Origin of the sequence: Roseovarius pacificus (assembly GCF_900142665.1) — a bacterium.
GTDB classification, from domain to species: Bacteria; Pseudomonadota; Alphaproteobacteria; order Rhodobacterales; family Rhodobacteraceae; genus Roseovarius; species Roseovarius pacificus.
Genome location: NZ_FRBR01000005.1, coordinates 1 through 111,275, shown reverse-complemented (window position 1 = coordinate 111,275; position 111,275 = coordinate 1). Strand labels below are relative to the sequence as shown.

Below are 111,275 nucleotides of genomic sequence, written 5' to 3'. Positions count from 1 at the left end.
TCCGCGGCACGCCCATCGTGGTGCAGGTGATGTTCCTGTATTTCGCCCTGCCCGTCCTGGCCGATCTGCGCATCGACCCGATGAGCGCGGCGGTGCTGGCGATCATCGTCAACGCCGGGGCCTATATCGCGGAAATCGTGCGCGGCGCGTTCCTGTCGATCTCCAAGGGCCTGACCGAGGCCGGGCTGGCCATCGGCCTGCCGCACTGGAAGGTGCTGGTCTATATCGTCGGGCCGCTGGCGTTTCGCCGGCTGATCCCGCCGCTTGGTAACCAGTTCATCGTCAGCCTCAAGGACACGTCGCTGTTCATCGTGATCGGCGTGGGTGAACTGACCCGCACGGGACAGGAGATCATGGCGTCGAACTTTCGCGCGGTGGAAATCTGGACGGCGGTGGCGATCATCTACCTGATCATGACCGGCACGCTGAGCCTGATCCTGCGCACCCTCGAAAAACGCATGAGAATCCTATGAGCATCATCGAATTCAAGAATACCTCCAAGCATTTCGGCCCGCTCAAGGTGCTGGACGGTGTGGACCTGTCGATCAACGCGGGCGAGGTGGTGGTGCTGGTGGGCCCGTCTGGGTCAGGCAAATCCACCCTGCTGCGCTGTATCAACGGGCTGGAAACCATCACCGGCGGCGATCTGATCGTCGACGGGCTGAGCGTCACGGGAAGCTCGAAACAATTGCGCGAAATCCGGCAGGAGGCCGGGATGGTGTTTCAGCAGTTCAACCTGTTTCCGCAGCTGACGGCACTGGAGAACGTGGCCTTCGGCCCGTCGAAAGTGCGCGGGCTGAGCAAGGCGCAGGCGCGGGAAACGGCGCTGGACCTGCTGGAAAAGGTCGGGCTGCGCGACAAGGCGGGGCATTACCCGGCGGAACTGTCGGGCGGCCAGCAACAGCGCGTGGCGATTGCCCGCGCGCTGGCGGTCAAGCCCAAGGTGATGCTGTTCGACGAACCCACCTCGGCGCTGGACCCGGAACTGAAGCAGGAAGTGCTGAACGTCATGCGGGCGCTGGCCGAGGAAGGCATGACCATGGTCGTGGTCACCCACGAGATGGGGTTTGCCAAACAGGTCGGCACGCGGCTGATCTTCATGGAGCACGGGCATATCGCCGTCGATGGCGACCCGCGCGAGGTGATCGACACGCCGCCCAACGACCGGATGAAGGATTTCCTGCAACATGTCTGAGGTCATGGCATCCGAACTGGGCCGCGTCACGGCGCGGGGCACCCCGCGCCAGATCGGCCGGACATTGGGCGAAGCGGGCCGCGACGCGGTGCGCGAGGTGTTGCTCGGGGCCGACTACTGGCAGGCGGTGACGGACCCCGCCCATGCGGGCGCGGTAGAGGTCATGGCCGAGAACGTGAAGGCCATGTTCCCGTCTGTCTGGGAGGAATTGCAGGGGCTGGCCGAGGGGCTGGAGTTGCCGCTGGAGCAGGTCGTGGCGTGGAACTGCCGGGGCGATCTGATGTCGAACGTGCCGGATGGCTGCACCACGGTGCAGATTCCCGGCGACGTGCCGGTGATCGGCCATAACGAGGACGGGCTGCCGGGGTTCCGGGGCCATGCCTTCGTGGCCGGGATCACCCCCGATGACGGCCCGGCGCTGATGTCGTTCTGTTATCCCGGCTCGATCCCCGGCCATACCTTCGCGGCCAATGCGGCGGGGCTGGTGCAGGCGGTCAACAACCTGCGGCTTCGCGGTGTTGCGCCGCAGCTGCCGCGCATGGGGCTGGGGCGTGCGGTACTGGCCTGCGAGGGGATGGACAAGGCGCTGGCGCTGCTGGCGCGGCACAATGACAGCGGCGGGTTTCACATGACGCTGGCGCAGGCGGGCGACACGCGGGTGATGAGCGTGGAGTTCGGCGGCGAGGCCTGTTCGACCCGGCAGATCGAGGCGCCTGCGGTGCATGCCAACCATGCGCTGCATATGGGCGCGCGGGCAGCGGAGCAGACGATCACCGACTCGTCGCGCGACCGGCAGGCGCGCGGGGCGCAGATGATCGGCGACGGTGTCACCGACCCGCTGCGCATCCTGCGCGATACCGGCGGGACGGGTCTGCCCATCCACCGGTGCAGCCCCGACGACCCCGACAACGAGAATACGCTTGCCACGGCCCTGTTCCGCATAGAAAAATCGTCGGTGGAGTGGAGATTGCATGACCAGACCTCGGAGCGGCCCGTCATCGAAGGGCGCTGGCCACGATCCTGACGGGGCCCTTGCCCCGCCGCAGAGCGTGCAGGATCTGCGCGACCTGATGTTGCAGGTTTCGCGCGGCGAAGCGCCGTTGTCGCTGGGACCGAAGGCACAGCAGGCGCTGGCCGATATTCTGGACCTGCGCGGCGATCCGGCCCTGTTGTCGATCACCGCGCTGGCCGAGAAACTGTCGGTCAACCCGTCCACCCTGACCCGGCTGGCGCGCAATCTGGGCTATCCCGGTTTCGGCGCGTTCCAGCAGGTGTTGCTGGATGCCTCGATGGCCGCGCCAGGGGATTTCTATACGCGGCAGGCGCAAACCGCCCTGGCGGGCGAGGATGCCAGCGGCATGGGCGGCGTCACGCGGCTGTGCCGGGAAAATCAGGCCAATATCGAGCGATTCCTCGAAGGCTGCGATATCGGGCAATTCCGCCATGCCACGGAAATGATCACCACCGCGCCGCGCGTCATGGTGCATGGAATCCGGCAGTTTCACGCCTTTGCCAGCTTTCTGGTCTACGGGCTGCGGATGATCCGCTCGGACGTGCATTTGCTGGATTCCAACGGTCTTGGCGTGGCCGAGGGGATCGCCTCGATGGAGGCAGAGGACGTTCTGGTGACGGCCAGTTGCGCACCCTATTCATTGCAGGTGGCCCAGGCCGCCAAGGCCGCGGCGGAGCGCGGTCTTGGGATCGTGGCGGTGACGGACCGGGCCAGTTCGCCACTTGCGGCGGTGTCGCAGGCGGCGGTTCTGGTGCCCCATGACACCAGTTTCCTGTCGAATTCGCTGACCACCTTCATCCTGGCCGCCGAATGCCTGATCAACGGCTGCGCCGCCGCCAGCCCCGAACGCGCCAAGCAGGCGCTGGCCGAGCGTGACCGGATGATCAAGCGCCTGAACGTGGAAATCTGAGAACGGCGTCAGACGCCGAGGTACCGGTCGGTCACATCCGGGGTCAGATCGGTGAACGCCCCCTGCCAGACATTGCGCCCCTTTTCGAGGATCACGGCGCTGTCGGCCACGTTCGACAATTCGCGGATGGATTTGTCGATCACCAGAAGGGCCATGCCGGTTTCGGCCTTGAGATGCGCGATGGCGGCCCAGATTTCGTGGCGCACCACGGGGGCCAGCCCCTCGGTCGCCTCGTCGAGGATCAGAAGGCGCGGGTTGGTCATCAGCGCGCGGCCAATGGCCAGCATCTGCTGTTCGCCCCCCGACAGCGACGCCGAAAGCTGATCCCTGCGTTCGATCAGGCGGGGAAACAGGCGGCCCACGGCGGCCATGTCCCAGGGCCCCTGACGCGCGGCGGCGATCAGGTTTTCCTGCACCGTCAGATTGGTGAAACAGCGCCGCCCCTCGGGGACAAGGCCGATGCCCGCCCGCGCCGCGCGATGCGCCGGCACCCGCGCCAGATCGCGCCCGTCGAACACGACCGCCCCGCCCTTGTGCGGCAGCAGGCGGCAGATCACCTTGACGGTGGTCGACTTGCCCATGCCGTTGCGCCCCATGAGCGCCAGAACCTGCCCCTCGCCGATCGACAGGTTGACGTCGAACAGCGCCTGGCTGGGGCCGTAAAAGGCCGAGATGCGCGACAGGGTGAGAAGGCTCATGCGTCCTCCTCCTCGCCCAGATAGGCGGTGCGGACCTCCGCGTTGGCGCGGATCTCATCGACCGTGCCGGTGGCGACGATCTGGCCGTAGACCAGAACGCTGATCCGGTCGGCGAGCGCGAAGACCGCGTCCATATCGTGTTCGATCAGCAGGATCGGGGCCTGCGCGCGCAGATCGTCCAGCATCTCCATCAACCGGCGCGAGCCATCGGCGCCAAGCCCGGCCATGGGTTCGTCCATCAGGAACACGCGCGGCGAGAGGGTCAGTGCGACGGCGACTTCGAGCTGGCGGCGCTGACCGTGCGACAGTTCGGACGTGCGCAGGGCCTGAAACTCGGTCAGCCCGACGGTGTCCAGCGCCGCGCGCGCCCGCGCGAGCAGGTCGGCATCGCGCATTACGGGACGGAAAAAGCGGTACACGCCGCCGCGCGCGCCAAGCGCCCCGAGCACCGCGTTCTGCAACACGGTGTAATCCATCGCCAGCGCGGAAATCTGGAAGGTGCGCCCCATGCCGAGCCGCGCCCGTGCGGCGGTGCTGAGGCCGGTCACGTCGCGCCCGTCAAAGATCACCTGCCCGCTGTCGGGGCGCAGCCCGCCCGCGATCTGCTGAATCAGGGTGGATTTGCCGGCGCCGTTGGGGCCGATCAGCGCGTGGATTTCGCCGGGGTGCAGCGTCAGGTCGATGTCCTGACTGGCCCTGAGCGCGCCGAAGCTCTTGTTCAGGCCGCGAATATCGAGAACCGGATCAGTCATGCGCACGCTCCCGCCCGGCCAGCAGGCCGTAAAGCCCGCCGCGCGCGAACAGCACCACGCCCAGAAGGATCGCGCCCAGGTAGATGTGCCAGAATTCGCTGAGGCCTCCGAGGCTGTGTTCCAGAACGATGAACAGGGCGGCCCCGGCCACGGGGCCGAACACCCGCCCCACCCCGCCGAGGATCACGAACACCATGATCTCGCCCGAGGTTTGCCAGGAAAACATCGTCGGGCTGACGAAACGGTTGAGATCGGCAAAGAGCGCGCCCGCCAGCCCGGTGATCGCGCCCGAGATGACAAAGGCGGTCAGGTAGAGCCGGTACGGCACCTGCCCGAGCGCCTGAACGCGCGCCTCGGATTGCCGCGCGGCGCCCAGCATCAGCCCTAAGGGCGAGCGCGACAGGCGCCAGACGATGAGCAGCACCAGAAGCAGCAGCCCGAAGCAGACGGCGAAGAACTGGATCGGGTCCATCGTGTTGAGCCCCGGAAAGCCGTTGCGCACATAGATCGACATCCCGTCCTCGCCGCCATAGGCGGGCCACGAGATGGCGAAGAAATAGAACATCTGCGCAAAGGCCAGCGTGATCATGATGAAATAGACGCCCGTCGTGCGCAGCGACAGCGCCCCGACGCCAAGCGCGGCAAGGGCCGAGGCGAGAACGGCCACCAGCCAGATCACCGGCATGGATTTGGTGCCTTCGATGGTCACGGGCCAGTCGATCAATGTGGTGTAGCTTTGCGCATGGAAGGCGAGGATGCCCATGGCATAGCCCCCCACCCCGAAAAACAGCGCGTGGCCAAGGCTGACCAGCCCGCCAAGCCCGAGCGCCACGTTCAGCCCCACCCCGGCAATGGCGAGGATCACGGCGCGGGTGGCGAGCGTGATGGTAAAGGGCTCGTCCGTGGCCTGCGCCCAAAGCGGCACGGCCAGAAGCAGCGCCAGAACCGCCGCGTTGAGAAGGGTTTCGCGCCTCATGCCGCCCGCGCCCCGAACAGGCCCTGCGGGCGGAACAGCAGAACCCCGGCCATGAGGATGTAGATCGCCATCGACGCCAGCGACGCCCCGACCGAGGTGGCCGCCGAGGGCTCCATGATCAGGCCGAAGGCCAGCGGCAGCAGGAAGCGGCCCAGTGTATCGGTGAGCCCGACAAGGATCGCGCCGATGAACGCCCCCTTGATCGAGCCGATCCCGCCGATCACGATCACCACGAAGGCAAGGATCAGGACGGGTTCGCCCATGCCGACCTGCACCGACTGGATCGCGCCGATCAGCGCCCCCGCGAACCCCGCCAGCGCCGCGCCGAGCGCGAAGACCAGCGTATAGAGGCGTGAAATGTTGACCCCGAGCGCGCCGATCATCTCACGGTCGTTTTCGCCGGCGCGGATGCGGATGCCGATGCGCGTGCGCGCGATCATCCAGAACAGCCCCGCCGCAACCGCGAGCCCGACAAGGATGATCGCCAGACGATAGCGCGAATATTCGATACCGAAGGGCAGCATGACCGTCCCCGACAGCCAGTCCGGCGTGTCCAGAAACAGCGGGAACGAGCCGAACGCCCACCGCGTACCTTCGGAAAAGATCAGGATCAGCGCGAAGGTGGCCAGCACCTGATCGAGGTGGTCGCGATCGTAAAGCCGCCGGATCACCACCATTTCCACGATCACCCCGGCCACCGCCGCCGCCACGAGGCTGGCCGCCAGCGCCAGCACGAAAGAGCCGGTCCATGCCGCCACGCCCGCGGCGGCAAAGGCCCCGACCATGTAGAGCGAACCATGCGCGAGGTTGATCAGGCCCATCACGCCGAAGATCAGGGTCAGCCCGGCCGCCATCAGAAACAGCATGACGCCGAATTGCAGCCCGTTGAGCGTCTGCTCGATCAATAGGATGGTGGACATTCTCTGCCTTGCCTGTCGTTCCCCGCCCCCGTGCCCCGCGCAAGGGTGCCCTCCTTTAGCATGCAAAGGTAAATGCCGGAAAGACCGGCATTTTGTCCGGGCGGACGTGAGAGGTCAGAATGCCTCGGGTTTGGCCTCGCGTGCCATGTGATCCAGCACCGCGTTGACGAATTTCGGCTCGCGCCCCTCGGGGTGGAAACTCTTGGCGATATCGACGAATTCCATGATCACCACCTTGGGGGGCGTGTCGGATTGCGTCAGTTCCGCCCCGGCGGCGCGGAACAGGGCGCGCAATGTCGGGTCGATCCGGTCGATGGGCCATTTGGCGACGAGCGCGCGGTCGGTCATCTGGTCGATCCTGGCCTGCCAGTTCACCGCGTCGCGCATCAGCGATTCGAACAGTTCGGGATCGCCGTCCAGCATGTCGCCTTCGTCGTAATGCGCGCCGAAGCGGTGATCTTCGAATTCGCGGATCACCTCGTCGACGGTCTGGTGGCCCGCCTCCATCTGGAAAAGCGCCTGCACGGCGTAAAGCCGCGCTGCCGAGCGCATCTTGCGCCGCTGGTTGCCGGAAACGGGTTTGTCGTCGGTCGTCATGCCTTGGGGTTGTCCTTGAGCTCGCCTGCCAGCTTGTATTCCTCGGCGGCGGGCATGAAACCCACCCCCTTGCGCCGGCCGCCCCACTTACGGGTGAGCGCGACGAGATGCAAGGCCGCAGCCGCCGCCCCGGCGCCTTTGTTCATGGCGGCGGGATCGGCGCGGACCTCGGCCTGGGTGCGGTTTTCCACGGTCAGGATGCCGTTGCCGATGCACAGGCCCTGAAGCCCCAGCAGGGTGATCCCGCGCGAACTGTCGTTGCAGACGGTTTCGTAATGGGTGGTTTCGCCCCGGATGACGCAGCCAAGCGCCACGTAGCCATCGAAATTCGACAGCCGCTCGGCGATGGTGATGGCGGTGGGGATTTCCAGCGCGCCGGGAACCTCGGTGATCTCATGGCTGCCGCCCGCCGCCTCGATCTCGGCGGTGGCCCCGGCGATCAGGTTGTCGGCGATGTCGCGATAAAACGGTGCGACCACGATCAGCAGTTTGACCGGATCGGTGAATTCGGGGCGCGGCAGGGTGTATTCTTTCTCGGCCATTGGGGATTATCCTTCGCTCAGGGGGCGGGTGCCGGTGATCGAAATGCCATAGGCATCGAGCCCCAGATACCGCGTATCGGGGCTGTCTGTCAGCAGGATCAACTCGTGCAGGCCCATGGTCGACATGATCTGCGCGCCAAGGCCGGTATGCTTGATGGTGCGCGGGGCGTCCTCGTCCTCGAGCTCCTGCGCGATGCTGGGGCGGGGCTGGCGGAACAGGAACACCGCGCCGCGCCCTTCGCGGGCGATGAGGTTCATCGCCCTGGGGATTTTCGAGGTCGGGCCGCTTTCCGTCGCGGTCAGGCCGACGCCCAGAACGTCCTCCATCACGTTGAGCGCATGGGTGCGCGCCAGAACGGGTTTCCCGTCGAAGATGTCGCCCTTGATCAGCACCACATGCTCGGTGCCGGTGATCTGGTCGGCGAACAGGCGCATGTCCCACTCGCCGCCGTGGCTGGAATGGACGGTATCGCGGCGCACCTCGCGCACGAGGTTGTCGTGCTTGTGGCGATAGGCGATGAGATCGGAGATCGTGCCGATCTTGAGGCCGTGGGTTTGCGCGAACCCGACCAGATCGGGCAGGCGTGCCATGGTGCCGTCATCGTTCATGATCTCGCAGATCACCCCGGCGGGTTTCAGCCCGGCAAGGCGCGAAATATCGACGGCGGCCTCGGTATGACCGGCGCGCACCAGAACCCCGCCATTGCGCGCGCGCAGCGGAAAGACGTGGCCCGGCGTCGCGATCTGGGCCGCACTGTTCTGTTCGTTGATCGCCACGGCCACGGTATGGGCGCGGTCGGCGGCGGAAATGCCGGTGGTCACGCCCTCGCGCGCCTCGATCGACACGGTAAAGGCGGTTTCCATGCGCGAGGAATTGTTGACCGCCATCATCGGCAGGCCCAACTGGCCGATGCGCTCGGCGGTCATCGGCAGGCAGATCAGGCCGCGTCCGTGGGTGGCCATGAAATTGACCGCCTCGGGGGTGGCGAATTCGGCGGCGATGACCAGATCGCCCTCGTTCTCGCGGTCCTCGTGATCGACAAGGATGAACATCCGGCCGGCGCGGGCCTCGGCGATGATCTCTTCGGTGGGCGCGATATGCGCGCTCAGGCTTTGTTCAACCTCGCCCGGTTGTTCGAAGGGGACGGTATCGGACATGGCAGCGTTCCTCGGAGTTCCTTGGCCTGCGGGATAGCGCAGCCTGTGCGCCTTGGCCAGAGGGGATGCCGAAATCGGCGCCGGTACGCGAGACTAATGCATGCGCTTGCGGATGCGGTGCACCAGCCACCACACCGCCGCCACGACGAAGGGCGTCGCAATGGCCATCAGCATGCCCTTGCTCAGGTCCAGCGGCCCGGCCAGCGGGTAGACCAGATAGCCCACCAGCGACACGGCATAGTAACTGATCGCGACCACCGACAGCCCTTCGACCGTCTTTTGCAGGCGCAACTGCATGTCGGCGCGGCGGTCCATGCTTTCGAGCAGGGCCTGGTTCTGCGCACTGCGCTCCACATCGACACGGGTGCGCAGCAATTCGCCCGCGCGCATCGCCCGGTCGGCCATGGCGTTCAGCCGCTCGCGGCTGGATTGCACCGTGCGCATCGCCGGATCGTAGCGGCGCATCATGAATTCCGAGAATGTCTGCCGCCCCTCGAAACGCTGCTCGCGCAGAACCTCGATACGCTGCTGCACGATGCTTTTATAGGCCTCGGTCGCGCCGAACCGGTAGGAGGATTGCGCCACCATGCTTTCCAGTTCGGCCGAGATCGACAGCAGGCTTTTCAGCGTATCCTCGGCGCGGGTGGCCTCGCCGGTCATGTCGCCGATCATGCCGCTCAGTTGCGCGTCCAGTTCGCCCATGCGCGGGCTCATCTCGCGGGCACGGGAAAAGCCCAGCATCGACATGGATTTGTAGGTTTCGATCTCGCACAGGCGCTGCACGACGCGGCCGATCCGCCGCTCGCCCGTGTCGGGGGCGACCGTCACCGCAAAACGCAGATGCCCCGCCGGGTCGATGCGGAAATCGCCCGCGACCACGGCGGCATCGTCCAGAACACGGGCCACGGCCACGCTTTCGGCCACGAACCAATCGGTGATCTGATCGCGGGTGGTGTCGGTATCCTTCCACGGGGTGATGCGGATCAGGGCAGAGGTCATGCGCACGCCCGGCGCCTCGGCCAGCCAGTCCTCGGGGAACACCTCGAAATCCGCCGGATCGAAGGGGCGCGAACTCAGCCCGTCGGTATAGGCGGTGTAGGTGACGAACTCGGTATGGCTTTCCCATTTCAGGGTATGGCGCCCGATGCGTCCGAAATAATGGGTCGCGCCCGGTTGCGGATGCGGCGCGCCGTGCCGGTCCAGAAGCGCGATCAGATGCTCCATATCCGCCGCGCGATCCCGCGCCGCCGCGCCTTCGGGCCGCTTGATCGCCAGATAGGCGGCGGTCGAGGGCGCGCGCATCGACGGGAACGGGCGCGCGTGCAGCTCGTTCGCAAGGCGATAGCGCAGCGGGTGGTCTTCGATCTGCGGCATGGGGCGCGGTCTCCGGGGGCGGTTTGGTGCAGGGTAACGCGGGCGCCCCTTTAGTAAAACCGATTTTTGGTGTCAAACCAAGGATTTACGAGGATACAACGGTATACCGCACAGGGGTTGGGCATCTCTGGCCCCTGGCTTGATGCGCTGGCGCGGAGTCAAGGGCGAAGCCCGCCGCGCCAAAGCCGACGCGCCCGGACGCATCGTCTTTGGCGCGGCTTATCGCATCCCCTTCGCAGTAAAAAGGGCGCCCGGATGGGGCGCCCTTTCCAATCTTCGCGGCCGCAAGGCTCAGTCGATCTTGGGCAGGAGGCTCGACATGCTGTCCTTGGCGTCGCCATAGAACATGCGGGTGTTGTCCTTGAAGAACAGCGGGTTTTCGATGCCCGAATACCCGGTGCCCTGCCCGCGCTTGGACACGAAGACCTGTTTCGCCTTCCACACCTCCAGCACCGGCATCCCGGCGATGGGGCTGTTGGGGTCGTCCTGCGCGGCGGGGTTCACGATGTCGTTCGAGCCGATGACGATCACCACGTCGGTGTCGGGGAAATCCTCGTTGATCTCGTCCATTTCCAGGACGATGTCATAAGGCACCTTCGCCTCGGCCAGCAGCACGTTCATGTGCCCCGGCAGACGGCCCGCGACGGGGTGAATGGCGAACCGCACGGTCTTGCCCTTGGCGCGCAGCTTGTTGGTCAGTTCGCTGACCGCCTGCTGGGCCTGCGCCACCGCCATGCCGTAGCCCGGCACGATGACGATGCTGTCGGCATCGTTCAAGGCCTGCGCCACGCCGTCGGCGTCGATGGCGACCTGTTCGCCCTCGACCTCGGCCGCCGGGCCGCTGGCGCCGCCGAAACCGCCAAGGATCACCGACACGAAATGCCGGTTCATCGCCTTGCACATGATGTAGCTGAGGATCGCACCCGACGAGCCGACAAGCGCGCCCACCACGATCAGCAGGTCATTGCCGAGGCTGAAGCCGATGGCCGCCGCCGCCCAGCCCGAGTAGCTGTTGAGCATCGACACGACCACGGGCATGTCGGCCCCGCCGATCCCCATGATCAGGTGATAGCCGATGAAGAAGGCCAGCAGCGTCATGATGACCAGCGGCAGCATGCCTCCGGTGTTGAAGTACCAGATCAGGCAGATGACCGAGATCAGCGCCGCCCCGGCATTGAGCGCATGACCCCCCGGCAGCTTGGTGGCCGCCGACGTGACCTTGCCCGCCAGTTTGCCGAAGGCCACGACCGAGCCGGTAAAGGTGATCGCCCCGATGAAGATGCCGAGGAACAGTTCGACCCGCAGGATCGAGATTTCCACCGCATCCTTCCTGGCGATCAGCGCGGCGAAGCCCTCCAGCGATGTGCGCGCCGTTTCGTCCATGGCCATGACCCGGCCCAGTTCGATATCGGCGTTGAAGCCCACGAACACGGCGGCCAGACCCACGAGGCTGTGCATCGCCGCGACGAGCTGCGGCATTTCCGTCATCTGCACCCGCTTGGCCACGACCCAGCCGATGGCCCCGCCGCCCGCGATAAGGAGCAGCGACAGCAGCCACAGGCCCGAGCCCGGCCCGATCAGCGTGGCGATCACGGCCAGCGCCATGCCCGCCATGCCGTACCAGACGGCGCGCTTGGCGCTTTCCTGTCCCGACAGGCCACCCAGGCTGAGGATGAAGAGGACAGCCGCAACCACATATGCGGCAGTAGTGAAACCGAAATCCATTATCCTCTACTCCTCACGATTTCTGGAACATGGCGAGCATGCGCCGGGTGACAAGGAAACCGCCGAAGATGTTGATCCCGGCCATGAACACCGACAGCGCGGCCAGCAGGATCACGAGGAACGACCCCGAGCCGATCTGCATCAGCGCGCCCAGAATGATGATCGACGAAATGGCGTTGGTGATCGCCATCAGCGGCGTGTGCAGGCTGTGGCTGACGTTCCAGATCACCTGGAAGCCGACGAACACCGCCAGCACGAAGACGATGAAATGCTGCATGAAGCTGGCCGGGGCCACGAGCCCCACCCCCAGCAACAGCACCGCGCCCACGCTCAGCAGCGTGACCTGTTGCCTGGTCTGCTGTTTGAACGCCGCCAGTTCCTGCGCCCTGCGCTCTTCCGGGGTCAGTTCCTTGGGCGCTTCTTTCCTGGGCTGCGCGGCGATCGCGGCCACCTTGGGCGGCGGCGGCGGGAAGGTCACCTCGCCCGCATGGGCCACGGTGGCGCCACGGATCACGTCGTCTTCCATGTCGTGATTGACCTGCCCGTCCTTTTCGGGCGTCAGGTCGGTCATCATATGGCGGATGTTGGTGGCGTAGAGGCTGGAGGATTGCGTCGCCATGCGCGACGGGAAATCGGTATAACCGATGATCGTCACGCCGTTGTCGGTGACGATCTTGTCGTCCTTGACCGTCAGCTTGCAGTTGCCGCCCTTTTCGGCGGCCAGGTCGACGATCACGCTGCCGGGTTTCATCGACTTGACCATGTCCTCGGTCCACAGTTCCGGCGCTTCGCGGTTGGGGATCAGGGCGGTGGTGATGACGATATCCATCTCGGGCGCCAGTTCGCGGAACTTGGCAAGCTGCGCCTCGCGGAACTCGGGGCTGGAGGGCGCGGCATAGCCGCCGGTGCCCGACCCGTCCTGCTGTTCTTCCTCGAAGTCCAGATAGACGAACTCGGCCCCCATGCTTTCGACCTGTTCGGCCACTTCGGGGCGCACGTCGAAGGCATAGGTGATCGCGCCAAGGCTGGTCGAGGTGCCGATGGCGGCCAGACCGGCCACACCGGCGCCCACGATCAGAACCTTCGCCGGGGGCACCTTGCCCGCCGCCGTCACCTGACCGGTGAAGAACCGGCCAAAGTTGTTCCCGGCCTCGATCACCGCGCGATACCCGGCGATGTTCGCCATCGACGACAGCGCATCCATCTTCTGGGCGCGCGAAATCCGCGGCACCATGTCCATGGCGATGACGCTGGTGCCTTTCTCGGCAAGCTGCTGCATCTGCTCTTCGTTCTGGGCGGGCCAGAAGAACGAGATCAGCAACTGATCCTTGCGCAGGCGCTTGGCCTCGGTGTCGTTGGGCGGGCGCACCTTGGCGACGATATCCGCCGCCTTGTAGAGCGCCGCAGCGGATTTGATCACCTCGACGCCGGCCTCCTTGTAGGCCGCGTCCGAGAACCCGGCCGCCTTGCCGGCCCCGGCCTCGATGGCGCAGTCATAGCCCAGCTTTTGCAGTTGAAGCGCAGAGTCCGGCGTCATCGCGACCCGCGCCTCGCCCTCCATCACTTCTTTCGGTGTTCCGATTTTCAAAGTTGTGTCCCCCGTCTCGGTTTATCCTGTTCCAAGGCCATTTCCGGCCCGTTTCCCTGCGTGAACTTGCTTCTTGCAGGGTTATTTCACATTTTTCCACCGGTTTCGATGCAAGGAATGTCGCATCTGGTCAAATCCAACGTCGCGTCTTTTGGCAATAGCGCGCAAATTCCATGCCGAATTTCCGGCGCATCCGGTCTTCTTCGGGTTCGATGAACCGCTTTTCGACGATCCAGACGAAAACCGGAACCAGCGGCAGCGACAGCACCGCATCCCACCGCAGGATCAGCCCCAGAAGAATCAGCGCATCGCCCATGTAGATCGGGTTGCGGGTGCGGCTGAAAATGCCGGTCTGCACCAGTCTTTCGGGGGTTTCATGCGGGATGATCGTGGTGCGGTGGCGGCGCATCTCGGCAAAGGCTAGCACCATCAGGATCAGCCCCCCGCCAACCAGAATCCCGCCCGCGAAATCCGCCCATGCCCCACCAAAAGACAGGCCAAGCGCATATTGGCTGGCCTGAAGCCAGGCCAGCACCAGACAGGCCAGCAACCACACCGGCGGCATGTCGATCCATTTCAGCACAGGGCGTTCACCGTGCCCCCGGCAAAGACATGGCGTTTCGGCAAACGCGGCATCATTCCCATTCCATTTCCTCGAAAACGCGACCTGCGTTCTTTGTGGCCAGTTCTTCGTAAGTGTCCAGATGTTTCCACCGTGACTGATCGACGTAATAGGCATCCGACAACTCGCCGCCATTGTCGATATGTTCCCCGATCTTCGCGCGCAGATCCTTGAGATACCCCGTGGTGCCGATGGTCACCGATTCCATGTTGGTCGGGTGGCCATGGCCGGGAATCACATAGGTCGCGCCCAGTTCGGTGAACGGCCCGTCGAAGGTTTCGATCCAGCAACTCGTGCAGGCGCCTGCGAAAATCGGCGGCATGCGTTCGTGAAACGCGATGTCACCGGCGATCACGATGTCCCATTGCGGAATCCAGACCTGCGTGTCGCCGGGACCATGCGCCGGACCGAGGTGCAGGATGTGAAAGGTCACATCGCCCATCTCGACGATCTTTTCGTCCTCGAAACTCAGGTTGGGGATCACGACGCTGGTGCCTTCGGCCTTGTCCTTGTTGTAGCCCTGCATGGACTGAAGGATGAAATCGCCCTCTTCTTCGATCTCGTGAATGGCGTCTTCATGGGCCAGGATATCGACGCCCTGCCCGGCCCAGTAGGAATTGCCCAGCATGGCGTGGCCCTGCCCGTTTTCGTTGATCACCAGTTTGACCGGCTGATCGGTCACGGCCTTGATCTCGTCATGCAGGGCCCTGGCCAGACGATAGGACGCGCCGCCATTGATCACCACCACCCCGTCGCCGGTGACGACGAAGCTCAGGTTGTTGTTGTGGCCGGAGTTTTCATAAGTGGGCGGGGCCGTCGCGCCGATGGCCGAATAGACATGCGGGATGAATTCATAGGGTTTGGAATACAGCTCGGATTGCGGGTACTGATCGGCGATATCCTCGGATGCCAGAGCGGGCGCGGCAATAGCCGCCGCCGCGAGGGCTGCGAAAATCGGTTTCATGACGTCCTCCCTTGAAACTGTCGCGCGATCCTACGCATTCACCTTCGTGAATGTCTAGCGGCTGTATTTCTCAATTGGATCGACTACACCATTCTTTCCGGGATGTGCAGGGTGCAACGCAAGCTATAGGCCGAGCCTGTCAGCCAGCCGGTCACGCACAGGGGAGGGCTTGCCGGTGCCCGGCCTGTTTGACCCGCCCTCTTGCGGTGCCCCGCACCGACGCGATACCGACATGATACCGACACAATACCGATGCCGCTTTTCCGGTTAACCAAGGCCCCTGCCCCATGATGACACGCACCCGTTTCAATGCCTTCTGCGGCGGCCTTCCGGCCGCCGAGCATGTTGTGCAATGGGGCAATGCCGATGTCTGGAAGGTGGGCGGCAAGGTCTTTGCCATCGGTGGCTGGAACGAAGGACAGGATGCCTTCACCTTCAAGGTCACGCCGCTGGCCTACGAGGTGCTGCGCGATCAGCCCGGCATCCGCCCCGCGCCCTATCTGGCCTCGCGCGGAATGACGTGGCTACAGGTCCATGATGACCCCGGCCTGCCCGATGCCGAACTGGAATCACACCTGCGCGCCTCTTACAATATGGCCTTGAAACGACTGACAAAAAAGGCGCGGATCGCCTTGGGGCTGGAGACCTGATTATGACCGATTTCACTGCAACCAAAGCCATGTTTCACCTGCCCGAAGGGGTTGTTTATCTCGACGGCAATTCGCTTGGCCCCCTGCCCAAGGCCGCACCCGAGCGGATGCAACAGGTGATGTGCGAGGAATGGGGCGAGATGCTGATCACCGGCTGGAACAAGGCCGGATGGATGGCGCAGCCCGCTGCCGTGGGCGACCGGATCGCGCGCCTGATCGGCGCCGAACCGGGCCATGTGGTGATGGGCGACACCCTGTCGATCAAGGTCTATCAGGCGCTTGCCGCCGCGCTGACGTTGCGCCCCGAACGCAAGGTGATCCTGTCCGACAGCGGCAACTTCCCGACCGATCTCTACATGGCCGAGGGGCTGATCGGCGGGTTGGACAAGGGTCACGAGCTGCGCGTTGTCGCCCCCGAAGAGGTGGAACAGGCAATCACCGAGGAGGTGGCCGTGCTGATGCTGACGCAGGTGGATTACCGCACGGGCCGGATGCACGACATGGCCCGCCTGACCAGGAAAGCCCATGAAAACGGAGTGTTGGCGATCTGGGACCTGGCGCACAGCGCAGGCGCGGTGCCGGTGGATCTGGCCGGGTGCGGCGCGGATTTCGCCGTGGGCTGCACTTACAAGTTTCTCAATGGCGGCCCCGGCGCGCCCGCCTTCATCTATGTCGCGCCCCGCCATGCGGATATGGCCCGCCCGGCCCTGTCGGGGTGGCTGGGCCATGCCGCGCCCTTTGCGTTCGAACAGGCCTATCGCGCCGGAGACGGCATCGCGCGGATGCGCGTGGGCACCCCGCCGGTACTGGCGCTGGCCAGTCTGGAAACGGCGCTGGATATCTGGGACGGCGTGGACATGGCCGCGCTGCGCGCCCGTTCACAGGCGCTGTCCGAGCGCTTCATCGCCGCGGTCGAAGCCACTTGCCCGATGCTGGAACTCGCCTCGCCGCGCGATGCCGACCGGCGCGGCAGTCAGGTGTCGTTCCGGTTCGCCCACGGGTACGAGGCGATGCAGGCCTGTATCGCCCATGGCGTGATCGGCGATTTCCGCGCGCCGGACATCATGCGGTTCGGCATCACGCCGCTTTATATCGACGAGGCCGATATCGACCGCGCCGCCGCCGTGATCGCCCGCATCATGGAGCAGCGCCTTTGGGACGACGCGGCCTATCGCGCCCGAGCGGCGGTGACCTGAGCGCCCCAAGGTCGTCCCAATTCATCCTGCATTTGCCGGAAACTCCACGAATTTGAGCCCCACACAATCTGTATCCGTTTTGGAAACAACGGGTGCAGGATCAGCAATCGCACCCGTCCCGGAGGAAAAGCGCCAGGCATCTGGTGGTATCGCCGCAGCATCGCCTGCTTGTTTGCGGGGGGCTACAAGGCCGAATCGCTGTTCGGGGACCCGAGGTTTCATCGCCGCCAGGCATCTGTTGGACGGTCTGGACGTGCGCGTAGCAGAACGGGGCCGCACCCCCTATTTCCACCTGATGCCGGAGCGCCACGAGGTGATCCATGCCGAAGGCGCGGGCAGGGAACGCTTCCATTCCAACGATCCGGGCATGGCGGCCATTCCGCCCCCGCCTTCGTGACCGCCGCATGAGTTGCGGCAGCTTTGCGGCATTCATGCCCTCAAACCGCCGCATGCGTTTCCCAATAAAGCCACAGCCGGTGCTTAAACCCTTTTGAAAGACCCGGTGCATAAGACTGTCCGAAATCCCGAAACAGACGATTGCACGCAAGGTGAATTTTGGTTTGCCCGATTGTTCGGGCGCGTAAAGGTGGAACGAAACCCGTGAGAACAAGGGCGATCAGCGACATGACAACCGGCGGCGGCCTGCCAGCCGGTTTTCTTACGCGTCCCGCCCGGCCATTCCAGCGGGTTTTGAAAAGACGGAGCTAAGGCATGCCCATTGCAACTGAACTGAACATCAACACATCCGCAACGGCGCTGGATATGGCGAACACGATGTTCGGGGATGGTGTCACCGTTGTGTCAGCCACCTATTCGGGCGATTCCATCGCATCGGGCACCTATACCGACGGGAACTCCACGCTCGGTGAACTCAGCCCGTCGGATCAGGGCGTGATCCTGTCCACCGGCCGCGCGACGGATATCACCAACGGCAGCGGCACGACCAACACCAACACGAGCGCCGGAACCTCCACCGACACCAACGGCGTCGACGGCGATGCCGACATGAACGCGATCTCCGGGCAGAGCACCTTTGACGGGGCGTTCCTTGAATCGACATTCATCCCCTCGGGCGACACGCTGACGATGCAACTCGTTTTCTCGTCCGAAGAATATCTGGAATATGTGAACGGTGGCGTGAACGACGCCGTCGGCGTCTGGGTCAACGGCACCTACGTGCCGTTGAAACTGAACGACATCACCGACACCGATATCTCGATCGACACGATCAACGACACCTCGAACGAGAACCTGTATCTCGACAATCCGCGCTCGAGCGACATCTACAACACGGAAATGGACGGTTCGACCGTCGTGCTGTCGCTGACCGCCCCGGTCGTTGCCGGAGCGGAAAACACGATCCGCATCGGGATCGCCGATGGCGGCGACTCGTCATACGATTCGAACCTGCTGATCATGGCGGATTCGGTTCAGACGGTGAATATCGCGAACTCGGACCACCTGGTGCAGGGCCCGAACACCACGCAGGTCCATAATATCCTGGCCAATGACGACGGGTCGGGCCATACGATCACGCATATCAACAATACCGCCGTATCCCCCGGCGACACGGTTGTTCTGAACACCGGCGAGCAGGTGACGTTGAACGCCGACGGCACGATCAGCATCACGACCGATGGCAATACCGACACCAATACCTTTACCTATTCGACGGTCGATGAGAACGGCACACCGGCAACCGGCTATGTCAACATCGAAACCACCACCAATCCGCCCGATTTCATCGTCCAGGGCACCGACGGCGACGACCTGATCGACGAAACCTACACCGGCGACCCCGAAGGCGACCGGATCGAGCATTACGATCACTCGGATGCATCGAACGACGATTCGGTCGTTGCAGGCGATGGGAACGATACCGTCTACAGCGGTACCGGAAACGATACGGTGCTGGGCGAAGCCGGCAACGATGTGCTGGACGGCGGGGCGGGCGACGACCTGCTATTCGGCGGCGATGGCGACGACACCATTGAGGGCGGCCCAGGCGACGACACGATTTACGGCGACGAGGCGCCGCAGCCCGGCATCTGGGATTATCAGGTCTACGACTACAATTTCGGCTCGGTCAACGATCAGGCCTTCGACATCGAAAACGGTACGCTGGTGGGTGAAGGACAGACCGGCAGCTTTGACGCCACCAACCTGGTCAACGATGCGCGCGGCACCACGGGCGACCCGAACGATTTCGGGATGATCTATACCTCGCGGCTCGTACCGTCCGAGGATGGCACCTATACCTTTTCGACCACCTCGGACGACGGCTCGTCCATCCGCATCCTGGACGAGAACGGCAATCCACTGACCTGGACCAACCAGGATGGCAGCACCGCCACCTTCATGGACAACGATTACATTCAGAGCGCGAACACCCGTTCGGGCGAGATCACGCTGGAAGCGGGGCGCGTGTATACGATCGAGGTGCGCCATTGGGAAAACGAAGGGGCCGAGGTGATCTCGGGCACCGTCACCTCGCCAAGCGGCAGCACCGAGAACCTCGCCACCAGTTCCATGATCGTCGGACCGGAAACCGCGGGAGGCAATGACAGCCTGTCGGGCGGCGACGGAAACGACGTGCTGTACGGCGGAATCGGCGACGATACCCTGGATGGCGGCAATGGCAGCGATCAGTTGTATGGCGGCGATGGCGATGACGTGATCATTGTCGATCAGGGCGATACGGCCTTCGGCGGAAGCGGCGACGATACCTTCATCCTGCAGGATCTGGATACCACCGGCACCGGCAACGATTCGATCTCGATCACCGGCGGCGAAGGCGGCGAAACCAATGGCGACACGCTGATCCTGACCTCCGATGTTTCGCGCCATGACATCACCTACAGCAATACCAACGACGCTGAGGGCGGGTTGTCGGGCAGTTTTACGATGGCCGACGGCACCTTTGTGCAGTTCTCGGAAATCGAGAACATCATCTGCTTCACACCCGGCACCAACATCCTGACGTTACATGGCGAACGGCGCATCGAGACCCTTCAGGTCGGCGATATGGTCCTGACGCGGGATCACGGGATGCGCCCGATCCGCTGGATCGGCAAACGGACGGTGCGTGGGCGTGGAAACTTTGCTCCGGTCACGATCGGGGCCAGTGTGATGGACGGCGCGCGCTGCGGGCTGACGGTATCGCCACAGCATAGAATCCTGTTCACCGGATACCGCGCCGAATTGCTGTTCGGAGCCTCCGAGGTTCTGATCCCCGCCAAGCACCTGATTGACGGGCGGGACGTGGTTCAGCAGGACTGCGATGAGGTGACCTATATCCACATCATGTTCGACTGCCACGAGGTGATTTATGCCGAGGGGATAGCGACGGAAAGCTTCCATGCCGGCGATATCGGGCTGTCCGCGGTTTGCGAAGACGCACGCGAGGAGTTGTTCACGATCTTCCCCGAGCTACGCAGCGCCCCCGGTCATCACCTTGAAACGGCGCGGGTTTGCCTGAAACAGCACGAGGCCCGGCTTCTGGTGCATCAGCAGGTCGGCGAAGACAGCCACAGCCTCTGGCAGGGATGATCCCCGCCGGGTGGCTGGCCGTGTTCAGCTTGCCGCCCCTGTCCGGGCCATCCACCCGTCCAGAACATCGCGCAGCGCGGCCCAGTCGGTGTACTCGGTATCCGCGTGCGGATCGACATGCCGCCCCTTGCGAACCGCAATCCAGCGCATCGCCCATGATTTCAGGAAATCGTACTGCGTAAACCGAAAGGCCCCGGCAACCTGCGCCACCTGTCCGGGACGCCACCCCGTATCCTCGAAAAAATGCTCTGCGATTCTGTCGAGATCGGCCAGCTCTTCGGGGTCGCCCCCGGCACTGGCCAGCGACACCGACAGGAACAGTGTGGGAGGCCGGGACAAGGCAGCGGCATGGGCGGCGACAAAATGCGCAAGCTCCGACTGATAGACCCGCAGATGCACCGATGCGGCGACGATTGCGGCGTCGAAACGCGACAAGTCCATTTGCGATTCCTCGCCACTGGCCTGCATCAGCTCGACCGAATGGCCCCGAGCGATCAGGTGATCGGCGCAAAACCGGCAAATGCGCCGGGTCTGCCCTTCGGTCGTTCCATAGACGATCAGGATATTCATCTCTGCCCCCTTGTCTGCCGGGGCCCGTCCGTGTCGCGGAACCGGGCCAACATTGCCTTGTCATCCATCAGCGCCGGGGCGCGCGCCCTCAGGCCGACTGCAAGGCGGGGTTCGAGCGGCCAGAGGCCCAGGCCCGCGCGGCCTCGCCGAAAGCGATGAACAACGGGCGGCTGACAGGGTCGTTGGCGGCGTTCCATTCCGGGTGCCACTGTACGGCCAGGGCGAAACCGCGCGCGCCCTCGACATACAGCGCCTCGGGCGTTTCATCCGGCGCGTATCCGTCTATCACGATCCCCTGTCCGGGTCTGACCACGCCCTGCCCGTGCAAGGTATTGGTCATGACCTCTTGGGCCCCCATCAGGCGATGGAACACGCCGCCCCGCGTGAAGCGCACGACGTGACGCAACGCGAATTTTTCCTCCAGCGTGCCATCGGGCGGCATGCGGTGGTTGTCACGGCCCGGAAGGTCGCGGATTTCGGGATGCAATGTGCCGCCAAGGGCTACATTCACCTCCTGAAAGCCACGGCATATGCCCAGAACGGGCTGTCCCCGTTCGATACAGGCCCGCACCAGCGGCAGGGTGATCGCATCCCGCGCGCGATCGAACGCGCCATGCGCCTCGGTCGGGGTTTCGCCGTATTCCTCGGGGTGGACATTGGGCCGCCCCCCCGTCAGCAGAAACCCGTCGCAGGCCTCCAGCAGTTCATTGACCGACACGAAACGCGGGTCACTCGGAACGATCAGCGGCATCCCCCCGGCGACACAGGCCACCGCATCCGAGTTCATCCTGCCACCCGCATGGACGGGATAGTTATCGTTGATCAGGTAACTGTTGCCTATGATACCGATGACGGGGCGTTTGCTCATGGGGGTCCTGTTTCTGCATTCACATCGTGCTACCGCAAAAATCAAAATAGGAAAACGCCCATCCCCGCACAACCGCCCGCGCATTCGCGCAGACCCGTGCAGCTGCACGATTTCTTACCCGGTTGCCATTATTCGAAGCAGGCCAGGTGCGCCCCGTGGGAGGAACCCCGTACCCGGCATATACAGCATCGGATTGCACAGCCGCCCGCATGGCCCTAACGTTCCGGCGAATTCTGCATGCCGACGGAGACCTCCGCGATGAAAGACGCCGCGCCCCAGACGATCTATCTGTCCGATTATACGCCGCCTGCCTTCCTGATCGACACGGTGCATCTCACCTTTCGACTGCACCCGGAAAAAACCCGTGTTATCAGCAGGATAGAGTTCCGCCCCAACCCGGCCACGCAATCGCGCGCGTTCTTTCTGCATGGCGAGGGCGTAACCCTGATCCGCGCCTCCATCGACGGGCAGCCGGTCACGCCCGACATGGTGCAGGGCGGGCTGCGCTGCGATGTGCCCGATGCCCCCTTTGTCTGGGAGGCCGAGGTCGAGATCGCCCCGGCGCAGAACACCGCGCTCGAGGGGCTTTACATGTCCAACGGCATGTATTGCACCCAATGCGAGGCCGAAGGTTTTCGCAAGATCACCTATTACCCCGACCGCCCCGACGTGATGGCCACCTTTACCGTGCGCATCGAAGGCGACATGCCGGTGATGCTGTCCAATGGCGATCCCGTGGAGCAGGGCGGCGGGGTGGCCGTATGGCACGACCCCTGGCCCAAACCGGCCTATCTGTTCGCACTGGTCGCGGGCGATCTGGTGAATCATCCGGGGGCGTTCACCACCCGCTCGGGACGCGAGGTGGAACTGAATATCTGGGTGCGCCCCGGCGACGAAGGCAAATGCGCCTTCGCCATGGACGCGTTGAAGAAATCCATGACATGGGACGAGGAGGTTTACGGCCGCGAATACGATCTTGACGTGTTCAACATCGTGGCCGTGGACGATTTCAACATGGGCGCGATGGAGAACAAGGGGCTGAACATCTTCAATTCGAGCTGTGTTCTGGCCAGCCCCGAGACCAGTACCGACGCCAATTTCGAGCGGATCGAGGCGATCATCGCGCATGAGTATTTCCACAACTGGACGGGCAACCGCATCACCTGCCGCGACTGGTTTCAGCTTTGCCTCAAGGAAGGGCTGACCGTCTATCGCGACAGCCAGTTCACCAGCGACATGCGCAGCGCGCCGGTCAAGCGGATCGGCGACGTGATCGCCCTGCGCGCCCGGCAGTTTCGCGAGGATAACGGCCCGCTGGCGCATCCGGTGCGACCCGAAAGTTTTGTCGAGATCAACAATTTCTACACCGCCACGGTCTATGAAAAGGGCGCCGAGGTGATCGGCATGCTCAAGCGGCTTGTCGGCGATGAGGCCTATGCCAGGGCGCTCGATCTGTATTTCGACCGCCACGACGGGCAGGCCTGCACCATCGAGGATTGGCTGGCCGTGTTCGAAGAGGTCACGGGCCGCGACCTTGGCCAGTTCAAACGCTGGTATTCACAGGTCGGCACCCCACGCCTGCGGGTCACGGACGACTACAAGGACGGCACCTATACCCTTCATTTCGAACAGGAAACACCGCCCACACCCGGCCAGCCCGACAAGGCGCCGCAGGTCTTGCCGATTGCCGTGGGGCTGCTTGGCCCCAATGGCGACGAGGTGCGCGAAACCACCGTTCTGGAGATGACCGAGGCGAAGCAGAGTTTCGTATTCGAAGGGCTGTCGGCACGGCCCGTGCCCTCAATCCTGCGCGATTTCTCGGCTCCGGTGGTCCTTGAACGCGAAACCGACAATGCTGAGCGCGCCTTTCTTCTGGCCCATGACACCGACCCCTTCAACAAGTGGGAGGCCGGGCGTGCCCTCGCCCGCGAGGGACTGATCGCGATGATCCTTCAGGGCGCGGCCCCCGACGCCGCCTATCTGGATGCTGTGCAATCCATGGCGCGCGACGACAGCCTTGATCCGGCGTTTCGTGCATTGGCGCTTGGCCTGCCCGGTCAGGACGATCTGGCGCAAACCCTGCATGATCGGGGCCACACCCCGGACCCGCAGGCGATCTGGGACGCGCTGGAAACCCTGCGGCAGGCGCGCGCGCAGCATTGTCAGGATCTGGCGGTGCGGCTCTATGCGCAATATCAGGTCGATGCGCCCTACAGCCCCGATGCCGGACAATCGGGTGCGCGGGCCCTGGCCAATGCCGCGCTGGCGCTGATCACCCGCACCGATGGCGGCGCGCAGGCGCAACGCCAGTATGACGGCGCCACCAACATGACCCAACAACTGGCCGCGCTGTCCTGCCTGTTGCAGGCAGGCAAGGGCGAGGCCGCCGTGGCGCAGTTCTATGACCAGTGGCGCGACGACCGGCTGGTGATCGACAAGTGGTTCATGATGCAGATCGTCAACGCCGATCCCGAACAGGCCGCCACCGTTGCCGGGAGATTAACGCAACACCCTGATTTCGAAATGAAAAACCCGAACCGTTTCCGCGCCACGCTTGGCGCGCTGGCGGCCAACCCGGCGGGATTTCATCATGCCGGAGGGGCCGGATACCGCCTGCTGGCCGATTGGCTGATCCGGCTGGACCCGGTCAATCCGCAAACCACCGCGCGGATGTGTTCGGCCTTCGAGACATGGAAACGCTACGACAGCTCGCGGCAGGCTCTGATTGCCGAACAACTGGACCGTATCCTTGCCACGCCGGACCTCAGCCGCGACACGACCGAAATGGTCAGCCGTATTCGCGGAGCCTGAGCGGGATTACTCGGCGGTGCTGATCTGCGTCGGCCGCATGGGGCGGGCCTGTGGCCGGACGGTGCGCAGCGGCTTGCAATAGGTCTGCTGGCGCAACCACGCCTTCATGTCGGATCGCTTGGCGCTGCTGTGAAACGGGCCCCAGTCGGCCGCCACGCCGCGCATGCCACGCGACACGACGCCATCGCGCGGCACCGTATGTGCCATGATCCTGATCGCGCAACTGAGGTTGTCGGAGCCGTTTTTCAATGCTGTACCGGTGCCCGCGCGGCATCCATAGCCGCGCGCCGTCGAGGGCAGAATCTGCATCAGGCCGTACCACTGCCCGCCCCCGCCCACGGCATTGGCGCGATAGGTGCTTTCATGCTTGGACAGCGCCGACAAAAGCCCGACCCAGAACGCGCGCCTGCCCCTGGCATTCGCATGGCTGTAGGCAGGGCACCAGTCCTGAATGTCGCCCGGCACCATGTCGGTCAGCGCGCGACCGTGCTGCTTGAGCGCGGACAGGGCCGCGCGGGTCCATAAATGACCTTGCGCGCCCTTGTGATCCCATCGGGTGCGCGGCAGGTTGCCATCGCGGGCCGCCGGGGGCGAAACCACGGCAATCGGCGCGTTGGCGGGCGGCTGGTCGGCCCGTGCGGGAGCGCAGGCCACGAAGACCGCGACAATCAATAGGACAGCAGATCGCAGCATCCGCGCAGTTTGTCCACTTTTGCGGTCCAAGGCAATCCCGCGAAACCGCATCGGCATTTCCCCGCGATCTCCGCATGAGCGCCCTTTTTTAGCCGGAAATGACACGCAGAATATCTGGTGTTCGAAGTTCCGGCGGAAAGTCCATGCCCATCACATCCCGCTTCAACCTGTTCCGCAGAACATCACCCGACCAGACCGAAGCGCCCCGACCGCGTTTTCGTCTGGGTGGGCCGCTTGCACGTCTGCGGCGCAAGCCGGATCACGATCTGGACGCGATGATGAAACGGATCATCCTGCCCTCGCTGCCCGTCAGCGACGAGGAAATGGCCCGTGCGACGCATCAGGATCTGGGGCAAAAACTCGTCCGGCAGGAAAACTGGGGCGCTCTTGCCGCGCGCATCGAATATGCCGACGATTGCCGCCTGGCCACACCGGGCGGCGAGGCCGCCTCGATGCTTCTGGCCTTCGGGGCGCGCAGCGACGTAGTCGCCGCCGCCGAGGACGCGATTCACGACGGAACGTTCCCGGACCCGATAGGGATCGAGGCCCTCGAAGAGATGCTGCGCGATCATTCCGGCAACCATGCCTGTGCCCTTGTCGTGGCCCTGGCGCATTTCGATATCGGCTGGGCCTGGCAAACGGCCATAGAGGCGGGGCAGGTTCCGGATACGCCGGAAAGCAAATTGCGCATCGCCTCGCATTTCCGCCGCGCCGACGATATCCTGGCCCCGTTCGATCCGGTTGATCTGGATGCGCCTTCGGTCGCGGCGGCACAATGCCTGCTGCTTGCCGCCCTTCCGCAGGCACGCCACAAGGTGGCCGACGCCTATGAACGGCTGATCGATCTCGACCCGGACAGCCCCCGTTACATGCGCGCCCTCGGGCAGCATCTTTTGCCGGCGCAATTCGGCGATTACCAGCAACTGGAGATCGAAGCCCGCCGCACTGCCGCTCGCACCGGCGATTTGTGGGGCGCAGGCGCCTATACCTGGGTGTATCTCGATGCGCTTGCACAGGATGACGGCACGCTGTCCTCGGTCGATCCCGGCTATTTCATCGAAGGACTGAAAGACATCCTTGGCCGCAAACGGGAACAGCATATCGTCAATGTCATGACAGCCTTTTGCGCCATTGCCATGGGCCCGGATCGTGCATCGCAGCTGACCGGAACCGCGGAACAGTCGCGTCGGAAGCTACATGACTGCACCGGCTGGCTATTGTCCGACCACCTTCAGGAACTGCATCCCCTGATCTGGTCGCAGGCCTTGCTTCCGCCCCGGCTGACTCCCGCCCTGCCCTCGCGCCGCGCGCTGATCACCAAGGGGCGGCAGGCCGCCTTGCACGCCATTGCGTTGCAGTTTGCCGACGACATCGCCGATGGCAGTTCGATCGCGTTCTCGTCTTCGGGCATGTACCGTCTGCCCGCATTGTGACACCCTGCGCCACCTGACGCCCCGGACCCGATCCGGCCTTGCCCACGTCCCGCGACTGGCCTAGAACGCCTGCGTCACGACCGATGGAGGCATCAGACATGCTGGACCTGACTTTCGAGCCGCCCAAACCCAAGGTGATCGCCGGGGCGAAACATGACTGGGAACTGGTCATCGGCATGGAGGTGCACGCTCAGGTATCCTCGAACGCCAAGCTGTTCTCCGGCGCCTCGACCCAATTCGGGGCCGAGCCCAACTCGAACGTGTCCTTCGTGGATGCCGCCATGCCCGGCATGCTGCCGGTCATCAACGAATACTGCATCGAACAGGCCGTGCGCACCGGGCTGGGCCTGAAGGCGGAAATCAACCTGGTGTCGGCGTTCGACCGCAAGAATTATTTCTATCCCGACCTGCCGCAGGGCTACCAGATTTCGCAGCTCTATCATCCGCTGGTCGGCGAGGGCGAAATCCTTGTGGACATGGAGCCCGGCATCGCCCGCAAGGTGCGGATCGAACGTATCCATGTCGAACAGGATGCGGGCAAGTCGATCCACGACATGGACCCGGCCATGTCCTTCGTGGACCTGAACCGCACCGGCGTGGCGCTGATGGAAATCGTCAGCCGCCCCGATATCCGCGGCCCCGAAGAGGCCGCCGCCTATGTCACCAAGCTGCGCCAGATCCTGCGCTATCTGGGCACCTGCGACGGCAACATGCAGAACGGCAACCTGCGCGCCGATGTGAACGTGTCGATCTGCCGCCCCGGTGCCTATGAAAAATACATGGAAACGCAGGATTTCAGCCATCTGGGCACCCGCTGCGAGATCAAGAACATGAACTCGATGCGCTTCATCCAGGCCGCCATCGAATACGAGGCGCGCCGCCAGATCCAGATTGTCGAAGGTGGCGGCGAGGTGGTTCAGGAAACCCGCCTCTATGACCCCGACAAGGGCGAAACCCGTTCCATGCGCTCCAAGGAAGAGGCGCATGATTACCGCTATTTCCCCGATCCCGACCTGTTGCCGCTGGAGATCGAGCAGGAGTGGGTGGACGGCATCGCCGCCACCCTGCCGGAACTGCCCGACGAAAAGAAGGCACGTTTCGTGACTGAATACGGCGTCACGGAATACGACGCCAGCGTCCTGACAGCGGATGTCGAACTGGCGCATTATTTCGAGGAATCCGCCGCCGGCGGCGACGGTAAACGCACCGCGAACTGGATCATCAACGAGGTTCTGGGCCGCGCCAACAAGGCCGAGGTCGGCCCCCGTCAGATCGCCTCGCCCGAGGCCAACGCCGCGATTCTGGCGATGGTCGGCAAGGACGAGATTTCGACCAAGATCGCCAAGGACGTGCTGGAAATTCACATCGAAACCGGCGAGGCCCCGGACAAGATCGTGGAAGAGCGCGGCATGAAGCAGGTCACCGATACCGGCGCGATCGAGGCGGCGGTGGATCAGATCATCGCCGACAATCCCGCGCAGGTGGAAAAGGCCAAGGTGAACCCGAAACTCGCGGGCTGGTTCGTCGGTCAGGTGATGAAGGCCACCGGCGGCAAGGCCAACCCGAAGGCCGTGAACGAAATCATCGCGCAAAAGCTGGGGCTGTAAGGCCCCGGCATTCCCTTACCGTTTGCGGCGCAGGCCAATCTGCGCCCCCACGCCCTCGGGGCGGGGCAATTTGGCATGCTCCGCCGCCATGGCTGCGACGCGCGCATGAATATCCTCGGGCATGGGCACCACCCTGGGGCCGGACAGGTCCACATGCAGGGTCATCCCCTCACCCGTCGCGGCCAGCCAGCCGTCTTCGTGGTAAAGTTCCTGAAAACCGTGGAATTTCCTGTCGTCATGCTCGATCAGCCAGAACGAGGCGCGCACCCGGTCGCCCAGCTTGAGCTCGCGCAGGTAGCGAATGTGGAATTCCGCCGCAAAGGTCGTGTGGTTGCGGCTGGCCACATAGTCGGGCCCGAAACCGAGGCTATCGAACGCCTGATCGGCGGCCCGGTCGAACAGCACCGTGTAATAGCCCATGTTCAGGTGATTGTTGAAATCGATCCACCCCTCCTCGATCTCCAGAAGGGATGACATGAACGGCGCGGGCTGCGACATGGGCGATACTCTGCTTGGTTAAACGGGCGTCCTTATGGCCGGTGACAAGCAGGAAGTAAACTGCCGCCCCCGCTGCGTGCCGCCGTTTTCAGCCCGCGCTGATCGCGGTGCCCATCCGCGCACTGCGCCGCCCCGTGCCGGCATCACGGCCAAGCGTCCGGCAGAGCAGCGCCACCGGGACCAGCCCGAACGCCACCAGCACCAGCGATGGCACCGCCGCCTCGGTCAGGCGCTCGTCCGAGGCCAGCCGATGCGCCTGCACCGCCAGCGTCTGGAAATTGAACGGGTGCAGGATCAGCGTGGCGGGCAATTCCTTCATCACGTCGACAAAGACAATCAACAGCGCGGTCAGAACGCTGGTGCGCGCCACCGGCAGGTGCACCCGCCAGAGCAGACGCGGCCCCGGCTGGCCCAGTGAGCGGCCAATCGCGTCGTAATGCGCGGGCACCGTGGCCATGCCGCTGTCATAGGCATTCAGTGCCGCCGCCATGAAACGCACGAAATACGCCACGATCATCAACCAGATCGACCCGGTGATCAAAAGCCCGGTGCCGTGGCCGAACCAGGCCTCGGTCAGATCGTCGATCAAATTGTCCAGCGCCGCCATCGGCACCATCAACCCCACCGCGATCACGCCGCCGGGCACCGCATAGCCCAGCCCCGCCGCGATCACCATCAGGCGCGAGCGGCGCTCGGGGCGCGTGCGGGCGCGAAAACTGATCAGCACCGCGCCGATCACCGTCAGCACCGCCGCCACCCCCGCCAGCGTGACCGAGTTCTGCATAAGTGTCAGATAGCGGCTGTCGAACAGGTTCTGCCCCGAGCCCACCGCCATGACGCCCAGCATGATGACCGGAATGATAAAGCCCAACAGCACCGGCAGCAGGCAGACCAGCATCGCCAACACACCCGCGCCGCCCTTCAGCACAGGCTTTTCCATGGTTTCAAAGCGCGCGCCACGGCCCGCCGTGCGCGCCTTGCCGCGTTGCGCCCGCTCCAGCCCCGCCAGCAGCAGGGCGAAACTCAGCAGGCACAGCGAAAGCTGCGCCGCCGCCGCCCTGTCGCCCAGGCTGAACCACGCCTGATAGATGCCGGTGGCAAAGGTCTGCACGTTGAAAAACGCCACGGTGCCATAGTCGGCAATAGTTTCCATCACCGCCAGCAACGCGCCCCCGGCAATGGCTGGCCGCGCCATCGGCAAGGCCACCCGCATGAAGGCCCGCATCGGCGAGCGCCCCAATGTGCGCGCCACCAGAAACGCGTTCGACGATTGCTGCCGGAACGACGCCCGCGCCAGCAGATAGACATAAGGATACAGCACGATGGTCAGCATCAGCGCCGCGCCGCCAAGGCTGCGAATTTCGGGAAACCAGTAATCGCGCGGCCCCCAGCCCGTGACCTCGCGCAGCAGGGTCTGAACCGGGCCGGGATGATCCAGCAGCGAGGTATAGGCATAGGCCAGCACATAAGCCGGAAAGGCCAGCGGCAGCGCCAGCGCCACCTCGAGCCAGCGCGCACCAGGGAAGCGATAGACCGTAACCAGCCACGCGGTGATACTGCCCAGAACGGCCGTCGAAATACCGACAATGGCGACCAGCGCCAGCGTGGTCCGGGTATAGCGCGGCAGAACCGAGGCCAGAACCGTGCGCCATGTTTCCAGATCGCCCGTGAACGCCGCCAGCCCCGCCGCCAGAATGGGGGCGATACAGGCGATCACGACGATCCAGGCAAGACGATGCAGCAGGCGTTCGGACATTCAGAGGCCTCTCCTAGGTCAGGCGCATGGCTGCCATAAATCGCAGCCCTGCACCAGCCCAATCCCGACAAAAACCGTGCGACACCTGCGCCCGGATGCTCGATAACGCTCAGCGATCCAGAACCTCGGCCTGTTCAAGATACACCTCGGCCACGGCCCGCAGGCGCGCCGGGTTGTCGCTTTCCGAGGCCAGGTGAACCTCTTCCAGAACCACGGGCAGGGCGCCGAGTTCCTCGTTGATTTTGGCCAGCGCGGTTTCCAGCGTATAGGTGAACTGGTGGATTTCCTCCATGTCCGCCACGCTCAGCGTCTCGCGCGCCAGAACCTCCTGCACCTTGTTATTATAGGTCACGAAATTCTCGACAGCTTCGGCCAGAGTTTCCGAGGGCAGCGCCTCGTAATGCGACACGCCTTCTTCGGCCTTGGCCTGTGTCAGACAGCCCAGCACGATGGCCATGGCGGTGGTCAGAATCTTGACGGAGTGTTTCATCGTTCGTCCTTGTTTATCCGTGTTGCTGGCTGCCGTTCACATCATCCGGGCCGGATCAGTCATCCGCCCACATGCGCGTCAGGTTGCTTTTTGCCTTGAAAACCCGGTCAAACGCCGGGGTTTTTCCCTGATCTTCAAAAATCGCGCGCGCCGCGACGTCCAGATCGTGCAGCACCTCACGCCGGGCCGCATCGCGCACCCAGCTCGTGACCCAGCCCACCACGGCCATGCGTTCGCCGCGCGTCACGGATTCGACCCGGTGCAGCGCCGAGGTGGGGTAAACCACCACATCGCCCGCATTCAGCCGGATCACCCGTTCCTCGATGGGATCGTCAATAACCAGCCCGCCGCCGTCATACTCATCCGCATCGCTCAGCGGCAGGGTAAAGGACAGGTCCGTGCGCTGCCCTTTCATGATCGGATCATCCACATGCAGCCCGTATTCCATGCCGGGGCCATAGCGCGACAGCAACAGCCGGGCAAAGTTGCGCGGACGCGCGACCGAGGTGAACAGTTCGTTCGCCATCAGCTTGCCGCGCACGGTATCCAGCACGGCCTCCAGTTCGTCTGACGGGCAGGCCTGCAGGTTCGATTTCACGTCGCGCGCATAGCGCCCGGCGGTGGCCTTGCCGTCCTCGAAAGACAAATCGCTTGCAGCCTCGCGCAACGCGGCCAGTTCGTGCCGGTCCAGAACGTTCCCGATCACCATGATCATCGGTGTTATTTCAACCTCGCCGCAGCCAGTTCCATACGGGCCGCCGCACCGTAAAGCACACCGGAATCGAGGCTGAAATCGCCCTGCCCCTGCAAATCGCCGAACACCTCGTCCGTGGCGGCGACATAGCCCTTGAGCTTGTCCGCAACGCCCGCAACTGTCGCATCGCCCGATGCGGTCAGCGCATCCACCTCGTCGGCAACGACCTGCATGAAACCCCAGCTGTCCTGATATTCGTGCAGGTTGGTGATCGAACCGTCTTCGGTCGCGACGGTGTATTCGTCCCCGGCAATCCGGGTCAGCGCGATCAGCCCCATGATCTGCTTTTTCGGAGCCGATGCGCCGCGCATCTCGTCGATCATCACCTGGATCAGATCGAACTGCGCCGCGAGCTCGGCGGTGTCTTTCCCGGCCTCGGCGGCATCCGCCAGAGCGATGATCTGCGCCTTCAACTCGCCCCGCCCCTCGGCCTGAACGCGTTCGGCCACGGCATCGTATTTTTCCTTGATGGGGTGGCCCATATGGGTCTTGGCTGCTTCGAGATCACCCGCGCGATACAGCGCAAGCCCCGCGCGCAAATGGCCTTCGATGAACGACAGGTCACGCAGAAAACGCACATCGGGGTCCAGCACGGCGGCACCGCCTTCGCCTTCACCCTCGCCTTCTCCTTCGCCCTCACCTGCGGCCTTCTGGTGCCAGCCCGGTGTATCGGTCGTCAGCGGCGTCACTGCTGCGGCATGCACCGCCGACCCGGCCATGGCCGCAGCCATCGCGCCAAGCGTCAGGTTGCGCCGAACGATCACGACCCGGCGTGGTTTGTCAGTGTCTTCTGCCATAATGGTCCTCGTGCTGAATGAGCTTCAAAAGGGTCGCCCCTGCGTTCGGCTGAGCCCGCCCTGCATTCCTGATATATTTTATCAGTTAAAGTCAATGCGACGTCACGACACCCTGCCGACACGGGGCAAGCCATTGACCTTTCGATCAAATTTACCTCAACTTTCTGGAAATAAACGACTTTAGAAGCACCACCGAAGGTGACGCTACGGCATATCACCTTTACTTGCGCCCAGAATCGCGACAGTTTCACGACATGCTCAGGGTCTGGCAGGCGCATTTGCCGCCGGCCCCTTACCTAACAGGGAGTGATCCAATGAAAACACTACGCAATCTCGCAACCGCCGCCGCGATCGTGCTGGGCACGACCGTCATGGCCCCGGCGCAGACGCTGAACTTCGCGTATGACGCCGACCCGGTCTCGCTCGACCCGCATGAACAGCTGTCGGGCGGTACGCTGCAACTGTCGCACATGGTCTTTGATCCGCTGATCCGCTGGAACAAGGAACTGGACTTTGATCCCCGCCTTGCCGCCAGTTGGGAACGGGTGGACGACACCACCATGCGCTTCAAGCTGCGCGAAGGCGTCACGTTCCACTCGGGCAACCCGATGACCGCCGAAGACGTGGTCTGGACCATCGAACGCCTGAAAACCTCGCCCGACTTCAAGGGCATCTTCGCAAGCTGGGTGTCGGCGACCGCGGTCGACGACACCACCGTCGAAATCAAGACAGACGGCCCCAGCCCGCTGGTTCTGCACACCGCCACCTATGTCTTCCCGATGGACAAGGATTTCTACGAGGACGGCGGCGCCGAGATCACCAAGCACGGCGACAGCTTTGCCAGCCAGAACGTGTCGGGCACCGGCCCCTTCATCGTAGCCGAGCGCGAACAGGGCGTGAAAGTCGTGTTCGAGCGGAACGCCGATTACTGGGATGCCGACAGCCCCGGCAATGTGCAAACCGCAATCCTGACCCCGATCAAGGAAGCACCGACGCGTGTCGCCGCCCTTCTGTCGGGCGACGTGGATTTCATCGCACCGGTTCCGCCCACCGATCTGGAGCGGATCGAAAACGATGACAACACCAAGCTGGTGACCATGACCGGCACGCGAATCATCACGCTTCAGCTGAACCAGGAGCGCAACGAAGCCCTGGCCGATCCCAAGGTGCGCCTGGCGATGGCCTATGCGATCAACAACGAAGGCATCGTTCAGAAGATCATGAAGGGCTTCGGCACCGTCGCGGCACAGCAATCGCCCGAGGGCTATGTCGGCCATAACCCGAACCTCACCCCACGCTTCGACGTCGCCAAGGCGCAGGCCCTGATGGAAGAGGCCGGATATGCCGACGGGTTCTCGGCCACGATGATGTGCCCCAACAACCGCTACGTGAATGATTTCAAGATCTGCGAAGCGGCTGCGGCGATGCTGGCCAAGATCAACGTCAAGATCGACCTGACCACCATGCCCAAGGCACAATACTGGCCCAAGTTCGACGAGCGCGCCGCCGATATCCTGATGCTCGGCTGGCATGCGGATACCGAGGATTCGGCCAACTTCAACGAGTTCCTGACCATGACCCCGAACACCGACACCGGCCGCGGTCAGTACAACTCGGGCAACTACTCGAACGCCGAAGTGGACGAACTGACCGTCGCCTCGCTGACGGAAACCGACGCGGCAAAACGCGCCGAGCAACTCCAGCGGGTCGAGGAAATCCTCTATAACGAGGCCGCGTTCATCCCCCTCCACTGGCAGGACCTGGCCTGGGGCGCACGCACGGGCGTGATGATCGAAGACGTCGTGAACGTCATGAACTTCCCCTATCTGGGCGATCTGGTGATCGAGGAATAATCAGCCAAAAGCACGGGCCGGCAAGTTGTCGGCCCGTCTCTAAAATACGCACCGTGTCCCGGCCTCAGACCGGGGCGCGGGCCACGGAGACCTTCCGAAGCTAATGCATATCATCGCCTTTCTCATTCGCCGCGCCATTCAGGCCGTGATCGTGATGTTCGTCATCTCGATCATCGGGTTTTCCATTCAGGACAATCTCGGCGATCCGCTGCGCGAACTGGTGGGCCAGTCCGTCAGCGAACAGGAACGCGAGGCCCTTCGCGACAACCTCGGGCTCAACGATCCGTTCTTCGTGCAATACACCCGCTTTCTGGGCAACGCCCTGCAAGGCGATCTCGGCACGTCCTATTTCTTCAAGCGCCCGGCGCTTTCGGTGATCCTCGACAAGTTCCCCGCCACGTTCGAGCTGGTCCTCGGCGCGGTGTTCATCTTTGTGTCGCTGTCGATCCCCGCCGGCATATACTGTGCGATCAACCGCGAATCCTGGCTCGCGCGCATCATCATGACCGGCTCGATCGTCGGCATTTCGGTGCCCGTCTTCCTGACCGCCATCGCGATGGTGTGGCTGTTTGGCGTCGAACTGGGCTGGCTGCCCGCCTTCGGGCGTGGCGATACCTATGAACTGCCCTGGGGCTGGGATACCGGCTTCCTCACATGGGACGGGATCACCCACCTGATCCTGCCGTCGGTCACCCTCAGCTCGATCATGCTGCCGCTGTTCATCCGCCTGATCCGCGCCGAGATGATGGAGGCCATGGGCACCGACTATGTCCGTTTCGCCCGCGCCAAGGGCCTGCCCACGCGCCGCGTGCGCTATGTCCATGCCTTCCGCAACACGCTCTTGCCGGTGGTCACCGTGGGCGGGCTGATGATCGGCACGCTGATCGCCTACACCATCCTGACCGAAACCGTGTTCCAGTGGCCCGGCATGGGCTTTCTGTTTCTCGAGGCGGTCAACCGCGTCGATACACCTCTGATCATCGCCTACATCATCATCGTCGGACTGATCTTCGTGGTGGTGAACACGATCGTCGATTTTGTCTACACACTCATCAATCCGATGGTGAAACTGCCGGGGGCGAAAGGCTGACATGATATCGCTCAAGGGATTCATCAAACGCTTCCTGTCCGATCCGGTCGCCATCGGGGCGGGGATCGTTCTTCTGGTTCTGGTGCTGATGGCGCTGTTCGCGCCGCTGATCGCTCCGCAAAACCCCTATGACCTGATGCAGCTCGACATCATGGACAGCGAACTGCCCCCGTCCTGGCAACCGGGCGGCGACGAGCGCTTCTGGCTGGGCACCGACGCGCAGGGGCGCGGGGTTCTTTCCACCATCATGTACGGCACCGGCATTTCACTGCTGATCGGCATCGGCGCGGTGGTGGTGCAAGGCGTGCTCGGCGTCTCTCTGGGCCTGATCGCCGGATACAAAGGCGGTTGGGTCGACAGTTTCCTGATGCGGCTGGCCGATATCCAGTTGTCGCTGTCCACCCTGATGATGGCCATTATCGCGCTGGCGCTGTTCCAGGCGGCCTTTGACGCCAATGTTTATGCCGATTACGCGATCATCATGCTGATCCTCGTGATCGGCATCGCCGAATGGCCGAAATTCGCGCGCACCGTGCGCTCTTCGGTTCTGGGCGAGAAGAAAAAAGAATATGTCGATGCCGCCCGCGTCATCGGCCTGCCCGCGCGCAAGATCATGTGGGGCCATATCCTGCCCAATACGCTGACGCCGGTGCTGGTGATCTCGACCCTCCAGGTGGCCGAGGCGATCATGATCGAGGCTTCGCTGTCCTTCCTCGGCCTTGGCATGCCGGTGGACCGCCCCTCGCTCGGCTCGCTGATCCGCTCGGGGTTCGAGTTCATCTTTTCCGGCTCGTGGTGGATCACCTTCTACCCGGCCATCGTGCTGGTGGCGCTGATCCTCGCGCTGAACCTGCTGGGCGACTGGCTGCGCGATGTGCTCAATCCGAAACTGCGGCGGGGGGACGACTGATGGCCATGCTCGAAGTACGCGACCTGCATGTCGCCTTTCCCAAAGGCAAGAAAACCGAGGTCGAGGCCCTGCGCGGTGTCGACCTGACGCTGGAAAAGGGCGAACGCCTCGGCGTCGTCGGCGAATCCGGCGCCGGGAAATCCATGCTGGCCTTCGCCATCCTCAACCTGATCGCCGAACCCGGCCGCGTCAGCCGGGGCTCGGTCACATTCCATGGCGAAAACCTGCTGGACCTCAGCGAACGCGACATTCGCGGCATCCGGGGCAACCGGATTTCGATGATCTTTCAGGACCCGATGGTCACGCTGAACCCGGTGCTGACCATCGGCACGCAGATGATGGAAACCCTGCGCGCCCATCGCCGAATTTCCGACGCCGAGGCCCGCAAGCTATGTATCGAAGGCCTGAAACAGGTCGCCATCCCCTCGGCCGAATCGCGCATGGAGGCCTATCCGCACGAACTCTCGGGCGGTTTGCGTCAGCGCGTGGTCATCGCCATCGCCCTGCTGACCGATCCCGAACTGATCATCGCGGACGAACCCACCACCGCGCTCGACGTGACCATTCAGGCCGAGATCATGGCCCTGATCCTGAAACTCTGCCGCGAAAACGACGTGGCGCTGATCCTGATCACCCACGATCTGGGCGTCGTGGCCGAAGTGACCGAAAAGCTGATGATCATGTATGCGGGCAAATGCGTCGAAACCGGCCCCACACGACAGATCATCGACGCACCCACGCATCCCTACACCTCCGGCCTGCTCAAGGCGCTGCCGCAGAATGCCGGGCGCGGGACGCGGCTTTATCAGATTCCCGGCTCCATGCCGCCGATCACCGCCCTGCCCACGGGCTGCGCCTATCACCCGCGCTGCGAGCGTGCCACCGAACGCTGCAAGGCCGAAATCCCGCAGCTTGACGGCAGGGTCGCCTGCTTCCACCCCCTCAATACAGCCGAGGAGGTCCAATGACCGGCCCGATCGTCGAAACCAAGGGGCTCGAAGTCCGCTTTCCGTTGCCGACCCACTTTCTGAGCCGCGAAAAGCCGATGCTGCACGCGCTCAACGGCGTGGACGTGGCCATTCAGCCGGGCGAAAGCTTCTGCGTGGTGGGCGAATCGGGCTGTGGCAAGACCACCCTCGGGCGCGCCATCATGGGCCTGCTCGAGCCCTCGGCAGGCGAGATCTATTTCAAGGGCCAGCGCATCGACGGCATGGACGAGACCACGCGCAAACCCATCCGCCGCGACATGCAGATGGTGTTCCAGAATCCCTACGCCTCGCTCAATCCGCGCCGCAACGTGTTCGAGACACTGGCCGAACCGATCCGTCACCTGATGCCCGAGAAATCGACCTCCGAAGTCCGCCAGCAGGTCGAGGACGTACTGGCCGCCACCGGCTGCGATCCGTCCTGGCAGCGCCGCCTTCCGCACGAGTTTTCCGGCGGCCAGCGTCAGCGCATCGCCATCGCCCGCGCGCTGGTGACCAACCCGGCCTTCATCGTCGCGGATGAGCCGATCTCGGCGCTCGATGTCTCGATCCAGGCGCAGATCCTGAACCTTCTGACCGATCTCCAGGCCGAGCGCGGGCTGACCTATCTGTTCATCACCCACGACCTGAGCGTCGTGGAACATTTCGGCAGCCGTGTCGCGGTGATGTATCTGGGCGCGATGATGGAACTGGCCGAGGCCGAAACCATCTTCGAGACCCCCAAGCATCCCTATACCCGCCTCCTGCTCGATGCGATCCCCAAGCTCGAAGGCGGCTCCTTCGACAAGCCGCGCACGCCGGGCGAACTGCCCGATCCGGTCAATCCGCCGCCCGGCTGCCCCTTCGCCCCGCGCTGCCCCATGGCCGAGGCGCGCTGCCGCTCCGAACGCCCGAAACTGCGCACACTGGACAACGGCACACAGGCCGCCTGCCACTTCGCCGAGTAAGGCGGACCACCCGGCCCGCCTGCTTCATCTTTCGAAAAAATACTCCGGGGGAGTCGCCGCGTGCGGCGACGGGGGCAGCGCCCCCGCCCTCTCTCCGGTTCAGTCCTCGGCCTCGTCCGCCGATGACGCATTCAGCAGGCCATACCGCTCCGCGCCAAGCGTCTCGTGCAGCTCGATCTGCGTCTCGAGGAAGTCGATATGCCCTTCCTCATCGGCGATCAGCTCTTCGAACAGGTTTTTCGACACGTAATCGTTCACGCTGTCGCAATGCTGACGCGCCTCGATATACAGATTGCGCGCCTCGTGCTCGGCGGCCAGATCGGCCTCCAGCGTTTCGCGCAGGGTTTCCCCGATGCGCAACGGGTCCAGCTTTTGCAGGTTGGGATGCCCGCCCAGAAAGATGATCCGCTCGATCAGCTTGTCGGCGTGATGCATCTCCTCGATGCTTTCCTCGCGGCTCTTGCTGGCAATCTTGCCATAGCCCCAATCCTCTTGCAGGCGGTAATGCAGCCAATACTGGCTGACCGCCGTCAGTTCACTTCGCAGCGCCTTGTTGAGATACTCGATAACCTTCTCGTCGCCCTTCATGATCGTCTCCCTGTGTCACGGCACGGCGCAGGCCGCGCAATTGCATCGGTACTTCAAAACTGTCACATTCGCGCAGCGTGTCAATGAAATGCGGCAGGCACCCTCCGCAATCCGCCTTTTTGCCGAGTGCGCGATACACTTTTCCCGGTGTGATCAGAACCTGCGGGTCCGCCGCGCGCATCCAGTCCACCGCGCGGCGAATGTCGCTGTCCCGGATCGACATGCAGTGACAAACGATCATGCCTTTTCCTTGCCTCCTTGATTAATGCCGGGTCACGCTGGCCGGTTCGGGAAACGCCCGCTCCTGCCGCAACCCCGCCTGATACAGGTATAGTCCGGCCTGCCGGGCCGCCTCGGTCATCGGCAACAATAACGGCCCGTCCACCAGCAGGGATGCGATCAGCATCGCGTCTTCACGCTCCCCCATGGCGGCGACCATGACGAAATGCGCGAAAATCGCCTCGTCCGAGCCAACGCACGAGCAGCGCGCCCCATGGCGGATCATCGGCCTGCGGCCATGGCGCAGCACGATGGTCATCACATCGCCCAGGGCCCGCAAACAGGCCCGCGCCTTGACCGGACCAAGGGCCGGGGTCAGCAGGGCCATCACGGCCTCCGGGCCATCGCTCCAGCCGCGCAGGCACCGCACCACCAGCGCCTCGGCTCCGGGCAGACGGTCCATGGCGGCCACCGGAAAGGCCCCCACCATTTCGCGATCGTGTTTCATTTCGTCAGGATCAGCTTGCCGGCGCGGGTGATGCGCAACGTGTAAATCTTGCCATCCAGCACGATGCTGGCCGTTGTCCCGCCCTTGGTCAGGTCGCGGGCGTCATGGCAGGTGGGATCGGGCAGCAACTCGGGTTGCGCCGAGGTCTGAGCACGGATCATCGGCCCACCTCCACACGATCCAGCAATGCCTCAAGCCAGTAATCGCTGGTAACGCCCCCCTGAAAGGCGGTCGCCATGATTTCCTTGCGCCATTGCGCGCGTTCAGCCGCACTTTCGCGTGGCGGCGGTGAATGGAAAGAATCGAAAAGAACCATGCCAATGCTCCATGTCTCTGGACAGATAAGGGTGCCGGCTGGCCCGGAAGGGGTGGCTGGGCGAGTCAAAGCTGACAAAATTACTCAGCATTGTCAATTCCGATTCTTTTACTAAGACTTATGGGCGGCAGATTTCCCCTTCGCAACCCCATCCTTGTCTGGCCATGCCGGGCCGCTCTGCCCTATACTGAAGCGAATGGAACCCGGCCCAACAGCAGAAAGGCCAGCATGACCCTTCACACGCGGAGGCAGATGCCGATCACCTTGCGAATGCGCAGCAAGACCGAGCTGCGCACACAATTCGCGGCGTTGTGCTATCGCATCCGCAAGGACAAGCCCGAGATCCTGCTGGTCACCACGCGCAACTCGGGCCGATGGATCATCCCCAAAGGCTGGCCGATGACCGGCAAAACCCCCGGCGAATGCGCCCTGATCGAAGCCTGGGAAGAGGCCGGCGTTCAGGGGAAACACTCCGACCAGTGTATCGGCATGTTTTCCTACACCAAGCTCACCGATCCCGATCAGCCCCTGCCCTGTATCGGGCTGGTGTTCCCGGTCCGGGTCAAATCGCTGGCCAAATCCTATCCCGAGATCGGGCAGCGCAATCGGAAATGGCTGCGCCCGAAAAAGGCCGCCACCCGTGTCGCTGAACCGGAACTGGCTGAAATCCTGCGACATTTCGATCCCCGGCACCTCACGCGCAAATGAAGGCCTCCATCTTGACGTTCACGGTTAAGGACATAATTTCGGACGATATATTTCTGGTACACGCATGATTCAGTTTTCCCTCAAATGTGACCGGGGTCATCGCTTCGACAGCTGGTTCCAGTCCTCTGCCGCCTTCGAGAAACTACAGGCCGCGGGAATGATTTCCTGCGCGGTCTGCGGTTCGACGCAGGTCGAAAAAGGCATCATGGCCCCGCGCGTGGCCGACAGCCGCTCGAAGGCGGACAAGGCGGAGCAGCCTCCCGAACAGGATCGCCCGCTCAGTGCCCCGGCCAATCCCGCCGAGCAGGCTCTGGCCGAAATGCGCAAGCAGATCGAAAAGAACTCCGAATATGTCGGCACCAACTTCGCCAGAGAGGCCCGTCGCATGCACAGCGGCGAGTCGCCCGAACGCTCGATTCACGGCGAAGCCAAACCCGACGAGGCTCGCAAGCTGATCGAGGACGGCGTGCCCATCACCCCGCTGCCGTTCATGCCGGGCCGCAAATCCAACTGAGTCCCGAAAGGATACCGCCCATGCATATCGTGATCACCGGAGCCAATCGCGGCATCGGACAGGCCCTTCTGACACGCTATCGCGCGGCGGGCCATGACGTGACCGGCACCTCCCGCAGCACCGATGGCGACCTGGCCGCGCTCGATGTCACCGACCCCGGCAGTGTGGCCGCCTTTGCCCGGCAGCTTGACGGGCGGGCCGTCGATCTTCTGATCTGCAATGCCGGCGTTTATGCCGACAAGGGCCAGAGCCTGTCCGATGGCTACCCGGCGCAGATATGGGCCGATACCTTTGCCACCAACGTGACCGGCGTGTTCCTGACCATTCAGGCGCTGCTGCCCAATCTCAGGGCCGCGCCCGGCGCCAGGGTGGCGATCATCTCCAGTCAGATGGCCAGCGACGAACGCGCACCGGGCGGCAGCTATATCTACCGCGCCTCCAAGGCGGCGGCGCTGAATCTGGGGCGCAACCTGTCGGTCGACCTGAAACCCGACGGCATCGCCGTGGGCATCTATCACCCCGGCTGGGTGCGCACGGATATGGGCGGGGACGCGGCCGATATCACGGCGGACGAGGCCGCCGGTGGCCTGATCGAACGCTTCGATGCGCTCGGCCCCGCCACCACGGGCTGTTTCCAGACATGGGACGGGCACGATCACCCGTTTTGATCTGCACCGCACGAAACCGCATGCCAGGACGGCTGAGCCGCATTGTCGCTCTTGCCCTCGCCCGCAACCCCGCGTAAACCGCCTGCGATTGCTGACAGGGACGCAGATATGCCCGTTCTCGTGATGAAATTCGGCGGCACCTCCGTCGCCACGCCTGACCGCATCCGCCGTGCCGCCAAACGCGTGGGCGTCGAGGTGGCCAGGGGCTATGACGTCATCGTCATCGTCTCGGCCATGTCCGGCGAGACCAACAAGCTGGTGGGGTACGTCAGCGAAACCTCGCCGCTTTACGATGCGCGCGAATACGACGCCATCGTCAGCTCGGGCGAAAACGTCACCGCGGGGCTGATGGCGCTGACCCTTCAGGAAATGGACGTACCGGCGCGCAGCTGGCAGGGCTGGCAGGTGCCGGTGAAAACCACCTCGACCCATTCCGCCGCCCGGATCGAGGAAATTCCCACCGACAACATCAACGCCAAGTTCGGCGAAGGCATGCGCGTCGCTGTCGTGGCGGGCTTTCAGGGCATCAGCCCCGAAGGCCGGATCACCACGCTCGGCCGGGGCGGTTCGGACACCACTGCCGTCGCCTTTGCCGCCGCCTTCGCTGCCGAACGCTGCGACATCTACACCGATGTGGACGGCGTCTATACCACCGATCCGCGCATTTCCGGCAAGGCGCGCAAGCTGGACCGCATCGCGTTCGAGGAAATGCTGGAACTGGCCTCGCTCGGGGCCAAGGTGCTGCAAACCCGTTCTGTGGAACTGGCCATGCGCTATAATGTCAAACTGCGCGTGCTCAGCAGTTTCGAGGAACAGTCAGACGACGCAGGCACGCTGGTCTGCGCCGAGGAGGAAATCATGGAATCAAATGTCGTCAGCGGCATCGCCTATTCGCGCGACGAGGCGAAGATGACCCTCATCTCGGTCGCCGACCGCCCCGGGATCGCCGCCGCCATCTTCGGCCCGCTGTCCGATGCGGGCGTCAACGTGGACATGATCGTGCAGAACATCTCGGAAGAGGGCCGCACCGACATGACCTTTTCCTGCCCCACCGATCAGGTGCTGCGCGCCGAAAAGGCCCTTGCGGACGCCAAAGCGCGCGGCGACATCAACTATCACGATCTGGTCGCCGACACCAATGTGGCCAAGGTCTCTGCCGTGGGCATCGGCATGCGCAGCCAGTCGGGCGTCGCCGCCAAGATGTTCAAGACGCTCAGCGATGAAGGTGTGAACATCAAGGTCATTGCAACTTCCGAGATTAAAATTTCCGTCCTGATCGACCGGAAATACATGGAACTTGCCGTTCAGGCACTGCATGATGCCTTCGAATTGGACAAAGCGGCCTGAACGCGGCACTTTTTGCCGGACCGAATAAGGGGCCAGACACACCGCAACGCCCCAGGGACGGCACATTGCAATGACGCAGGACTTCGAGACCGACAGCCGCCAGATGCTGGGCCGCCTTCGCGCCGTCATGGCCGAAGACGCCGCCGGCCAGCAGCGGCTGGACAAAATCACGACGCTGATCGCCGAGGAAATGCGCACCGAGGTGTGCTCGATCTACCTGTTTCGCGATGAAGACACGCTGGAACTCTGCGCCACCGAGGGCCTGAATCCCGGCGCAGTCCACGAAACCCGCATGAAACTGGGCGAAGGCCTTGTGGGCCGGGTGGCCCGCACCGGCAAGATTATCAACACCGATGACGCCCCCGGCACGCGCGGCTTCCGTTACATGCCCGAAACCGGGGAAGAGGCCTATTCGGCCTTTCTCGGGGTGCCGATCCAGCGGCTTGGCGAAATGCTGGGCGTTCTGGTAGTGCAATCCAAGGACGCCCGCTCCTATTCCGACGACGAGATATATGCCCTCGAAGTCGTCGCCATGGTCATCGCCGAAATGGCCGAACTGGGGGCCTTCGTCGGCGAAGGCGCGGCCATGTCCGCCCGTCACCAGCAACCCGTGCTGTTTCGCGGCACCGGCGGGCAGGAAGGCGCGGCGCAGGGCCATGTCTGGCTGCACGAACCGCGCGTCGTGGTCACCAACCCCATTGCCGACGATCCGCATCGCGAACTGGAACGCCTGCGCGAATCCGTGGACGAACTGCGCATCGGCGTGGACCGGATGCTGTCGAACGCGGCAAGCGGCGACAAGGATCAGTTGCAGGTTCTCGAAGCCTACCGCATGTTCGCCAACTCCAAGGGCTGGCTGCGCCGGATGGAAGAAGACATCAGCCGCGGCCTTTCCGCCGAGGCCGCCGTCGAAAAGGAACAATCCACCGCACGCGCCCGCATGGGGCAGGTCAGCGATGCCTACCTGCGCGACCGCCTGCACGATCTCGACGATCTCAGCAACCGGCTGCTGCGCATCCTGACCGGACAGGGCACCCTGACCGGCGCCGACATGCCCGCCGACCCGATCCTGATCGCGCGCAATATCGGGCCCGCCGAATTGCTCGATTATGGCCGCGCGCTCAAGGGCATCGTGCTCGAGGAAGGCTCGGTCGGCAGCCATGCCGCCATTGTCGCCCGCGCGCTGGCCATTCCGCTGGTTATCCACGCCTCGCGGATCACCACCGAGGCGCTCAACGGCGATCATATCCTTGTCGATGGCGATCAGGGCGCGGTGCACCTGCGCCCCGACGATACCGTGGTCAGCGCCTTTCGTGACAAGATGGCGATGCAGGCGCAGGCGCAGGAACGCTATGCCTCGATCCGCGACAAACCCGCCGAAACCCTCTGCGGTCAGCGCATCACGCTCAAGATGAACGCCGGCCTGATGGCCGACCTGCCCAGCCTCAAAAGCTCGGGGGCCGAAGGCGTGGGCCTGTTCCGCACGGAATTGCAGTTCCTGATCCGCAATCACATGCCCAAGCGCGCCGAACTGAGCGAGCTTTACGCCCGCGTCATGGACGCCGCCGGGGACATGCGCGTGGTGTTCCGCACGCTCGACATCGGTTCGGACAAAGTTCTGCCCTACATGAAGGCCGTGGACGAGCCCAACCCCGCCCTTGGCTGGCGCGCGGTGCGTGTGGGCCTGGATAAACCCGGCGTCATGCGTATGCAGCTTCAGGCGCTGATCCGCGCCGCGGCGGGCCGGTCGCTGACCATCATGTTCCCCTTCGTCGCGCAGCGCGAGGAATTCACCGCCGCCCGCGCCGAGATGGACAAGGCGCTCGAACGCGAACGCATCCTCGGCCACCCGCTGCCCGAAAGCCTTGAAGTGGGCGCCATGCTGGAAACGCCGTCGCTGGCCTTCGCCCCGGACAGTTTTTATCGCGAGGTCGATTTCCTCTCGATTGGCGGCAACGACCTGAAACAGTTTTTCTTCGCCGCCGACCGTGAGAACGAACTGGTGCGCCGCCGCTATGACACGCTGAATGTCAGCTTCCTGAACTTCCTTGAAAATATCGTGCAACGCTGTGCGGTCACCGACACCCGGCTCAGCTTCTGTGGCGAGGATGCGGGCCGCCCGATCGAAGCCGCCTGCCTGGCGGCCATCGGAATTCGCTCCCTGTCGATGCGCCCCGCCTCGATCGGGCCGGTGAAATCCATCCTGCGCCGCACCGACCTGACCGAATTGCGCACCGTCATCGACGACGCCAGCGCGCGCGGCGACCAGTCCGTGCGCCCGGCGGTGATGGAGTACCTGCGCGGCAAGCTGTAACTTCGGAACCGGCCAATCCGTTTCGGCGCTTCGTACGAAACAGGGGTGGCTTTTGTACGAAATTCATCGCACGCCCTGTTAATCCGGCCATTTTCCGACATCCGCACCGACGCAATACCGACGTCATACCGACGCGATGCCGATTGCGGTTTTTCTTGTTAACCAAAGGCTTACAGCCGATTCGCCCGGATCAGCCCCGGCGCGGCGTTCTCCGCCCGATCCGTTTGCGGAAATCCTCGACCAGATCGGCATAGTCCCGGTCCGCCTCGATCGCCAGTCGCCGCAGCCCGAAATGCACATGCGCCATTTGCTGGTAATAGCTGGTATAGGCGTAATTCGTCGCCGCCCCCGCCGCTGCGCCCAGTACCGGCACTGTCTGCGCCGCCAGTTTCTGGCCCAGCACAGTGGCCAGCCGCGGGGCCACCCGCGCGATCAGCCCATTGACCGTCGCCCCGGTCACCGCAACCCGCGTACTGAGAAAGGCAATGTCGGCCCCGTCATCGTGCTCCAGCGGTCCGGCAGCGGCGAAGACCTGCACGCAGTCGAATCTAACACCTTGTTCCTGTGGGGAAAATCCATGTTCAATCGCCACGTCCTGTATGGCGCGCAGCAAGACGGTTGTGGTCACCGGCAGTTCGGCCATGGCCGTGGGCAACCCGCCCCAGCCACCCGCCGCGCCCATGGCCGTGGTCACGACGCGGGTCATCCAGCCGGGGCTCTCCCCCACCACCCCGCGCGAGCGATGCGCCACCTCCATCGCGTTGACCAGCGCCTGCTCGGTCGCCTCGTTCAACCGGCCCCGTATCGCCGAAGGCAAGCGATCCAGCAGCCCTTCGGCCTGCCCGCCGATCAGGTTGAGCAATTGAATCCCGGCATTTGACGCCCGCGCATGACGTGCGGCCAAGGCATCCAGCCGCGCCGAAACCTCACCGGCATCTATTTGATTTTCAATGATTTCCATGTCGCACGCTCCCTCCGGCCACATATACAGAAGATCGTATAGCCCCCCGCCGATTTCAAGCGATGCGCGTGACCTTGCCACCCACCCCTTGCCACGCATCCGGCGTCAACGCGATCCCCAGCACACGGTCAGGGTTGGTGGGCGGCGGCATTTCAACCCCGACGAGCCGCCGGAACCCGAACCGCCCGTAATACGGCGCATCCCCGACCAGCAGCACCCTGTCCCAACCCTGCCGGGCCGCCAGATCGAGGCTTTCGCGGATCAACCAACCGCCCAACCCCTCACCCTGCCGGGTGGGGTGAACGGCCACCGGCCCCAGCAACAACGCCTGAACCGCTCCGATCCGAACCGGCCAGAACCGGATCGCCGCAGCAAGAATCCCGTTGCCATCGCGCGCCACAAGGCTGAGGCCCCGCACCGGCGGCACCCCGTCGCGCAAACGGTAGGACGACAAGGCCTCTCGCCCCGGCGCAAAGCACAGATCGTACAGCGCCTCGACCTCCCACCAGTCCTCTTCTGTTTCGGGGCGCAACTCGAACACCCTGCAACTCCTTGCGAAATCGGCTGGAATTGCGCGTAGCACGGCGCTAGGTCTTGCACAAACCCGGAAAACAAAGAGGCGCGCAATGTTTTACAAACCGCAGGACGGTCACGGATTACCGCATAACCCATTCAACGCAATCGTCACGCCACGCCCCATCGGCTGGATCTCGACTCGTGGCGCTGATGGTCGGGACAATCTGGCGCCCTATTCGTTTTTCAACGCCGTCGCCTATGTGCCGCCTCAGGTCATGTTCGCCTCGACCGGAGCGAAAGAAGATCGCGGCGACACCAAGGACAGCGTTGCCAATATCCGCGAAACCGGCGTGTTCTGCGTCAACATCGTGGAATACGCGATGTGCGACGCCATGAACCAAAGCTCGGGCCCATGGGACAAGGAGACAGATGAATTCGTAAAGGCCGGGCTGACCAGGGCCGAATGCGAAACCATCGCCTGCGCCCGCGTCGCCGCTGCCCCGGCCAACCTGGAATGCAAACTGACGCAGATCGTGCAACTGCCCGGTGAGGCGAATTTCACGGTTTTCGGCGAAGTCACAGGCGTCCATATGCGCGACGATTGCCTGAAGGACGGCAGGTTCGACGTGTTGTCCTTCAACCCGCTGTCACGGATGGGATATCGGGATTACACCGTCGTGCGAGAAGCCTTCAGCCTGAAGCGGCCGGACGAATAAACCGACCGCTTCATAATATTTTAATAGAAACAATGTTCACTTGCGCGGAACTGCCCCGGAAAACCCCGCACTTCGCACCCGGCGCAAGGCCGTTTGCAGATCCGATTGGGTGCGGAACGGCCCGGTGCGGATCACTGTGTAGGTCGTGCCATCGCGGGTGACTTTGGACAAACGCGCAGGCAATCCACGGTTCGCGATCCGTTCCGCCGCGCGGTGGGCATGCGTGGGATCGGCAAAGGCGCCGACATGCACATAGCGGTGGCTGGCCGCCTGCGGCACGGTTGCCGAAGCCGCCGAGCGGGTCGAGACAACCGCTTGTGCCGGGACGGCCTTGCGCTTGACCGGCTGGGCCTTCACGCGGCGTTCAGAACGAACGACACGCACCGGATCGGACACCACCTGTCCTCGGGTCGAGATGGTGACCCCTGCCGCGCGCTGTTCTTCGAAACTGGTGTAAGGGTAGCGCAAACCGGGATATTTATACGTTATATCGCGCCCGGTCGTTTTGTTGATCAGATACCGTGGCACCGTACTGGACCAGGCAACCTCCATCTGCGCCTTGCCTTCCAGCGTCTGATGCGCGCGATAGGGATTCAGGCGGTCATCGTCCCATACTTTCGTGTAGCCTTGAGGAATATAGGTGCCTCGGGCCTTTTGCTGTTCCTCATAGACATGGCGCGGGGCGATCCGAACCCGTTGCTGCGCCATCGAAGCCGAGCGCGGCACCGTGGCATAGCTGCGCGGTGAGGTATAATGCGGTGCCGTATATACCGGCGTCGCAGAGGTGGCCGCACTCTGACGGATCACGCGGACAGGACGGGTGCTGACACCGGAACCGCCGCCACCCTGAACATATGTCACATGCGGCGCGGTCTGCGGCCCACAACGCACATCCCCGCTTCCCATATATCGGCTGGACACTGCGGACCCACCCTGACAGGCAGAGGCCCCTGTCGTTTCGGCAGGAACGACCCGAACGGTCCGTGCTGGCGTTTTCACGGTTTTGGTGGATGCCGCCACCGTCGGCGCCGGTTTCACGACCCGAACCTTGCGTGCCGGAGCCGTTTGCACCTTGGTATTTCGCACGGTTTTGGGCGTCGTCGGCTTGGGTGTCGATTGCGCCTGCGCGACAGGTTTCTTGCGAACGGTCTCGGCGGTCGGCGCAACGGTTTTGGCCGTCTTGGCAGGGGCCAGCGTCGGCTGGAAGCCGCAAAGCACCTTGCGTCCCCGTGACATCCGGGGCACCCATGATACGTTTCCGTCGATCCCCGCCCGGATGAACACGCATCCGTTGCTGTCGACATATTGCCGACCAGTGTACGATGCCGGCGGAAATTCAGCAGGAACCTGTTGATCGGCCAAGGCCTGGGTCTGACCGAACCCGATACCGTAAGAGGCCGCGATCACCGCAATCGCCAGAACTCTTTTCACTCTCATACTTGCCCCCTGAGACAGTCGGGGGCAGAGTGCCTGATTTGTGCCAGCGAGTAAACAGTTTATCGCTTATTTAGTGCCATACATGCGATCACCCGCATCCCCTAGTCCCGGCACGATATATCCATGCTCGTTCAGACGCTCATCCAGGGCGGCCGTGACAATGGGGACATCGGGATGCGCCTCCTTCATCCGCGCAACTCCTTCGGGCGCGGCCAGAAGACACAGAAAGCGGATATGTTTCGCCCCCGATTGCTTGAGCAGATCGATCGCCGCGGCCGAAGAATTGCCCGTGGCCAGCATCGGATCGACGACAATCACCATGCGCTCGTCCAGATGCTCCGGCACCTTGTAGTAATATTGCACGGGTTTGAGCGTTTTCTCATCCCGATAAAGTCCCACAAACCCGACCCGCGCCGAGGGGATCAGTTCCAGCATGCCGTCCAACAGCCCGTTCCCCGCCCGCAGGATCGAGATCAGCGCCAGTTTGCGCCCGGCCAGAACAGGCGCATCCATTTCCTGCAACGGGGTGTCGATGCGGCGCGTGGTCATTTCCAGCTCGTAGGTGACCTCATATGCGAGCAACTGACTGATCTCGCGCAGAAGCTGACGAAACACCGCCGTCGACGTCGCCTTTTCTCGCATGATGGTCAGCTTGTGCTGCACAAGCGGATGGGTGACGACGGTCAGATGCTGTTTCATCGGCGGGTACCTTTCTGGCGCGTGCTGCGTTCCTGTCCTGTCATCTCAGAAAGCGGGCGCAAGGGCAACGGTCATACGCCTTACCGCACCGGCAGGAAACTGCGTCCTGGCCCTTGTGCGGGCACCCCCAGATGCGCCGCAACACTGGCCCCGACATCGGCAAAGCGCACCTTTCCGATCTCGCCCGCACCATATCCGGCCACCAGAACCGGAACGCGTTCGCGCGTGTGATCCGTACCCGGCCATGTGGGATCGTTGCCGTGATCGGCCGTCAGCAGCAACAGGTCGTCTTTCCTCAAACGCGGCAAGAGCGCACCGATCTGGCGATCGAACCACTCCAGAGCCTTTGCATAGCCTTCGACATCCCGGCGATGGCCATAAAGGCTGTCGAACTCGACAAAATTGGCGAAGGTCAGGCTGCCCTCCTCGGCATGGTCCACCGCCCTGAACAGATGCTCCATAAGCTCGGCATCCGAGCCCTTTGCAACATCGTCAATTCCCTGCATCGAGAAAATATCGCCAATCTTTCCAATGGCATGCACCCTGCGCCCGGCATCCTGCACCCAGTCGCACAAGGTCGGGACGGGCGGAGGGACGGCGAAATCCCGGCGGTTGGCGGTGCGGACAAAACCGCTTTCGGCGTCTCCGGTAAAGGGCCGGGCAATCACGCGGCCCACCCGCATCCGGTGCAGAACCGGCGCAACCGTGCGACAGAGGTGCAGAAGACGCTCCAGCCCGAAAACCTGTTCATGCGCCGCGATCTGGAACACGCTGTCAGCCGAGGTATAGCAGATCGGCCAGCCGCTGCGCAGATGCTCGGGGCCAAGCCGTGCGATGATCTCGGTGCCCGAGGCATGGCAATTGCCAAGGATACCCGCCACACCGGCGGCCTGCATGACTGCCCTGACCAGATCGTCGGGAAAGGCCGGTATCGTATCGGGAAAATAATGCCACTCCCAAGGCACGGGCACCCCCGCCAGTTCCCAATGCCCCGAGGGCGTGTCCTTGCCCTGCGAGACCTCGGTGGCACATCCCCACAAGCCCTGCGGTATGCTCCCAAGCCCCGGCGCATCGAGCCCCGAGGCCAACCTGATTGCCGCCCCCAGCCCCAGCCCGTCCAAAACCGGCATATGCAACCCATGCGGACAGGATTGTGCGATATGACCCACGGTATTCGCGCCGGTATCGGGTTTTTCGCTATTGAAAAACTCCCCGGCATCCGGCGCCCCGCCGATGCCAACTGAATCCATCACAACCAGAAACGCGCGAGGCATCAGCCCAGCCTTTCGTGGATCAGTGATCGCGTTTCGGGTTTTTCATCGGTGATCGTAATCGCCGCCATCAAGCGCTCAGCGACCCTGTCGGCCTGCTCGGGGCGGGCGGCATGGATGCGCAGCAACGGCTCGCCCCCGGCAACCTGCGTTCCGAGCGGCACGACCTTGTCCAACCCGACAGCAGGATCGACACGGTCACTTTCAACCTGCCGTCCGCCACCGAGACCGATCACCGCCAGCCCCATAGCTTCTCCATCCATCGCAGCGACATACCCGGCACGCGGGGCGGGCAGATCGCGGATCACCGTGGCCTCGGGCAACAAGCGTGCCCAGTCTTCGACAAAGCGCGTGGGCCCATCCATGGCCGCCACCATCCGGCCAAAACGTTCAGCAGCGCGACCGTCGGAAAGAACCGAAGCAATCCGGGCCCTCCCCTCCTCCTCCGTTGCAACCGCCTCGCCCAGAAACAACGCCTGACCGCCAAGTTCGATGCTGAGATCGGCGAGCGGGCCAGCCGCCTGCCCCGTCAACACGCGCATCGCCTCGGACACCTCAAGCGCATTGCCAAGCGCCGGGGCCAATGGTTGGTTCATATCGGTGATCATGGCGCTTGTCCTGCATCCGGCGGCATTGGCCACATCCACCAGCGCCGCGGCCAATGCCCGCGCATCCTGCGTGTGCTTCATGAACGCGCCCGAGCCTGTTTTGACATCCAGAACAAGCCCTTGCAGCCCTGCCGCCAGTTTCTTGGACAGGATCGAAGCGGTGATCAGATCAAGGCTTTCCACCGTCGCCGTCACATCGCGCACCGCGTAAAGCCGCCGGTCCGCCGGGGCCATATGGGCACTGGCGCTGACAATCGCGCAGCCCGCCTGCGAAACCACATGCCGAAAACGCGCCTCGTCCAGATCGACCGTGATCCCTGGAATTGCTTCCATCTTGTCGAGCGTACCGCCGGTATGCCCTAACCCCCGGCCCGAGATCATCGGCACGAAAGCCCCGCAGGCGGCAAGGGCGGGAGCCAGCACCAAACTGACGCAATCGCCCACTCCGCCCGTCGAATGCTTGTCGATCACCGGGCCGTCGCACTCCCAGTGCAGAACCGTTCCGCTGTCGCGCATGGCCAGTGTCAGCGCGACACGCCCCTCTTCTCCCAAACCGTTCAGCAAAACCGCCATGGCAAAGGCCCCGGCCTGTGCATCGCTGACATGACCATCGGCCAATCCCCGAGCGAACCATGTCAATTCGTCCGGCGCAGGTGTATGGCGATCACGGACCCTGGCGATGATCGTGCGCGCGTCCATCTCTCAGCCCCGCGGCAAGCTGGTCGAGGCGAAGGCGCCGGGCAGCAGCTCTTCCAGCGTCGCGGTAATCTGCCGACCGTTCACCGCTGCCATGATCACCGGTAAATCCGGATTTCCGAATTCCGCCAGTCGCTGGCGGCAGCCACCGCAAGGCCGGACGGGTTCGGGGCTGTCCGCAATGATTGCCACTTCGGTCAGCACCGTTTCTCCCGCGGCAACCATGGCGGCAACGGCTCCCGCCTCGGCACAGGTGCCCTCGGGATAGGATGCGTTTTCGACATTGCACCCGACATAGATTTCCCCCGAGGCAGCACGCACCGCCGCCCCAACCTTGAACCCCGAATACGGGGCATGGGCATTGTCACGCACAGCGCGGGCATGCTCGATCAATGTCATTGGCTGTTCCCTGCTTCATCCGCGGCGAGACCGCAAACCGGGTTTAACATTGCGTCTGACGATCGCAGGATGCAAGTTGTCCATGTATCACTACGCAGGCGGGATTGCGCACGCCAAAAAATAGTTTAACACTAAACTAAATGCTGCGAGGGAGGATTTCCATGACCGACAGCCACAAGGACAGCCTGCGTCAGGCGGCACTGACCTACCATGAGTATCCCAAACCTGGCAAACTGGAAATCCGCGCCACCAAGCCGCTGGCCAACGGTCGCGATCTGGCGCGGGCCTATTCCCCCGGCGTGGCCGAGGCCTGCCTCGAAATCAAGGACGACGCCGCAAACGCCAGCCGCTATACCGCGCGCAGCAATCTTGTGGCCGTGGTCACCAACGGATCGGCGGTGCTCGGGCTGGGAAATATCGGCGCGCTGGCCTCCAAACCGGTGATGGAAGGCAAGGCGGTTCTGTTCAAGAAATTCGCCGATATCGACTGTTTCGATCTGGAAGTGGACGAAAAAGACCCCGAGAAGCTGGCCGATATCGTCTGCGCCCTCGGACCGACCTTTGGCGCGATCAATCTGGAAGACATCAAGGCCCCCGACTGCTTCATCGTCGAAAAACTTTGCCGTGAACGCATGGATATTCCCGTCTTTCACGACGATCAGCACGGCACGGCCATCGTGGTGGGTGCGGCCGCCACCAATGCGCTGCATGTGGCAGGGAAGAAATTCGAGGATATCAAGATCGTCAGCACAGGCGGCGGGGCGGCGGGTATTGCCTGCCTGAACCTGCTGTTAAAACTGGGCGTCAAACGCAAAAACATCTGGCTGTGCGACATTCACGGGCTGGTCTACAAGGGCCGCACCGAGGACATGAACCCGCAGAAAGAGGCATTCGCACAGGACACGACCCTGCGCACACTCGACGATGTGATCGAAGGCGCGGACATGTTCCTTGGCCTGTCAGGCCCCAATGTTCTGAAGCCGGGGCATGTGAAAAAGATGACCGACCGGCCCATCGTTTTCGCCCTGGCGAATCCCACCCCAGAGATCATGCCCGACGAGGCGCGCAACGCCGCCCCCAACGCCATCATTGCCACCGGGCGCAGCGATTTTCCCAATCAGGTGAACAACGTGTTGTGCTTTCCCTTCATCTTTCGGGGCGCGCTGGATGTGGGAGCGACGGAAATCAACGACGCCATGCAGATCGCCTGTGTGGACGGCATCGCCGAGCTGGCGCGCGCCACCACCAGCGCCGAGGCTGCTGCGGCCTATCAGGGCGAACAGTTGAATTTCGGGGCCGATTACCTGATCCCCAAACCGTTCGATCCGCGCCTGTCGGGCATCGTCTCGACCGCCGTTGCCCGTGCCGCTATGGAGTCGGGCGTTGCCACGCGCCCGATAAAAGACCTGCATGCCTACAAGGGCAACCTGGACGCCAGCGTTTTCAAATCCGCCCTGCTGATGCGCCCGGTGTTCGAGGCCGCCGCGACAGCCTCGCGCCGGATCGTCTTTGCCGAAGGCGAAGACGAGCGCGTACTGCGCGCCGCGCAGGCCATTCTGGAGGAAACCACCGAACACCCTATCCTGATCGGACGACCTTCGGTGATCGACCGCCGCTGCGAACGCCTGGGGCTGGAAATCCGGCCCGGTCGCGATTTCAACGTGGTGAACCCCGAGGACGACCCGCGTTATCGCGATTACTGGGGCAGCTATCACGACCTGATGAAGCGCCGCGGGGTCACGCCTGATCTGGCCAAGGCTATCATGCGCACCAACAGTACCGCGATTGGCGCAGTGATGGTGCATCGAGACGAGGCCGACAGCCTGATCTGCGGGACATTCGGCGAATACCGCTGGCACCTGAACTATGTCACGCAGGTTCTGGGCAATCACGAATACCGTCCGCATGGCGCGCTGTCCTTGATGATCCTCGAAGATGGGCCCCTGTTCATTGCAGATACACATGTGCATTCTCTGCCCACGCCCGAACAGCTGGCCGAGGTCGCCATCGGCGCGGCCCGTCACGTGCGCCGGTTCGGGATCGAACCCAACGTCGCTTTCTGTTCGCAATCGCAATTCGGCAATCAGGCCGAAGGATCGGGGAAACGGCTTCGGGCCGCCTTGGAAATCCTCGATAGCAAAGCGCGCGATTTTGCCTACGAAGGAGAAATGAATGTCGATACGGCGCTCGACCCCGATTTGCGCGCGCGGCTTTTGCCCGACAACCGCATGCAGGGGGCGGCCAATATCCTGATCTTTGCCCATGCCGATGCGGCCTCGGGCGTGCGGAACATCCTCAAGATGAAGGCCGGCGGGCTGGAAGTGGGTCCGATCCTGATGGGAATGGGCAACCGCGCCCATGTGGTCAATCAGGGCATCACCGCACGCGGCTTGCTGAACATGGCAGCCATCGCGGGAACTCCTGTTGCCCATTACGGGTGAGTCGACAAAACATGGCGAATCTGGTTCGGGCGCAATAACGTGACTTTGCAGCGAGGCGATTTGCAGATTTGCAAAACTCGCTCACTTTTCCAAAAAAGCCCCTCACACCTAGGGGTTTGCAAAAATTTGCAAGCCAATTTCGCCATTTCCTGCAAATCTCCTGCGGTAATCTGTCCTGCAATGCGCCAACTCTCTTGCCGCAGCCCGATCCCCTCCGTAACACAACGGCACAAGACCGGAGGAGGATACCATGGCATACGAGGACATCTACGAAGGCTGGAAGCAGGACCCCGAAAGCTTCTGGATGGAACAGGCCCGGGCAATCGATTGGGACACCGCCCCCGGCAAAGCGCTGTTCGACAAGGGCGACAATCTTTACGAGTGGTTCTCCGACGGCATGGTCAATACCTGCTATAACGCCGTGGACCGCCACGTCGAGGCCGGACATGGCGCGCGCACGGCGATCATCCATGACAGCCCGATCACCGGCATCAAGCAAAAGATCAGTTACGCCCAACTGCGCTCGCGCGTGGCACGTCTGGCCGGGGCCTTGCGGGCCAAGGGGATCGAAAAGGGCGACAGGGTCATCATCTACATGCCGATGGTTCCCGAAGCGCTTGAGGCGATGCTGGCCTGCTCACGGCTCGGGGCGATCCACTCGGTGGTCTTTGGCGGGTTCGCTGCGCACGAACTGGCCGTGCGCATCGACGACGCCAAGCCCAAGGCGATCATCGCCGCCTCTTGCGGATTGGAACCGGGCCGCGTGGTACATTACAAACCGCTGCTGGACGGCGCAATCGACCAGGCCACACACAAACCCGATTTCTGCGTAATCTTCCAAAGGGAAGAGGAAGTCGCCCACCTGGAAGAAGGCCGCGACGTGGACTGGCACGCCTTCCAATACGGTGTCGAGATGGCGGATTGCGTTCCCGTCGAAGGCAACCATCCGGCCTATATTCTGTACACGTCCGGCACCACCGGCGCGCCCAAGGGCGTCGTTCGCCACACGGGCGGGCATCTGGTGGCCCTGAACTGGACGATGAAGAACATCTACAATGTCGATCCGGGCGACGTGTTCTGGGCCGCATCGGATGTGGGGTGGGTCGTGGGGCATTCCTACATCTGCTATGCGCCGCTGATCCACGGCAACACCACCATCGTGTTCGAGGGCAAACCGGTGGGCACGCCCGACGCGGGCACGTTCTGGCGCGTGATTTCCGAGCACAACGTGCGCAGCTTTTTCACCGCTCCCACGGCGTTCCGCGCGATCAAGCGCGACGATCCCAAGGGCGAGCTAATCAAGAATTACGACATTTCATGCCTGCGCGCGCTGTATCTGGCGGGCGAGCGCGCCGACCCCGACACCATCGAGTGGGCGCGCGATATCATGGGCGTCCCTGTCTATGACCACTGGTGGCAAACCGAAACCGGCTGGACCATCGCGGGAAACCCCGCGGGGATCGAGGCACTGCCGGTCAAGACCGGTTCACCGACCGTGGCGATGCCGGGCTATGACGTGCAAATCCTTGACGAGGCCGGTCATGAAATGCCCGCGGGGGAACTTGGGGCGATTGCCGTGAAACTCCCCCTGCCCCCCGGCACCCTGCCGACGCTCTGGAACGCCGAGGACCGGTTCCGCAAATCCTATCTGGACACCTTCCCCGGCTATTATGAAACCGGCGATGCAGGGATGAAGGACGAAGACGGCTATCTGTGGATCATGGCGCGCACCGATGACGTGATCAATGTCGCAGGCCATCGCCTGTCCACCGGCGGCATGGAAGAAGTTCTGGCAGCCCATCCCGACGTGGCCGAATGCGCCGTGATCGGTGTATCGGACGAATTGAAAGGGCAGTTACCGGTTGGCTTCCTGTGCCTGACCAAGGGTGTGAACCGCGACCATGCGGAAATCGTCAAGGAATGCGTCGCCATGGTGCGCGACCAGATCGGCCCGGTGGCGGCCTTCAAACTGGCCGTCGTGGTAGACCGCCTGCCGAAAACGCGTTCGGGCAAGATCCTGCGCGCAATCATGGTCAAGATCGCGGACGGGACCGAATTCAAGATGCCCGCCACCATCGACGATCCCGTGATTCTTGATGAAATCAAGGACGCGTTGCAAACCATCGGCTACGCCAAGGCCTGATACACACCCATGTCCGGGGCGCGCGATACCGCTGGCATGCCCCGGACATGGATACCCTTACACGAACTGTTCGCGCAGCAGGCGTTCTTCCAGGCCGTGGCCGGGATCGAACAGGATGCGATGCTCCACTTCGGATTCCGAACGGATTTCGACCCACAGGACATTTTCCACCCAGATACTGTCGGCATCGGCCATGACCGGGCGCTTCTCGGGATTGATTACGTCAAAGCGCACATGAGCCTTTTTCGGCAACAGCGCCCCGCGCCAGCGGCGCGGGCGGAATGCCGCAACGGCCGTCAGGGCCAGCACATCCGATCCGATGGGCAGGATCGGGCCGTGGGCGGAATAGTTGTAAGCCGTCGATCCGGCGGGCGTGGACACGAGCGCGCCGTCGCAAATCAGCTCTTCAAGCCGCAAACGCCCGTCGATCGTAATTCGCAGCTTGGCCGCCTGCGGCCCCGCGCGCAGCAACGAGACCTCGTTGATCGCCAGGGCCTCGTGCATGGTGCCATCCGCGCCTTGCGCCTTCATCGCCAAGGGGTTGATCACCTCTTCCTCGGCGGCGGACAGCCGTTCGCGCAGGTCGGTTTCGGAATATTCGTTCATCAAAAACCCGACAGTGCCCCGGTTCATGCCGTAGACAGGTGCGGTCAGATTTTGCGTGCCGTGCAGAGTTTGCAGCATGAACCCGTCCCCGCCAAGCGCCACGATCACGTCGGCCTCGTCCTCGGGCACATTGCCATAGCGCCCGATCAACGCCGCCCTGGCCGTCTGGGCCGAAGGCGCATCGCTGGCGACAAAGGCGATTTTTCTGTCCATCAGCGCACCGTCCTGTTTCCAAAGCGCGTCTTGTGGATCGGATCGAACCACATTTCCACCTGTTGTACCAGTAATGCCGGTACGACAAGCTCATTTGTCGCTTTAAAACCTTCCAAGCCCGCAGAGTTTCCGATAGGAAATCATCAAAGTCACACGGACGGAGTTGCCGCAATGCCTCATGATGGAAACCAGCCCTTTGTCTCCGAAGGGTTCTTTACCGAATCCCTTGCCACACGCGATCCCGAGATCGCCGAGGCCATCGGCCTGGAACTTGGCCGCCAACGCGACGAGATCGAACTGATCGCCAGCGAAAACATCGTCTCGGCCGCCGTGATGGAAGCCCAAGGCAGCGTAATGACCAACAAATACGCCGAGGGCTATCCCGGCCGGCGGTATTATGGCGGCTGCCAATTTGTTGATATTGCAGAAAATCTTGCCATCGAACGCGCCTGCAAGCTGTTCGACTGCGCATTCGCCAACGTACAGCCCAACTCGGGCAGCCAGGCCAATCAGGGCGTGTTCACCGCGCTGATCAAACCCGGCGATACCATCCTGGGCATGAGCCTCGATGCCGGTGGTCACCTGACGCACGGCGCTGCGCCCAATCAGTCGGGCAAGTGGTTCAATGCCGTGCAATACGGTGTGCGCAAGCAGGACAACCTGATCGACTACGATCAGGTCGAAGCGCTGGCCAAGGAACATAACCCCAAGCTGATCATTGCGGGCGGTTCGGCCATCCCGCGCCAGATCGACTTTGCCCGCATGCGCGAGATCGCCGACATGGTCGGGGCTTATCTGCATGTGGACATGGCGCATTTTGCCGGTCTGGTCGCTGCGGGCGAACATCCCTCGCCCTTCCCGCATGCGCATGTGGCCACGACGACCACGCACAAGACCCTGCGCGGCCCGCGTGGCGGCATGATCCTGACCAATGACGAGGCGATTGCCAAAAAGATCAACTCGGCCATCTTCCCCGGCATTCAGGGCGGCCCGCTGATGCATGTGATCGCCGGCAAGGCCGTGGCCTTTGGCGAGGCCCTGCGCCCCGAATTCAAGTCGTATATTCAACAGGTTGTGAAGAACGCGCAGGCGCTGAGCGATCAGTTGATCAAGGGCGGGCTGGATACCGTGACCCACGGCACCGATACCCATGTGCTGCTGGTCGACCTGCGGCCCAAGGGCGTCAAGGGTAACGCCACCGAGAAAGCACTTGGCCGGGCGCATATCACCTGCAACAAGAACGGCGTGCCGTTCGATCCCGAAAAGCCGACTGTCACCAGCGGTATCCGTCTGGGTTCGCCCGCAGGAACGACGCGCGGATTCGGTGAGGCCGAGTTCCGCCAGATCGCCGACTGGATCGTCGAAGTGGTCGACGGGCTGGCCGCGAATGGCGAAGAGGGCAACAGCGCGGTCGAGGAAAAAGTCAAAGGTGAAGTCGCGGAACTGTGCAAGCGCTTCCCGCTGTACCCGAACCTTTAAGCCACTGTTTCCGAAGTGAATTAATGCCCCGCGCGGTTTATTTGCGCGGGGCTTTTTCATGGCAGCGCACGGGACGGTAAGGTGATGTTAACCTGTTGCCTCCAGATTGGCTGCAATCAGATCGCACCGCGCCACCACAGAAAGGCCAGGATCACGGCGCCCAGCAGGATCAGGTTCAGCACGACGCTGCCCAGCACCGACAGGACCGCATCCTTGCGCCGTTCCTTCGGGTCGATGTCCTTGAGCGTATCGCGCAGCACGGTCATGTCCCGGTCAAGTGCGGCCTGATCGACCAGCCTCGCCAGTTTGGGATGCGCCAGTTTGGTCTGGGCGGATGTGATCCGGCGGCCCGCATTGCGCGCATAGCGCGGCAAGCGCCGCCCGGCCCGGCGCAGTTTCACCCCGAAGTCACGACCGCGCGTACCGAGACGGTCGCGCAAGAGCTGCTCCAGCTCGGTGACAGGGTCGGATAGTCTGTGCGGGTCGATCATCAATGCCTCCGGAAGATGCAGCATACCCCGCGGACGCAGCACACTCAACAGGGCTGGCGCACGGGCTTTGCCCCGGTTATCAACGGCTTATGCTGAACCTTATTCAACATGGCACAAAGACCGACCGGCCCGGATTGTTGATCGTTCACGGGCTTTACGGCTCGGCGCGAAACTGGGGCGTGATCGCGAAACGGCTGTCCGACGCACGGCAGGTGATCGCCGTGGACATGCGAAACCACGGGCTAAGTCCTTGGTATGATACACATTCCTACCCGGACCTTGCCGACGATCTGGCCGGGGTTTTACAAGATCTTGACGGGCCGTTCGATGTGCTGGGGCACTCGATGGGGGGGAAGGCGTCGATGGTGTTGGCGCTGACACGGCCCGAACTGGTGAACCGGCTGATCGTGGCAGATATTGCGCCTGTGACCTATACCCACACCCAGATACAGTATATCGACGCGATGAAAGCGGTCGATTTGTCGGATGTTGAAAAGCGTTCGGACGTGGCGGAGCAGTTGGAGGGGCTTGTCGACGATCCGACCCTGATCAGTTTTTTCACGCAATCCCTTGATATAAAAGAGAAAAAATGGCGTCTGAATTTGGATGTTCTGGCCGCCGAGATGCCGAATATCCTGTCGTTTCCCGATATGACCGGCAAACACTATGGCGGCCCTGCCCTGTTCCTTTCGGGGGCGGACTCGGAGTACGTGAAGCGGGAATATCACAATGAAATCAAATCGCTATTCCCCAAGGCGCAGTTCGCGAAAATCCCCGGTGCGGGGCATTGGCTGCATGCCGAGAAACCCCGCGAATTCGAGGCCGCGATCCGTACCTGGCTGGGCTGAGTTTCGTACGAAACGTACGAAGTGTACGCGCCTTTCGTACGAAAATCGCCACTCCAGCGGACAGATGCGCCCAACATGGACGCAATGGCCCGCTCAGTCGCCTGAATAGAGTTCCCGCGCGACCAGCCAGGCCACCGGAATCGCCGCAACGAATCCGGCGATGGAGGAATAGATCACAGGCATCGTGGTATCGTACCCGGCGACCAGCGCGGCAATCATCGCCGACCCGGCAAAGGTGGTGCCGATGAAAAGGTAAAGAATGAATCCCAAACGCAGCATGTCGTGCCCTCTTGGCTGGTAAAGCTCGCGCGTGGAGTCATGTTATCGAAACGCAATGTGGCGCACCTTGATCTGGGTCAGGTTCCGTCGCCATGCATCGCGCGCGCCACCAGCCACGCCACCGGAAAGGCCAGCAGGAATCCGGCCAGCACCGCGCCCGCCAGGGCCCATGCGCCGCCCTGCCCGATGACCAGCAACACGACGATGCCGACCCCGGCAAGGGTGGCGCCGATGAACAGGTGCAGGATGATCGTCAGCCAGAGCATGAGCCTCTCTCGTTTTGTTTTGCATGCACGCCAGGGGCCGCGACGGGTGCAGCAGACGATCTGCATGGCGCGGCCCCGGACTGCGCGCGGTCAGCGCTTCTTGACGAACTCGGTCAGGATGACGATGCGCTGCCCTTCGACGCGGCCCTCGATATGGGCGGGGTTGTCGGGGACGAGGGAGATGTTGCGCACCGCCGTGCCACGCTTGGCGGTAAAGCCCGCGCCCTTGACCGGCAGGTCCTTGATCAGAACCACGGTATCGCCCTGCATCAGTGGCGCGCCGTTGCTGTCGCGGTGGCCGCTGTCCTGCGGGACGTTGTCGGCCCATGCGCGGATGTCGTCCTCGAGCCAGAGCTGATCGGCCAGATCCTGTGCCCAGCCGTGCTCGGGCGAGAGGCGGGCCAGCATCCGGGCGGCCAGCACCTGCGTGGCCGGGTCTTCGGACCACATGGAGGACGCAAGGCAGCGCCAGTGATCCGGATCGGGCGTGCCGTCGATCTGCTCGGCGCAGGTGGCGCAAATGTGGGCGGTGGCCTCTTCCGGCCCGCCGGGCACGGGATAAGCGATCAGCGGGGCATCAGAGGAGCACAGGGCGCAGGGCATGGCAGATATCCGGGATAGTTGAGATACCTGCGGTATAGGCGATGCGAACGGGGGAATAACAGGGAAAACAACCCCGTGGGGCGCAGAAGGGCAAGGATGGCGGCCTGCCTGCTACGGGAAGGCATTATATCGGCCGCATGCGTGCAAACCCGTCCTGCCCCGCGCGACCTGCGCGGGGGCGGTATCGGATGCCGCGTGGCTCAGACCCGGGGCGCGTCAGACTTCGCGCGCGTCGGGGTCGGGCATCAGGCTGCCCTTGCGCCGTGTGTGATCGAAATAGGGATCGTCCCGTTTAATCCAGCGCGACACCACATAGGACACAGGCCATGTCAGCACGAGCCCGAGCAGGATCGCCCCGGCGATGGCAGGCCAGCTGTAGTAGCCCAGACCCAGAACGACGGTCAGGAAGCTGCCGGTCAGGGTGGGGCCCACGGCAAGGATGAGAACAAGGCTCAGTCTGTCCATTTGAGGACCTCCTTTCGTCTCAATCCTTTAGATATGGGGGCTGCGGGGCGGCGATGCCACGAATCTCAAGCAGACGTGAGGGAATGTGCCCGCCACCCCTGCGCTGTTATTCGATCCCGAGGATATCCTTGGCCTGCCCCAGCGTTTCGACCGAGGCCGCGTGATCGCCCGCGGCGTGCAGTTCTTCGCCCTCGGCGCGCAGGGCCTCGACCTCGGCCAGTTGCTCGTCCGAAAGCTGCGCGGTTTCCAGCGCCGCGTCGATCCTGGACATGTCCATCGGGCACTGGCTGGCCACGGCCGGAGCCGCGATCAGGGCAAGGATGGCGGTGAATGCAAGATGTTTCATTGGTTGGTCCTCCCGTTTTGGTTGGTATTTAGGGAGATAGGACGGCGGAGGGGGGAGACGAACGGATCGGCGGGATGGTGCCGAGGGCGATGGGTGGTGCGCCAGTTGGCCGGAGGGTGGGCGCCGGACGATACGATGCATTCGGATCGACCAGCCGGGGCAAAGCCGGCGCGCGCCCGAACGTCGGCGTTCTCGGAGAATACACGTAGATTTCTTTAAGATCCCAGCGTTAACTAGACATCAATTGGTGGGTTCTTTCTTACTAGCCAATCTGGAATTTCACTTACTGCGCGAAATTCATCAAGTTCGGCATAACGTCTTTGCTCCAAGAGCAATTGCTTCTTTCCAGACACACGCTCCATTTCCGATTTTCCAAGGTAGAGCGCCTTTAGAAAACGCCGCTCGTCGTCGAGTGGCGGTATGGGATGAGTGACAAGTGTAGTGTCAAAGTGTTCATGGGCGACCCACTTTAGTACATCGGCAATTGACGTAAGCGCATCTTCAACTGCTGCTCTACTGGCCTTTTCGAGTTTCGCTTTGCGTGCTTTGTAGTCTAGATCACTATGAGCAATCCTCTTGTTCGACCAATCCCGCGCGAAACTCGCTGCTCTTTCCGCTTGGTTAACTAGTTTCCTCAATGTGTTATCCGAACAATCAAAATAGCGAGAAAGCCCTTTCGTGGTTACTGAGAGATGCTTACCGCGCTGTTTCTCATAAGGGTCGGTCAATTTTCGCAGGTTTAAAAGAGTGCGTTCAAACAGAACTCTTTCAAGAGTTTGTGCTGTCAGTCCTGAAATTTCATTCAGCAAATCAACCGTTTCTTTATTTGTGCCAAATAGTGATCGGTAAAGTCGCCACTCTATCCGCGCTGTGTAGAGCTCATGCAGCAAAAGGTCATAGTACTCTTTGGCGCCTCCCATATCAGTTCCCCCCAAAAACCTTCCAAATTGAAATGAACCAAGCGCAAGTAAAAACCAAGCGCGAACATAATCTTAAAACTCTTCTCAAAAATTGCATGATTGCATGATTGTATCTTCTCACGCATTGCAATTCGCGTTTTTCAAGAAGCCGCGCCGGGGATAGCGGGCGAATGTGGCGTGGCGGTGCGCAGTGAATGCGCACCCTACGGTTCAGACGGGGGGAGCCTGTCACGCCTCAAATGGATCACTCATCCATCTTGAGCGCGGAGATAAACGCCTGTTGCGGGATTTCCACCTTGCCGAACTGGCGCATCTTCTTTTTCCCCGCCTTCTGCTTTTCCAGCAGTTTCTTTTTACGGGTCACGTCGCCGCCGTAGCATTTGGCGGTCACGTCCTTGCGCATGGCCGAAAGGGTTTCGCGGGCGATGACCTTGCCGCCGATGGCGGCCTGGATCGGGATCTTGAACATATGGCGCGGGATCAGTTCCTTGAGCTTTTCGCACATGGCGCGGCCGCGCATTTCGGCCCGGTCGCGGTGTACCATCATCGACAGGGCGTCGACGGGTTCGTCGTTGACCAGCACCTGCATTTTCACGAGATTGTCCTGCCGGTAGCCGGTGATCTCGTAATCGAACGACGCATAGCCCTTGGTCACCGATTTCAGGCGGTCGTAGAAATCGAACACCACCTCGTTCAGGGGCAGGTCATAGACCACCATCGCGCGGGCGCCCGCATAGGTCAGGTCCATCTGGATGCCGCGCCGGTCCTGGCAGAGTTTCAGAACGTCGCCGAGATATTCGTCGGGCACGAGGATCGTCGCCTTGATGCGCGGCTCTTCGACGTGATCCACATAGGTCAGGTCGGGCATGTCGGCGGGGTTGTGCAGCTCCTGCATGGAGCCGTCTTTCATGTAGACATGATAGACCACCGACGGCGCGGTGGTGATCAGGTCGATATCGTATTCGCGTTCGATCCGGTCGCGGATCACCTCGAGGTGCAGCAGGCCCAGGAAGCCGCAGCGGAAGCCGAATCCGAGTGCGGCGGAGCTTTCCATTTCGAAGGAGAAGGAGGCGTCGTTCAGCGCCAGTTTCTCGATCGCGTCGCGCAGGCTTTCGAATTCGGCGGAGTCGACGGGGAAAAGGCCGCAGAACACCACCGGGACCGAGGGTTTGAAGCCCGGCAGGGGCGTTTCGCAGGGGCGTTTTTCATGGGTGATCGTATCGCCCACCCTGGTGTCGCGGACCTGCTTGATCGAGGCGGTGATAAAGCCGATCTCGCCCGGCCCCAGCTCATCGACGACGGTCATTTCGGGGCGAAACACGCCGATGCGGTCGATGCCATAGGTGGCGCCGGTCTGCATCATGCGGATCTTGTCGCCCTTCTTCATCACCCCGTCCATGATCCGCACCAGCACGACGACGCCAAGGTAGGGATCGTATTTGCTGTCCACCAGCATGGCCTTGAGCGGCGCGCTGGCGTCGCCCGTGGGGGCGGGCAGGTGGTGAACGATGGCCTCGAGCGTTTCGCGGATACCCTGCCCGGTCTTGGCCGACACCGGAATCGCACCCGAGGCGTCGATGCCGATCACGTCCTCGATCTGTTCGGCGACGCGGTCGAGGTCGCTGGCGGGCAGGTCGATCTTGTTCAGCACGGGGATCAGTTCGTGGTCGGCCTCGATCGCCTGATAGACATTGGCCAGCGTCTGCGCCTCGACCCCCTGGGTGGAGTCGACCACCAGAAGCGAGCCCTCGACCGCGCGCATGGAGCGGGAGACCTCGTAGGCGAAATCCACGTGGCCGGGCGTGTCGATGAGGTTGAGCACGTATTGCTCGCCGTTTTCGGCGGTATAGTCGATGCGGACGGTGTTGGCCTTGATGGTGATTCCGCGCTCGCGTTCGATATCCATCGCGTCCAGAAGCTGTTCCTTCATGTCGCGTTCGGCCACGGTGTCGGTCATCTGGATCAGACGGTCGGCGAGCGTGGATTTCCCGTGGTCGATATGCGCCACGATCGAGAAATTGCGGATATGCGAGAGCGGTGTCATGGTAGGGGGATATGCGGTGTATTTGCGTGGGGGTCAATGGGCTGCGTGAGGGGGCCGCGGCCTTTGTGCATCTGGCCGAACGCGGTTCTTGCCGCGGTCCGGCGAAAACAGCGAAAGGAGGCCCGACATGAGCGAAGCAACCGCCATCGAGGCCCGGATCACCGGGCGGGTGCAGGGGGTGTCGTTCCGGGTGTGGACGCAACGGCAGGCACAGGCGCGCGGGCTGACCGGCTGGGTGCGAAACGAGCCGGACGGGACGGTGCGCGCCTGGATCGAGGGGCCGCGCGATATGGTGCAGGGCATGCTGGCCACGCTGCATGAGGGGCCTTCCGTGGCGCGGGTGGATCGGGTGGACAGCTCCGAGGCCGCGCCGGAAGGATTCGAGGGGTTCGAGATACGGCGGTGAGGGTAGTGGTGCCTGCGAACCTAGGAGGGTGCACGCCACCGCACAGAGGCATGCGCGGCAATTGAGCCGTGTGACGCCAATGACCGAAACCCGGACTTCACACGAGGGCCGTCCATGTGATGGCTGTTCCTCAGGGCGGCATGACGACAGTCAGGAGAATTACGGGCCTGACGCCGGATTTCACGGCAGCGCCGTCACGACTTGCAAAGGCGTACATGAACGTGCAGGGGTAAACCACTACATGTTACCAGGTCGATGAAGGGTTTCGCCATGACGTTCCGCAAGTTGTGTTTACTGGCGTTGGCGACTTTGGGTTTGGGTGCGCCGGCTCAGGCGCAAAGTGCGGTGGAGTTCTGCCCGGCAGATATTGATGCATCCTGCCTGTCCGCCGTCGCCGATCACATCATCAACGCCGAAGCCGATCCCACGGCACGCCGGGAACTGGCGCTGCGCTATGCTGCCATGTTGCTACCAAAGGCGCCTGACCATGCCACCCGCCTGATTGAAACCTACACCGCGAATGCGGATTGGCGATCTTTGCGGCGTATGGCCGATGCATTTGCGGCAGCGGGTCAAACAGAGCCCGCAGGCAAACTTATCTGGGCGGCAACCGAAACACTCGCTGAAGCCCCCCCGACTTCACGGTACAAAGCTCTGGACATGCTGCCGATGGCAGAAGACGCCGCTGAAATCGGTGACATGGATTTGGCCCGGCGCATTCATGGCGCGGTTGCACCACATCTGCCAAAGGAACGCGGCAGGCACATAACCCTGTCGAAAGGGCTGCGCCTTGCTCGATTGATGGCGCTTTACGGCTGGCCGGAAGATGCTCACCCTATCCTGGAAACTCTGTACCAGACCGCAAAATCCGTGCCTCAGGACAGCCAGCAATATGGTCTTCTGCTGACACACCTGACATCCGTGTCCGTCCTGGCCGAATATGACAAGCTGCACCGGAAAGCCGAAAACGACATATCCGAGTTTCTGGATTTGGCCGCACCCAAGGCACGAAAGCTGGTGCAAAGCTCTCATGTCACAGCTCTGGCCGAAGCCGGCAGGGTGGAGGACGCAATAGGGAGGGCCCGTGAATACGGGCTAAGTTTTGACACTGCAATTCAAAATATGTCGTCGTTATTATTTCAGGATACGTCGATGCTATTTTTGGAGACAGAGAGCGATTATTTCCCTAGGATTTCAGACGACACCTTGCGCCGCTATGAAGCAATGTTAACAGCGATTGAAAGCCCGGCTTTGAAAGCGGTTTTTTTGCAGAATCTTGCCCGTCACATACTCACAGAAAGACATGACGAGGGAATCGACACATTGCTGGACAGGGTAACGGACCCAAGACAGCGCTCTGTTCTGGTATTCCAGTTGATGTTATATCATGCAGACGAACGAAAAGACGCTGCAACCGCCGCCGATCTGTATTTTTCGGAGATGCCATCACTCATTCCGGAAGTCCCGAGCCTGGGGCAGTACGAAATCAGCCTGACAGCGCAGGGGGTGCTGGAGGCGGGTGATGTGGAGCGCGGTGGGCAGCTTGCCGATGTGGTTTTGCGCCTTTGGATCGCTGATCACAAAAACCGCCATCGGCGAGTTGATAGGGCGCTCGTCGCTGCGCTTGCCGCGGCAGGCGATGAGGATCGCGTGACCATGTGGTCCGAGGCGTCAGATGATCCCGGACACAAACTGGATGTCCTGGCGTGGTCCTTGCGTGGACAGGCGAATGCAGGGCGGTTCGGAAACAAAGACATTATCTTCGGACAACTGGAAGACCTGTTGCCCCTGATTTCTGATACCAAAGATGAACCACCCGCTTATTGGCCAAAGGACCGTCCCAACCCCACACCAAGGGAAATGGCCCGCAACACGGTGAATAGCCTACGTGCAGATATGGTGGCGGCACTGGCAGAACATGATCGTTTGGCCGAGGCGGCAGACGCATTTGCCGAGATTTCTGACAATGAACCTTACCCCTGGCGCGCTCAACTGGCGATCGCAAACGCATTTGCGCGGACCGCGAATACTCAGGAAGCCACAGAAGCCAAGCGCGTGATTCTCGACAAGGCACTTGATGGCACGATCGGCGAGCAAATGCCCGCCATGATCAACGCCATGCATCCGTAAGACATTCCCCCCCGATCTCCCGCCCTGCCCCGGAACCTTGAAAAGGTTCCGGGCCGATTTCTTTTGAAGAAATCGTTTTTCTAGCCTGAGCGTGCGCCGATCAGGCGGGTCATGTCGAGCATGCGGCAGGAAAAGCCCCATTCGTTGTCGTACCAGCCGAACACCCGCAGCAGCCCGCCAGTGGATACGGAGGTTTCCGGGCCGCTGAGGATCACCGACTCGGACCGCCCGCGCAGGTCGGAACTGACCAGCGGCTGATCGGTCCAGCCGAAGACGGGCGAGCGGTCGGCGGCGGCCCTGAGCACGGCGTTGACCGCGTCTTCGCTGACGTTCTCACGGGTTTGCACCGTCAGGTCGATACAGGACACGCTGGCGGTGGGCACGCGGATCGCGCGGGCCTCGATCCGGCCTTTCATGTGCGGCAGGACAAGGCCCGTCTGGTGTTGCGCGCTGGTGGTGGTGGGCACCATCGAGAGCGCCGCGGCGCGGCTGCGTTCGGGGGCGCCGCGGGGTTTGTCCACGGTCGGCTGACTGCCGGTATAGCAATGCACGGTGGTCATCTGGCCGCTGATCACGCCGAACGCATCGTCCAGCAGGCGCACCAGAGGCGCGAGCGCGTTGGTGGTGCAGGAGGCGTTGGAGATGATGCGCTCGTCCTCCAGATCGTCCTCGTTCGCGCCGAGCACCAGCGTGATGTCGGCCTCGGCGGAGGGCCCCGAGACCAGCACGGCGGCGGCACCCGCCTCGAGCCCGCGTTCGGCCATGGCGCGCGCACCGCCCATGCCGGTGCATTCCAGCACCACGTCCACGCCCGACAGGTCCAGCTTGCGCAGGTCGTATTCCGAGTGGAAGGGGATCGCGCGGCCATCGACATTCAGCGCACCGTCCTGTGCCGTGACAGTGCCGGGCCAGGGGCCAAAGACGCTGTCGTACTGGAAGAGGTAGGCGCAGGTCGCGAGCGGCTCGATCTCGTTGATCAGGACCAGTTCGATATCCGGTGCGTCGCGCAACAGGATACGCAGGAGTGTCCGGCCGATGCGGCCGAACCCGTTGAGGGCGACGCGGATGGGACGGGATTGCATGGGGCGGGCCTCCGGCTGATCTGACGTGGCGCCACCCTGACGCGGGAGAGCGGGAATGCCAACCGCGAAAGCGGCATTAACCGCCAACGGGCTGGCGAATGACGCGGGGCCCGCGCATGCCCCCTACCCGGCCTTGAGGATCGAGGAATAGAGCAGCAGCCCCCAGGGCGCTGTGGCCTGTTCGATCCTGGACCAGAGCGCGCCCATGCCGATGGGGTCGGTGCCGGTGTGCCGGGCGATCTCGCTCAGGCTGCGCTGACCGTTGATGGCGGCGATCAGAGGAGCGGCCTGTTTGGGCAGGGCAAGGCGCACGGTGGTGGTGGCGAAGCTCATTTTCGGCTGCTGGCCCTGCGCCACGGCCTGTGCCAGGGCGCGCGGGTCCACCCCCTTGAGATGCGGGATGAGGGCACGGTTGCGGCCTGTGGCGGGGCTGCGGGGCTGATCCGCCGCCACCGCATAGCCCACATGGGTCTTGATCGTGCCGTTCAGTTGTTCGGCCACGGCCATGGCCTGAATATCGCTCAGGTGGCCGGGCCGGTCGGTCAGGCGCGACAGGTCGTAGAGCGCGGGCATGGTGAAGCCCGACAGCGCCCAGCCGGTGGTCTGCATCGTGTCGGCCAGTTCGGTGACGCTGAAGGCGCGGTCCTGGCTGTGCAGGAGCAGGTCGTAAAACCCTGCATCGCTGTCCTTGTGGTCGCCGAGATTGGGATTGGTGCGGAACGGGTGGCCCTGGGGCAGGTGTTCGATCAGCTTGCGCGCCTGCGCCAGCCGGTCCTTGGGTGGCAGTCCGTCATAGAGCGCGCCGAACGCCGCCTGCAACGGGTAGACGCCGGATCGGCCATAGGGGGCGTAGACCATGAAACCCATGCCGCCCCCCGGTGCGAGCGCGGCGCGCAGGGCCGAAAACCCCGCCGCCGGATCGGGGAGGTGATGCAGCACGCCGCAGCAGTCGATGTAATCGAACTGCCCCAGATCGGGCGCGTCCAGCAGGCTGCCGGTGATGAAGGTGATATTGTCGAGGTTGCGCGCACGGGCGCGGGCCTCGGCCACTTTGCGCGAGGCGGTGGACAGGTCGACATAGGTGATCTGCGCCGGGCGGCGGGCCTGTTTCATCAGAGTGGCCAGTTGGATCAGCCCGTCCCCCGTGCCCCCGCCCGCCACCAGAACACGCAGGGGGCGCGACCAGTCGCGTTGCCCCTGAAACAGGAAATGGTCGATTTCCAGCGGGTGCGAGGGCGAGCCGGTGATCAGGCGTCTGGCCTCGTCCGCAGGGTCGCGTTCGGGGTAAGGGTAGGCTTCGTACTGATCCTTGACGGTGGTCATCGGCGGGTCTGGCTCTGGTTCGTGACAGGCGCGACCATGCCCCGTTTGGCGGCGGATGCAAAGGCGGAAAGCTGTGGTTGGAAGGATGGGTGATGCCCGACGGCGGGCAAAGCGCGCCTTTATTCCGGGCGTTTCCGCCCCCCCGCCCCCGCAGGGGCGGTTTGACGCTTGACCGATCCGCGGCGGCAGGGCATCACCTGCCCATGCTGATCTACAAGATATTCCGTGCCGATGAATGGCAGGCGCTGCGCGAGGCGGGCACCAGCACCGGCGCGCCGGTCGATCTGAGCGATGGCTATATCCATTTTTCGACCGCCGAACAGGCCCCGGAAACGGCGGCCAAACATTTCGCGGGCGAGGACGGGCTGATGCTGCTGGCGGTCGAGACCGACAGGCTGGGCGATGCGCTGAAATGGGAGCCCTCGCGCGGTGGCGCGCTGTTTCCGCATCTTTATCGCGAGTTGCAGCTGGAGGACGTGCATTGGGCGCAACCGCTGCCGCTGGACAACGGTGCGCATCGGTTCCCGGCGGGGCTGTCGTGACCGCGCTGGAGCGGCTGGGGCTGACGGCCCTGCATCGGCTGGAGCCCGAGACCGCCCACAAGGCGGCGTTGATGGCGTTGCGCGCGGGGCTGACGCCCCTGCCCGGCCTTGTCACCTCGGAGCGGCTGCGCTGCACGGTGGCGGGGCTGAGCATGGCCAACCCCGTGGGGCTGGCCGCCGGGTTCGACAAGAACGCGCAGGCGCTGAGCCCGCTGTCGCGCGCCGGATTCGGATTTATCGAGGTCGGGGCCGTCACGCCGCGCCCGCAGCCCGGCAATCCACGTCCGCGCCTGTTCCGGCTGGCCGAGGACCGGGCGGTGATCAACCGGTTCGGGTTCAACAATGAGGGCATGGAGACCGTGGCACAGCGGCTGGCCAATCGCCCGCGCAACGCGGTGATCGGGCTGAACCTCGGGGCGAACAAGGACAGCGCCGACCGGGCCGAGGATTTCGCCCGCGTGCTGGCCCATTGCGGGCGGCATCTGGATTTCGCGACGGTCAACGTGTCCAGCCCCAACACCGAAAAGCTGCGCGACCTGCAAGGCGCCGAGGCGCTGGCGCAACTGTTGCGCGGGGTGATGGAGGCGCGCGGCGGGCTGCCCCGTCCGATCCCGGTATTCCTGAAGATCGCGCCGGACCTGAGCGACGGCGAATTGTCGGAAATCGCGGATGTGGCGCGGGCCTCGGGCCTGTCGGGCATCATCGCCACCAACACCACGCTGGACCGTGACGGGCTGCACGGGCCGCACGCGCAGGAAAAGGGCGGGCTGTCGGGCGCGCCGCTGTTCGGGAAATCGACGCGCGTATTGGCGCGGCTGTCGCAGTTGACGGCGGGGGAGATGCCGCTGATCGGCGTGGGCGGCGTGGCCAGCCCCGAGCAGGCCTATGAAAAGATCCGCGCCGGGGCCAGTGCGGTGCAATTGTATTCGGCGCTGGTCTATGAGGGGCTTTCGCTGGTCGAACGCATCGCGCGGGGGCTGGACGGCCTGCTGGAGCGTGACGGGTTTGCAAATGTGGCCGATGCGGTCGGCACGGGACGGGACGCGTGGATATGATCACGATCTGGCACAATCCGAGATGCAGCAAGTCCCGGCAGGCGCTGGCCCTGCTGGAAGAGCGCGGCGAAGAGGTGACGGTGCGCCGCTATCTGGACGATGCGCCGGATGCCGATGCCTTGCGGGCAACGCGCGACACGCTGGGGCTGCGCACGATCGAGATGATGCGCACCGGCGAGGCGGTGTTCAGGGACCTGGGCCTGTCGAAAACCGATGACGACGAGGTGCTGATCGAGGCGATGGCCGCCAATCCGAAGCTGATCGAACGGCCCATCGTCTTTGCCCGTGGCCGCGCGGTGATCGGGCGGCCGCCCGAGCGGGTGCTGGACATCCTGTGACGGCTTTTCAGGCGACAGGAACGGGCCTTATGCCGTGGGAGTGATGCTCGCTCCAATGTCCAATGGGGGGAACAACGGCAGGGTCGCGCCCGATCCCGAGGGTGGGCGCAGTGACATCCGCACCGCGGTCGTTTCAAAGCTGCAACGCCGGATTTCTTTGAAACGGTGGAGCAATTCGCGCCCGCCCTGGGGGGCGGGGTCGGGCGCGAACCGGATCGCAGGCGATCCGGGAAACGAGTGCCCGGATATTGCGCGTTTCGGATTTGGATGACTAAATCCCCAAACGCATGACGACACCGGAGGGCGGATGACAGGCAGCGGGGCAAGTGCGCGCAGGCCGCGCGGCATAAGGGGCTGGATCGACGCGGTGGTGTTCGATCTGGCGCGGCAGATGCGCTGGACCTTCCTGCCACCGCTGATGGTCTATTTCGCCGCAGGGTTTTCCGGGCTGACCGGGATCGTCGGCACGTTCTTCGTCAAGGAATATCTGGATCTGTCGGCGGCCTATCTGGCCGGTCTGGCGTTCTGGGCCGGGCTGCCCTGGGCGCTGAAAATGCCGCTGGGGCATCTGGTGGACATCATGTGGCGCTGGAAATGGCTGCTGGTCTATCTGGGCGCGGGGCTGATCGGGCTGAGCATGATCATCATGTACCTGGTGATCACGCAGACCGCGATGATGGAAGCCATCATGCCGGTCAGCGCGTGGTACATCACCTCGTTCCTGCTGAGCCCTTGCGGGCTGGTCATTCAGGATGCGGTGGCCGATGCGATGTCGGTCGAGGCGGTGCCGCGGGTGGACGCGGCGGGCGAGCCGCTCCCCGAAGAGCAATCGCGCGCCCTGCATGTCACCATGCAGACGCTGGGCCGGTTTGCCCTGATCTCCGGCACGGTGGCGGTGGCGGCGATGAATATCTGGATGTTCCGCGGCATCGAGGCGATGGACGCGAGCGCCAAGGCCGAGACCTATGCGACGATCTATCTGCTGGCGCTGTCGATCCCCCTGGTGTCGGTCAGCGGCGTGGTTCTGGCCGGTGTCCAGAAATACCGCGCCCGGCACGACATGCTGCGCAAGGGGCTGAGCGAAGCCGAGACCGACGCCCTGTTCGAGCGCCCCGACGAGGACACGAAACCCAACCCGTGGTATTTCATCGGCGGCGGGGCCTTCGTGGCGCTGACGATGGCCGTGGGGCTGGGACAGGTGCCCTATGGGCAGGAGATCGTCTTTGCCGGGTCTATGGCTATCGTCCTGCTGCTGATGCGCCAGTTGATCGCGGTGCTGACGCCCGCACAGGCGCGCGCTCTGATCGGGACGGCGACGATCATCTTCATGTTCCGCGCGGTGCCCCGGCCCGGCGACGGGATCATATGGTTCAATATCGACGTGCTGGGGTTCGACCAGCAATTCCTGTCGGTGCTGTCACTGATCACCTCGGTTCTGACGCTGGTGGGGATGGTGGTGCTGCGCCCGATGATGGCCAGCCGCCCGATCGTGTGGATCGTGGCGATGCTGGCTATCGCGGGGGGAGTCATGACCCTGCCCAATATCGGGCTGTACTACGGGATTCAGAATGTCACCGCCCCGCTGACCGGCGACGTGGTGGACGCGCGATTCATCGCCATTCTGGATACGGCGGTGGAATCGCCGCTTGGGCAGGTGGCGATGATCCCGATGCTGGCCTGGATCGCGCGCAATGCGCCGGAAAGCCTGAAGGCGACGTTTTTCGCGGTCATGGCCTCGTTCACCAACCTGGCGCTGTCGGCGTCGAGCCTGACAACCAAATACCTGAACCAGATCTTCATCGTCACCCGCGAGGTCACCGACCCTGCAACCGGGGCGGTGTCGATTCCGGCGGATTATTCGCAACTGGGCATTCTGCTGATCGTGGTCACGGCGATCACCGTCGGGGTGCCTCTGCTGGTGATCTGGCTGGTGCAGCATTCGCGCCTGCGCACCAAGGACTGAGCCTGGTCAAAAGAGGCGCCTGCGCGGCACATCATGCACTCTGCGAAGGAAGGCGTACCGCGCGCTCAAGTGCCGGGTAGCGCGCGGCCAGCGTGGCGGCGCGGGCGACAAAGCTGATGAGCAGGGCCAGCCAGAGACCGTGATTGCCAAAGGCCGGCACCAGCAGGGCCACGGCGGCGGCATATACCGCAAGGCTGAGCGCCATCATGTTGCGCATGTCGCGGGTGCGGGTCGCGCCGATGAACACCCCGTCGAGCATGTAGGAGCCGAGCCCGAGGATCGGCGCGGCCACCAGCCATGGCAGGTAGCTGCGCGCGGCGGCCTGTACGGCGGGCACCCTGGCCATGGTGTCTATGATCCACGGCCCGAGCGTGGCGAAACCGAAGGCAAGGGCGATCACGCTGATCAGGCCCCATTGGCTGCTGACCAGCGCCGCGCGGCGCAGCTGGCCCGGCGCATGGCGGCCCATGGCGTAGCCGACCAGCACCTCGGCGGCGAAGGCGAAGCCATCCAGCGCGTAAGAGGTGATTTGCAGGAATTGCAGGAGCACCTGATTGGCCGCCAGCGTGACATCCCCGAAATCCGCCCCCAGAATCAGGAAGGAGACGAAAATCGCCTGCAACATGAGCGAGCGCAGGAAGATATCGACATTGACCTGCGCCATGCGTTTGAGCGCGGGCGCATCGAAAACGCGTGGCCAGTCGCGCCACGCGGGCACGGCAAAGGCATCGCGGCACAGCCACAGCCCAAGCGCCAGCCCGCCCCATTCCGCCACGAAGGTGGCCAGCGCCACGCCTTCGACGCCCCAGCCGAGGCCGAGAACGAACCACAGGTCGAGCACGATGTTGACGCTGTTCATCCCCAATTGCACGAGGAGCACCGCGCGGGTGCGCTCGAGCGCGATGAGCCAGCCCGTGATACCATAGAGCGCGATGATGGCCGGGGCGCTCCAGACCCGGATGGCCATGTAGTCGCGCGCAAGGCTTTCGACTTCGGCGCTGGCGGGGGTCAGCAGGAACGCCCCGGAAAACAGCGGGAGTTGCAGAGCGATCACCAGAAGCCCCCCGGCCAGCGCGATCATCAGGGCGCGCGTCAGGAGCGCCGCCACCTCGCCCTGCCGCCCGGCCCCGTGGGCCTGACTGGTCAGGCCGGTGGTGCCCATGCGCAAGAAGCCGAACACCCAGTAGAGCGCCGACAGGATCACCGCCCCGATGCCCACGGCGCCGATGGGCGCGGCCTGTCCGAGTTGCCCGACAACGCCGGTATCCACCGCTCCGAGGATCGGAACGGTGATATTGGCCAGCACGATCGGAACGGCGATTTTCAGGACGCGGGCATGGGTGATCGCGCCCGCCGCTGCCTCAGCCATCGCGGCGCGGCATCAGGAAATGGCCCGACGCCTGCGCGAAGGGGCGCGCGCGGTTGTCCTGCCAGGCCTCGACATGGACGCTGGCATAGCGCCGCCCCGAACGCGCCACATGGGCACGGGCATAGGCATCGCGCGGCAGGCCTGAGCGCAGGTAATCCACGGTGAAGTCGATGGTCTTGGGCAGGCGGGGCAGCTTGCCCTGCGCCAGATCGTCGGGATTGAGCGCACCGCTTTCGATCTGGTCCCACAGCATCGACCAGCTGAGGCCGATGATCGCCGTGACTTCGAGAAACGCCGCCGTCGCGCCGCCATGCAGGGCGGGCAGGATGGGATTGCCGATCAGCCTGTCGGCGAAAGGCATGACCGAGGTCAGCTCATCGCCGCGACGATCGAATTCGATGCCGAGGAACCGGATATAGGGCACGCCGTGGACAAGCGCGTTCAGCGCCGCGTCGCGGCGTTGCTTGACCACCTGAACGGGTTCGGGACGGGGGCGCGCCATCACTTGGACTCCACGGTAAAGGTGCCGGTGGCGGTGGCGACGGGGCGGTCGTCGTCGTCATCCATGGCGCGGGCACGCACGAAGGCGACGGTGCGGGTGATGTGATAGCATTCGGCATGGGCGCGGATGCGCTGGCCGGGGGTGGCGGGGCGCATGTAGTCGATCCGCAAATCTATGGTCGCGGTCGCGCCGGGATTGCTCGGGTGGCTCATGGCCGCCGCCCCGCAGCAGGTATCCATCAGCGCCGAAACCGCACCGCCGTGAATCACCCCGGTGTCGGGATCGCCGATGAAGCGTTCGTCATAGGCCATGGAGATTTCGGCGGTACCGTCCCCGATGTCGGTCAGTTCCATTCCCAGTGCCTGCGAATGGGGAATGGCGCCGATGAACTGTTCTGCGATCCTGGTCTTGTCGACACTCATGCGGTTTTCCGGCCCTCCGATGTGTTGCGCGCCCTTTATGGGCCCGAAAGCGATGCGGCTGCAAGTGTGGCGGTTGCTCTTGGCCGGGTGCGGGTCTAGGTTTGGCCCGAGGAGCGATTGCCGATGTCCGAAACCCGCCTGTCATTCAAGGAAATGTGCGCCAGGTTCGACGTGACCCCGCGCACCCTGCGGTATTACGAGTATATCGAGCTTCTGACCCCAGAGCGCGAGGGACGGTCGCGGTTTTACGGCCCGAAGGAGATCGCGCGGATGACGCTGATCCTGCGGGGGCGCAAGTTCGGCTTTGCGCTGGAGGAAATCCGGCAATGGCTGCTGATCTACGAACACGAAGGCACCGAGGCGCAGATGCGCGCCTGGATCGAACTGGCCGACCGGCAACTGGTCGAACTGGCCGAGCAGAAATCGCAGATCGAAGAGACGATCGACGAGCTGAAGGCCCTGCGCGACGAAACGCGGTCGAGCGTTGGATGATGTTCAGCCATGTCATGCTGGGCGCGCACGATCTGCGCAGGATGACAGCATTCTACGACCATGTCCTTTCACCGCTTGGTCTTGCCCGGCGCGAAGACCCCGACGAGGTCGGACCGGGCGGGGTGATATGGTACCTGCCGGGGCGGCGCTGGCCGCAATTCGCGATCCGCGCACCGCTTGACGGGCGCCCGGCAAGCGCCGGGAACGGCGTTCAGGTCAGCTTTGCCGCGGGTGACCGCAAGACCGTGGACGCCTGCTGGCGCGCCGCGCTGCGCCAGGGCGGAACCGACGAGGGACCGCCGGGCCCGAGGCCGCGCTATGCCGAGGATTTCTATGCGGGCTATTGCCGCGACCCGGAAGGCAACAAGCTGTGCTTCGTCCATGCCGGGGGCATGGCACCCGGCGCCGCGCCGGGGGGTGCCGGCTGAAACGGCGCGCCTTGTGCCGGGAGGCGCGGGGGCGGAAAATTGCGCATGGCGGGCATTGACCTTTCCTGATCTTACGTAAACTTTAAAGTGACGTGACGTATCTCTTACGTCAACGTGATGCGCTGTTGTAACGATGGGGCGAATAAACCAGTTGTGCCGGAAACGGACAGATTGGGCATATGAAACGATGACCGAAGACACGATGACAATCCGCCAGATGTGCGACGCCTTCGAGGTGACGCCGCGCACCCTGCGTTTCTATGAATCGAAGGAACTTCTGTTTCCGCGCCGCGAAGGCCAGAAGCGCCTGTTCACCAGACGCGACCGCGCGCGGCTGAAGCTGATCCTGCGCGGCAAGCGGTTCGGATTCCGGCTGGAGGAAATCCGCCAGTTGCTGGACCTCTATGACAAGGGCGACCAGCAACTGACGCAGTTGAGCCGCGCCTATGACATTGCCGGAGAGCGGCTGGTGGAGCTGGAGCGTCAGCGCGACGAGCTGACCACCGCCATCACCGACCTGCGCGACCAGATGAAGTGGGGCGAAAAGATGATCGCCTCGATCCGTCAATCGAAGAAAGCCGCCGAGTAATCCGGCACCGCACATCAAGGGAGAGAGAGCCATGCCGACCTATACCGCGCCCACCAAGGACATGCAGTTCGTGCTGCACGAGTTGCTGAATGTCTCGACCGCCGACACCCCCGGCTATAGCGAGCTCGAGGCCGATTTTACCGCCGCCGTTCTGGAAGAGGCCGGCAAGCTGGCCTCGGAGGTCCTGTCGCCGCTGAACACGGTGGGCGACAGCGAGGGCTGCGTTCTGGAAAACGGCGTGGTGCGCACGCCCACGGGGTTCAGGGACGCTTTCGAGCAGATGAAAGAGGGCGGCTGGACCGCGCTGGACCTGCCCGAGGAATTCGGCGGGCAGAACATGCCCTATGTGCTGGGCACCGCCGTGGGCGAGATGTTCTCGGGCGCCAACCAGGCGTTCACCATGTATCAGGGCCTGACCCACGGGGCGGCCTCGGCCATTCTGGTGCATGGCAGCGACGAACAGAAGGCCACCTACCTGCCCAACATGGCGTCCTGCCAGTGGACCGGCACCATGAACCTGACCGAACCGCATTGCGGCACCGACCTGGGCCTGATGCGCACCAGGGCCGAACCGCAGGGCGACGGTAGCTACAAGGTGACGGGGCAGAAGATTTTCATCTCGGCGGGCGAACACGACATGGCCGAGAACATCATCCACCTGGTTCTGGCCAAGATTCCCGGCGGACCCGAGGGCATCAAGGGCGTCAGCCTGTTCATCGTGCCCAAGTTCATGGTGAACGAGGACGGCAGCCTTGGCGAGCGCAACGGCGTGAGCTGTGGCAAGATCGAGGAAAAGATGGGCATTCACGGCAACTCGACCTGCGTGATGAACTATGACGGCGCGACGGGCTACTTGCTGGGCGAGGAACACAAGGGCATGCGCGCCATGTTCACCATGATGAACGAGGCCCGTATCGGCGTTGGCATGCAGGGGCTGGCGCAGGCCGAGGTCGCCTATCAGAACGCGGTGGACTATGCCAAAGACCGCCTGCAGGGCCGCGCCGTGACCGGCACCGAAAACCCCGACGGGCCCGCCGATCCGCTGATCGTGCATCCCGACATCCGCCGGTCGCTGATGGATCAGAAATCCTTTATCGAAGGGGCGCGCGCGTTCCTTCTGTGGGGGGCCAAGATGATCGACCAGTCCCATCGCGGCGGGGACGATGACGCCGAGGGCATGGTCAGCCTGCTGACCCCGGTGATCAAGGGTTTCCTGACCGACGAAGGCTTCGACATGACGATCCTTGCCCAGCAGGTCTATGGCGGGCATGGCTATATCGAGGAATGGGGCATGTCGCAGTTCGCCCGCGATGCCCGGATCGCCATGATCTACGAAGGCGCGAACGGCGTTCAGGCGCTGGACCTCGTGGGCCGCAAACTGCCGCAGAACGGCGGCAAGCCGGTCATGGCCTTCTTCGACATGGTCAAGGGGTTCATCAAGGAGAACGAGGGCGACGAGGCGCTGAAGAAAGATTTCCTCGACCCGCTGAAAGAGGCCTCGAAGCACCTTCAGGCGGCGGGGATGTTCTTTATGCAGAACGGCATGAAAAACCCCAACGAGGCGCTGGCGGGATCGTATGACTTCATGCACCTGTTTGGCCATGTCTGCCTGGGCCTGATGTGGGCGCAGATGGCCAAGGCCGCGCAGGCCGCGCTGGAGGGCGGTGCCTCGGACACGGCGTTCTACGAAACCAAGCTGGCCACCGGGCGCTACTACATGCAGCGCCGCCTGCCCGCCACCGCCATGCACCTGGCCCGCATCGAAAGCGGCGCCGATCCGGTGATGGCGTTGCCCGCCGAGCAGTTCTAAACTCGGCAACGGAGCATCACGACGACACGAGAAAGGACAGACATGCCCAAACGCTTTCGACTGACCCGACGGTTCAATGCGGCCATGACCGAAGACGGCTATCGCCGGCTCAGGAAATTCGCCGCCGAGGCGGGGCTGGACGAGGGCGAGGCGCTGTCCTTTCTCTTCGAGAACTTCGACAGTGTGATCAACGAGGACACATTCGCGCACCGCCTGCGCATCTTCAATTCGGAGCTTGAGGCGCGAAAGAAATGAATAAGGAAACGTCGAAAGGGCACGAAGGCCTCCTCGCGCAAGTTGCAAGCTCATACAGAGCATGAACATCACAAAAAGGCGGTACGCACCCAAGGGCGCATCTATGAGGCTAATGTCATGAAATCAAATATTTACTCTTTTATTGCCGCCGCCGTCATGATGTCGTCGCCCGTATTGGCCCTTGATCTGTCCAAGGAGGATCAGAAGATTTTGGGGTTTATTGTCGATCTGTACACGGACATGGTCGAGGCAGGGAGTTTTGGGGCTTTGACCAGCTTTATTCCTCACGCTGTTCTTGACCATATGGCTGCCAAAGAAGGCATCACGACAGACGAGATGAGGTGGAAAGCGGGTGGTGAGATGTCAAAGATTGGCAGGCAGATTACGCTCGAGAACTTTACTATTGACCTCGACAGCGCCACGGCAGGGCAGTCTGGCACAGGACGGCTTTACACCATGATCCCCACCTCGACGACAATTGTCGCCAACGGTGCACGTATCCGAACGCAAAACACCACGCTGGGCATTAAGGAAGGCGAACTCTGGTTTCTGATGCGCATCGATAGCGCCGAACAGATCATGGTGCTGAAAGAGGTATATCCCGATTTGAGTGATCTGGTTTTTCCTGCAAGCAGCAGGAAGGTGCTGAATTAAGCCTGAAATGAATGGAGCTTTCCAATGATGTCTATCTGGATGACGGACGAGCATCGGATGCTCACCGAGATGACCGCGAAGTTCATCGCCGAGGAATGGGCGCCGCATTTCGAACGCTGGCGCAAGGCCGGCGAGATGGATCGCGACATCTGGCAACAGGCCGGGGAGCTGGGCCTGCTGTGCCCCTCGATCCCCGAGGAATACGGCGGCGCGGGCGGCGATTTCGGGCATGAGGCGGTGGTGTGCATCGAACAGTCGCGCGCCAACCTGGCCAGTTGGGGCAACCCGATCCATTCCGGCATCGTGGCGCATTACATTCTGGCCTATGGCAGCGAAGAGCAGAAAAAACGCTGGCTGCCGGGGATGGTCTCGGGCGAGACGGTGGGCGCGCTGGCGATGACGGAACCGGCGGCGGGCTCGGACCTTCAGGGGATGAAAACCCGCGCGATCCGTGACGGCAATGCCTATCGCCTGTCCGGGCAGAAGACCTTCATCACCAACGGCCAGCATGCCGACCTGATCGTGGTGGCCGCCAAGACCGACCCGAACGAAGGGGCAAAGGGCATTTCCCTGGCGGTGGTCGAGACCGAGGGCGCCGAGGGGTTTTCACGCGGGCGCAACCTCGAGAAAATCGGCTGTCACGCCGCGGATACCTCGGAGTTGTTCTTCGACGAGGTGGAAATCCCGCCTGAAAACATCCTTGGCGGCGAAGAAGGCAAGGGCTTTTACCAGATGATGGCGCAACTGCCGCAGGAACGGCTGATCATCGCCTGCGGCGCGCAGGGCGCGATGGAAGGCGCGGTGGAGCGCACGATTGCCTATGCCAGGGAACGGCAGGCCTTTGGCGGGCCGCTGACGCAGTTTCAGAACACCCGCTTCAAGCTGGCCGAATGCCAGACGAAAACCAGGGTCGCGCGCGCCTTTCTGGACGAATGCATCGCCGAACACATCCGGGGCGAGTTGACCGTGGAAAAGGCCGCGATGGCGAAATACTGGCTGACCGACACCCAGGGCGAGGTGCTGGACGAGTGCCTGCAACTGCATGGCGGCTATGGCTACATGGCCGAGTACGACATCGCCGAAATGTGGGCCGATGCCCGCGTGCAGCGCATCTACGGCGGCACCAACGAGATCATGAAAGAACTGATCGCGAGGGCGTTCTGATGCGACCGGCGTCCGCCCTGAACGACAAGGCCGGACCGGGGGTTTCACACCCCCGGACCCCCGTGGAGTATTTCCCGAAAGATGAAACGGGACAGGTCCACCCCGCCCCGACCGCGGGCCGACTGGCATCAGGGGCGGGACAGGGCTTCACCTTTCACGCCCATCGGCTCTCCAGCCTGTGGCGCAGTACGGATACTGATGCAAACAGGTTAATCGCAGGTAAAAGCCACTCGGCTTCATCTTTCCCGAAATACTCTGCGGGGGTGTGGGGGTGCAAAACCCCCACGGCAACGGCAACTGACAGGAGAACCGCATGACCATTCAACTCTATTGCTTTGGCGAGTCGGGCAATGCCTACAAGGCGGCGCTGGCGCTGGAATTGTCCGGGCTCGACTGGGCGCCCGTCTATGTGGATTTCTTCAACGGCGAGACCCGCGGCGAGGCGTTTCGCAAGATCAACCCGATGGGCGAGGTGCCTGTTCTGGTGGATGGCGACGTGACCCTGACGCAATCGGGCGTCATGCAGATGTATGTGACGGAAAAGACCGGCAAGTTCGGCGGCAGCACACCGCAGGACGCGCGTGAGGTGCTGCGCTGGATGTTCTGGGACAATCACAAGATGTCCTCGCAGGCCGGGATGACCCGGTTCCTGATGAGCTTCCTGCCCGAAGCCAAGCGCCCGGAGGGGGTGATCCCCTTCATGCAGGGGCGGCTCAAGGCGGCCTATGCCACGCTGAACGCGCATCTTGCGGGGCGTGACTGGATCGTGGGCGATGGCCCCACGAATGCCGATCTGAGTTGCTGCGGCTACCTGTTCTACCCCGAGCCGTTCGGGTTTACCCGCGCGGACTGGCCCGAGATCGACCGCTGGCTTTCGAACATCGAAGGCCTGAGCGGATGGAAGCACCCTTATGACCTGATGCCCGGCTCGCCAGCCGACCGGGCCTGACAGAGGAGACGACGATGTCTGACGCCTATATCTACGACGCCGTGCGCACGCCGCGCGGCAAGGGCCGCAAGGATGGCGCCCTGCACGAGGTGACCAGCGTGCGCCTGAGTGCGCAGGTGCTGAACGCGGTGAAGGAGCGCAACAACCTGGAGGGTCATGCCGTCGAGGACGTGATCTGGGGCAATGTCACGCAGGTCAAGGAACAGGGCGGGTGCCTGGCGCGCACCGCCGTTCTGGCCTCGGACCTGGACGAGTCGATCCCCGGCCTTGCGATCAACCGTTTCTGTGCCAGCGGCATGGAGGCCGTGAACCTGGCCGCCAATCAGGTGAGGGGCGGCGCCGGTGACGGTTATATCGCCGGTGGCGTCGAGATGATGGGCCGCGTGGCCATGGGCAGCGACGGCGCGGCGATTGCCGTGGACCCGAGCGTGGCGATGGACACCTATTTCGTCCCGCAGGGGATCAGTGCCGACATCATCGCCACCGAGTTCGGGTTCACCCGTGATCAGGCCGACGCGCTGGCGGTCGAAAGCCAGAAACGCGCCGCCGCGGCGTGGGAGGACAACCGTTTCGCCCGCTCGATCATCGAGGTGAAGGATCAGAACGGGCTGACCATTCTGGACCGCGACGAATACATGCGCCCCGGCACCGACATGCAGACGCTTGGCGCGCTCAACGCCAGTTTCCAGCAGATGGGCGAGGTGATGCCGGGGTTCGATGCGGTGGCCAGGCTGAAATACCCGCATCTGGAGCGGATCAACCATATCCACCATGCCGGCAACAGTTCGGGCATCGTGGACGGGGCGGCGGCAGTGCTGGTCGGCTCGAAGGCCTTTGGCGAGAAATGGGGCCTGACGCCGCGCGCACGCATCCGCCAGACCACCAAGATCGGCACCGATCCGACGATCATGCTGACCGGCCCGGTGCCCGCCACCGAGAAGGCGCTGGCCGACAGCGGCATGACAATCAGCGACATTGACCTGTTCGAGGTGAACGAGGCCTTTGCCAGTGTCGTCCTGCGGTTCCAGCAGGCGTTCGATGTCGACCCCGCGCTGGTCAACGTCAATGGCGGCTCGATCGCGATGGGCCACCCGCTGGGGGCCACGGGCGCGATCATCATCGGCACGTTGCTGGACGAGCTGGAGCGCACCGACAAGGAGGTCGGTCTGGCCACGCTGTGCATCGCATCCGGCATGGGTGCGGCCACGATCATCGAACGCGTCTGAGCGACCGAGTGACAGGAGAGATTGAAATGACCGATTTCACGATGGAAAAAGGTGCCGATGGCGTTGCCGTGATCACCTGGGACACGGTTGGCAAGTCGATGAACGTGATGAACCAGCAGGGGTTCATCGACCTCGATGCGCTGATCGACGACGCCCTGGCCGACGACGCCGTCAAGGGCATCGTCATCACCAGCGGCAAGGACGGCAGCTTTGCCGGCGGGATGGATCTGAACATCATCGCGAAGATGAAGGAAAGCGCCGGGGACAACCCGGCGAAGGGCCTGATGGACGGGCTGATGCAGACCCATGCCATCCTGCGCAAGATCGAGCGTGCGGGCATGGACGACAAGAACAAGGGCGGCAAGCCCATCGCCGCCGCCCTGCCCGGCACCGCGCTTGGCATCGGGCTGGAAATCCCGCTGGCCTGTCATCGCATCTTTGCCGCCGACAACCCCAAGGCCAAGATCGGCCTGCCCGAGATCATGGTCGGCATCTTTCCCGGCATGGGCGGCACCACGCGGCTGGTGCGCAAGCTGGGCGCGATGGCCGCCGCGCCCCTGCTTCTGGAGGGCAAGCTGAACGATCCGAAAAAGGCGAAATCCGCCGGTGTGGTCGATGAGGTCGTGCCTCCGGGTGAATTGCTGGAGAAGGCGAAAGAATGGGTTCTGTCCGATCCCGGCATCGTCAAGCCGTGGGACGAAAAGGGCTACAAGATGCCCGGCGGCGCGCCTTATCATCCGGCGGGCTTCATGACCTTCGTGGGTGCAAGCGCGATGGTCAACGGCAAGACGCAAGGCGCGTTCCCCGCCGCCAAGGCGCTGCTGAGCGCGGTTTACGAAGGCGCGCTGGTGCCGTTCGACACCGCGATCAGAATCGAGGCGCGCTGGTTCACCAATGTGCTGATGAACCCGAGCTCGGGCGCGATGATCCGGTCGCTCTTCATCAACAAGGAAGCGTTGGAAAAAGGCGCGAACCGCCCCGATGTGCCCGATCAGACGGTGAAGAAGGTCGGCGTGATGGGCGCAGGCATGATGGGGGCCGGCATTGCGCTGGTCTCGGCGCAGGCGGGTATGGAGGTCGTGCTGATCGACCAGAAACAGGAGGCCGCCGACAAGGGCAAATCCTATAGCGCCGATTACATGGACAAGGGCATCAAGCGCGGCAAGGCGACCGAGGAGAAGAAGGCGCAGGTGCTGGAGCGCATCACCGCCACCACGGATTACGCCGCGCTGAAGGGCTGCGATCTGGTGATCGAAGCGGTGTTCGAAGATCCCGCCATCAAGGCCGGGGTCACCAGGAAGGTGCTGGAGGTCGTCGGTGACGATTGCATCTTTGCCACCAACACCTCGACCCTGCCGATCTCGGACCTGGCCGGGGCCAGCGACAAACCCGCGCAGTTCATCGGCATCCACTTCTTCAGCCCGGTGGAAAAGATGATGCTGGTCGAGATCATCAAGGGCAAGGAAACCGGCGAACGCGCGGTGGCCAAGGCGCTGGATTACGTCCGCCAAATCCGCAAGACGCCCATCGTGGTGAACGACGCGCGGTTCTTCTACGCCAACCGCTGCATTATCCCCTATATCAACGAGGGCATCCGCATGGTGGCCGAGGGCGTGACGCCTGCGCTGATCGACAATGCGGCGCGGCAGTTGGGCTTCCCGGTGGGGCCGCTGCAACTGGTTGACGAGACCTCGATCGACCTTGGCGCCAAGATCGCCCGCGCCACCAGGGCGGCGATGGGGGATGACTATCCCGATGCCGCCGTGGACGAGGTGATTTTCTGGATGGAAGGCCAGGGCCGTCTGGGGCGCAAGGCGAAAGCGGGCTTTTTCGACTATGACGAAAAGGGCAAGCGCCTTGGCTATTGGGACGGGCTGGCCGAGCAATATCCGCATGCGGAAAACCAGCCCGACCTGATCGACGTGGAGCACCGCCTGATGTTCGTCCAGGTTCTGGAGGCCGTGCGCGCGCTGGAGGAAGGCGTGCTGGAAGACATCCGCGAGGGCGATGTCGGCGCAATCCTCGGCTGGGGCTTTGCGCCGTGGTCGGGCGGGCCGTTCAGCTGGCTGGACATCATCGGCACGCCCTATGCCGCCGAACGCTGCGACCAGCTGGAGGAAGCGCATGGTGCGCGTTTCGCCTGCCCTGCCCTGCTGCGCGAAATGGCCGGAAAAGCCCAGAGTTTCTACGGACGGTTCGGCAGCGACGCTCAGGCCGCCTGATCTTTCCGGTCAGACAAGACAAAACCGCGCGTCCCGGTTCGGGGCGCGCGGTTGTTTTTTTTTGCAGCTGTGGAGCAGGATCAGGCCGCCGCCGAAGCCACCGGGGGTCGCGGCATCGCCGGGGCCCCCATGCCTGCCGTGCCCGCTTGGATTGCCACGGCTTCGGCAAGGATCACGGCCTCGTCCAGCGGCAGAAGCGAATAGAGCGGCATATCGCCGTCCTTGTCCGCGTGATCCATAAGGTCGCGCGAGGACGGGGAAAAGAACAACATGCCGCTGTCGGCGAAAATCACCTGATCGCTTTCGAAATACAGGACAACCGCCTCGATCCCGTGCCGGGGCGGCACGCGATGCACGCCATCGACCCCCTCCAGCGCCAGCGCGGGGAGCAGTGCGAAGGGGTCGTCATAGACCAGTTCGGCGGCGTCGCTTTCCAGCATCACGCCCTGATTGGGCAGAAGGCGCATCGCCTCGCGATTGCCGACCGCCCCGACCGGCACTTCGAGCGGCCAGAAGCGGGGCGGGCAGCTGGTTTCACCGGACCACAAAGCGCGGCGTTCCACCCGTGTGACGGGCTGCATGCCAGCATCGAATGTCAACACCTTGTCACCGACCGCGATCGCCTCGACCGGCCTCCACCCAACGGCCGTGGCAACCCCTGTGCCTTCGATCAGCCCTGACATCACGCCCGTTGCGCCACCGTCGTAGGCGCCGGTCGTATCTGTCATTCGTTTGGTCCCTTTGGGCTGCAATGCCGACATCCACCCAAACATCTTGTCATCCCCTCGCTCAACCGGTGGCCGCCGGCCTTGTGTTCCGGTTGGTTAACAAAACGTGATTCTCGTGCCGCACCCTTGCCGAAAACATGGCCGGATTGAGGCATTGTTGACAAACTTTCGCCAATGAAGCGCCCTTATTTCGATTGGCACGGAAGGCGGCACAATTTCATGCCTCGAAACTGTATCCGAAGCGGTCGATATCCTCTGAACACAGGGTTTTCACCATATTTACGTCAGATTCCCGGTAAAACTCCCGGTAGTCGCGGGGCCGCCGCGATTGATTTTCGTGCGGCAGATCCAGACGAAATCCCAGATGATCCCAAAGCGGTGTGGCGTCCTGCTCCAGATGTTCGATCCGTATGAAGGCGCGGCAATGCTCGGCCCCGTCGGCCATGCGCATGTAGCTGCCATAGGGCGCGCTGCGAAGGGTGGCCTGTGTCTGTGGCGCGTTCAGGAAGCCGCTGAAATCGCGCGCCTTGGCCAGATGGACCGCCGGGTGGTCGAACCCCTGCTCTTGCAGCCAGTGGTAATAGCTGACCAGCCGGTCCCACGGGTTGCGCACGAGGGTAAAGGTAAAGGCCCCTGCGATCTGTTCGTCGGGGATCAGACCGTGGATATCGGCCAGCGTGGAGTGTTTCCATATCCGCCCCGCCGCCTGTGCACCGTTCAGCCGCCGACGGCGTTTGCGTGCCTTGGGGGTGTCGCCAATCAGGATGTCATCCTTCATCGCGCGCCCCTCCAGCGCCAGCGCCATCGAGGTGCCGCCGGTCTTGGGGATATGCACGAAGATGTAGTTGCGCCCGCCCGAAACGATCATGACCGCCACGCTAGGCCGCCCGCGGGACCGACACAAGCGCGCTAAAGGTGCGAAAATGCGGGACATTGAAATTGATTGCGGGAAAAATCCCAATATGGTCGATGGACCGCCGCGTGTCATGAATCATGGGAGGAGCATCATGGGCTGGATGGCAGACGAAACCGGGTTGGGGCGCAACGCCGCCAATTTCGTGCCGCTGACGCCGCTATCGCATCTGCGCCGGGCCGCGCATCTGTTTCCCGATCACGAAGCGGTGGTGTATCGCGGAACACGCCGCAGTTACCGCGAGTATCACGAACGCTGCACGCGGCTGGCGTCGGCGCTGGCCGGGCTGGGGGTGGAGTCCGGTGATGTGGTGGCCACACTGCTGCCCAACCTGCCCGCCCATGCCGAGGCGCATTTCGGCGTGCCCGCCTGCGGCGCGGTCCTGAACACGATCAACACCCGGCTCGAAGCCGGAACCATCGCCTATATCCTCGATCACGGCGGGGCCAAGGTGCTGCTGGTCGATCCGCAATTCCTGCCCGTTGCCGCCGAGGCGTTCGAGGAAATGGAAGGCCCCGCGCCCATCGTGATCGAGGTGGCCGACGATGCCGCCGGGGTCCATGCGCACGGGCATTACATGGAATACGAGGAGTTGCTGGCCTCGGGCGATCCCGGCTTTGAGTGGATCATGCCGCAGGACGAATGGGAAAGCCTTGCGCTGAACTATACCTCGGGCACCACGGGGCGGCCCAAGGGCGTGGTGTGTCACCATCGCGGGGCATACCTGATGACCATGGGCACCGCCGTCTGCTGGCCGATGCCGCGCCATGCCCGGTATCTGACCATCGTACCGCTGTTTCACTGCAACAACTGGAACCACACCTGGATGATGCCGATGCTGGGCGGCACGGTGGTGTGCTGCCGCGACATCACCGCCAGGGCGATCTATGACGCCATTGCCGACGATGGCGTGACCCATTTCGGCGCGGCCCCCATCGTGCTGAACACCATCGTCAACGCCAGGGACGAGGACCGGCGCGAGTTCGATCATGTCGTGGACGTGTTCACCGCCGGGGCCCCGCCGCCCGCCGCCACCCTGCGCGCGATCGAGCCGCTGGGCTTCAAGGTCACGCAGGTCTACGGGCTGACCGAAACCTATGGCCATGTGACCGAATGCGTCTGGCAGACCCATTGGGACGGGCTGGACGACGAGGCGCGGTACGCCATCAAGGCGCGCACCGGGGTGCTGATGCCGATGATGGAGGACATCACCGCCATGGACCCGGACAGCATGCAACAAATTCCGATGGACGGCACCGCGCAGGGCGAGATCATGATCCGCGGCAATTCGGTGATGAAGGGTTATCTGAAGAATCCCAAGGCCACCGAAAAGGCGTTTCAGGGCGGGTATTTCCATTCCGGCGATATCGCGGTGCAGCACCCCGACGGGTATTTGCAGATCGCGGACCGGGCCAAGGACATCATCATCTCGGGCGGCGAGAATATCAGTTCGGTCGAGGTGGAAGGCGTGATGATGATGCACCCTGCCGTGCTCCTGTGCGCGGTGGTGGCCATGCCGCACGAAAAATGGGGCGAGGTGCCCTGCGCCTTCGTCGAGCTCAAGGACGGGGCCGATACCGGCGAGGAGGACATGATCGCCTTTGCGCGCGAACGGCTGGCCGGGTTCAAATCGCCCAAGAAAGTGGTGTTTCAGGAACTGCCCAAGACCTCGACCGGGAAGATCCAGAAATTCGAACTGCGCAGACAGGCGCGCGAATTGTGATCTGATCGTTCATGCCTGAAGCCGCCCGGGCAGCAGCGCAGGCGCAAGAGGGCGGCATGTGGATTGCCGGGGTCGGCGCGGGCGTGCTATCGTCACGCGAACGAGGCAGAGCAGGCCCGCATCACGGATGACAGCACTGAGCGAATACCAGCGGCTTGAGGCGTCGGGCCTGTGGCGCGCCACGCCCAACGAACAGCGCAGCGACGTGATCGTTTCCATCGGCGACGCCACCCTGATCATCACCGACATGCGCGAACGGCCCCTGGCGCATTGGTCGCTGGCGGCGATCCAGCGCGCCAATCCGGGGCGGCGGCCGGCCATTTACCACCCCGATGGCGACCCCGGCGAGACGCTGGAACTGCCCGAAAACGAGACCGAGATGATCGCCGCCATCGAGCGCCTGCGCGCCGCGGTCGAACGGCGGCGGCCCCATCCGGGGCGCTTGCGGCTGGTGATGCTGGGCCTGTCCTTTCTGGCGGTGGCGGCACTGGCGGTGTTCTGGTTCCCGAACGCCGCGCGCCAGCACGCGGTCAGGGTGGTGCCGCAGGTCAAGCGCGCCGAGATCGGCGCGGCGCTGCGCGAGCAACTGGAGCGGGTCACCGGCCCGGCCTGCCGCGATCCCGGCGGGCGGGCGGCGCTGGCGCGTTTGTCGCAACGTCTTGCCCCGACACCGGCCGATGCCGGGCCGGTGGCCGTGGTGCGCGACGGGGTGGACAGCACGATCCACCTGCCGGGGCGCACGATCCTGATCGACAAGAGCCTTGTGGAGGATCACGAGGAACCGGATGTGGTGGCCGGTTATATCGTGGCTGAACGTGTGCGACTCGAACGGACAGACCCGCTGGACGACCTGCTGAAACAGGCCGGGCTATGGGCCACGCTGCGGCTCATGACCACCGGCGGGATGGACGAGGACAGCCTGCACCGCTATGCCCAGCACCTTCTGACCGCCCCGCGCCCCGCCCTGCCCGACGAGGTGCTGTTGCAGGCGTTCGAGGCACGCGGTGTACGCTCGGCCCCTTATGCCTATGCGCAGGACATTTCGGGCGAGACCACCCTTGGACTGATCGAGGCCGATCCTTGGGCCGTGCAGCCCCCCGAACCTCTGCTGAGCGACGGTGACTGGCTGCGCCTGCAAGGGATTTGCGGTGGCTGAGCGGACGGCGCACGGGGTTTTGCGTTTTCAAGTTGCCCGGCGGCGCGTAACACTATGCCTGAGAACGGCAAAACAGTGACGGAGACAGGCATGGCGGACACGATGATCGGGGTGATCGGCGGATCGGGACTGTATCAGATCGAAGGGCTGGACGGGGCCGAGTGGACCCGTGTGGACAGCCCCTGGGGCAATCCCAGCGACCAGATCCTGACCGGCACGCTGGATGGCGTGAAAATGGCCTTTCTGCCCCGTCACGGGCGCGGCCATGTGCATTCGCCCAGCACCGTGCCCTACCGCGCCAATATCGACGCGCTGAAACGGCTGGGCGTTACCGACGTGATCAGTGTCAGCGCCTGCGGCAGTTTCCGCGAAGACATGGCGCCGGGGGATTTCGTGATCGTCGATCAGTTCATCGACCGGACTTTCGCGCGCGAGAAAAGCTTTTTCGGCACCGGCTGCGTGGCGCATGTGAGCGTTGCGCACCCGACCTGCCCCCGTCTGGGCGCGGCCTGTGCCCAAGCCGCCGGCGTGGCGGGGATCACCGTGCATGACGGCGGAACCTATCTGGCGATGGAAGGCCCGCAATTCAGCACGCTGGCGGAATCGAAGATGTACCGCGAGGTCTGGGGTGCGGACGTGATCGGGATGACCAACATGCCCGAGGCCAAACTGGCCCGCGAGGCCGAGCTTTGTTATGCCTCGGTGGCGATGATCACCGATTACGACAGTTGGCACCCGCATCACGGCGAGGTGGACGTGAGCCAGATCATCGCCACCCTGATGGGCAATGCCGACAAGGCCCGAGAGATGGTGCGCCGCCTGCCCGCCTTGCTGGGAGCCGAACGCGCACCCTGCCCGCATGGCTGCGACCGGGCGCTGGACAATGCCGTTCTGACCGCTCCCGAGGCGCGCGATGCGGCGCTGGTGGCAAGGCTGGACGCGGTGGCGGGCCGGGTATTGGGATAGCGCGGAGCCCGCTGAGGCGGCCCCTGAAACGCCTCAGCCCCCCAGCCCCATACGGTCGATCACGCCATCGGCTTTCATTTGTTCCCCCAGCCAGACCGAGCCCTCGGGTGTCAGGTGGAACCCGTCATACATGACGATGGTTTCGGGGTCGAGGAAGGCCGTGCAGGACCCGTCTGGGCAAATCAGTTTGAGCGGGTCGATAAAACGAACCCCCAGAACCCCGGCCAGTTTGGCATTGACCTCGGTCGCGTAGGAGGTGGGTTCGGTCTGCCAGTTCATGCAGCCCGTGATGCAGGTATCCAGAATTTCCTGCTGGTCGAACTTGACGCTTTTGGTGCCGAAAACCCAGAACTTGTCGCCATAGTCCCGAACAAGATTGTCCAGACTCTCCTGCATCAGGTCGGCCTCCCAGTCGGTCCAGGCGGTGGCGAAGATCACCACATCGGCCCGGTCTATCAACTCGAAGGTTTTGGCATTGGTCAGGTCGTTGTGCCGGGGGCTGCACATGTTGAACCGCTTGTCGTCGGCAAATGCGATGAATTTCTCTTGCGGGACGAACAGATTGCCGCATGTCGCCCCGACCTGCGCGCTGACCACCGAGACATCCTTGCCGATTACCGCGTTGAGGGCGTTTTGCAGATCGGCCGAATTGCTGTCACCGACGATCAGCAGCCTGATTTCGGCATCATCGTCGAAGTCTTTCAGGCGTGTGGCGTCCTTGGCCAGCCAGACGATACGGCTGAATTCGTCGTTACGGTCGAACAGATCGACGATGGCCTGCGGATAACGGTAGGCGTTGCCGTTGCTGAGCGTGCCCATGAGGCCCAGCACGATCATCGCTGCCGAGGCCGTCACCGCAAAGGCCGCGACCTTGGGCCGTGTGGCGAAGACGCGCCTGCGCCGGGTCGGGATTTCGATGAAACGATAGGTAAAGACCGACAGAACGGCGGTTGCAAGCAGCATCAGCGCAACATGCCACAGGGGCGCATCGTGGCCCATGGCATGGGCATAGAACGCAAGGATCGGCTGGTGCCACAGATAGGCGCTGTAGGAGACGAGGCCGATGGACACCATCGGCTTGAGCGACAGCAGACGATGGGCGATGGTGCCGGGCACGGCAAAGGCGATCACCGCCACCACGCCGGCGATAGGCACCACCGCATAGAGGCTGGGAAAGGGGGTGCCGCTGTCATAGGCGAAGATCGCGAAGGTGATACAGGCCAGCCCCAGCCCGGACAGCACATTGGCGATGGCGGTGGGCACCTCGATGGGGCGGCGATCAACATAGAAGGCGATGAAGGCCCCGGCCAGCAGCTCCCACGCGCGGGCGGGCAGCAAGTAGAACCCGGCCTCGGGTTCTTCGTAGGCGGCCCAGTGGGCCAGCAGCAGGCTGAAGACGAAAACCCCGATCAGGATCTGGACGATCCGCCGTTTGCCCCAGCGCCACGCCAGCATCAGGAACAACGGGAAGATGATGTAATACTGCTCTTCGACCGCCAGGCTCCAGGTGTGCAAAAGCGGCTTGATCTCGGCCGTGACGTCGAAATAGCCACTTTCGTTCCAGAACAGGAAGTTCGACGAAAAGGTCGCCACCGCGATCAGGCTTTGCGCGAAATCCTTGAGGTCGGTGGGAAACAGGGTGAGCCATGCCACCGGCAGGCTGCACAACACCACGAAGCTGAGCGCCGGCAGGATGCGCCGGGCGCGGCGTTCGTAGAAATTGGCAAGGCTGAACCGGCCTTCGTTCATCTCGTTGAGGATGATCGTGGTGATCAGATAGCCCGAGATCACGAAAAATACGTCCACGCCCACATAGCCACCGCCGAACAGGTCGAACCCGGCGTGAAACAGGATGACCGGCACGACCGCGACCGCGCGCAAGCCGTCGATTTCAGCACGATACTTCAATGGTGTCTCCGCGCGGGATATGTAATGCGAGGCCTCACATACTGATCGGGCAGTTTAGAGTAAATAGGCTATACACCATCGGCAAACACAGGACGCGGCGCTTCGCACCCTTGCACAGAGGGGCGGCATGGGCCAGACAGTTGCCCGGACCCCGTTTGGAAAGGCCGCGCCATGCCCGTACTCCGCACCGTCAAGGATTATATCCGCACGATCGTCGATTTCCCGCACGAGGGTATCCTGTTTCGTGACGTGACCACATTGTTTGCCGATCCGCGCGGGTTTCGCATGGCCATCGACCAGATGCTGCACCCCTATGCCGGGGAACAGATCGACAAGGTCGTCGGGCTGGAGGCGCGCGGTTTCATTCTGGGCGGAGCGATTGCCCATCAGTTGTCGCTGGGCTTCGTTCCCATCCGCAAGAAGGGCAAACTGCCCGGCGCGGTGATTTCCGAAGATTACCAGTTGGAGTATGGCGAGGCGATTGTGGAAATCCACGATGACGCGATCCAGCCCGGCGAGAAAATCCTGCTGGTCGACGACCTGCTGGCCACCGGGGGCACCGCGCAGGCGGGCATCAGGCTGATCGAACGGCTGGGCGGCGAGATCATGGGCTGCGCCTTTATCGTGGACCTGCCGGAACTAGGCGGGCGACAAAAGCTGGAAGCCATGGGCATGGACGTACATGTGCTGTGCGAATACGAGGGCGCCTGAGGGCGGCCACCCTGCCCGCGCGCCGGTTCAGCGCTTGCCGTGCTTTTTCACATAAGACCGGATGAAGCCGCGAATTTCACGGGCGGCGCTGGTGTCCATTTCCTTGCAGAGCGCGACGAACGCGTCGCGGTCGTCCTTGTCCAGACGCAGGATCAACTGGCTGTTTTTCTTGCCGGCCTTCTTTTTGGCCCTGGCATCGTCTTTGTCGTCTTTCTTGTTCACGTGCGGGCTTTCCGGTTCGGTCTTGACTTTTGCATATCAAATGTATATACATTGCATATACTGTTAAAGACAAGATAACGATGCAGTCACGCGAAAGGAATATTAAAATGACACTTTTGACGGCTAAACCGATGCTCGTGCAGGAACGGATGGACTGGAACCGCGCGCATCTGCCCTGGATCCCGTCCCGCGTTTACCGCTTTTTCTCGGAAGCGCGCCACGGCAACCGCGGCGCATGAGGGAACCCTGACGGCCCCGGCGACAGGGCCGTCAGACGCGATAATAGTCGCGATACCAGTTCACGAATTGCGCAATCCCGTCACGCACATCGGTGTGCGGCCTGTACCCTGTCAGATCATGTAACAGGCTGGCATTGGCCCATGTGGCGGGCACGTCGCCCTTTTGCATTTCCATCATGTTACGCTGCGCGGGAATGCCCAGGACATCCTCGATCGCATCGACGAAATCCAGCAACCGCACGCTATTGGAATTCCCGATATTGACCACACGCCAAGGTGCGACCGGCGACAGGCTGTCGCCCTCGGCGATGTCGTCGGGGGTTGCCGGGCGTTCGGGCACGGCATCCATCAACAGGCGGATACCGCGCACCAGATCGCCGATATAGGTGAAATCGCGATACATCTCGCCGTGGTTGTAGATGTCGATGGGCCGCCCCTCCAGGATCGCCGAGACGAACCTGAACAGCGCCATGTCGGGCCGCCCCCACGGGCCATAGACGGTGAAGAACCGGAACATGGTCGTGGGCAGGTTCCACAGATGGGCATAGGAATGGCCCATCGCCTCGGTCGCCTTCTTGGTGGCCGCATAGATGGTCATCTGCGTGTCGGCCTTCATGGTTTCGGCATAGGGCATGTCGGTATTCGCCCCATAGACCGAACTGGTCGAGGCCATCAGCAAATGCCGCACCGCATGACGGCGGGCAACCTCCATGACGTTGAACGTGCCGACCACGTTGGCGTCGATATAGGCACGCGGGTTTTCAAGGCTGTAGCGCACCCCGGCCTGAGCGGCGAGGTGAACGACGATATCTGGCTGAAAGTCGTCCGCGACACGATCCAGCGTATCGGCGTCTTCCAGCATCGCCTCGGTCGCGGTGAAACCGGGCTTTTGCAACAGCATCTGGTGGCGGCGCTGTTTCAGGGCGACGTCGTAGTAATCGGTCATCCCGTCCAGCCCGTGGACGAGAAACCCTTCCTCCAGCAAGAGATCGGCCAGGTGATAGCCGATGAACCCCGCCGTGCCGGTGATGAAAACCCGTGTCATGCCGCCTGCCCTCTACTGTTACGCACCCGGACCGAGCGATAGCCGCTGGCGACAACTGGCACAAGGCCCGGACCTCTGGCCAAGCCGGGCAGAGTGACGCAAACTGCGCCAAAACAACGGGGGATCATCCATGCGCGATACAGGCCGGCATCATGTCATCATCGGCGACGGGGCCACCGCCGCCGCCTTTGCCGAAACCGCGCCGTCAGAGGCCGGTGACCGGCTGAGCGTGATCGGCCCCGATATCGGACAGTTGGGCCGCGGCCTGGCCTATGGCGAGGTGCCCGCAGACCGGCCCTGGGCCGATGCCTACCTGCTGAACTCGCCTTCGGCGGCGGTGTTGCCGGAGTTCGCCGACTGGATGGCCGCCCGGTGGGATGAGGTGACCGAGCGGATGCGCGGACGGCGGCCCGATTGGCTGAGCTTCGGGGCGGATCACATCGCCGCAGCGGATCATGCCGCGCTTTTCGCACCCCGCGCCATATTCGGCGATTACCTGACCGGGCTGGTGCAGGCGGCGTTGGACCGGCACCGGGCAAGCGGCGTTGCGGTAGAGTTGATCATGGGCCGGGCGGCGACACTGGATCGGGACGGGGCGGAATTCGTCATTGGTCTGGACAATGGCCAACGCATTCGGGCCGACCGCGTCGATCTGGCCCCCGGTACCCCGGCGCTGGACGGGCTGGGCAGCGATGCGGGGCCCTGTGCCTTTCCCATGCTCTACGGTCATGAAGACGAGATCGCCGCGCAGGTGCGGCCGGGCCGGACTATCCTGTGCCTTGGCGCGAATGCCGCGATGCTCGATGTGCTGCGGTTTCTGCAATCGGTTCTGGACGAGGGCGATATTCGCCTGTCGGTACTGTCCGCCAGCACCCTGCGGCCCGAGCCCCTGATATGGCAACGCCCCCGCAAACCGGCGGTGGAGCCGGAAATTGCCGGGTCCTTCGACACCTGCGCCGATCTGATGGCCGCAGTTGACGCGGAAATCGCAAGGTTTCGCACCAAAGGCGCGGACATGGCGCAGCTCAGGCCCGGCTTCAAGGCATGGATGACCCATGAAACGCTGGCCGCCCTTCTGCCCGACCTTGCCGAACGTCAGGCGGTTCCGCCTCTTCTGGAGCGGCGGTTTCGCCGGGGCAGCCATGACAGCATCGCCGATTACCGCCGCTTGCGGATTGCCGGGCAGGTCACCGAGACAATGGGCCGCGCCGAGGCGGTCGCCCCGGCGACGGATGGCGCAACGGTGCGCGTGGCCGGGCAGAACAGCCTGACCGCGCCGCTGGTGATCAACTGCTCCGGCCCCGGCACGCGGCTTGCACTGGACGATCTGAGCACGGAACTGCTGCACCGGGGCTGGCTGTCGCTGACACCGGATGGCGCCGGGGTGATCACCGGGCCGGATCTGGCCGCCGGTCCTGCGGGGCTGCGCTATCTCACCCCGGCGGTCATGCAGATCGGCGAGCGGGTGATGCCCTTTCCACTCTACGATCTGGGCGTCCTGCGGACCGAAGCGGCCCGCGCCAACGGGGCGTGATCCCCCTGCGGCTCTGGACATCTTGCGATTTCGCCATAGGCTTGGCGCATCGGAAGATGAACAGGGATATGCAGAATCATGCAAAGCCGCCTGCGCCCCGGAGAGGAAACCACCGACACAGCCGAGCCGCGCGATGCCGCCCTGCATTTCATCGGGCGCATTCATACCCCGTGGGACAGCCGCGAATTCTGTCCCCGGCAAGGCAAACAAGACGGCCCGGAATGCCGGATCGAGGTATTCCCGCCCTGGGATCGCGCGCTTGAGGGGATCGAAACCTATGGACGACTGGAAATCCTCTATTGGCTGGATCGTTCGCGCCGCGACCTGATCCGCCAGAACCCCAAGGGCGACGGCACGCGATTTTTCGGCACCTTCGCCCTGCGCTCGCCCCAGCGGCCCAACCCCATCGGCACCGCGCTGGTCCGGCTGGAGCGGGTCGAGGGCAATGTTCTGGTGGTGCGGGGGCTGGATTGCCTGAATGGCACCCCGCTGATCGACATCAAACCCGACCGCTGTGAATTCACGCCGAAAGCCCCGGACAAGCCGGGATCGGAATAACGCATTGCATATCGGACTGTTATTACTGGAGGACCCATCATGTCACATCGCAGAGCCATGGCATCGCTTGCCCTTGCCCTGGGCCTGAGCGCCGCCCCGCTGGCGGCACAGGAGGACAGCGTCGCGCTGATCGCGGCCGGCAGCCTGAAGGCCGCGCTGTCGGATGTCACCGCGAATTACAGCGCCGCGCATGGCACGGCAGTGGACACCACCTTCGGGCCCTCGGGCCTGATGCGCCAAAACATCGAAGACGGCGCGCGGGCGCATGTCTTTGCCTCGGCCAACATGCGCCACCCCCGCACGCTGGAGGATGCGGGGCGCGGCGGGCCGGTGGCACTGTTCGCGCGCAACCGCCTGTGCGCGCTGGCGCAACCGGGCGTCGAGGTGACATCCGAAACCCTGCTCGACGTCATGCTGAAAGACAGCACGCGCGTCGGCACCTCGACCCCAAAGGCCGACCCCTCGGGCGATTATGCATGGGAATTGTTCGGCAAGGCCGACGAACTGCGCGATGGCGCAACCGACACCCTGCGCGGCAAGGCACTGCAACTGACGGGCGGACCGGACAGCGACAAGGCGCCCGAGGGGCGCAATACCTATGGCTGGGTCATGGAAAACGACCGCGCCGACCTGTTCCTGACCTATTGCACCAACGCCGTTCTGGCGCAGCGCGAAGTGTCCGATCTGCAAATCGTCCAGATCCCCGAGGCCCTGGCCGTGGGGGCCGATTACGGGCTGATGGTGCTGAACGACGCGCCGCCCGAAGCATGGAAACTGGCGTTATACATCCTGTCGCCCGCCGGACAGGCCGTTCTGGGCGACTATGGCTTTGCCGTGGGGGCGCTGCCCGAAACCGACTGAGCCATGCAGGCCCGCGTTCGGACCGGCATGGCCGAATGCGGGTTTCGCTCAGGCCGCCGTGTAATGCGTGAACACTTCGGTCGTGCCATCGCGGCGGATCAGGTGCACGTCATAGGCCTCGCGCTGGTCTTCGGGGCCCATGCCGGGCGATCCATAAGGCATGCCCGGAACGGCCAGCCCCACGGCATCGGGGCGTTCGCTCAGCAGGCGGCGGATATCGGCGACGGGGACGTGCCCCTCCAGCATATAGCCGTCAATGCGCGCGGTGTGGCACGACATCATCTCGGCGGGAATGCCGTTCTCCATCTTGTAGCGGGTCAGCGCGGTTCCGAAGCTGCGTTCGGTGGTTACCGAGAACCCTTCGTCCTGAAGAATGTCGATCCAGGCCGAACAGCACCCGCAATTGGGGTCTTTCATGACGTGAATATCGGTTTGCGCCGCGCGGGCGACACCCGGCAACGCGGCGCTCAGGCCCAGTGCGGCGGCGCTTGCGAAAAATCCCCGGCGGGTCAGGTCATGCTTGGACATGGTCAGATATCCCTTTTATTGGCTCGCCACAGCCTAACCTTGCGCCATGCAGGCGCAAGGCGGACCTTATCACATTGACGCGAGGATTGCCCCACCGATCACGCCAGCCAGACATCGAGGAACAGCATCACCACCAGCCCCACGGCAAGGCCCAGCGTGGCCTTGTTCTGATGCCCGCTGCGGTGGGTTTCGGGGATGATCTCGTGGCTGATGACATAGAGCATCGCACCGGCAGCAAAGGCCAGCCCCCAAGGCAGCAGCGGTTGTGCCAGCACGATCACCCCGGCCCCGATCAGCCCGCCGATGGGTTCGACCATCCCGGTGAGCGCGGCGATCCCCCACGCCCGGCGCTTGCCGTATCCTTCGCCCAGCAGGGCCACGGCTACCGCCAGCCCCTCGGGCGCGTTTTGCAAACCGATCCCGATGGCCAGCGGCATCCCCCCCTCCAGCCCATGCGCGCCAAAACCCACGCCCACGGCCAAGCCTTCGGGGAAATTGTGGATCGTGATCGCGATGATGAACAGCCACACCCGGCGCAACGAGGCCGCCTCGGGGCCTTCGCGACCCAGCTTGAAATGCTCGTGCGGCAGGGTTTCGTTCATGCCATGCACCGCGGCCATGCCGATCAGGATCGACACACAGGTGATGGCCGCCGGGATCGCCCCCGCACCATAGCTGATTTCGGCGGCATCCAGCGCGGGAATGATCAGCGAAAAGAACGATGCCGCCAGCATCACACCGGCGGCGAATCCCAGCGCCATGTCGCGCGTGGCCCGGCCCGGAATGCGCCCCGCAAGCACGGGCAAGGCCCCCACCGCCGTCATCAGCCCCGCGATCAGACTCCCGAAAAAACCCAGTGCGGTGGGCGACAGGCCCTCAAGCATGGCTGGCCCATTCCCCCTGACGGAAGACAGGCACACGCGCGCCGCTGTCGGTGATGCCGTCGATATCGGTCTGCGGCCCGCCGATCATCCAGTCCACATGGATCATGCTGGCATTGCCGCCGCGCTTGGCCACCTCTTTGGGTGTCAGCGACCCGCCATCGACGAAGCATTTGGAGTAACACTGGCCCAACGCGATGTGGCAGGCGGCGTTTTCATCGTAAAGCGTGTTGTAGAACAGCAGTCCCGATTGCGAAATCGGCGAGGAATGCGGCACCAGCGCCACCTCGCCCAGACGGCGCGCGCCCTCGTCCGTATCGAGCAGCTTGTGCAACACGGCCTCGCCCTTGCTGGCGCGGGCCTCGACGATGCGGCCAGCCTCGAAGCGCACTTCGATATCCTCGATCAGGCTGCCCTGATGCGACAGCGGCTTGGTGGCGCGCACATGGCCCTCGACCTTGTGGGCATGAGGCGTGGTAAAAACCTCTTCAGTGGGGATGTTGGGATTGCAGACCACCCCATTCCCGGCCACCGAAGCCCCGCCCTGCCATTCGTGCCCGTCGGCCAGCCCAACGGTCAGATCCGCCCCCGGCCCGGTGAAATGCAGCGCGGCGAAACGTTGGGCGTTCAGCCATTCGGTGCGGGTGCGCAGGGCAGCGTTATGGGCTTTCCATTCGGCCACCGGATCGTCGCCGGTGACGCGCGAGGCGGCAAAGATCGCCCCGGCCAGCTTCGCCACCGCCGCGTCGTCGTCCAGATCGGGGAACATGCGCCGCGCCCATGACAGGCTGGGATAGCTGACGATCGACCAGTTGATATGGAAATTCGCGATGTGATCCAGCGCCGGCTTGTAGGCCATCGAATTCGCCTTGCCCGCGCGCGCGACCTTATCGGGGTCTTCGTCGGACAGTAGCATCGGATCGTCGCCCACGATGGCCATCCGGGCCGCGCCACCTTCGAAGGCCTGCGCCATCCCCTGATACAGCCAGTCGGGCGCACGATCGAAACTGTCGTCGCTGGCATTGCGATAGCGCGCCAGTTGCAACTGCTCGTCCCCCAGGATCGGCGTCACCAGCCCCGCCCCCGCCCGATAGGCTGCCGCCACGATGGGGCGCACCAGCGGCAGAGCCGATACCGGCGCGGTCAGCACAAGGTCCTGCCCCTCTTGCAGGTTCAGGCCGACATGCACGGCCACATCGGCCAGACGATCAAGGGACTGGATGTCGAAGGGCTGGGATGTCATGGGGACCTCGTGGCATTTGAAATTTCGGCGCCACGTTCGGGCAAGGCGCGGGCAAGGTCAAGCAGGATGCCCCGTTCCTTACTCTTCTGCCTGCATTAACCGCCTTGTTCGAGATGTGCGGCAATCACCTGCGCCCGGTAGGCCGCAAACCCCGCCGGATCGGACGCAACCGGCGCACCAAGCGTCTCAGCCAGATCGAAGAACCCCTTGCCCGGCAGATCCGCCCCCCGCCCACGGGCCAGCGCGGCGATCATCGGAATCCCGGCGGCAACATCTTCGCGCATGGTATCCTCAAGCGCGGCGGTGACACGGCCCACCGAACCCGGCAGGTAGAGGCCCAACGCGCGGGCCAACTTGCCATAGGGCACCGGCACGGCCTCGGTCGGCAGCGCCGCAAGGTGCTCTCGGACGCGATCCTTGAGCGCGGGCTTTTTGCTGCCCTGCCGCGCGGGCGGCACCTCGACCACCGTACCGTCGGCGCGGATATCGGCAGCCCAGGCCCGTTGTGGGCTACGAATGGTCAGGCGGGTGATCTCTCCGCCCGGCCCGTCCAGAGTTTCCACGTCGCGGCCAATATCCCCGCTTTCCAGCCCCGCCACCAGTACGTGCGGCGCAAGCCCCAGACGACGGGCCAGATAATCCGGGTCGATCCGCAGATCCCCATCGCTCCAATCCAGCGCCTCGGGCGGAACCGGACGCAGCAGCGCCGGGCTGTGCCCCGGTGTTTCACTGTAAAACGGGTTGGTCCCGGCCTCGTGGTCGGTCACATCGACAATATCGCGCAGCTCGGGAATGGCCGCGCGCAGCATGTTCTCGATCCCGCCGCGCAGCGTGGCCGCGGAGGCCGCACAGCCCTGACAGCCGCCGGACATGCGCAGGTAAACAACGCCATCGCTGACCTTCTCGGCGCTGACATGTCCGCCATGGGCGGCAATCGCCGGGTTGGCCTGCCGGTCCAGCAGATCGGTAACCTTGTCCAGCAACTGTCGGTCCGGATCGTCCGGCGCCGCCTCAGCCGCTCCAAGCGGCGCATCGCTGTCCTCAAGCGTCGCGCGGATCGCCGCCGCGATCCGGGGTTTGAGCTGCGCCCAGTCACCCTCGGGCGCACGGGTCACGGTAACGGTCGCCTCGGCCACATGCACCGCCCGCACACCGGGCACATCGAACAGGGCGCGCGCAAGTGGCGCATCGCTGTCCGGCGCGGTCCAGTTGGCCGAGCGGCCCGGCTGTACCGGCGTTTCCAGCACGAACCGCATGGTCGCCGGGTCATTCAGCGAAGGCACCGCCCGGATGCGGCGGCGCAGGGCGGTCTCAGACATCTTCGGCCTCGACCTGTTGCATCGCGCGCAGCGCCGGGAAGGTATAGATGCCCGAACTGTGCCCGTCGCTGAAGGCCACACCGATGGCATAGTTCCCTACGCTCCAGATGCGCGTCGGCACAATATCCAGCGGCACGCTGGCCGGGTCCAGCAGCCGCCGACCCGACATTTCATCGCGGCAGGCGGCGCATTGGCAGGCCAGCCGCAGATCGCGCGGGTCGATCATCTGACCGGCCCCGTCCTGCCACTGGATATGCAGCCCCTCAGCCCCGAAATCGAGTGCGACGGGGCGTTCCGGGTCGCCCCCCGCGACCGGCGCGGCACCGGCGGGTTTTCCGGTGCCTTCCGCCACCTGCCAGTCAAACGGCAGTGCCAGCCCGGCACCCTCCTGTGCGCCGCCGCTCAACGCGGCGGCCACGGCGTGATAGGCCTGTGCGGCGGGGCTGTCGGGCGCGTCCAGTATCAACGGGCGGCCCGTGTCGCCACCATCCACAACCGCCGGGTCCAGCGGGATACTGCCCAGGAACGGCACGTTCAGGCTGTCCGCGATCTTCTGCCCGCCGCCCTGATGGAAAATATGCGTGACCTCGCCACAAGAGGGGCAGGTAAAGCCGCTCATGTTCTCGACCACGCCGAGGATCGGCACATTAACCTGCTCCAGCATCCGCAGGCCGCGGCGCACGATCTTGAGGCTGACATCCTGCGGCGTGCTGACCACCACCGCGCCGCTGAGCGGAAAGGCCTGCGCCAGCGTCAACTGGATATCGCCCGTGCCCGGCGGCAGGTCCAGCAGCAGCACGTCCAGCGTGCCCCAATCGACCTGTGTGATGAACATCTGAAGGTATTTCGTCACCATCGGCCCGCGCAGGATGGCGGGCCTGTCATCGCCCGACAGCATCGCCATCGAGATCACCCTGACCCCATGCGCCTGTGCCGGGATCACCTTGTTGTTGGGGGCCATTGTCGGGGGCTGATCGCCGGGAATCCCCAGCATGCCGGGGATCGACGGGCCATAGAGATCGGCATCCACCACGCCCACGCGCAGCCCCTGCCCGGCCAGCGCCAGTGCAAGGTTGGCGGTCAGCGTCGATTTCCCGACACCGCCCTTGCCGCTGCTGATCGCGATCATGCGTCCGAGGCCAGCCAGGGGCGAGGCCGACGCGGATTGGTCTGTGGCTGTCATTGCTTTATTCCCGGCTGCCTGCGTTGCCTGCTGTCTGCGGCACTGTTTCATCCGCCCCGCATCTGGGCGCGTAGCTGGCGCAAAGCCGCCCGATCTCGCCCGGCGGCAAATCCAGCGCGGCGCAGGCGCAGTATCCGCCGCATGGCCGCTTTTCGTAATGGCCGCAATCGTCGCATGTGCCAAAGGCGCGGCATCCGCGTTGCCGTGCCAGTTCTGCGGCGATCACCGGCAACAGGCGCTCCATCGCGGCACGGTCGCACGGGTCCAACCCCGCCAGCGCGGCCATCAGGTGGCGCAGCGGGTCCTGCCCGAGCATGTCACGCCCCTGCGCCGTCAACTCGAACCGCACGCTGCGCCCATCGGTTTCCGAGCGCTGGCGCTGGACCAGCCCCTTGCCTTCAAGCGCCTTGATCGTCTGCGAGGCGGTACCCCGTGTCGTGGCCTGAAAACTGGCAAAGGCCGACGGCGTGCGCGAGGCGCGATTGGCCCGCGCGAAAAACCGCAGCCCCGTCCATTGGGCAGCGGTCAGACCGGCGCCTGTTTCTTCTCCGCGCGCGGTACGGCCGATATGCACCAGCATCTCGGCCAGTTGCTCGGTGCAGCCCGATGTTTGACAAGATGTCGTATCAGAGGAACCCATGCATATTTGGTAGCGATTCAAAATCAGTTTGACAAGCGCGTTAATGCAGATATGATTTCGATACGAAACTATTTCAGCAGATTTCCAACTGCAGCGATGCCATGCCAAAATCACACGTCCCCAGCGCCCCGTCGCGCCCCGGTTACAACGACCGCACCGGCTTCCTGACAGCCGAAGAGGAACTGCGCCTTGCCCGTGCCTGGCGCGACGATGGCGATGTCGAGGCCCGCAACCGGCTGATCACCGCCTATCACCCGCTGGTCATGTCGATTGCACGGCGTTTTACCAAGAACCGCAACATCAATGACGATCCCGACCTGCTGCAACATGGCCTGATTGGCCTGCTGAAGGCTGCCGACGGATTCGATCCGGATCGCGGCTTCCGGTTTTCGACCTACGCGGCCTGGTGGGTGCGCGCCGAGTTGCAGGATTACAGGATGAACAACTGGTCGCTGGTCAAACGCGGGCGCTCGTCCAAGGCCCGCAAGGCGTTCTTCAACCTCGCCCGGATCGAGGAAACGCTGGAGGCCGTGCCCGGCGAAACAACGCCCGAGCGCGAACAGCGCATTGCCGACAAGCTGGGCGTCAAGGCCTCGGAACTGGACGGGATGCGCCAGCAATTCAGCGGCAGCGACAGTTCGCTCAACCGCCTGACCGCAGGCGAGGAAGGGGACGAGATCATCAACCTCCTGCCCGACCCGGATTGCGATGTCGAAGAACAGGTCGCCACGCGTCATGACATGGACGTGTTCCGCCGCACGGTCAGCCGCCATTTCGGCCACCTGCCCGACCGCGAACGCGATATCGTGATCGCCACCGTCGTGCAGGACCCCCCGATGACCCTGCATCAACTGGGTGAAATCCACGGCATTTCGCGCGAGCGGGTCCGCCAGTTGCGCGAACGCGGGCTGGAGCGCCTGCGCGACTCGCTCCGGGCCGAGCCCGAGCCGATGGACATGGCATTCTGATCCCGCCACGCAAATAAGCGCCTGCGCCAGCGTCATGAAACCTTGAACGTCTTGTCATCCACCTGAAACATAACTGTCACGCAGCTGACACAGCCCCCGCCTAGCACGGCGACAAATACCGGGGGTTCATACATGCTGCACGTCACGTCCTTAACCAAGCGCTTTGGCGACAAACGCGCCGTGGACAATGCGAGTTTCGAGGTCGGTAAACCGACGATGATCGGGATCATAGGGCGTTCGGGCGCGGGCAAGTCCACCTTGCTGCGCATGCTGAACCGCCTGAGCGACGCGAGCGAAGGCAGCATTACCTTCGAAGGCGCCGAGATCACCACGCTCAGGGGGGCCGCCCGCCGGGAATGGCAATCGCGCTGCGCGATGATCTTTCAGCAGTTCAACCTCGTGCCGCGGATGGACGTGGTCTCGAACGTGCTGCATGGCACGCTGAACCGCCGCTCGACGCTGGCGACAATGTTCAACCTCTACCCGGCACAGGACATCCACAAGGCCATCGACATCCTCGACCGTCTTGGCATCGCTGCCGAGGCCCCCAAACGGGCGCAGGCCCTGTCGGGCGGCCAGCAACAGCGCGTGGCCATTGCCCGCGCCCTGATGCAGGACCCGCAGATCATCCTGGCCGACGAACCGATCGCCAGCCTCGACCCGATGAATGCCCAGATCGTCATGGACGCCCTGCGCCGCATCCACGAGGAAGACGGCCGCATGGTCATCGCAAACCTGCACACGCTGGATACCGCGCGCCGCTATTGCGACCGGGTGATCGGCATGCGCGACGGGCGGATCGTGTTCGATGGCACACCCGAACAACTGACTACCGGCGTTGCGCGCGACATCTACGGTGCGGGCGCTGACTTTTCCGAGGCCGCGACATCCACGGCCATCGAAACCCTGGACAGGCCCAATGCGGCCCCGGTCGTTCCGGCCTGATCCATTCCCACCCCGCCACGGCGGGCCTTTCCACCAATGGAGACCCAAATGAAAACCACCCTCGCCCTTGCACTGGCAGCTTCGACCGCCCTGGCCACCTCGGCCATGGCGCAGGACATCTCGGAATTCCGCATCGGTATCCTTGGCGGCGAAAACGCCCAGGATCGCATGACCTCGAACGAATGTCTTCGTGAAAAGACCGAAGAGCTGCTGGGCGTCGAAACCAAGCTGTTCGCCCCGGCCGATTACAACGGCGTGATTCAGGGCCTGCTGGGCGGCACCATCGACATGGCATGGCTGGGTGCCTCGGGCTATGCCAAGACCTATCTGGAAGATCCCGAAGCGGTCGAGCCGGTTCTGGTCAAGGTGAACCTCGATGGCGGCTACGGCTATCACTCGATCGGCTTCGCCCGCAAGGACAGCGGCATCACCTCGCTGGAAGACATGAAAGACAAGGTTTTCGGCTTCGGCGATCCGAACTCGACCTCGGGCTATCTGATCCCCTCGATCGAAATTCCGGCGGAAGTCGGCGCTACCATGCAGTCGGGCGACTACTTCGGTGAGGTCAAGTTCACCGGCGGCCACGAGCAGACCATCGTTGCGGTCAACAACGGCGACGTGGACGGGGGCGTGACCTGGGCTGATGGTCTGGGCAACTGGGAAGACGGCTACAACTCGGGCGCACTGCGCAAAGCCGTTGATGCCGGTCTGGTCGACATGAACGACCTTGTCGAGATCTGGAAATCCAAGCCGATCCCCGAAGGCCCCGTCGTTCTGCGCAGCGCACTGCCCGAAGACGTGAAACTGAAGATGACCGGCCTGATGGCCTCGCTCAAATCGATGGACGAGGAATGCGCATATGGCGTTCTGCAGGGCGACGCGAAAGGCTTCATGCCGATCACCCACGACGCGTATCTGTCGATCATCGAGGCCCGCAAGGCCAAATCGAACTGATCCGGCAACCGCCGGACAAGGGCCCATCCCCGCGATGGGCCCTTTTTTCTATCCTTCCAAGGGGCAAAGAATGGCTGACATAAGCGCACAGGCGCCAATCACCACGGACGATATCCGCCATGACTATATGGCGATGACGCGCCGCAAGCGGCTGTATTCCGGGGCGATACTGGCAATTTTCGTGGCCCTCATGGTGGCGGGGTTCGATCTTGCCGATGCGCGCAACGCCGGCGGGTTCTGGGATGGCTGGCACAACATACTGGATTTCCCGGCACAGGTCCTGAGCGAGGCCATCGAAAAGGCTCCCGAACTGCCCGCCCACCTGCTGACCTTCCTGCCCGCCCTGATCGAAACGGTGAATATCGCGGCGGCCTCGACCCTGCTGGGGGCGATCGGGGCGATTGTCATGTCGCTGCTGGCAACGCGCGGGCTGGCACGCTGGCCGCGGCTGATTCCGGTGTTTCGCCGGATCATGGACATCATGCGCGCGGTCCCCGAAATCGTGATCGCGCTGATCCTGATCTTCGTTCTGGGCGGCGGCCCGGTTCCGGCGATGATCGCCATCGCCTTTCACACCGTCGGCGCATTGGGCAAGCTGTTCTCGGAAGTGAACGAAAACGCCTCGCTGAAACCCGTGGAAGGGCTGCAATCGGTGGGTGCGAACTGGTCGCAGCGGATGCTGCTGGGGGTCATCCCGCAGGTCGCCCCCAATTACCTCAGCTACACGTTGCTGCGCTTCGAGATCAATATCCGCGCCTCGGCCATTCTTGGCTTCGTAGGGGCTGGCGGTATCGGCTACGAACTCAAGAACGCGATGTCCTGGGGCCAGGGCAAATTCGACGAGGCGGCGGCGATCTTTATCCTCCTGTTCCTGACCATCGTCTTGTTCGATCAACTCTCATCCTATTTCCGTGACCGCCTGATCAAAGGGAGGGGCGCATGACCTTTGCGGCAACCCACGATATGCACGAGCAAGCCACCCGGCTGTTTCGCGGCAAACGGATCGTCAATTTCGCCATTCCGCTGATGATGCTGGCCTATTTGGCCTATATCTTCTTTGCCTTCGACATACCCGGCCTCGCCCAACGCGCCAGCATCGACAACGCCCGCACGCTTGTCGGCGACAGCTACAGCTACAAGACCCATGTCGAATACGATGCCCGGTCCGACGCGATCACCGTCGCCATCGAGGGCGAGCGCAAGGGCACCTATGAACCGGGCACCGGCCCCGGCTGGCTCAGCTTCGACGGGGACATTGTGCGCGGCGATCTGGGGCGCGGACATGTTGTGACATTCGACGACGGAACCGTCACCTATGACATTCCCGACTATGGGCCGATCACCGCGACCCCCTCGCGCAACGGGGTCGACATGACCTTTCCGCAAGGCGACCGCACCACCCAGCCCGACTGGATCAACGCCTCGAAAAACAGGCTGGCCGTGACCACCGATCAGGGCCGCCTGACGGTCACGCGCACGCGGGCGGAACTGTTCAAATACGATTACGGCTGGGAACTCTTCTGGTTCACGCTCGACAGCCCGTTCCACGGCAAGAGCTTCGGCGAACTGGTCTCGCTGGCCTTTTCGTCCGACCGCGTCGTGCCGGAGAAATCGAATATCGCCGCAATGGCCTCGGATTTCTGGACCAACAAGATGTGGCGTCATGGCGATGTGGCCTGGGCACTGTTCGAAACGGTGCTGATGGCGTTTCTCGGCACCTTCGGCGCGGCCATCGTGGCGCTTCCGCTGGCGTTTCTGGCGGCGCGCAACTTCTCGCCGCTGATCGCGGTGCGTTTCGGGGTGCGGCGGGTGTTCGACTTCGTGCGCGGGGTGGATGCGCTGATCTGGACCATCGTTCTGGCCCGCGCCTTCGGACCGGGGCCGCTGACCGGGGCGCTCGCGATCCTGCTGACCGATACCGGCTCCTTCGGCAAGCTGTTCTCGGAGGCGCTGGAAAACGTCGACGAAAAGCAAATCGAAGGCGTGCAATCGACCGGGGCCAAACAGCTGCAACGCTATCGCTTCGGGGTGATCCCGCAGATCACGCCGGTCCTGCTCAGCCAGCTTCTGTATTACCTCGAATCCAACACCCGCAGCGCCACGATCATCGGGGCGATCACCGGCGGCGGGATCGGCCTGCTGCTGACACAGGCGATGATCACCCAGAAGGACTGGGAAGAAGTCACCTATTACATCGTGCTGGTGATCCTGATGGTCATGATCATGGATTCGGTGTCGGGCTGGCTGCGCGGGCGTCTGATCGGACGCGCCGAGGGGCACTGAGACATGGCCCGCCTGACAGCGGAGACACCGTTCATCCATGACGGCTGCCAGATCACCGATACACACCTTGGCCGGTTCACCGAAATCAGCCAGGGCAGCCGGGTCGCCCACAGCGATATCGGCGATTATTCCTATTGCGACCGTTATGCCGACATCGCCAATGCCGATATCGGCAGGTTCTCCAACATCGCCAGCTTCGTGCGGATCGGGGCCACCGACCACCCGCTGACCACCGCCAGCATGCATCATTTCCTGTACCGCTCGGCGGATTACTGGGACGATGCCGATGACGACCCGGTGTTCTTCGAACGGCGCAAGGCACGGCGCGCGGTGATCGGGCATGACACATGGATCGGCCACGCGGCGATGATCAAACCCGAGGTCACGGTGGGCCACGGCGCCGTGGTGGCTGCCGGGGCCATCGTGACCCGCGATGTGGAGCCCTACACCATCGTCGCCGGAACCCCCGCCAAACCCCTGCGCCGCCGCCAGCCGTCCGAGATCGCCGACCGGTTGATCGCTCTGGCGTGGTGGGATTGGGGCCACGACCGCCTGCGCGATGCGCTGGACGATTTCCGCACCCTGTCCGCCGAGGCCTTCCTTGAACGCCACGGCGGCTGAGGCACGGCCCCTAGGCAGCGTCTGCATTTAAGCGATCCATGCCATTGTACATGCGAGGTTGACGAAGGCTTCGAATGAACTGACGGTTTTCTCGCACCTGAGCGC

General features: G+C 63.5%; 113 protein-coding genes (1 of these 113 running past the window's edge). 56 read left to right on the top strand and 57 right to left on the bottom strand.

Features of this window, described 5'->3' with window-relative positions:
* The 4 genes in view from glnP to BUB53_RS10800 are tightly spaced (each overlapping or abutting the next) and all read left to right on the top strand, a layout consistent with a single transcriptional unit that may run on beyond the window.
* Positions 1-473 carry the 3' portion of a glutamine ABC transporter permease GlnP gene (gene glnP, locus BUB53_RS10815; protein WP_073034779.1) on the top strand. Its footprint begins 184 nt before the window's first position, so 473 of the gene's 657 nt are visible here — the last part of the coding sequence; the start codon falls outside the window, past its left edge; the stop codon is at positions 471-473.
* Positions 470-1,195 carry a glutamine ABC transporter ATP-binding protein GlnQ gene (glnQ, locus tag BUB53_RS10810; protein ID WP_073034778.1) on the top strand — a complete coding sequence of 242 codons (726 nt, stop codon included), beginning with the start codon at positions 470-472 and terminating at the stop codon, positions 1,193-1,195. The genes glnP and glnQ overlap by 4 nt, the downstream gene beginning before the upstream one ends.
* Positions 1,188-2,219: a C45 family autoproteolytic acyltransferase/hydolase gene (locus BUB53_RS10805; RefSeq protein ID WP_073034777.1), complete on the top strand. Its 1,032-nt coding sequence runs from the start codon at positions 1,188-1,190 to the stop codon at positions 2,217-2,219. Before glnQ ends, BUB53_RS10805 begins: the two co-directional genes overlap by 8 nt.
* The gene (locus tag BUB53_RS10800; protein ID WP_073034776.1) at positions 2,167-3,117 is read left to right on the top strand and encodes a MurR/RpiR family transcriptional regulator; all 951 of its coding nucleotides are present in this window, start codon (positions 2,167-2,169) and stop codon (positions 3,115-3,117) included. The genes BUB53_RS10805 and BUB53_RS10800 overlap by 53 nt, the downstream gene beginning before the upstream one ends.
* Positions 3,118-3,125: 8 nt before the next feature.
* On the opposite strand, the gene BUB53_RS10795 is transcribed toward BUB53_RS10800, so the two are convergent.
* The 12 genes from BUB53_RS10795 to BUB53_RS10740 all read right to left on the bottom strand — a co-directional run bounded on the left by BUB53_RS10795 (position 3,126) and on the right by BUB53_RS10740 (position 15,033).
* Entirely contained in the window at positions 3,126-3,815 is a 690-nt protein-coding gene (locus BUB53_RS10795) for an ABC transporter ATP-binding protein (protein WP_073034775.1), read from the bottom strand.
* Positions 3,812-4,567, bottom strand: coding sequence for an ABC transporter ATP-binding protein (locus tag BUB53_RS10790; RefSeq protein ID WP_073034774.1), 756 nt, complete (start codon positions 4,565-4,567; stop codon positions 3,812-3,814). The genes BUB53_RS10795 and BUB53_RS10790 overlap by 4 nt, the downstream gene beginning before the upstream one ends.
* Complete coding sequence (locus BUB53_RS10785; protein WP_073034773.1) at positions 4,560-5,543, bottom strand: branched-chain amino acid ABC transporter permease; 984 nt, start codon at positions 5,541-5,543, stop codon at positions 4,560-4,562. The genes BUB53_RS10790 and BUB53_RS10785 overlap by 8 nt, the downstream gene beginning before the upstream one ends.
* A complete protein-coding gene (locus BUB53_RS10780; protein WP_073034772.1) occupies positions 5,540-6,463 on the bottom strand; it encodes a branched-chain amino acid ABC transporter permease in 924 nt (307 codons plus the stop codon). Before BUB53_RS10780 ends, BUB53_RS10785 begins: the two co-directional genes overlap by 4 nt.
* Positions 6,464-6,577: 114 nt before the next feature.
* On the bottom strand, positions 6,578-7,060 hold the full coding sequence (gene nusB / locus BUB53_RS10775; RefSeq protein ID WP_073034771.1) for a transcription antitermination factor NusB: 483 nt from the start codon (positions 7,058-7,060) through the stop codon (positions 6,578-6,580).
* A complete protein-coding gene (locus BUB53_RS10770; RefSeq protein ID WP_073034770.1) occupies positions 7,057-7,602 on the bottom strand; it encodes a 6,7-dimethyl-8-ribityllumazine synthase in 546 nt (181 codons plus the stop codon). Before BUB53_RS10770 ends, nusB begins: the two co-directional genes overlap by 4 nt.
* A 6-nt stretch (positions 7,603-7,608) precedes the next feature.
* Complete coding sequence (gene ribB / locus BUB53_RS10765; RefSeq protein ID WP_073034769.1) at positions 7,609-8,760, bottom strand: 3,4-dihydroxy-2-butanone-4-phosphate synthase; 1,152 nt, start codon at positions 8,758-8,760, stop codon at positions 7,609-7,611.
* 93 nt (positions 8,761-8,853) lie between these two features.
* Positions 8,854-10,134, bottom strand: a complete 1,281-nt coding sequence (locus tag BUB53_RS10760) for a DUF3422 family protein (protein WP_073034768.1) — start codon at positions 10,132-10,134, stop codon at positions 8,854-8,856.
* 291 nt (positions 10,135-10,425) lie between these two features.
* Positions 10,426-11,859 (bottom strand): NAD(P)(+) transhydrogenase (Re/Si-specific) subunit beta, encoded by a 1,434-nt coding sequence (locus tag BUB53_RS10755; protein WP_073034767.1) that lies wholly within the window; start codon positions 11,857-11,859, stop codon positions 10,426-10,428.
* Positions 11,860-11,872: 13 nt separating this feature from the next.
* On the bottom strand, positions 11,873-13,447 hold the full coding sequence (locus BUB53_RS10750; RefSeq protein ID WP_073034766.1) for a Re/Si-specific NAD(P)(+) transhydrogenase subunit alpha: 1,575 nt from the start codon (positions 13,445-13,447) through the stop codon (positions 11,873-11,875).
* 130 nt (positions 13,448-13,577) lie between these two features.
* On the bottom strand, positions 13,578-14,012 hold the full coding sequence (locus BUB53_RS10745) for a methyltransferase family protein (protein WP_073034917.1): 435 nt from the start codon (positions 14,010-14,012) through the stop codon (positions 13,578-13,580).
* Between the two features lie 70 nt (positions 14,013-14,082).
* Complete coding sequence (locus tag BUB53_RS10740; RefSeq protein ID WP_073034765.1) at positions 14,083-15,033, bottom strand: MBL fold metallo-hydrolase; 951 nt, start codon at positions 15,031-15,033, stop codon at positions 14,083-14,085.
* Between the two features lie 290 nt (positions 15,034-15,323).
* Here BUB53_RS10740 and BUB53_RS10735 point away from each other — a divergent pair, with 290 nt between their 5' ends.
* The 4 genes from BUB53_RS10735 (at position 15,324) to BUB53_RS23375 (ending at position 20,428) form a co-directional block, all read left to right on the top strand.
* Entirely contained in the window at positions 15,324-15,683 is a 360-nt protein-coding gene (locus BUB53_RS10735; protein WP_073034916.1) for an MmcQ/YjbR family DNA-binding protein, read from the top strand.
* A gap of 2 nt (positions 15,684-15,685) precedes the next feature.
* Positions 15,686-16,879 (top strand): kynureninase, encoded by a 1,194-nt coding sequence (gene kynU, locus BUB53_RS10730; RefSeq protein WP_073034764.1) that lies wholly within the window; start codon positions 15,686-15,688, stop codon positions 16,877-16,879.
* 52 nt (positions 16,880-16,931) lie between these two features.
* Positions 16,932-17,276, top strand: coding sequence for a Hint domain-containing protein (locus BUB53_RS23380; RefSeq protein WP_308424305.1), 345 nt, complete (start codon positions 16,932-16,934; stop codon positions 17,274-17,276).
* Positions 17,277-17,590: 314 nt separating this feature from the next.
* Positions 17,591-20,428 (top strand): Hint domain-containing protein, encoded by a 2,838-nt coding sequence (locus BUB53_RS23375; RefSeq protein WP_073034762.1) that lies wholly within the window; start codon positions 17,591-17,593, stop codon positions 20,426-20,428.
* Positions 20,429-20,452: 24 nt separating this feature from the next.
* On the opposite strand, the gene BUB53_RS10715 is transcribed toward BUB53_RS23375, so the two are convergent.
* Together BUB53_RS10715 and BUB53_RS10710 are read right to left on the bottom strand one after the other, a co-directional pair.
* The gene (locus BUB53_RS10715) at positions 20,453-20,998 is read right to left on the bottom strand and encodes a flavodoxin domain-containing protein (RefSeq protein ID WP_073034761.1); all 546 of its coding nucleotides are present in this window, start codon (positions 20,996-20,998) and stop codon (positions 20,453-20,455) included.
* Positions 20,999-21,086: 88 nt separating this feature from the next.
* On the bottom strand, positions 21,087-21,866 hold the full coding sequence (locus BUB53_RS10710) for a gamma-glutamyl-gamma-aminobutyrate hydrolase family protein (protein ID WP_143163191.1): 780 nt from the start codon (positions 21,864-21,866) through the stop codon (positions 21,087-21,089).
* Positions 21,867-22,124: 258 nt separating this feature from the next.
* On the opposite strand from BUB53_RS10710, the gene pepN reads away from it, so the two are divergent.
* Positions 22,125-24,677, top strand: coding sequence for an aminopeptidase N (pepN, locus tag BUB53_RS10705; protein ID WP_073034915.1), 2,553 nt, complete (start codon positions 22,125-22,127; stop codon positions 24,675-24,677).
* A 6-nt stretch (positions 24,678-24,683) separates the two neighbouring features.
* Here the strand turns inward: pepN and BUB53_RS10700 are convergent, their stop codons facing one another.
* On the bottom strand, positions 24,684-25,370 hold the full coding sequence (locus BUB53_RS10700; protein WP_143163190.1) for a transglycosylase SLT domain-containing protein: 687 nt from the start codon (positions 25,368-25,370) through the stop codon (positions 24,684-24,686).
* Between the two features lie 143 nt (positions 25,371-25,513).
* On the opposite strand from BUB53_RS10700, the gene BUB53_RS10695 reads away from it, so the two are divergent.
* A complete protein-coding gene (locus BUB53_RS10695; RefSeq protein ID WP_073034759.1) occupies positions 25,514-26,803 on the top strand; it encodes a hypothetical protein in 1,290 nt (429 codons plus the stop codon).
* 98 nt (positions 26,804-26,901) lie between these two features.
* Positions 26,902-28,410, top strand: a complete 1,509-nt coding sequence (gene gatB, locus BUB53_RS10690; RefSeq protein ID WP_073034758.1) for an Asp-tRNA(Asn)/Glu-tRNA(Gln) amidotransferase subunit GatB — start codon at positions 26,902-26,904, stop codon at positions 28,408-28,410.
* A gap of 15 nt (positions 28,411-28,425) precedes the next feature.
* Here gatB and BUB53_RS10685 read toward each other — a convergent pair whose 3' ends face one another.
* The 5 genes from BUB53_RS10685 to BUB53_RS10665 form a co-directional block, all read right to left on the bottom strand.
* Entirely contained in the window at positions 28,426-28,908 is a 483-nt protein-coding gene (locus tag BUB53_RS10685) for a thioesterase family protein (protein ID WP_073034757.1), read from the bottom strand.
* An 88-nt stretch (positions 28,909-28,996) separates the two neighbouring features.
* Positions 28,997-30,664, bottom strand: coding sequence for an ABC transporter permease (locus BUB53_RS10680; RefSeq protein WP_073034756.1), 1,668 nt, complete (start codon positions 30,662-30,664; stop codon positions 28,997-28,999).
* A 109-nt stretch (positions 30,665-30,773) separates the two neighbouring features.
* Positions 30,774-31,154 carry a DUF6746 family protein gene (locus BUB53_RS10675; protein WP_073034755.1) on the bottom strand — a complete coding sequence of 127 codons (381 nt, stop codon included), beginning with the start codon at positions 31,152-31,154 and terminating at the stop codon, positions 30,774-30,776.
* Positions 31,155-31,209: 55 nt separating this feature from the next.
* Positions 31,210-31,869: a Fe2+-dependent dioxygenase gene (locus BUB53_RS10670; protein ID WP_073034754.1), complete on the bottom strand. Its 660-nt coding sequence runs from the start codon at positions 31,867-31,869 to the stop codon at positions 31,210-31,212.
* A 5-nt stretch (positions 31,870-31,874) separates the two neighbouring features.
* Complete coding sequence (locus BUB53_RS10665; protein ID WP_073034753.1) at positions 31,875-32,705, bottom strand: hypothetical protein; 831 nt, start codon at positions 32,703-32,705, stop codon at positions 31,875-31,877.
* Positions 32,706-33,019: 314 nt separating this feature from the next.
* Here BUB53_RS10665 and BUB53_RS10660 point away from each other — a divergent pair, with 314 nt between their 5' ends.
* From BUB53_RS10660 to BUB53_RS10640, 5 genes are all read left to right on the top strand, one after another.
* On the top strand, positions 33,020-34,558 hold the full coding sequence (locus BUB53_RS10660) for an ABC transporter substrate-binding protein (protein ID WP_073034752.1): 1,539 nt from the start codon (positions 33,020-33,022) through the stop codon (positions 34,556-34,558).
* A gap of 103 nt (positions 34,559-34,661) precedes the next feature.
* Positions 34,662-35,648, top strand: coding sequence for an ABC transporter permease (locus BUB53_RS10655; RefSeq protein ID WP_073034751.1), 987 nt, complete (start codon positions 34,662-34,664; stop codon positions 35,646-35,648).
* A 1-nt stretch (position 35,649) separates the two neighbouring features.
* Positions 35,650-36,558, top strand: coding sequence for an ABC transporter permease (locus BUB53_RS10650; protein WP_073034750.1), 909 nt, complete (start codon positions 35,650-35,652; stop codon positions 36,556-36,558).
* Complete coding sequence (locus tag BUB53_RS10645; RefSeq protein ID WP_073034749.1) at positions 36,558-37,526, top strand: ABC transporter ATP-binding protein; 969 nt, start codon at positions 36,558-36,560, stop codon at positions 37,524-37,526. Before BUB53_RS10650 ends, BUB53_RS10645 begins: the two co-directional genes overlap by 1 nt.
* On the top strand, positions 37,523-38,491 hold the full coding sequence (locus BUB53_RS10640; protein ID WP_073034748.1) for an ABC transporter ATP-binding protein: 969 nt from the start codon (positions 37,523-37,525) through the stop codon (positions 38,489-38,491). Before BUB53_RS10645 ends, BUB53_RS10640 begins: the two co-directional genes overlap by 4 nt.
* A 99-nt stretch (positions 38,492-38,590) precedes the next feature.
* Here the strand turns inward: BUB53_RS10640 and bfr are convergent, their stop codons facing one another.
* The 5 genes from bfr to BUB53_RS22755 are packed head-to-tail and all read right to left on the bottom strand — an operon-like array spanning position 38,591 to position 40,122.
* Positions 38,591-39,079 (bottom strand): bacterioferritin, encoded by a 489-nt coding sequence (gene bfr, locus BUB53_RS10635; RefSeq protein WP_073034747.1) that lies wholly within the window; start codon positions 39,077-39,079, stop codon positions 38,591-38,593.
* On the bottom strand, positions 39,027-39,320 hold the full coding sequence (locus BUB53_RS10630) for a (2Fe-2S)-binding protein (RefSeq protein ID WP_073034746.1): 294 nt from the start codon (positions 39,318-39,320) through the stop codon (positions 39,027-39,029). Before BUB53_RS10630 ends, bfr begins: the two co-directional genes overlap by 53 nt.
* Before the next feature lie 21 nt (positions 39,321-39,341).
* Complete coding sequence (locus tag BUB53_RS10625) at positions 39,342-39,806, bottom strand: hypothetical protein (RefSeq protein WP_073034745.1); 465 nt, start codon at positions 39,804-39,806, stop codon at positions 39,342-39,344.
* Positions 39,803-39,967: a hemin uptake protein HemP gene (gene hemP, locus BUB53_RS10620; protein ID WP_073034744.1), complete on the bottom strand. Its 165-nt coding sequence runs from the start codon at positions 39,965-39,967 to the stop codon at positions 39,803-39,805. The genes BUB53_RS10625 and hemP overlap by 4 nt, the downstream gene beginning before the upstream one ends.
* On the bottom strand, positions 39,964-40,122 hold the full coding sequence (locus tag BUB53_RS22755) for a hypothetical protein (protein ID WP_159437812.1): 159 nt from the start codon (positions 40,120-40,122) through the stop codon (positions 39,964-39,966). The genes hemP and BUB53_RS22755 overlap by 4 nt, the downstream gene beginning before the upstream one ends.
* Positions 40,123-40,350: 228 nt before the next feature.
* Here BUB53_RS22755 and BUB53_RS10615 point away from each other — a divergent pair, with 228 nt between their 5' ends.
* From BUB53_RS10615 to ptsP, 5 genes are all read left to right on the top strand, one after another.
* Positions 40,351-40,830: an NUDIX hydrolase gene (locus BUB53_RS10615; RefSeq protein ID WP_073034743.1), complete on the top strand. Its 480-nt coding sequence runs from the start codon at positions 40,351-40,353 to the stop codon at positions 40,828-40,830.
* Between the two features lie 64 nt (positions 40,831-40,894).
* The gene (locus BUB53_RS10610) at positions 40,895-41,344 is read left to right on the top strand and encodes a DUF1178 family protein (RefSeq protein WP_073034742.1); all 450 of its coding nucleotides are present in this window, start codon (positions 40,895-40,897) and stop codon (positions 41,342-41,344) included.
* A gap of 20 nt (positions 41,345-41,364) precedes the next feature.
* Positions 41,365-42,012 (top strand): SDR family oxidoreductase, encoded by a 648-nt coding sequence (locus BUB53_RS10605; protein ID WP_073034741.1) that lies wholly within the window; start codon positions 41,365-41,367, stop codon positions 42,010-42,012.
* Between the two features lie 108 nt (positions 42,013-42,120).
* Positions 42,121-43,359, top strand: coding sequence for an aspartate kinase (locus BUB53_RS10600; protein WP_073034740.1), 1,239 nt, complete (start codon positions 42,121-42,123; stop codon positions 43,357-43,359).
* 70 nt (positions 43,360-43,429) lie between these two features.
* Positions 43,430-45,673: a phosphoenolpyruvate--protein phosphotransferase gene (gene ptsP / locus BUB53_RS10595; RefSeq protein WP_073034739.1), complete on the top strand. Its 2,244-nt coding sequence runs from the start codon at positions 43,430-43,432 to the stop codon at positions 45,671-45,673.
* 190 nt (positions 45,674-45,863) lie between these two features.
* Here the strand turns inward: ptsP and BUB53_RS10590 are convergent, their stop codons facing one another.
* Positions 45,864-46,634, bottom strand: a complete 771-nt coding sequence (locus tag BUB53_RS10590; protein WP_073034738.1) for an EcsC family protein — start codon at positions 46,632-46,634, stop codon at positions 45,864-45,866.
* A gap of 55 nt (positions 46,635-46,689) precedes the next feature.
* Complete coding sequence (locus BUB53_RS10585) at positions 46,690-47,175, bottom strand: GNAT family N-acetyltransferase (RefSeq protein ID WP_073034737.1); 486 nt, start codon at positions 47,173-47,175, stop codon at positions 46,690-46,692.
* Between the two features lie 85 nt (positions 47,176-47,260).
* Here BUB53_RS10585 and BUB53_RS10580 point away from each other — a divergent pair, with 85 nt between their 5' ends.
* Complete coding sequence (locus BUB53_RS10580) at positions 47,261-47,866, top strand: flavin reductase family protein (protein WP_073034736.1); 606 nt, start codon at positions 47,261-47,263, stop codon at positions 47,864-47,866.
* Positions 47,867-47,902: 36 nt separating this feature from the next.
* On the opposite strand, the gene BUB53_RS10575 is transcribed toward BUB53_RS10580, so the two are convergent.
* From BUB53_RS10575 to BUB53_RS10555, 5 genes are all read right to left on the bottom strand, one after another.
* Complete coding sequence (locus BUB53_RS10575; RefSeq protein WP_073034735.1) at positions 47,903-49,303, bottom strand: SPOR domain-containing protein; 1,401 nt, start codon at positions 49,301-49,303, stop codon at positions 47,903-47,905.
* Between the two features lie 66 nt (positions 49,304-49,369).
* Positions 49,370-50,002, bottom strand: a complete 633-nt coding sequence (gene upp, locus BUB53_RS10570) for a uracil phosphoribosyltransferase (protein ID WP_073034734.1) — start codon at positions 50,000-50,002, stop codon at positions 49,370-49,372.
* A gap of 80 nt (positions 50,003-50,082) precedes the next feature.
* A complete protein-coding gene (locus BUB53_RS10565) occupies positions 50,083-51,276 on the bottom strand; it encodes a phosphopentomutase (protein WP_073034733.1) in 1,194 nt (397 codons plus the stop codon).
* Entirely contained in the window at positions 51,276-52,580 is a 1,305-nt protein-coding gene (locus tag BUB53_RS10560) for a thymidine phosphorylase (RefSeq protein WP_073034732.1), read from the bottom strand. Before BUB53_RS10560 ends, BUB53_RS10565 begins: the two co-directional genes overlap by 1 nt.
* 3 nt (positions 52,581-52,583) lie before the next feature.
* Complete coding sequence (locus BUB53_RS10555) at positions 52,584-52,976, bottom strand: cytidine deaminase (protein WP_073034731.1); 393 nt, start codon at positions 52,974-52,976, stop codon at positions 52,584-52,586.
* Positions 52,977-53,137: 161 nt separating this feature from the next.
* On the opposite strand from BUB53_RS10555, the gene BUB53_RS10550 reads away from it, so the two are divergent.
* On the top strand, positions 53,138-55,417 hold the full coding sequence (locus tag BUB53_RS10550) for an NADP-dependent malic enzyme (protein ID WP_073034730.1): 2,280 nt from the start codon (positions 53,138-53,140) through the stop codon (positions 55,415-55,417).
* Between the two features lie 250 nt (positions 55,418-55,667).
* Entirely contained in the window at positions 55,668-57,560 is a 1,893-nt protein-coding gene (gene prpE / locus BUB53_RS10545) for a propionate-CoA ligase PrpE (protein ID WP_073034729.1), read from the top strand.
* Between the two features lie 57 nt (positions 57,561-57,617).
* Here prpE and BUB53_RS10540 read toward each other — a convergent pair whose 3' ends face one another.
* Positions 57,618-58,379 carry an NAD kinase gene (locus BUB53_RS10540; protein WP_073034728.1) on the bottom strand — a complete coding sequence of 254 codons (762 nt, stop codon included), beginning with the start codon at positions 58,377-58,379 and terminating at the stop codon, positions 57,618-57,620.
* Positions 58,380-58,550: 171 nt separating this feature from the next.
* On the opposite strand from BUB53_RS10540, the gene glyA reads away from it, so the two are divergent.
* Positions 58,551-59,858, top strand: coding sequence for a serine hydroxymethyltransferase (glyA, locus tag BUB53_RS10535; protein WP_073034727.1), 1,308 nt, complete (start codon positions 58,551-58,553; stop codon positions 59,856-59,858).
* A 116-nt stretch (positions 59,859-59,974) separates the two neighbouring features.
* Here glyA and BUB53_RS10530 read toward each other — a convergent pair whose 3' ends face one another.
* Entirely contained in the window at positions 59,975-60,349 is a 375-nt protein-coding gene (locus BUB53_RS10530) for a hypothetical protein (RefSeq protein ID WP_073034913.1), read from the bottom strand.
* An 89-nt stretch (positions 60,350-60,438) separates the two neighbouring features.
* Here BUB53_RS10530 and BUB53_RS10525 point away from each other — a divergent pair, with 89 nt between their 5' ends.
* Positions 60,439-61,197 carry an alpha/beta fold hydrolase gene (locus BUB53_RS10525; RefSeq protein ID WP_073034726.1) on the top strand — a complete coding sequence of 253 codons (759 nt, stop codon included), beginning with the start codon at positions 60,439-60,441 and terminating at the stop codon, positions 61,195-61,197.
* A 93-nt stretch (positions 61,198-61,290) separates the two neighbouring features.
* Here BUB53_RS10525 and BUB53_RS10520 read toward each other — a convergent pair whose 3' ends face one another.
* From BUB53_RS10520 to lepA, 7 genes are all read right to left on the bottom strand, one after another.
* The gene (locus BUB53_RS10520) at positions 61,291-61,476 is read right to left on the bottom strand and encodes a CTP synthetase (RefSeq protein ID WP_073034725.1); all 186 of its coding nucleotides are present in this window, start codon (positions 61,474-61,476) and stop codon (positions 61,291-61,293) included.
* Positions 61,477-61,553: 77 nt separating this feature from the next.
* Positions 61,554-61,742, bottom strand: a complete 189-nt coding sequence (locus BUB53_RS10515; protein ID WP_073034724.1) for a hypothetical protein — start codon at positions 61,740-61,742, stop codon at positions 61,554-61,556.
* Between the two features lie 90 nt (positions 61,743-61,832).
* Positions 61,833-62,345 carry a PhnA domain-containing protein gene (locus BUB53_RS10510; protein WP_073034723.1) on the bottom strand — a complete coding sequence of 171 codons (513 nt, stop codon included), beginning with the start codon at positions 62,343-62,345 and terminating at the stop codon, positions 61,833-61,835.
* A 216-nt stretch (positions 62,346-62,561) separates the two neighbouring features.
* Positions 62,562-62,810, bottom strand: coding sequence for a hypothetical protein (locus BUB53_RS10505; protein ID WP_073034722.1), 249 nt, complete (start codon positions 62,808-62,810; stop codon positions 62,562-62,564).
* A 106-nt stretch (positions 62,811-62,916) separates the two neighbouring features.
* Entirely contained in the window at positions 62,917-63,156 is a 240-nt protein-coding gene (locus BUB53_RS10500; RefSeq protein WP_073034721.1) for a hypothetical protein, read from the bottom strand.
* Positions 63,157-63,389: 233 nt separating this feature from the next.
* The gene (locus BUB53_RS22465; protein ID WP_143163189.1) at positions 63,390-64,076 is read right to left on the bottom strand and encodes an AbiU2 domain-containing protein; all 687 of its coding nucleotides are present in this window, start codon (positions 64,074-64,076) and stop codon (positions 63,390-63,392) included.
* A gap of 244 nt (positions 64,077-64,320) precedes the next feature.
* Positions 64,321-66,120 carry a translation elongation factor 4 gene (gene lepA, locus BUB53_RS10490; RefSeq protein ID WP_073034719.1) on the bottom strand — a complete coding sequence of 600 codons (1,800 nt, stop codon included), beginning with the start codon at positions 66,118-66,120 and terminating at the stop codon, positions 64,321-64,323.
* 127 nt (positions 66,121-66,247) lie between these two features.
* On the opposite strand from lepA, the gene BUB53_RS10485 reads away from it, so the two are divergent.
* Positions 66,248-66,526, top strand: coding sequence for an acylphosphatase (locus tag BUB53_RS10485; RefSeq protein WP_073034718.1), 279 nt, complete (start codon positions 66,248-66,250; stop codon positions 66,524-66,526).
* Between the two features lie 270 nt (positions 66,527-66,796).
* Positions 66,797-68,656 (top strand): hypothetical protein, encoded by a 1,860-nt coding sequence (locus BUB53_RS10480; RefSeq protein ID WP_143163188.1) that lies wholly within the window; start codon positions 66,797-66,799, stop codon positions 68,654-68,656.
* An 80-nt stretch (positions 68,657-68,736) separates the two neighbouring features.
* Here the strand turns inward: BUB53_RS10480 and BUB53_RS10475 are convergent, their stop codons facing one another.
* The gene (locus BUB53_RS10475; RefSeq protein WP_073034716.1) at positions 68,737-69,738 is read right to left on the bottom strand and encodes a type I glyceraldehyde-3-phosphate dehydrogenase; all 1,002 of its coding nucleotides are present in this window, start codon (positions 69,736-69,738) and stop codon (positions 68,737-68,739) included.
* Positions 69,739-69,861: 123 nt separating this feature from the next.
* Positions 69,862-71,061, bottom strand: a complete 1,200-nt coding sequence (locus BUB53_RS10470) for a class I SAM-dependent methyltransferase (protein WP_073034715.1) — start codon at positions 71,059-71,061, stop codon at positions 69,862-69,864.
* A 203-nt stretch (positions 71,062-71,264) separates the two neighbouring features.
* Between BUB53_RS10470 and BUB53_RS10465 the strand changes: the two genes are divergently transcribed.
* The 4 genes from BUB53_RS10465 to BUB53_RS10445 all read left to right on the top strand — a co-directional run bounded on the left by BUB53_RS10465 (position 71,265) and on the right by BUB53_RS10445 (position 74,959).
* Complete coding sequence (locus BUB53_RS10465) at positions 71,265-71,603, top strand: DUF952 domain-containing protein (protein ID WP_073034912.1); 339 nt, start codon at positions 71,265-71,267, stop codon at positions 71,601-71,603.
* On the top strand, positions 71,600-72,658 hold the full coding sequence (locus tag BUB53_RS10460; RefSeq protein WP_073034714.1) for a quinone-dependent dihydroorotate dehydrogenase: 1,059 nt from the start codon (positions 71,600-71,602) through the stop codon (positions 72,656-72,658). Before BUB53_RS10465 ends, BUB53_RS10460 begins: the two co-directional genes overlap by 4 nt.
* Entirely contained in the window at positions 72,655-72,996 is a 342-nt protein-coding gene (gene arsC, locus BUB53_RS10455; RefSeq protein WP_073034713.1) for an arsenate reductase (glutaredoxin), read from the top strand. The genes BUB53_RS10460 and arsC overlap by 4 nt, the downstream gene beginning before the upstream one ends.
* 307 nt (positions 72,997-73,303) lie before the next feature.
* Entirely contained in the window at positions 73,304-74,959 is a 1,656-nt protein-coding gene (locus BUB53_RS10445; RefSeq protein WP_073034711.1) for an MFS transporter, read from the top strand.
* 31 nt (positions 74,960-74,990) lie between these two features.
* Here the strand turns inward: BUB53_RS10445 and BUB53_RS10440 are convergent, their stop codons facing one another.
* Genes BUB53_RS10440 through BUB53_RS10430 form a run of 3 tightly spaced genes read right to left on the bottom strand, consistent with a single transcriptional unit; the run spans position 74,991 to position 77,252 of the window.
* The gene (locus BUB53_RS10440; protein ID WP_073034710.1) at positions 74,991-76,328 is read right to left on the bottom strand and encodes an MATE family efflux transporter; all 1,338 of its coding nucleotides are present in this window, start codon (positions 76,326-76,328) and stop codon (positions 74,991-74,993) included.
* Complete coding sequence (locus BUB53_RS10435) at positions 76,321-76,830, bottom strand: PaaI family thioesterase (protein WP_073034709.1); 510 nt, start codon at positions 76,828-76,830, stop codon at positions 76,321-76,323. Before BUB53_RS10435 ends, BUB53_RS10440 begins: the two co-directional genes overlap by 8 nt.
* The gene (locus BUB53_RS10430) at positions 76,830-77,252 is read right to left on the bottom strand and encodes a PaaI family thioesterase (RefSeq protein ID WP_073034708.1); all 423 of its coding nucleotides are present in this window, start codon (positions 77,250-77,252) and stop codon (positions 76,830-76,832) included. The genes BUB53_RS10435 and BUB53_RS10430 overlap by 1 nt, the downstream gene beginning before the upstream one ends.
* A gap of 123 nt (positions 77,253-77,375) precedes the next feature.
* On the opposite strand from BUB53_RS10430, the gene BUB53_RS10425 reads away from it, so the two are divergent.
* From BUB53_RS10425 to BUB53_RS10380, 10 genes are all read left to right on the top strand, one after another.
* Positions 77,376-77,744, top strand: a complete 369-nt coding sequence (locus BUB53_RS10425; RefSeq protein ID WP_073034707.1) for a MerR family transcriptional regulator — start codon at positions 77,376-77,378, stop codon at positions 77,742-77,744.
* Positions 77,741-78,172 carry a VOC family protein gene (locus BUB53_RS10420; RefSeq protein ID WP_229709529.1) on the top strand — a complete coding sequence of 144 codons (432 nt, stop codon included), beginning with the start codon at positions 77,741-77,743 and terminating at the stop codon, positions 78,170-78,172. Before BUB53_RS10425 ends, BUB53_RS10420 begins: the two co-directional genes overlap by 4 nt.
* 187 nt (positions 78,173-78,359) lie before the next feature.
* Positions 78,360-78,761 carry a MerR family transcriptional regulator gene (locus tag BUB53_RS10415; RefSeq protein ID WP_073034706.1) on the top strand — a complete coding sequence of 134 codons (402 nt, stop codon included), beginning with the start codon at positions 78,360-78,362 and terminating at the stop codon, positions 78,759-78,761.
* A gap of 31 nt (positions 78,762-78,792) precedes the next feature.
* Complete coding sequence (locus BUB53_RS10410; protein WP_073034705.1) at positions 78,793-80,571, top strand: acyl-CoA dehydrogenase C-terminal domain-containing protein; 1,779 nt, start codon at positions 78,793-78,795, stop codon at positions 80,569-80,571.
* A gap of 42 nt (positions 80,572-80,613) precedes the next feature.
* The gene (locus BUB53_RS10405) at positions 80,614-80,826 is read left to right on the top strand and encodes a hypothetical protein (RefSeq protein WP_073034704.1); all 213 of its coding nucleotides are present in this window, start codon (positions 80,614-80,616) and stop codon (positions 80,824-80,826) included.
* 117 nt (positions 80,827-80,943) lie between these two features.
* A complete protein-coding gene (locus tag BUB53_RS10400) occupies positions 80,944-81,480 on the top strand; it encodes a hypothetical protein (protein WP_073034703.1) in 537 nt (178 codons plus the stop codon).
* A 24-nt stretch (positions 81,481-81,504) separates the two neighbouring features.
* The gene (locus tag BUB53_RS10395; RefSeq protein ID WP_073034702.1) at positions 81,505-82,644 is read left to right on the top strand and encodes an acyl-CoA dehydrogenase family protein; all 1,140 of its coding nucleotides are present in this window, start codon (positions 81,505-81,507) and stop codon (positions 82,642-82,644) included.
* A gap of 313 nt (positions 82,645-82,957) precedes the next feature.
* The gene (locus BUB53_RS10390) at positions 82,958-83,593 is read left to right on the top strand and encodes a glutathione S-transferase family protein (RefSeq protein ID WP_073034701.1); all 636 of its coding nucleotides are present in this window, start codon (positions 82,958-82,960) and stop codon (positions 83,591-83,593) included.
* A gap of 14 nt (positions 83,594-83,607) precedes the next feature.
* The gene (locus BUB53_RS10385) at positions 83,608-84,819 is read left to right on the top strand and encodes an acetyl-CoA C-acetyltransferase (protein ID WP_073034700.1); all 1,212 of its coding nucleotides are present in this window, start codon (positions 83,608-83,610) and stop codon (positions 84,817-84,819) included.
* Between the two features lie 26 nt (positions 84,820-84,845).
* On the top strand, positions 84,846-87,041 hold the full coding sequence (locus BUB53_RS10380) for a 3-hydroxyacyl-CoA dehydrogenase NAD-binding domain-containing protein (protein ID WP_073034699.1): 2,196 nt from the start codon (positions 84,846-84,848) through the stop codon (positions 87,039-87,041).
* 80 nt (positions 87,042-87,121) lie between these two features.
* On the opposite strand, the gene BUB53_RS10375 is transcribed toward BUB53_RS10380, so the two are convergent.
* Together BUB53_RS10375 and BUB53_RS10370 are read right to left on the bottom strand one after the other, a co-directional pair.
* Positions 87,122-87,769 (bottom strand): Hint domain-containing protein, encoded by a 648-nt coding sequence (locus tag BUB53_RS10375; RefSeq protein WP_159437810.1) that lies wholly within the window; start codon positions 87,767-87,769, stop codon positions 87,122-87,124.
* 217 nt (positions 87,770-87,986) lie between these two features.
* On the bottom strand, positions 87,987-88,637 hold the full coding sequence (locus tag BUB53_RS10370; RefSeq protein WP_073034910.1) for a sulfotransferase family 2 domain-containing protein: 651 nt from the start codon (positions 88,635-88,637) through the stop codon (positions 87,987-87,989).
* A 139-nt stretch (positions 88,638-88,776) separates the two neighbouring features.
* On the opposite strand from BUB53_RS10370, the gene BUB53_RS10365 reads away from it, so the two are divergent.
* The 3 genes from BUB53_RS10365 (at position 88,777) to BUB53_RS10355 (ending at position 92,527) form a co-directional block, all read left to right on the top strand.
* Positions 88,777-90,405, top strand: coding sequence for an AMP-binding protein (locus BUB53_RS10365; RefSeq protein WP_073034697.1), 1,629 nt, complete (start codon positions 88,777-88,779; stop codon positions 90,403-90,405).
* A 127-nt stretch (positions 90,406-90,532) separates the two neighbouring features.
* A complete protein-coding gene (locus tag BUB53_RS10360; protein ID WP_073034696.1) occupies positions 90,533-91,561 on the top strand; it encodes a hypothetical protein in 1,029 nt (342 codons plus the stop codon).
* A gap of 90 nt (positions 91,562-91,651) precedes the next feature.
* A complete protein-coding gene (locus BUB53_RS10355) occupies positions 91,652-92,527 on the top strand; it encodes an S-methyl-5'-thioadenosine phosphorylase (protein ID WP_073034695.1) in 876 nt (291 codons plus the stop codon).
* Positions 92,528-92,560: 33 nt separating this feature from the next.
* On the opposite strand, the gene BUB53_RS10350 is transcribed toward BUB53_RS10355, so the two are convergent.
* Positions 92,561-94,435 carry an acyltransferase family protein gene (locus tag BUB53_RS10350; RefSeq protein WP_073034694.1) on the bottom strand — a complete coding sequence of 625 codons (1,875 nt, stop codon included), beginning with the start codon at positions 94,433-94,435 and terminating at the stop codon, positions 92,561-92,563.
* A gap of 171 nt (positions 94,436-94,606) precedes the next feature.
* Between BUB53_RS10350 and BUB53_RS10345 the strand changes: the two genes are divergently transcribed.
* The gene (locus BUB53_RS10345; RefSeq protein ID WP_073034693.1) at positions 94,607-95,146 is read left to right on the top strand and encodes an adenine phosphoribosyltransferase; all 540 of its coding nucleotides are present in this window, start codon (positions 94,607-94,609) and stop codon (positions 95,144-95,146) included.
* Between the two features lie 27 nt (positions 95,147-95,173).
* On the opposite strand, the gene BUB53_RS10340 is transcribed toward BUB53_RS10345, so the two are convergent.
* The gene (locus tag BUB53_RS10340; protein ID WP_073034692.1) at positions 95,174-95,368 is read right to left on the bottom strand and encodes a hypothetical protein; all 195 of its coding nucleotides are present in this window, start codon (positions 95,366-95,368) and stop codon (positions 95,174-95,176) included.
* 107 nt (positions 95,369-95,475) lie between these two features.
* Here BUB53_RS10340 and BUB53_RS23370 point away from each other — a divergent pair, with 107 nt between their 5' ends.
* On the top strand, positions 95,476-95,607 hold the full coding sequence (locus BUB53_RS23370; RefSeq protein ID WP_268238444.1) for a hypothetical protein: 132 nt from the start codon (positions 95,476-95,478) through the stop codon (positions 95,605-95,607).
* 31 nt (positions 95,608-95,638) lie between these two features.
* Here the strand turns inward: BUB53_RS23370 and BUB53_RS10335 are convergent, their stop codons facing one another.
* A complete protein-coding gene (locus tag BUB53_RS10335; RefSeq protein WP_073034691.1) occupies positions 95,639-96,652 on the bottom strand; it encodes an NAD-dependent epimerase/dehydratase family protein in 1,014 nt (337 codons plus the stop codon).
* A 130-nt stretch (positions 96,653-96,782) separates the two neighbouring features.
* On the opposite strand from BUB53_RS10335, the gene BUB53_RS10330 reads away from it, so the two are divergent.
* From BUB53_RS10330 to BUB53_RS10320, 3 genes are all read left to right on the top strand, one after another.
* Positions 96,783-98,186, top strand: coding sequence for an FAD/NAD(P)-binding protein (locus BUB53_RS10330; RefSeq protein ID WP_073034690.1), 1,404 nt, complete (start codon positions 96,783-96,785; stop codon positions 98,184-98,186).
* 78 nt (positions 98,187-98,264) lie between these two features.
* On the top strand, positions 98,265-98,744 hold the full coding sequence (tsaA, locus tag BUB53_RS10325) for a tRNA (N6-threonylcarbamoyladenosine(37)-N6)-methyltransferase TrmO (protein WP_073034689.1): 480 nt from the start codon (positions 98,265-98,267) through the stop codon (positions 98,742-98,744).
* Positions 98,745-98,783: 39 nt separating this feature from the next.
* Positions 98,784-99,605 carry a molybdate ABC transporter substrate-binding protein gene (locus BUB53_RS10320; RefSeq protein WP_073034688.1) on the top strand — a complete coding sequence of 274 codons (822 nt, stop codon included), beginning with the start codon at positions 98,784-98,786 and terminating at the stop codon, positions 99,603-99,605.
* A gap of 48 nt (positions 99,606-99,653) precedes the next feature.
* Here the strand turns inward: BUB53_RS10320 and BUB53_RS10315 are convergent, their stop codons facing one another.
* The 6 genes from BUB53_RS10315 to BUB53_RS10290 form a co-directional block, all read right to left on the bottom strand.
* A complete protein-coding gene (locus BUB53_RS10315) occupies positions 99,654-100,133 on the bottom strand; it encodes a DUF411 domain-containing protein (protein ID WP_073034687.1) in 480 nt (159 codons plus the stop codon).
* A gap of 98 nt (positions 100,134-100,231) precedes the next feature.
* Positions 100,232-101,017, bottom strand: coding sequence for a ZIP family metal transporter (locus BUB53_RS10310; protein WP_073034686.1), 786 nt, complete (start codon positions 101,015-101,017; stop codon positions 100,232-100,234).
* Positions 101,010-102,257 carry an aminopeptidase gene (locus BUB53_RS10305; protein WP_073034685.1) on the bottom strand — a complete coding sequence of 416 codons (1,248 nt, stop codon included), beginning with the start codon at positions 102,255-102,257 and terminating at the stop codon, positions 101,010-101,012. The genes BUB53_RS10310 and BUB53_RS10305 overlap by 8 nt, the downstream gene beginning before the upstream one ends.
* Positions 102,258-102,352: 95 nt before the next feature.
* The gene (locus BUB53_RS10300; protein ID WP_073034684.1) at positions 102,353-103,576 is read right to left on the bottom strand and encodes a NifU family protein; all 1,224 of its coding nucleotides are present in this window, start codon (positions 103,574-103,576) and stop codon (positions 102,353-102,355) included.
* Positions 103,569-104,759, bottom strand: a complete 1,191-nt coding sequence (locus BUB53_RS23425; RefSeq protein ID WP_073034683.1) for a P-loop NTPase — start codon at positions 104,757-104,759, stop codon at positions 103,569-103,571. Before BUB53_RS23425 ends, BUB53_RS10300 begins: the two co-directional genes overlap by 8 nt.
* A 4-nt stretch (positions 104,760-104,763) precedes the next feature.
* Positions 104,764-105,399: a MarR family winged helix-turn-helix transcriptional regulator gene (locus tag BUB53_RS10290; RefSeq protein WP_073034682.1), complete on the bottom strand. Its 636-nt coding sequence runs from the start codon at positions 105,397-105,399 to the stop codon at positions 104,764-104,766.
* 101 nt (positions 105,400-105,500) lie between these two features.
* Here BUB53_RS10290 and BUB53_RS10285 point away from each other — a divergent pair, with 101 nt between their 5' ends.
* The 6 genes from BUB53_RS10285 to BUB53_RS10260 all read left to right on the top strand — a co-directional run bounded on the left by BUB53_RS10285 (position 105,501) and on the right by BUB53_RS10260 (position 111,170).
* Complete coding sequence (locus BUB53_RS10285; protein WP_084729064.1) at positions 105,501-106,367, top strand: sigma-70 family RNA polymerase sigma factor; 867 nt, start codon at positions 105,501-105,503, stop codon at positions 106,365-106,367.
* A 132-nt stretch (positions 106,368-106,499) separates the two neighbouring features.
* Positions 106,500-107,312, top strand: coding sequence for a phosphonate ABC transporter ATP-binding protein (gene phnC / locus BUB53_RS10280; RefSeq protein ID WP_073034681.1), 813 nt, complete (start codon positions 106,500-106,502; stop codon positions 107,310-107,312).
* Between the two features lie 48 nt (positions 107,313-107,360).
* The gene (phnD, locus tag BUB53_RS10275; RefSeq protein WP_073034680.1) at positions 107,361-108,266 is read left to right on the top strand and encodes a phosphonate ABC transporter substrate-binding protein; all 906 of its coding nucleotides are present in this window, start codon (positions 107,361-107,363) and stop codon (positions 108,264-108,266) included.
* Between the two features lie 70 nt (positions 108,267-108,336).
* Positions 108,337-109,209, top strand: a complete 873-nt coding sequence (gene phnE, locus BUB53_RS10270) for a phosphonate ABC transporter, permease protein PhnE (RefSeq protein WP_073034908.1) — start codon at positions 108,337-108,339, stop codon at positions 109,207-109,209.
* A complete protein-coding gene (gene phnE / locus BUB53_RS10265) occupies positions 109,206-110,549 on the top strand; it encodes a phosphonate ABC transporter, permease protein PhnE (protein WP_073034679.1) in 1,344 nt (447 codons plus the stop codon). The genes phnE (BUB53_RS10270) and phnE (BUB53_RS10265) overlap by 4 nt, the downstream gene beginning before the upstream one ends.
* Positions 110,550-110,552: 3 nt before the next feature.
* Positions 110,553-111,170 carry an LbetaH domain-containing protein gene (locus BUB53_RS10260; protein ID WP_073034678.1) on the top strand — a complete coding sequence of 206 codons (618 nt, stop codon included), beginning with the start codon at positions 110,553-110,555 and terminating at the stop codon, positions 111,168-111,170.
* Positions 111,171-111,275 lie beyond the last annotated feature (105 nt).

Excerpts from the sequence above, each read along its gene's own strand:
- BUB53_RS10715 (WP_073034761.1), bottom strand. The coding sequence starts at position 20,998 with ATGAATATCCTGATCGTCTATGGAACGACCGAAGGGCAGACCCGGCGC.
- BUB53_RS10805 (WP_073034777.1), top strand. The coding sequence starts at position 1,188 with ATGTCTGAGGTCATGGCATCCGAACTGGGCCGCGTCACGGCGCGGGGC.
- BUB53_RS10600 (WP_073034740.1), top strand. The coding sequence starts at position 42,121 with ATGCCCGTTCTCGTGATGAAATTCGGCGGCACCTCCGTCGCCACGCCT.
- BUB53_RS10700 (WP_143163190.1), bottom strand. The coding sequence starts at position 25,370 with ATGCTGCGATCTGCTGTCCTATTGATTGTCGCGGTCTTCGTGGCCTGC.
- BUB53_RS10405 (WP_073034704.1), top strand. The coding sequence starts at position 80,614 with ATGCCCAAACGCTTTCGACTGACCCGACGGTTCAATGCGGCCATGACC.
- BUB53_RS10795 (WP_073034775.1), bottom strand. The coding sequence starts at position 3,815 with ATGAGCCTTCTCACCCTGTCGCGCATCTCGGCCTTTTACGGCCCCAGC.
- BUB53_RS10315 (WP_073034687.1), bottom strand. The coding sequence starts at position 100,133 with ATGTCCAAGCATGACCTGACCCGCCGGGGATTTTTCGCAAGCGCCGCC.
- lepA (WP_073034719.1), bottom strand. The coding sequence starts at position 66,120 with ATGACACCGCTCTCGCATATCCGCAATTTCTCGATCGTGGCGCATATC.
- BUB53_RS10665 (WP_073034753.1), bottom strand. The coding sequence starts at position 32,705 with ATGGCAGAAGACACTGACAAACCACGCCGGGTCGTGATCGTTCGGCGC.
- BUB53_RS10640 (WP_073034748.1), top strand. The coding sequence starts at position 37,523 with ATGACCGGCCCGATCGTCGAAACCAAGGGGCTCGAAGTCCGCTTTCCG.
- BUB53_RS10670 (WP_073034754.1), bottom strand. The coding sequence starts at position 31,869 with ATGATCATGGTGATCGGGAACGTTCTGGACCGGCACGAACTGGCCGCG.
- BUB53_RS10540 (WP_073034728.1), bottom strand. The coding sequence starts at position 58,379 with ATGGACAGAAAAATCGCCTTTGTCGCCAGCGATGCGCCTTCGGCCCAG.
- bfr (WP_073034747.1), bottom strand. The coding sequence starts at position 39,079 with ATGAAGGGCGACGAGAAGGTTATCGAGTATCTCAACAAGGCGCTGCGA.
- BUB53_RS10625 (WP_073034745.1), bottom strand. The coding sequence starts at position 39,806 with ATGAAACACGATCGCGAAATGGTGGGGGCCTTTCCGGTGGCCGCCATG.
- BUB53_RS10380 (WP_073034699.1), top strand. The coding sequence starts at position 84,846 with ATGACCGATTTCACGATGGAAAAAGGTGCCGATGGCGTTGCCGTGATC.
- BUB53_RS10360 (WP_073034696.1), top strand. The coding sequence starts at position 90,533 with ATGACAGCACTGAGCGAATACCAGCGGCTTGAGGCGTCGGGCCTGTGG.
- BUB53_RS10680 (WP_073034756.1), bottom strand. The coding sequence starts at position 30,664 with ATGTCCGAACGCCTGCTGCATCGTCTTGCCTGGATCGTCGTGATCGCC.
- BUB53_RS10410 (WP_073034705.1), top strand. The coding sequence starts at position 78,793 with ATGCCGACCTATACCGCGCCCACCAAGGACATGCAGTTCGTGCTGCAC.
- BUB53_RS10755 (WP_073034767.1), bottom strand. The coding sequence starts at position 11,859 with ATGGATTTCGGTTTCACTACTGCCGCATATGTGGTTGCGGCTGTCCTC.
- phnD (WP_073034680.1), top strand. The coding sequence starts at position 107,361 with ATGAAAACCACCCTCGCCCTTGCACTGGCAGCTTCGACCGCCCTGGCC.
- BUB53_RS10695 (WP_073034759.1), top strand. The coding sequence starts at position 25,514 with ATGCCCATCACATCCCGCTTCAACCTGTTCCGCAGAACATCACCCGAC.
- BUB53_RS10370 (WP_073034910.1), bottom strand. The coding sequence starts at position 88,637 with ATGATCGTTTCGGGCGGGCGCAACTACATCTTCGTGCATATCCCCAAG.
- BUB53_RS10335 (WP_073034691.1), bottom strand. The coding sequence starts at position 96,652 with ATGACACGGGTTTTCATCACCGGCACGGCGGGGTTCATCGGCTATCAC.
- BUB53_RS10650 (WP_073034750.1), top strand. The coding sequence starts at position 35,650 with ATGATATCGCTCAAGGGATTCATCAAACGCTTCCTGTCCGATCCGGTC.
- BUB53_RS10780 (WP_073034772.1), bottom strand. The coding sequence starts at position 6,463 with ATGTCCACCATCCTATTGATCGAGCAGACGCTCAACGGGCTGCAATTC.
- BUB53_RS10610 (WP_073034742.1), top strand. The coding sequence starts at position 40,895 with ATGATTCAGTTTTCCCTCAAATGTGACCGGGGTCATCGCTTCGACAGC.
- ptsP (WP_073034739.1), top strand. The coding sequence starts at position 43,430 with ATGACGCAGGACTTCGAGACCGACAGCCGCCAGATGCTGGGCCGCCTT.
- BUB53_RS10385 (WP_073034700.1), top strand. The coding sequence starts at position 83,608 with ATGTCTGACGCCTATATCTACGACGCCGTGCGCACGCCGCGCGGCAAG.
- BUB53_RS10285 (WP_084729064.1), top strand. The coding sequence starts at position 105,501 with ATGCCAAAATCACACGTCCCCAGCGCCCCGTCGCGCCCCGGTTACAAC.
- BUB53_RS10615 (WP_073034743.1), top strand. The coding sequence starts at position 40,351 with ATGACCCTTCACACGCGGAGGCAGATGCCGATCACCTTGCGAATGCGC.
- BUB53_RS10560 (WP_073034732.1), bottom strand. The coding sequence starts at position 52,580 with ATGGACGCGCGCACGATCATCGCCAGGGTCCGTGATCGCCATACACCT.
- BUB53_RS10330 (WP_073034690.1), top strand. The coding sequence starts at position 96,783 with ATGCGCGATACAGGCCGGCATCATGTCATCATCGGCGACGGGGCCACC.
- BUB53_RS10565 (WP_073034733.1), bottom strand. The coding sequence starts at position 51,276 with ATGCCTCGCGCGTTTCTGGTTGTGATGGATTCAGTTGGCATCGGCGGG.
- BUB53_RS10475 (WP_073034716.1), bottom strand. The coding sequence starts at position 69,738 with ATGCAATCCCGTCCCATCCGCGTCGCCCTCAACGGGTTCGGCCGCATC.
- arsC (WP_073034713.1), top strand. The coding sequence starts at position 72,655 with ATGATCACGATCTGGCACAATCCGAGATGCAGCAAGTCCCGGCAGGCG.
- BUB53_RS10415 (WP_073034706.1), top strand. The coding sequence starts at position 78,360 with ATGACCGAAGACACGATGACAATCCGCCAGATGTGCGACGCCTTCGAG.
- BUB53_RS10510 (WP_073034723.1), bottom strand. The coding sequence starts at position 62,345 with ATGCCCTGCGCCCTGTGCTCCTCTGATGCCCCGCTGATCGCTTATCCC.
- BUB53_RS10645 (WP_073034749.1), top strand. The coding sequence starts at position 36,558 with ATGGCCATGCTCGAAGTACGCGACCTGCATGTCGCCTTTCCCAAAGGC.
- BUB53_RS10505 (WP_073034722.1), bottom strand. The coding sequence starts at position 62,810 with ATGGACAGACTGAGCCTTGTTCTCATCCTTGCCGTGGGCCCCACCCTG.
- BUB53_RS22465 (WP_143163189.1), bottom strand. The coding sequence starts at position 64,076 with ATGGGAGGCGCCAAAGAGTACTATGACCTTTTGCTGCATGAGCTCTAC.
- BUB53_RS10395 (WP_073034702.1), top strand. The coding sequence starts at position 81,505 with ATGATGTCTATCTGGATGACGGACGAGCATCGGATGCTCACCGAGATG.
- BUB53_RS10710 (WP_143163191.1), bottom strand. The coding sequence starts at position 21,866 with ATGAGCAAACGCCCCGTCATCGGTATCATAGGCAACAGTTACCTGATC.
- BUB53_RS10445 (WP_073034711.1), top strand. The coding sequence starts at position 73,304 with ATGACAGGCAGCGGGGCAAGTGCGCGCAGGCCGCGCGGCATAAGGGGC.
- BUB53_RS10550 (WP_073034730.1), top strand. The coding sequence starts at position 53,138 with ATGACCGACAGCCACAAGGACAGCCTGCGTCAGGCGGCACTGACCTAC.
- BUB53_RS10515 (WP_073034724.1), bottom strand. The coding sequence starts at position 61,742 with ATGCTCTGGCTGACGATCATCCTGCACCTGTTCATCGGCGCCACCCTT.
- BUB53_RS10345 (WP_073034693.1), top strand. The coding sequence starts at position 94,607 with ATGCCCGTACTCCGCACCGTCAAGGATTATATCCGCACGATCGTCGAT.
- BUB53_RS10320 (WP_073034688.1), top strand. The coding sequence starts at position 98,784 with ATGTCACATCGCAGAGCCATGGCATCGCTTGCCCTTGCCCTGGGCCTG.
- BUB53_RS10305 (WP_073034685.1), bottom strand. The coding sequence starts at position 102,257 with ATGACATCCCAGCCCTTCGACATCCAGTCCCTTGATCGTCTGGCCGAT.
- ribB (WP_073034769.1), bottom strand. The coding sequence starts at position 8,760 with ATGTCCGATACCGTCCCCTTCGAACAACCGGGCGAGGTTGAACAAAGC.
- kynU (WP_073034764.1), top strand. The coding sequence starts at position 15,686 with ATGACCGATTTCACTGCAACCAAAGCCATGTTTCACCTGCCCGAAGGG.
- gatB (WP_073034758.1), top strand. The coding sequence starts at position 26,902 with ATGCTGGACCTGACTTTCGAGCCGCCCAAACCCAAGGTGATCGCCGGG.
- BUB53_RS10355 (WP_073034695.1), top strand. The coding sequence starts at position 91,652 with ATGGCGGACACGATGATCGGGGTGATCGGCGGATCGGGACTGTATCAG.
- BUB53_RS10790 (WP_073034774.1), bottom strand. The coding sequence starts at position 4,567 with ATGACTGATCCGGTTCTCGATATTCGCGGCCTGAACAAGAGCTTCGGC.
- BUB53_RS10675 (WP_073034755.1), bottom strand. The coding sequence starts at position 31,154 with ATGAAACACTCCGTCAAGATTCTGACCACCGCCATGGCCATCGTGCTG.
- BUB53_RS10290 (WP_073034682.1), bottom strand. The coding sequence starts at position 105,399 with ATGGGTTCCTCTGATACGACATCTTGTCAAACATCGGGCTGCACCGAG.
- BUB53_RS10580 (WP_073034736.1), top strand. The coding sequence starts at position 47,261 with ATGTTTTACAAACCGCAGGACGGTCACGGATTACCGCATAACCCATTC.
- BUB53_RS10430 (WP_073034708.1), bottom strand. The coding sequence starts at position 77,252 with ATGAGTGTCGACAAGACCAGGATCGCAGAACAGTTCATCGGCGCCATT.
- tsaA (WP_073034689.1), top strand. The coding sequence starts at position 98,265 with ATGCAAAGCCGCCTGCGCCCCGGAGAGGAAACCACCGACACAGCCGAG.
- BUB53_RS10480 (WP_143163188.1), top strand. The coding sequence starts at position 66,797 with ATGACGTTCCGCAAGTTGTGTTTACTGGCGTTGGCGACTTTGGGTTTG.
- BUB53_RS22755 (WP_159437812.1), bottom strand. The coding sequence starts at position 40,122 with ATGGTTCTTTTCGATTCTTTCCATTCACCGCCGCCACGCGAAAGTGCG.
- BUB53_RS10420 (WP_229709529.1), top strand. The coding sequence starts at position 77,741 with ATGATGTTCAGCCATGTCATGCTGGGCGCGCACGATCTGCGCAGGATG.
- BUB53_RS10300 (WP_073034684.1), bottom strand. The coding sequence starts at position 103,576 with ATGTCTGAGACCGCCCTGCGCCGCCGCATCCGGGCGGTGCCTTCGCTG.
- BUB53_RS10740 (WP_073034765.1), bottom strand. The coding sequence starts at position 15,033 with ATGAAACCGATTTTCGCAGCCCTCGCGGCGGCGGCTATTGCCGCGCCC.
- BUB53_RS10470 (WP_073034715.1), bottom strand. The coding sequence starts at position 71,061 with ATGACCACCGTCAAGGATCAGTACGAAGCCTACCCTTACCCCGAACGC.
- BUB53_RS10525 (WP_073034726.1), top strand. The coding sequence starts at position 60,439 with ATGCTGAACCTTATTCAACATGGCACAAAGACCGACCGGCCCGGATTG.
- prpE (WP_073034729.1), top strand. The coding sequence starts at position 55,668 with ATGGCATACGAGGACATCTACGAAGGCTGGAAGCAGGACCCCGAAAGC.
- glyA (WP_073034727.1), top strand. The coding sequence starts at position 58,551 with ATGCCTCATGATGGAAACCAGCCCTTTGTCTCCGAAGGGTTCTTTACC.
- BUB53_RS10735 (WP_073034916.1), top strand. The coding sequence starts at position 15,324 with ATGACACGCACCCGTTTCAATGCCTTCTGCGGCGGCCTTCCGGCCGCC.
- BUB53_RS10770 (WP_073034770.1), bottom strand. The coding sequence starts at position 7,602 with ATGGCCGAGAAAGAATACACCCTGCCGCGCCCCGAATTCACCGATCCG.
- glnQ (WP_073034778.1), top strand. The coding sequence starts at position 470 with ATGAGCATCATCGAATTCAAGAATACCTCCAAGCATTTCGGCCCGCTC.
- BUB53_RS10630 (WP_073034746.1), bottom strand. The coding sequence starts at position 39,320 with ATGATCGTTTGTCACTGCATGTCGATCCGGGACAGCGACATTCGCCGC.
- BUB53_RS10685 (WP_073034757.1), bottom strand. The coding sequence starts at position 28,908 with ATGTCGCAGCCCGCGCCGTTCATGTCATCCCTTCTGGAGATCGAGGAG.
- BUB53_RS10785 (WP_073034773.1), bottom strand. The coding sequence starts at position 5,543 with ATGAGGCGCGAAACCCTTCTCAACGCGGCGGTTCTGGCGCTGCTTCTG.
- BUB53_RS10745 (WP_073034917.1), bottom strand. The coding sequence starts at position 14,012 with ATGCCGCCGGTGTGGTTGCTGGCCTGTCTGGTGCTGGCCTGGCTTCAG.
- BUB53_RS23370 (WP_268238444.1), top strand. The coding sequence starts at position 95,476 with ATGACACTTTTGACGGCTAAACCGATGCTCGTGCAGGAACGGATGGAC.
- BUB53_RS10500 (WP_073034721.1), bottom strand. The coding sequence starts at position 63,156 with ATGAAACATCTTGCATTCACCGCCATCCTTGCCCTGATCGCGGCTCCG.
- BUB53_RS10530 (WP_073034913.1), bottom strand. The coding sequence starts at position 60,349 with ATGATCGACCCGCACAGACTATCCGACCCTGTCACCGAGCTGGAGCAG.
- BUB53_RS10575 (WP_073034735.1), bottom strand. The coding sequence starts at position 49,303 with ATGAGAGTGAAAAGAGTTCTGGCGATTGCGGTGATCGCGGCCTCTTAC.
- BUB53_RS10655 (WP_073034751.1), top strand. The coding sequence starts at position 34,662 with ATGCATATCATCGCCTTTCTCATTCGCCGCGCCATTCAGGCCGTGATC.
- hemP (WP_073034744.1), bottom strand. The coding sequence starts at position 39,967 with ATGATCCGTGCTCAGACCTCGGCGCAACCCGAGTTGCTGCCCGATCCC.
- phnC (WP_073034681.1), top strand. The coding sequence starts at position 106,500 with ATGCTGCACGTCACGTCCTTAACCAAGCGCTTTGGCGACAAACGCGCC.
- BUB53_RS10520 (WP_073034725.1), bottom strand. The coding sequence starts at position 61,476 with ATGCTGCGTTTGGGATTCATTCTTTACCTTTTCATCGGCACCACCTTT.
- nusB (WP_073034771.1), bottom strand. The coding sequence starts at position 7,060 with ATGACGACCGACGACAAACCCGTTTCCGGCAACCAGCGGCGCAAGATG.
- BUB53_RS10605 (WP_073034741.1), top strand. The coding sequence starts at position 41,365 with ATGCATATCGTGATCACCGGAGCCAATCGCGGCATCGGACAGGCCCTT.
- pepN (WP_073034915.1), top strand. The coding sequence starts at position 22,125 with ATGAAAGACGCCGCGCCCCAGACGATCTATCTGTCCGATTATACGCCG.
- BUB53_RS10390 (WP_073034701.1), top strand. The coding sequence starts at position 82,958 with ATGACCATTCAACTCTATTGCTTTGGCGAGTCGGGCAATGCCTACAAG.
- BUB53_RS10590 (WP_073034738.1), bottom strand. The coding sequence starts at position 46,634 with ATGGAAATCATTGAAAATCAAATAGATGCCGGTGAGGTTTCGGCGCGG.
- BUB53_RS10375 (WP_159437810.1), bottom strand. The coding sequence starts at position 87,769 with ATGACAGATACGACCGGCGCCTACGACGGTGGCGCAACGGGCGTGATG.
- BUB53_RS10465 (WP_073034912.1), top strand. The coding sequence starts at position 71,265 with ATGCTGATCTACAAGATATTCCGTGCCGATGAATGGCAGGCGCTGCGC.
- BUB53_RS10440 (WP_073034710.1), bottom strand. The coding sequence starts at position 76,328 with ATGGCTGAGGCAGCGGCGGGCGCGATCACCCATGCCCGCGTCCTGAAA.
- BUB53_RS10555 (WP_073034731.1), bottom strand. The coding sequence starts at position 52,976 with ATGACATTGATCGAGCATGCCCGCGCTGTGCGTGACAATGCCCATGCC.
- BUB53_RS10660 (WP_073034752.1), top strand. The coding sequence starts at position 33,020 with ATGAAAACACTACGCAATCTCGCAACCGCCGCCGCGATCGTGCTGGGC.
- BUB53_RS10760 (WP_073034768.1), bottom strand. The coding sequence starts at position 10,134 with ATGCCGCAGATCGAAGACCACCCGCTGCGCTATCGCCTTGCGAACGAG.
- phnE (WP_073034679.1), top strand. The coding sequence starts at position 109,206 with ATGACCTTTGCGGCAACCCACGATATGCACGAGCAAGCCACCCGGCTG.
- upp (WP_073034734.1), bottom strand. The coding sequence starts at position 50,002 with ATGAAACAGCATCTGACCGTCGTCACCCATCCGCTTGTGCAGCACAAG.
- BUB53_RS10435 (WP_073034709.1), bottom strand. The coding sequence starts at position 76,830 with ATGGCGCGCCCCCGTCCCGAACCCGTTCAGGTGGTCAAGCAACGCCGC.
- BUB53_RS10400 (WP_073034703.1), top strand. The coding sequence starts at position 80,944 with ATGAAATCAAATATTTACTCTTTTATTGCCGCCGCCGTCATGATGTCG.
- phnE (WP_073034908.1), top strand. The coding sequence starts at position 108,337 with ATGGCTGACATAAGCGCACAGGCGCCAATCACCACGGACGATATCCGC.
- BUB53_RS10800 (WP_073034776.1), top strand. The coding sequence starts at position 2,167 with ATGACCAGACCTCGGAGCGGCCCGTCATCGAAGGGCGCTGGCCACGAT.
- BUB53_RS10365 (WP_073034697.1), top strand. The coding sequence starts at position 88,777 with ATGGGCTGGATGGCAGACGAAACCGGGTTGGGGCGCAACGCCGCCAAT.
- BUB53_RS10260 (WP_073034678.1), top strand. The coding sequence starts at position 110,553 with ATGGCCCGCCTGACAGCGGAGACACCGTTCATCCATGACGGCTGCCAG.
- BUB53_RS10310 (WP_073034686.1), bottom strand. The coding sequence starts at position 101,017 with ATGCTTGAGGGCCTGTCGCCCACCGCACTGGGTTTTTTCGGGAGTCTG.
- BUB53_RS23375 (WP_073034762.1), top strand. The coding sequence starts at position 17,591 with ATGCCCATTGCAACTGAACTGAACATCAACACATCCGCAACGGCGCTG.
- BUB53_RS10485 (WP_073034718.1), top strand. The coding sequence starts at position 66,248 with ATGAGCGAAGCAACCGCCATCGAGGCCCGGATCACCGGGCGGGTGCAG.
- BUB53_RS10425 (WP_073034707.1), top strand. The coding sequence starts at position 77,376 with ATGTCCGAAACCCGCCTGTCATTCAAGGAAATGTGCGCCAGGTTCGAC.
- BUB53_RS23425 (WP_073034683.1), bottom strand. The coding sequence starts at position 104,759 with ATGACAGCCACAGACCAATCCGCGTCGGCCTCGCCCCTGGCTGGCCTC.